The following is a 113,465-nucleotide window of genomic DNA, read 5'->3' as shown; positions in this document are numbered from 1 at the left end:
ACGACGCGGCGTTGATGACGGAGCCGCCGGCCGGTTCGGTGTTCCGCAGGTGCGGGATGCCGTGCTTGCAGGCGAGGAAGATGCTGGTCAGGTTCGCGTCGTGGACCAGGCGCCAGGTGTCGAGGCTGGTGTCGAGCGCCGAGTGATCGCCACGGTCCATCAGTCCCATGTTGTTGTAGATGACATCGAGGCGGCGGTAGCGGCGGACGACCTCCTCGTACATCCGCTGGACCTCGGACTCATCGGTGAGATCGGCCCGCACCACGTGCTCCCCGACCGAGTGCTCGACCTTGTCGACGCCGATGACCACGGCGCCTTCTCTCGCGAACCGCCCGGCGACCGCCTGGCCGATCGCACTGGCGGCACCGTTGATCACGCAGACCTTACCGGCGAGCGTAGCCACAGACCTTCACACCCTCTCGCAGAACCCGGATCGTCACCCATCGCCGGGCAGATCGGCAGGAAGACCACGTGCTTGCCGGTCTGCGAGGCGCTTGCCCGATCCTGCCACGCGATCACCGTCGTCAGGGTGGACGACGGTGTCGCGCGGGCTGGGCGCCAACACTCCCCAAACCCTTCGATTTACAGGCCATTCGCCAGCTCGAAGGGAAAATGAAAGGCGTTGGTCGCGTTTGGGTGTACAATTTGAAGCACGAGGGCGGCCTCCGGGACCGGCATCAGGGTGATGCCGACGGACCGCTCGTGACCAGGGGGAGTTCACCATGACCTACCAACTCGACATCGCACGCGCCACGCTCGACGAGCGCCTGCGGGAGGCCGAGAAGCACCGCATCGTCCACGCGATCCGGCTCAAGGACCGCGCCGAGCGCACCATCCGACGCGCACACCAGGCCCTCACCGACCTGACCGCATGACCACCGCAAGCGCGACGGGCCGTCACCGGAACAACGGTGACGGCCCCTTCCGCTTCCCCCGCCTCCCCCGCTGACGATCCGCCACGAACCGGCCGGGGCGCCGGTGACAGCGCGGGTCGCGCCGGGATCGGCACCGACGGGACCCGGGGCAGGGACAGCTGCCGGGGCCGTCCGCGGACGCATCGTGCGCCCGCGTTCGCACATTGACCCCGAAAACCGCGATCATGGGGTCCTCGTCGTCAGCCACGTCATCCGAGCAGAGCAGCGCACGGTGGCGACGGCCCGGCGACGAGGCAGACTCACCCAGATCCCACCCACCGCTTCTCACCGAAAAGGCACCACCGTGGCAACCGACTACGACGCCCCACGCAACACCGGCGACGACTCCAACGACGACAGCATCGAAGAACTCAAGGGCCGCCGCGACGACAAGACCGGCTCCGCCGTCGACCTCGACGTCGAAGCCGTCGAAGGCATCGAACTCCCCGGCGCCGACCTCTCCGGCGAAGAACTCACCGTCCGGGTCATCCCCCTCCAGCAGGACGAGTTCACCTGCATGACCTGCTTCCTCGTCCACCACCGCACCCAACTCGCCGGACAGGACAAGAACAACCAACCCATCTGCCGCGACTGCTCCCCCAACGACTGACCACCGACCCACCCAGGTCCGGCACCGGGGCCCGGCCCGGGCGCAGGCGATGACACGAACAACGGCGTCCGCCTGCCCGGGCCCCGCACCGAGCGCGCCGGCACCGGAGTTCACGGTCCACCGGACCGACGATCCGTCAGATCGCGGCCCGCGCAGGCTTCTTGGGAGCGCCACTGGGTGGGGTCGGCTGGGCCATCCGGCGGACAGGGCGGACCAACGCGCCCCTCCTACCCGGCCGGCACCCACGAGGGCTGGAGAATCGGCACGCTCGCCCGGCAGGGCGAATCGCGTCGGGTGCTGTCGGCGCGCCGACTCACGGTCAAAGGGATCCTCGGATGGCGGGCGAACAGAGCGACGGCGACCCATGGCGCAGCGCCGGTCGCCGGCTGCGCCGGCGGGCCGCGCAGCCGGCGGGTACCGCGCCTCCGGGGCCGTTTCGCCCCGGGTTCTGGCGCAGTCCGATCCGCAGTCCGTGGCTGACCGCGGTGTTCGGCCTGGTGCTGCTGCTGGGAATCACCGTGCTGTTCGTCACCGGGCTGCTGTCGTACGCCGCGTACAACCCGGGGCTCGGTGCGGTGAACGACCAGACGCCGGACAAGGGGATCCTCGGCTTCTACCTGTTCACCTGGCCCACCCACCCGTCCTGGCTGTACCGCCTCAACCAGGGCGTGCACGTCACCCTCGGCGTGGTGCTGGTGCCGGTGGTGCTCGCCAAGCTCTGGTCGGTCATCCCGAAACTCTTCGAGTGGCCGCCCGCCCGCAGCCCCGCCCACGCGGTCGAGCGGCTGTCGCTGCTCCTGCTGGTGGGCGGTGTGGTGTTCGAGTTCGCCACCGGCATCCTCAACATCCAGCTGCACTACATCTTCCCCGGCTCCTTCTACACCCTGCACTTCTACGGCGCGTGGGTGTTCATCGCCGGGTTCGTGGTCCACGTCGTCCTGCGCCTGGCGCGGATGTGGCGGGCGCTGCGCTCACGCCGCCTGGGCGAGGTGCTGCGTACCGACACCGCGCACACCCGGGCCGAGCCGTCCGACGAGGCGGGTCCGGTCGCGGCCTCGCCGAGGGCGGCGACGATGAGCCGGCGCGGGGCGCTGGCGCTGACGGGTGCGGGGTCACTCGCCCTGCTGGTGGTGACGGCTGGTCAGAGCATCGGCGGGGTGTGGCGGCGCACCGCGCTCCTCGCCCCGCACGGACAGAGCCTCGCGAGCGGTCCGAACGGCTTCCAGGTCAACAAGACCGCCGCCTCGGTCGGGATCACCGCCGACGACATCGGGCCGGCCTGGCGCCTGCGCCTGCACGGCCCGGCCGGCACCCTGACCTTCACCCGCGAGCAGCTGCTCGCCATGCCCCAGGACGCGGCGGCGCTGCCGATCGCGTGCGTGGAGGGCTGGTCCACCGACGACCAGCACTGGTCGGGCCTGCGCCTGGCCGCTCTCGCCGCCCTGGCCGGACTGCCGCATCCGGGCAGCGTCCTGGTCGAGTCGGTGGAGCGCGGCGGCTCGTTCAGCACCGTCCTGCTGGCAGGCAACCAGATCAGCAACCCGCTCTCCCTGCTGGCGCTGCACGTGAACGGCGCCGACCTCTCCCCGGACCACGGCTACCCGGCCCGGGTCATCGTCCCCGCCAACCCCGGTGTGAACAACACCAAGTGGGTCCGCGACCTCACCTTCCGGGCATGACCGTGTCGAACCGCCTGCGCGCCTGGTACGGCGCCCACCCGCTGCACCTGCTGCTGATGGCCTGCTGCTTCGCGCTGGCCGGCTACGCCGCCGTCCAACTCCTCACCGGCAGGCCCCTGCAGGTCGCCCTCTGGTTCATCGGCGGCGCGCTCCTCCACGACCTCGTGCTGGTGCCGCTCTACTCGGGGGCCGACCTCGCCGCCCAGGCCGCGCTGGCCCGGCATCAGCACGGGAGCGAGGCGGCGACCCCCACGGACCCGACCGCTGCGGCGCTGCCGACGACCGGCTTCGTCAACCACGTCCGCGTGCCGGTGTTCCTGTCGCTGCTGCTCCTGCTCGTCTGGTTCCCGCTCATCCTGCGCCGGTCGGAGCCCTACACCGGCGCCACCGGGTTCTCCCAGGACGTCTACCTCGGGCGGTGGCTGCTCATCACCGCCGGCGTCTTCGCCGCCTCCGCGCTCCTGCTCGGGGCGCGGCTGCTGCGCCGACACCGCCGCACCCACCCCCGCCACCCGCACCACCGCCGCCCGCACCACCGCCGGCGGCCTCGCCGATGAGTTCCTGGATCCTGTTCCTCGCCGTCTTCCTGGCCTGCGTGGTGGAAGCCGTCGAGGCGCTGACCATCGTGCTGGCCGCGGGCACCAGCCGGCACTGGGGCTCCGCCGTCCAGGGGACGGTGGCCCCGCGATGACCTGGTTCCGCTCCTTCGCCGCGTTCTGGTACGACTTCGTCGTCGGCGACGACTGGCGCGTCGCCCTCGGCGTGGTGGTGGCGCCGGCGGCCACCGCCGGCCTGGTCCGGGGCGGGATCAACGCCTGGTGGCTGCCTCCCGCCGCCGTCGCGGTGCTGCTGGCGCTGTCGCTGCGCCGTGGCCGCGAAGCGCAGGAGGTGACCGCGTCAGCTGATCAGACCAGCCCAGCGGAGAAGGCAGGATTCGAACCTGCGTGGGCGTGAACCCGACCGGAACCAGAGCCCCGGCCCCCGATCAACCACTCCGGGCACCTCTCCCAGCACCGCCTACCGAGGCGGTACTTCATCGGACCGGCCCCGAACTCCGCGGCCCTTCCGACACCCATGACTATCCACCACCACCCTGACCGACCCCTGACGCCACCCTGACACCTACCGGCGCCGCCCGATCGGAGCCCGGGCGCGCGGTGCTCGCGTCCGGGCTCGGCGACCGGAGGTGCGCGGGCGGTCAGCGGTCGTGGTGGTCCGGGTCGTGGCCCGGGTAGCCGACCGAGAGCAGCAGGACGACCGTGACGTCGCGCCGGTCGCCGATGCCGATGATCTCCTTGACCTTCTCCTCGTCCCAGCCGGTGAGCGGGGCCGAGCTCAGGCCGAGGCCGGTGGCGGCGAGCATCGCGAAGCCGGCGGCGACCATGGCGTCCTTGACGGCGTACTCGCGCAGCATGCTGAAGATGGTGACGGACTCGGTGGCCCAGGCGGAGCTGTCGGTGGCGGGCGCCCGCGCGTCGTCCTGTCCGTCCTGCAGGGCCTGCAGGTCGGCGGAGAAGACCAGGACCGCCGGGGGCCGGCTGGGCTGGCCCTCACAGGCCCAGGCGAGGTCCTCCAGTTCCGCGGTGGCGGTGACGGCCACGATGGAGCGGCTCTTGAAGTCCCAGCGGGTGGGGGCGAGGTTGGCCAGGTCCAGGAGCTCGTCCAACAGCTCGCGGGGGACGGGAGCGGAGCGCAGGTCGTGCCCGGTGCGGTAGGCGCGGATGGCCTGGGCGACCGTGAGGGTCTTGCTGCCGGTCATGGTGTTCACCTGTCCCTGGGTGGGGCCGGACGCCGGGGCCCGCAGGGGGCACCGGCGTCCGGGAAGGGGGTTGTGCGCGGGCCTCACTTGGCGAGGAAGCGCTCCACGACGGTGGCCAGCGCGACGGGCGTCTCGACCATCGCGTAGTGGCCGGCGTTGCCGATGACCTCCAGCTCGCCGGCCGGGTAGTGCTGCATCCAGGTGGCGTTCATCGCCTCGGCGGTGACTGCCGGGTCGTTCTCTCCGACGACGACCAGCGCCGGGACGTCGGCGCCGGTGATGCGGGCGGCGAAGTCGGTGGTACGGAAGGAGTCGAGGTAGCCGCGGAAGGGGACAGCGCCGACCGCCTCCATCGAGCGGGTGGCCCAGGCGTCCACGAAGGTGGGGGTCAGCTTGTGGCCGGTGGTCAGGTCGATGATGATCCGGCGGTTGTCGCGCTGGTGGGCGGCGTCGGCGAACAGCGGGAAGTCCTCGTCGGGGATGGGCATGCCGGTGGCCGGCACGGGGTTGAGACCCACCAGCTTGGCCACCCGGTGCGGGGCCTTGAGGTAGACCTGCTGGATGGGCATGCCGCCCAGCGAGTGGCCGATCAGCGAGAACCGCTCCCAGCCCAGGCTGTCGGCCAGGGTCAGGACGTCGGAGGCGATCTCGTCGGTGCTGTAGGTGCCGGCCACGTCGGCGGCCTTGCTGAAGCCGCGCGCGTCCATGAACGCGTAGCTGAACGAGGCCTGGTCCAGGTAGGGCCACCAGGTCTCGAAGGACTCGTGGCCGCCGAACAGCGAGTGCAGGACGACGACCTTGTGCGGGCCGTGGCCCACCACGTGGGCGAACGGGACGTACTGGCTGGACGCGGGCATGTCTTCCTCCAGGGGGGTGGTGCGGTTGAGGGCGTCGGTCCGGTCGAGGGGGGCGGGGTCGGCGGGCACGAGCATCCGGTCGACCTCGTCGTGCAGGGCGCGCAGGTCCTCGGCGTGGCCGTGCAGCACGATGTGCCCGTCGGGGCGCACCAGGTAGAACCCGGCGCGCCGGCAGTGCAGCTCCTTGTGGGCGCGGTGCAGCAGCTGCTCGTTGCGTTTGGCGCTCAGGCTGCCCAGCGCACCGGCGTTGACCACCCGCACCTGGCGCGACCACGGGCCCAGGAGCTGGGTGACGGCCCGGGTGAGGTCGCCGGCGCGGTCGGTGGCGGCGGGGGTGAGCAGGACGGTGTACGGGCTGGGGTCGGCCTCGGGGCCGGCCAGGCCCAGCGCCAGGGCCAGCGCGCGCGGCACCGAGGCGCCCTGCTTGGCCTCGCGGCGCAGCAGGGACTTGACGCCGCACCAGTGGCCGGGCAGTTCACGCCCGGCGGAGTCGGAGCGGCCGTACACCCAGCGGCGGCCGGCCGCGACGGGCACGTAGTAGCGGTCCAGGACGCGGGTGCGGTCCAGGGTGCGCATGGCCGCGTCGCGCAGGGCGATCTGGCCGGTGCGGTTCCACATCGCGGCGCGGGTCTGCAGGTCGGTGTCGCGCACGACGGCGTCGGCGACGGCCGCGCGCTCCAGGGTGTAGTCCTCCAGCAGCCGGGTACGGGCCTCGCCGCGGATGACCGAGGCCAGCTTCCAGGCGATGTTCTGGGCGTCCTGGATGCCGGTGTTCAGGCCCTGGCCGCCCATCGGGCTGTGGGCGTGGGCGGCGTCCCCGGCGATGAAGACCCGGCTGAGCTGGAAGGAGGCGGCGCGACGGCGGTGCACCCGGAAGGTGGTGACCCAGTCGGGCTCCACCAGGCGCAGGCCACCAGGGCCGCGCAGGTCGACCAGGCGCTGCATGTCGGCCAGCGTGCCCTCCTCCAGCTCGGGCGGGGCGTTGGTGAAGAACCGGTACAGGCCGTAGGGCTGGGGGACGATGGCCAGCACCCCGATGCGGGACTGGTGGTAGTAGATCTCGTCGCTCTCCAGCGGGTTGTCCGCGATGCGGGCGTCCGTGATCAGGAAGCGGTTGTCGTAGGTGGCGCCCTCGTAGGCGATGCCGAGCTGGGTGCGCACGGTGCTGGCGGCGCCGTCCGCGCCGATCACCCACGGCGCGGCGAAGCGCTCCAGCGTCCCGTCGGGGTGCTCCAGGGTGGCGGTGACGTGGCCGTCGGGGCGGATGGCGCCGGAGAAGTCCACGCCCTGCAGGCTCAGCAGCCGCACCCCGCGCTCGACGGTGCCGCCCAGGCCCTTGAGGCCGTCGGCGAGGATCTCCTCGGTGTGGCGCTGGGGCAGGCAGAACGGCGCCATGTCCTCGGTCATCCGCATCCGGGTGACCGGGCGGTTCTCCGAGAAGTAGGTCATCTGGCGCAGCTTGACGGCGACTTCGGAGACGGCGTCGGACAGTCCCAGGTCCTCCAGGATGTCGATGGTGCGGGGCCACACCAGCATGGCCTTGGAATGGACGCTGGGGGCGGGCGCGGCGTCGATCAGGCGCACCCGCACGCCGCGGCGCAGCAGTTCGCAGGCGGCGGTCAGGCCGGTGGGGCCGGCGCCGACGATCAGGACGTCGCATGCGTGGTCGGTGAACACAGGGATCTCCTTTCGGGTCCGGATCCGCAGGCGGGCACCGCGACGGGCGGTGGTGGTGCGGGGGTGGCGGTGCGGGCGGCGGGGGCCGTCACGGCTGGAAGGCCAGCGCGATGGTGTAGCTGTCCTCGTGCATCCGGTAGCGGTCGATCAGGCCGTCCGTGACCCGCAGTTCGAGGGCGAAGTCGGACGCGAAGGCCTTGCCCGTGGCGTCGACGACGTACTTGAAGTGGCCCAGCGCGATGGCCGCGTCGTCCTCGACGACCACACGGTGGACCTCGAAGGACTGCGGGGTCATGTGCTCCCCGGCGGCCTGGAAGAAGAAGCGGACCTCGTCCCTGGTGGTGCGCCGGCCCATCCACGGGATGAGGGTGGTGTCACCGGGGGTGAACCAGTCCAGCGGCTCGGCCAGCAGGGCGAGGGCGTCCTCCAGCTCGCCGGCGCCCACATGGCGGAAGAAGTCCTCGACGACGGTACGCGTTGCTGAGCTCATGATGTGCGACTCCCTTGTGGACAGCGCGATGTGAAAGGCAGGACGGGCGGGACGAGCAGACGTGCGGGACGGGCAGACGGCCGGGCGGGGAAGGGCGGCTGCTGCGTGATGCGGCCGGGCGGGTTCACCGGAAGCGGGCACCGCTGCGGGGCGGTTGACTCAACGTAGCAGCCGATCAAGGCAGTTCGGGGCCTCGCAGCGTGCCCCTGCCAGGGATAGGAACGCGCGGGATATGAAGCGGCCGGGTATGAAGCGGCGGCGTATGAAGAGGCGGGTACTGGCTGGCGGCGTCGGGGCGGGCAGATGCTGTTGCCCGAACCGGATGTGACTCGGGATCAACCGTCAGAAGTGAAAGGTCTTTACCATGTCAACTGTCGACAGGCAGGCCCCCGCGCCGCCCGTGGTCGAGGCGGCCCCGGCACCCTCAGTGATGACGCGCCGTCAGACGTTCGTCCTGATCCTGCTCCTGGGTGCCCAGTTCACACTCGCGGTGGACTTCTCGATTATGAATGTGGCCGTCCCCGTGATCGGACGCCAACTGGGCTTCGCCCAGGAGAACCTGCAGTGGATCGCCACCGCGTTCGCACTCACCGCCGCGGGCTTCAGCCTGCTGTTCGGGCGGATCGCGGACATGGTCGGCGCTCGCAAGGTCTTCCTGGCCGGCCTGGCACTGCTCACCGTCGCCTCGCTCTTCGGCGGTCTCGTCGACTCCGCCGCCCTGCTGCTGGTGGCGCGCGTCGCCCAGGGCCTGGCCACCGCGATGGTCACCCCCGCAGGCCTGGCGCTGCTCACCACCTCCTTCCCCGAAGGACCGCTGCGCGACCGGGCATTGGGCCTCAACGGCGCGATGCTCTCGGCCGGCTTCACCTTCGGCGCGGTGGTCGGCGGCCTGCTGACCGACACGCTCAGCTGGCGCTGGGGCTTCCTCATCAACGTGCCGATCGGCATCCTGCTGCTGGTCGTCGCCCCCATGCTGCTGCGCGAGAACCGCGCCCCGGCGACCACCACCAAGCTCGACGTCCCCGGCGCGGTCACCGTCAGCGCCGGCCTGATCGCCCTCGTCTACGGCATCTCCTGCGCCGGCTCCAAGGGTTGGGGCAACAGCACCACCCTGATCTCGCTGGCCGCCGGCGTCCTGCTGCTGGTCGTCTTCGGCCTGGTGGAACTGCGCTCCCCCCAGCCCCTGGCCCCGCTTCGGATCCTGCGCCTGCGCACCGTCAGCTGGGGCAACCTGGGCGGCGTCGTCACCTTCATCGGCTTCACCTCGATGATCTTCCTGTTGACTCTCTACCTCCAGGAGGTCCTGGGCTACTCCCCCATGACCACCGGCCTGATCTTCGGGGTCCTGGGCGTCGGCGCCTTCCTGGGCGGCGTCACCGCGCCGCGCTGGATCGGCCTGCTGCACGGCAGCCGCGGCACCCTGGTGGCCGGCCTGACCGTTCAGGCCATCGCGGTGGGGACGCTCTACTTCGCCGGCGACAGCCGCTCCTGGCTGCTGCCCGTCCTGGTCGCCGCGTTCATCAGCAGCTACGGCCACGTCGTGGCGATCGTCGGGTTCATGGTCACCGCGACCTCCGGACTGCCGAACGAGGAGCAGGGCCTGGCCACCGGTATCACCACCCTCACCCAGCAGGTCAGCATCACCATCGGCATCCCGATCATGAGCGCCGTCGCCACCGCCCGGATCCACTCCCTGAGCGCCGGCGACACCGTGAAGGCCGCGACCCTGGGCGGCATCAACCTGGCGATCCTCGTCGACGGACTGCTCGTCCTGGCGGTCGCCGTCCTGGTCGCCTGCTTCCTGCGCAGCCCCGCCGCCGCACCGGCCGCCGCAGCCGCGCCCGCGCCCGCCGGCTCGAAGTAACCAGGCACCCCGCACCACCCGCACGGACCCCGGCAACGGACCGAGCCCACCCGACCGGCACGGACCGGTCCGGGCCCGCCACGGCACCGCCAGGCATGGCCCGGACCGGTTCGCGCCGAACCAACCCGGCACGGCCGGGGTCCCGGACCCCGGCCCCCGCGCGCAACCCCACCGGCCGCCCCGGGCGGCCGACGGGCACCCCACGACCGAAGGGCCAAGGACATGGTTGTCGAGACCGAGGTGCTGATCGTCGGAGCCGGCCCCACCGGGCTGATGCTCGGATGCGAACTGCGGCGCCGCCACATCGACTGCATCGTGGTGGACCGCGCCGAGCGGATCGACCGCAGAACCCGCGCCGTCATGGTGCACGCCGCCAGCCTCGAACAGCTCGAAGGCCTCGGACTGCGCACCGAGACCGAGCGGCGCGCGGTACGCCAGCACCGCATCGCCTTCCACACCCGCCACGGCACCCGCTACCACCTCGACTTCGACCAACTGGACACCCGCCACCCCTACTTCCTCAACATCCCGCAGCCCGAGGTCGAGGCCGTGCTGGCCGCCGAGTACCAGGAGCTGGGCGGCACCCTCGTCCGGGCGCTGGCCTACCGCAGCCACCAGCAGACCCCCGGCAGCGTGCGAAGCGTGCTGGACTCCGCCACCGGACCGCTGCGCATCGACTCCCGCTTCCTGGTCGGCGCCGACGGCGCCAGCAGCACCGTGCGCGAGAGCCTCGCCGTCGCCTTCCCCGGCACCACGTACCCGATGAGCTACCTGCTGGCCGAAGGCACTCCCGAGGTCAGCCCCGACCCCGACGAGTCCGCCATGTACATCGGCGAGGGCGGCGCCGTCTCCCTGCTCCCGCTGCCCGACGGCACCATCCGCGTGGCCGGCCCCGCCGCCGCCCGGCTCCTGGACAAGGACGCCGCCCTCACCCACCAGGCCTTCCAGGACACCGTCGACCAGCTCGGCTTCGGCCCGCGCCTGCGCCTGGCCCGCCCGGAGCGGGTCGCCCAGTACCAGGTGCACGAGCGCATCGCGCAGACCTTCCGGGTCGGCCGCGTGCTGCTCGCCGGCGACGCCGCCCACCTCAACTCCCCCGCCGGCGGGCAGGCCATGAACACCGGTTTCGGCGACGCCGCCGCCCTCAGCTGGCGCCTGGCCCAGGCCCTGCGGCCCACCACCGGTTTCGGCGCCGACGGCAGCGGCGGCGACGAGGACCTGCTCGACGGCTATGCCCGCGAACGCCCCGCCGCCGCCCGCGCGGTCGCCCGCTCCACCGGTGTCCTGAACGTCCTGCAGTCCATGCGCGAGGCCGTCACCGACGCCCAGCAGGACGCCGTCCGCGCCGCCCTGACCGGACTGGCCGAGACCTGGAGCCAGCTCTACCTGACCTACCCCCAGGCCACCGCCATCGCCGACGGCTCCGAGAGCGCCGACGGCGAGGTGCTCCCCTTCGACGGCACCCACCGCCTGCGGGCCGGCGCCCGCGTCCCCGGCCCCGGCCCGGTCCCCGGACGCCACACCCTGCTGATGCGACCGGGCCACGTCCCCGACGCCTGCGACCGCGCCACCGCGCTGCCCGTCGCCACCCACGCCGACGAGCTCACCGCCCGCCAGGCCCGCTGGCTGCCCGCCGACGCCGTCGCCGTCCTGGTGCGCCCCGACCGCCATATCGCCCACGTCCTGCGCACCCCCGCCACCGCGGCCGATGCCGCCCGCTCCGCCACATCCCAGGAGGCCCCGGCATGGGCACGCTGAGCATCATCGGCACCGGCAGCTACCTGCCCCAGCGCCGCATCCACCTGACCGACGCCGCCGACCGCCACCCCGCCGACAGCGAACGGATCCTCGCCACCGGCTACCACAGCGTCTGCGTCGAGGAGACCCTCTACCCGGCCGACATGGCCCTCATCGCCGCGCGCCGCGCCCTGAGCGCCGCCGACCGCGACCCCGCCGACATCACCCTCCTCGTCGTCACCGCCATCCACCGCCACGGCCACAAGCGCCTCTGGTCGCCCGCCTCCTGGCTGCAGTCCCAACTCGGCAGCCCCCGCGCCCTGCCCCTGACCGTCAACCAGGGCTGCAACGGTCAGATGCTCGCGCTCGAACTCGCCCAGGGCTACCTGTCCGGCACCCCCGGCGGCACCGCCCTCATCGTCGCCACCGACCAGTTCTCCTCCTCGTCCTTCAACCGCTTCACCGCCGACTACGGCATCGCCTACGGTGACGCCGCCGCAGCCGCCATCCTCACCAGCACCGCCGGCAGCGCGACCGACGACGGCTCAGGCGCCCAGGGCGCGGGGCGCGGCTGGCGGATCCTGGCCACCCACACCGTCGCGGCCCCCGACCTCGAAGGCCTGCACCGCGCCGACGCCCCCGCCCCCGAGACCCCCGAGACCCTGCACACCGAGCACGACGTCCGAGCGGCGAAGAAACGATTCCTCACGGAAAACGGCGCCGAACGCCTCCAGCACACCACCCGCGCCGCCGTCCGCGAGATCAGGCAGCAGCTGCTGCCCGGCTCAGACCACCCGCGCCTGCGCCGCATCGTCTACCCCAACCTCGGCCTCCAGCTTCTGCGGGACAACTACTTCCCCGAGTTCCCCGGCGGAGCCGACACCTCCCTGTGGGACTTCGGCCGCACCGTCGGCCACCTCGGCAGCGGCGACCAGATCGCCGGCCTCGACCACCTCACCACCCAGCAGGACTTCACCCCCGGCGACCGCCTGCTCCTGCTCGGCGCCGGAGCCGGATTCACCTGGACCGGAACTCTTCTCGAACGCAACTGAACGGACCCCGCACCCCACGCACACCCGACACCCCGGGAGACCCAGAATGACCGCACCGACCCAACTCACCCCCGCCACCACGCCGCCGGCCCCGCCGGCCGCGCTGCCGCCCCGGGACCGGACCCCGGGCCTCACCTACACCCGCACGATCGACCGTTCCCTCGTCCACCGCGACTCCCTCGGCGAGGTGTTCCTCACCGACCTGCTCCCGCTGGACGACCTCAGCTACCTCGCCGCGGCCCAACTCCCGCGCTCCCACGCCTACTACGGCGACCACCAGCTGAGCCCCACCCACCACGACCCCCTCCTGCTCCTGGAGGCCGCCCGTCAGGCCGCTCTCGCCGGCGCCCACCAGTTCTACGGCGTCCCCGCCGACCACAAGTTCATCCTCACCCACCTGCGCATCCACCTCACCGCCCCGCAGCACCTCGCCATCGGCCCGTCCCCCACCGCCCTCACCATGACCGTCACCGCCGCCGACCGCCGCCAGCGCGAAGGCCGCACCACCGGCATCGACTCGCACATCCAACTCGCCTTCGACGACACCCCGATCGGCCACGCCGCCGTCGGACTGCGCTTCAAGAGCCCCAGCGACTACCACCGCCTGCGCCTGGACAACCGCGACGGCCGCCCCCTCACCAGCACCGCCACCCACCGCCCCGCCACCCACGGCACCCCCTCACCCCCCACCTCGCCGGACGCACCGACCCCGACAACGTCATCCTGCTCGACACCACCACCCGAAACGGCAGCACCCACGCCGCCATGCGCGTCCCGACCACCCACCCCAGCATGTTCGACCACCCCCAGGACCACCTGCCCGGCATGGTCATCACCGAGGCCGCACGCCAACTCGCCCTCTACACCGCCCTCCACACCCACGCCCTCTCCCCCACCCGCACCCTCCCCACCGACCTCGACGTCACCTTCACCCGCTTCGGCGAGCTCGAACAGGACACCCAGCTCACCGCCACCCACCCCGCCGCCCACAACCCCGCCGACACCGGCATCCACTACACCCAGGCCGGTCCCCTCGAACCCACCGCCCCCGAGCACCGCACCGACCCCCACCCGCTGCCCATCCACGTCGAAGCCCGCCAGAACGACCAGCCCATCGCGACCCTCGTCGTCACCCTCACCCCGCTGCGGACCCACCCGTGAGCAACCACCCCACCACCGGCCGGGGCCGGGCAACCGCCGCCGCCGCGCACCCCAGCGGGTCGGGCGCGTTCTTCGACGTCGACGAGACCCTCATCGACACCAAGAGCATGTTCAGCTTCCTGGAGTTCTACCTCCGCCGGTGCGGCGAACCCCCCAGCACCTACCAACGCCTGATCCAGGACCTGCGCGCACTCGCCGACCGCGACATCCCCCGCACCCAGATCAACCGCCAGTACTACCGCCTCTACGCCGGCCACGACGCCCGCGCCGTCGCGCAGGCCGGCCGGGACTGGTTCAGCAGTCACCTCGAACAGGGGCTGTTCATCCCCGAGACCGTCCACGCCCTGCACACCCACCAGACCCGAGGCGACTTCACCGTCCTCCTCTCGGGCTCCTTCTTCGCCTGCCTCGACCCCATCGCCACCCACCTCGACGCGCACTGGGCCATCGGCACCCGCCCCGTCATCCGCGACGGCACCCTCACCGGCGACATCGTCACCCCCATGATCGGCCCCGCCAAAGCCCGCACCGCCCACGCCACCGCCGCCGTCCGCGCCCTCGACCTGACCGCCAGCACCGCCTACGGCGACCACATCACCGACCTCGACCTCCTGAACAGCGTCGGCCACCCCGTCGTCGTCGGCCACGACCCCCAACTCCACGCCCATGCCACCACCCACGGCTGGCGCCACCTCACCCCCGCCGCCTGAACGCGAAGAAGAGGACATGAACACCCTCAACTCAAGTCCCCATCCGCACCCCATCGGCATCATCGCCACCGGCTCGTACCTACCCGAGCAGATCATCCACAACGACCACATCGCCGCCCTGGCCGGCGTCACCGACGAGTGGATCAAACGCAAGACCGGCATCCACCAACGCCACAGAGCCGCCCCCCACGAGGCCACCTCCGACCTCGCCGCCCAGGCAGCCCGCAGCGCACTCCAGCAGGCCGGGCTGCACCCCACCGACCTCGCCTACATCGTCGTCGCCACCTCCACCCCCGACCACCCGCAGCCCGCCACCGCCAGCATCGTCCAGCACCTCCTGCACGCCACCAACGCGGCCGCCTTCGACATCAACACCGTCTGCAGCGGCTTCGTCTACGCCCTCACCGTCATGGAACGGCTCCTCCACAACCAGCCCCAGCACCGGTACGGCCTCGTCATCGGCGCCGACATCTACTCCCGCATCCTCGACTACGCCGACCCGAAAACCGCCATCCTCTTCGGCGACGGCGCCGGCGCGGCCATCCTCGGTCCCGTCCCCCACCACCAGGGCCTCCTCAAGACCACCCTCACCACCCACGGCAACCAGCACGACCTCATCAGCGTCCCCGCCGGCGGAAGCCGCCACCCCGCCACCGCCGACACCGTCGAGAGCGGCCGCCACTACTTCCACATGGACGGGCGCGCCGTCGCCGACTTCGTCCAGACCCACCTCCCGCAGGCCATCCACAGCCTGCTCAGCACCACCGGCACCAGCCCGCACCAGATCACCCACCTCATCCCCCACCAGGCCAACGCCACCCTCCTCGGCAAGGTCTGGCCCCAACTCAACCTCCCGCACACCACCCTCCACCTCACCCTCAAGCACCACGCCAACACCGGCGCAGCCTCCATCCCCATCACGCTCGACACCATCAACCGCGCCAACCAGCTCCACGACAACGACACCCTGATCCTGGCGGCCTTCGGCGGCGGCATGAACACCGGCACCACCCTCCTCCGCTGGACCCCGACCCACGCGGCCACCCATGCCGTCGACCACACCCCTGTCGGTGTCGGTGCCGAGGCCGAACCGCTGCGGGTCTGACCGAGCGGACCTCCCGGACGTCACCGGGGAAGAACCCACCCCGGTGTCCAGGTCCCGGCCGCGCCGTGGCCGGCCGCGGCGGTGGCGAGGTGGGCGCGCAGGGTGGCCAGCGCCGGGTGGGGGTTGTCGCGGTGCCAGAGGAGCGAATGCGGGTAGACGGGCGTCGGGTCGGTCACCGGGATGCGGCGCAGGCCGTGGTCGGCGGGCCAGACGAGCCTGGTCTGCTCACCCATGAAGGTGGCCAGGGCCGGGGTGTCGGCGATGGTGTCGAGGAGCGCGTCCGAGCCGAAGTTGGGGCCGGTCGCCTCGATCGTGAGGCCGAACTCGGCGACGAGGTCGGCGTAGTAGGCGGCCCACTCGGTCCCCGGGACGATGCCGGGCATCCAGATCCGGTGCCCGGCGAGCTGGGAGACGGTCACCGACCGGGCACCCGCCAGCGCGTGGGCGGGGCCGGTGAGGAGCTGGAGCGACTCGTCGAGCACCCGGACGGACTCGATGTCCTCGGGAAGCGGCCGTCCGGGCACCGCGACGGCGCGGAAGGACGCGTCGATCGCCCCGGACCGAAGGGCGGCGACGGCGGTCTCGATGTCGAAGAGCATCACCACGTCGAGCTCGATCTCGGGGTGCGCGCGGTGGAAGCCGCGCATCAGGCCCGACTGCGCGCTGCGCGAGGCGAGGACGTCGACGCGCAGCGGACGGCGGCCGGTGTGCACGGACGCCACCGCGCGCTCGGCGACCCGCAGGAGCTCGCGCGCGTGCGGCAGGAACGCCTGTCCGTCGATGGTGAGCTCGGCGCCGCGTGCGGTGCGGGTGAACAACCGCACGCCGAGGCTGCGCTCCAGCGCGGCGATCCGTTTGGAGACGGCCTGCTGGGTGACGGCCAGCTCGGCGGCGGCCTCCTGGAACTGGCCCGCGTCGGCGGCGACGACGAACGTCCGGATGGTGTCGAGGTCCATGCCGCCAGCCTAGGTGCACAACCACCGGTTGTGCCGGGCGGCTCTGCGGTTGTTTGATCCGCGGGTCGGGGGCTTGCTTTGATACGTCCGATCGCGGATCGGTTGTGCGGGCGAGGGGCGAGGGGTGTCGGGCATGAGGAGCGGCCACCGGCTGGGACGTCTGCTCGGACCTCGGCTGGGGCGGCGGTTCGGGTGGCTCTGGGGAGCGTACGGGACCAGCGCGCTCGGCAGCTGGCTCGCCTTCGGCGCGTTCCCGCTGATCGCCATCCGGGTCCTGCACGCCGGACCGGCCGAGGTCGCCGCGCTCTCCTCGGTGGGCGCCGCGGTGGGTGCGGCCGTGGCGGTGCCGCTCGGCCCGTGGGTGGAGTTCCGCCGCAAGCGGCCGGTGCTGATCGCGATGGACCTGGCGCGGTTCGCGGCGCTGCTGACGATCCCCACCGCGTTCGCGTTCGGCGTGCTCACCTTCCTTCAACTGCTGCTGGTCTCGGTCGTCGTCGCGGCGGGCGACATCACCTTCCGCGCCGCCTCCGGCGCGTACCTGAAGACGCTGTTGCCGGCCGAGGACCTGCTCGTCGCCAACGCCCGGTTCGAGTCCACGGCCTGGACCACCACGATCATCGGACCGCCGCTGGGCGGCGCGGCGATCGGGCTCCTCGGTCCGGTGGCGACGGTGCTGGCCGACGCGGTCAGCTACCTGCTCTCCGCCCTGGGCATCCGCGCGACGGGCGGGCACGAGCCGGCGCCCGAGCGCCGGGAGGCCGCACGCCTGCGGGCCGGCGACCTGCTCGACGGCTGGCGGTACATCCTCGCCGACGCCACGCTGCGTCCGCTGCTCGTCAACACCGCACTGTTCAACGGCCTGGTGATGGCCGCCGAACCGCTGCTGGCCCTCCTGATGCTCGGCAGGCTCGGCTTCGCACCGTGGCAGTACGGCCTCGCCTTCGCCGCACCCTCGATCGCCGGGCTGATCGGTTCGCGGCTGGCCCGACCGCTCGTCACCCGGTTCGGGCAGCGCCAGGTCCTGGTCACGGTCGGGGTGCTCCGCACGCTCTGGCCCGTCGGCCTGGCCTTCGTGCGGCCGGGCACCGCAGGCCTGCTGCTGGTGATCGGCGTCGAGCTCGGCCTCATCTTCTGCTGCGCGGTCTTCAACCCCGTCTACGCCACCTACCGCCTGGAGCGCACCCCCACCGACCGGGTCGCCCGCACCCTCTCCGCCTGGACCGTGACGACCAAGGCCTCGACCGCACTCCTGACCGCCACCTGGGGCGCCCTGGCCGCCCTGCTCGGCCCCCGCACCGCCATCGCCCTTGCCGGCCTGCTCCTGCTGGCGACCCCGCTGTTCCTCCCCCGGCGCGCGGCAACGCGCCACTCCGAGCCGACGCCGGAGCCGAGTCGCGCCTGAAACCCCGCCGGCCTCCTGGGCACGATCTCAGGCGGCTACGAGACCGGGGGCCGCAGGCCGAGCCACTGCTCGGCGTCCCAGGCGTGGAACCGCTCCACCTCGGTGAACCCCAGCTTCGCCGCGAGGCGCAGCGAGCCGACGTTGGCGGTCTGGGTGGCAAGCACCACCGGCTCGCCGGGAAGGACACCGTCGAACCAGTCCAGTGCCGCCGCGCACGCCTCGGCGGCATACCCGGATCCCCACGCCCGCGGCAGGAACAGGTAGCCGAGGTCGGCCTTCCCCACAGCCGCCGGGCGGTGGCGCTGCGATGCTCTCCGGAGCAGGATCTGACCGATCATCACCCCGTCGAGCTCGACGACGAAACTCCCGGGCCACCGCTCGGGCACCCCGGGCAGCTCGCGCTCCAGTTCGTCACGCTGCCGGGGTCCGCCGAGGTAGGTGTGCACCTCCGGCGAGGCCAGCAGCTCGATGAAGGCCGCACGGTCCCGGGCCTCGGACGCGCGGAGCACGAGCCGCTCGGTCCGGATCGGGGCGGGTGGCCAGGAGACGGGGTGCAGTGTGATCCCATCCGACATGGAACGGCTCCTGATCCTCTCGGCCGCACGGTTCGGTCTGGTGCGGCCATGACCGGCGACGACGTCCGACGTCGCCACAGATCGGGACGCACACCGACGAGCTGCCAGTTCCGTGCGCGCCTGCAAAGATCCATCCGCTCAGGACCTCGACAGTCGCCAGGTGCGGGGGCAGTGCGGTTTCGTAGGGTGTCGGCTGTGAACGATCATCAGAGCGCCGGGAATCACCGGCCGACCCGGCTCGCCGCGGCGGGCCTCACCGTGCTGACCATCGGCGCCGGGCTGGGCGTCAGAGCGGTCGTGAGCAACGACGTCACCAAGTACGCCGGGGACGCGCTCTACACCGTCATGGTCTACACGCTGATCGTCCTCGTCCTGCCCCGGATCAAGCCGCCGACCGCGGCGGCGGGCGCGCTGGGCTTCAGCGCGGCCGTCGAGTTCTTCAAGCTGGGTGGCGCGCCGGCCGAGCTGGCCCGGCACAGCACAGCCGCCCGTCTCGTCCTCGGCAGCACGTTCAATCCGCCCAACCTGTTCTGGTACGCGGTGGGCGCGGCCTTCGGGTGGCTGGCCCACCGGGCGATCGCGAGGAGCGCGTGACAAGCCCGGCCGATCCCGGCAGGGTAGCTACCGAGCAGTGCCGTGACGCGTTCCCGGGGCCGGGTGGGACGTGACAACGGTTCCGGTGCGGCCCGGCACCGCACACATCGGCAGCCCTTCAGCACGTAGACGGTAGAGGGAAATGTGCGGTCGCTTCGTCTCCACCAGCAAGCCCGAGGACCTGGTCAACCTGTTCGGCGTGGCCCGCTGGGACCCCGACCAGACCCTCGACGCGAGCTGGAACGTCGCTCCCACCGACCCGGTGTGGGCCGTCCTGGAACGGCTGGACCGCGAGAGCGGAGAGCTCGTCCGCCAGCTGCGGCCACTGCGCTGGGGGCTGGTGCCGTCCTGGGCGAAGGACCCCTCCGGCGGCGCGAGGATGATCAACGCCCGGGCGGAGACCGTCCATGAGAAGCCCGCCTTCCGCAAGGCCTTCACCGCCCGCCGCTGCCTCCTGCCCGCGGACGGCTACTACGAGTGGGTCGCGATCCCGGCGACCGAGAAGGCGAAGGCCTCCAAACAGCCCTACTTCATCGCCCCGGCCGACGGCACCCTGATGGCCATGGCGGGGCTGTACGAGTGGTGGCGCGACGCCGCCCGCCCCGAGGACGACCCGCTCGCCTGGCTGGCCACCTGCACGATCATCACCACCCAGGCGCAGGACGACGCCGGGCGCGTCCACGACCGCATGCCGCTGGCGATCACCGCCGCCGACGTCGACGCCTGGCTCGACCCGGACCACACCGACCCCGTCGGGCTCCGCCGGCTGCTGCACACCCCCGCGGGCGGCCACCTCACCGTCCGAGCGGTCCCCACCACCGTCAACTCGGTCCGCAACAACGGCCCCCAGCTGCTCGACGACCTGCCGGACGGCGGCCCGCAGGGGTTGCGCGATTGATGCCGGGCCGGTGAAACCGATCGGTGCGAGGATCGCGTGAGAGCAGGTGGACGTGACGGCGGGGCGCCGTCTGCGCGACAGCGGCCGGCGACCAGCGGCCGACGACCTGGGAGTGCGACCATGCACGACGGCAGCAGTGACCCGCTGGTAGGGCGGACCGGTCCGGCGCCGGACCGGCGGCAGCTGCTGCGGCTCGGCGTGGGAGCGGTCGCGGCGGCGGCGCTGGCGGGGTGCGGCACGGCCGCCCGCCCGGCCGCCCCGGTCACGCCCACCGGGACCGGCGCCGCGAACCCCGGCAGCTCGAACCCCAGCACCTCGAACCCCGGCACCTCGAACCCCGGAACTCCGCCCTCGCCGTCCGCGCACTCCTCCGGTCCGGCCGGTCCGGCCGACTGGGCGGCGCTGGCCAAGGACCTCCAGGGCCCGGTGGTCCTGCCCGGTGACAGTCGCTACCCGGCCGCGGGCCAGCTGTACCAGCCGCAGTTCGACACCCGGCGGCCGGGCGGCATCGTGTACGCGGCCAACGCCCAGGACGTCGTCACCGCGCTGGCGTTCGTCCGCCGGTACGCCGTCCCGGTCGCGCTGCGCAGCGGCGGGCACAGCTATCCGGGCTGGTCCTCGGGCCCGGGAATGGTGCTGGACGTCAGCAGCATGAACGCGGTCACCGCCTCCGGCGGCGCGGCCACCGTGGGCGCGGGGAGCCGCCTGATCGACGTCTACACCGGGCTGGCGGCGAAGGGGGTGACGGTCCCGGCCGGCTCCTGCCCCAGCGTTGGGGTGGCGGGGCTGACGCTCGGCGGCGGGATAGGTGTCACCAGCCGGGCGTACGGGCTGACCTGCGACAGCCTGACCGGCGCCGAGGTGGTGAGCGCGGACGGCCGGATCCTGCGGGCGGAAGCGAAGTCGGAGCCGGACCTGTTCTGGGCGCTGCGCGGCGGGGGCGGCGGCAACTTCGGCGTCGTCACCTCCCTGGACTTCCGTACCAGCCCGGCGGTGGACTGCGCGTACGGCTTTCTCTCCTGGCCGTGGTCGTCCGTGGCGGCGGTGGTGGCGGCCTGGCAGGCGTGGGCGCCCAGTGCTCCCGACCAGCTCTGGGCCGACCTGCACCTGCTGGCCTGGCCGGACGGCCGGCTCCAGGTCACCTCGACGGTCAGCTACCTGGGATCGCAGCAGGAGCTGCAGAACCAGATCGACCGGCTGACGGTCCGCCCCGCGACCGTCTCGCTGCACTCGGCGTCGTACCTGGCCACCATGCAGGTGATGGGCGGCGTCTCGGGCTGGTCGCAGGCCGCCGCACATCTGCCGGGCACCCTGCCGGGGCACAGTCCGCAGGGGCGGCTGACCCGGGAGTCGTACGCGGCCCGGTCCGACTTCTACAACCGGGCGATCGACAGCGGCGGCATCACGGCCCTGGCGGCGGCGGTCCAGCGCTATGCGCACACCGTGCCTCAGGGCGGGAGCGCGGCGGTGACCTTCGACGCGCTGGGCGGCGCGGTCAACCGGGTGGCGCCCGGCGACACCGCCTTCGTGCACCGCGACGGGCTGTTCATCGCCCAGTACATCGCCAACTATCCCGACCCGGGAGCTGGTTCGGGCCCGGCGGTGGAGCAGTCCGGTCGCTGGTTGCAGGACGTCTGGTCGACCATGCGGCCGTACGCGAGCGGGGAGGCCTACCAGAACTACCTGGACCCGCAGCTGGCCGGCTGGCAGCAGGCCTACTACGGCGCGAACCTGGCGCGACTGCGGCAGGTGAAGCAGGCCTACGACCCGCAGGGGCTGTTCAGCTTCCCCCAGGCGGTGCCCGGCGCCTGAGCGCCGAGGCGCTGGGCACGGCTGCGGGCGCGGGTGCGATCGGGGTCACCCCCACGTCGACGCCAGCCGGACGGTCACGGCCGCAGCGAGCAACAGCACGAGGTTGAGGGCCACCTGACGGTCTCCCCGGCGCAGGTGAACCCCGGTCGCGGCGACCTGCAGGAGCGTGAACCCGCCGGCGGCGGCCTGCGCCAGCCAGGGCGCGACGCCGGTCAGCGGCGGGAGGATCAGCCCGACCGCGCCGAGCACCTCGATCACCCCGATCGCCCGGACGGCCGGCATCGGTGTGCTGTCCACCCAGGCCATCATCGGCAGGAGCTGTTCACGGCTCCGGAGCACCTTCAGCCCGCCTCCGTAGAGGTAGAAGAGCGCGAGCAGCCCGGCGACGATCCAGTAGGCGACCTTCATCCCTCCGTCCCCCGGCCTGCGTCAGCGGTGACGGGCTCGGTGGCGTAGCGGCTCATCGCCCGGACGTGCGCCTGTGGGGTCAGCGCCCGGCCGCCGGCGATCATGTCCTGGAGGTCCCGGAAGTACTGCACGTACAGGTCCGGGGTGAACGTGGTCAGCATGACGGCCGGCTGGTCGGTCAGGTTGGCGAAGGTGTGCGGGGCTCCGGGCGGGACCATCACCAGGGTGCCCGCCGTCGCGTCGACGTCCTGCTCGCCGACCGTGAACCGCACCGTGCCGGAGATGACGTAGAAGCCCTCGTCGTGCTGGGTGTGGCGGTGCTGCGGCGGTCCGGGCGTGTGCGGCGCGAGGACGGACTCGGCGAGCCCGAGGCGGTGGCCGGTGTGGCTGCCGTCCTCGAGGATGCGCAGCCGCGTGGTCCCGAGGACGATCGTCTCGCCGTCGCCCGGGCCGACCACCGATACGGCGGTCTCGGCTATCGACTCACTGCTCGTCGGCTCAGTGCTCGTCGGCCTGCTGGTTGTCGGTTCGTCAGTCATGGTTCGATTCCACTGCCGGGGCGCCGCGCTGTCCAAGACCCGTCCGGCGACCTCGATACCGTACGGATATCGTGGCAGCATGGAGCTACGCACACTGCGCTACTTCGTGGCGGTCGCCGAGGAACTCCACTTCGGCCGGGCCGCCTCCCGGCTGTACATGAGTCAACCGCCGCTGAGCCGGGCGATCAAGCAGCTGGAGACCGAGGTCGGCGCCGGATTGTTCGACCGGTCCTCCGCCGGTGTGGCGCTCACCCCGGTCGGGGCGGTGCTGCTGGATGAGGCGCGCGCGCTGCTCGACCACGCCGACCGGGTGCACGTCCGCGTGGCCGCGGCGGCGGGCACCGCGAACATCACCGTCGGCATCCTGGGAGACAGCGCCGATCCCGGCGCGACCCGGCTGGCCGCCGCCTACCGCCGACGGCACCCGGGCGTCGAGATCCGCATCCGCGAGACCGACCTGACCGATCCCACCTGCGGGCTGCACGCCGGACTGGTCGACGTCGCCCTGACCCGCGCGCCGTTCGACGAGACCGGCCTGACGGTCCACCAGCTGCGCGCCGACCCGGTCGGCGCACTGCTGCGCGCCGACGATCCGCTCACCCGCCGCGACCGGCTGGAGCTGGCCGACCTGGCCGACCGGCACTGGTTCCAGTTCCCGCAGGGCACCGACCCGCTCTGGCAGGCGTACTGGAACGGCGGCGAGCCCCGCCAGGGCCCGGTGGTGCGCACCGTCCAGGAGTGCGTACAGGCCGTGCTCTGGAACGGCACGGTCGGGATGACCCTGCTCGGACACCGGCCGGCGGGGGAACTCGCCGTGATCCCGCTGACCGACATGCCCCCGAGCCGGGTGCTGGCGGCCTGGAACCGGGGCGACGCGAACCCGCTGATCCGGTCCTTCGTCGAGATCGCGACGACCGCCTACCGCGCCGGGCGGTAGCGCCGGAGGTTCGCGGCGACCTGGTCCAGGTAGGGCTGAACGGCCGCGAGCCTGGCCTCGTCCCGGGTCTGCACCACCCAGGTGGCGGTGCGGTAGGCGGCGGCGAGGTTGAGGGCCGGGTCACCCGGTACGCCCTGGAGATCCGGGGCGATGGCGCAGAGCATCCGGCCGAGCGCGAGGATCGAGTCCTGCGGGGTGAACGGCGGTACGGGCACCGCGTCCTGCCGGTCGGGCGGCAGGTAGTAGCGGAGCACCCGGGGCGTCCAGCGGGCGATGCCGTACTCGTCCTTGGCCGGGTCGCTCAGGTTCGCGTCGAAGCCGCTCTCGGCCTTGAGCATCGCCGCGACGAGCGCCGGGGTGATCTCCGGCTCGGGGCAGCCGGTGCCGGCCTCGACGATCAGGCTCAGGTACCGCGCGGGGATGTCGGCGCCGGGGTTGAGCCACCGCGAAGTGCCCTGCGGCGGGGCCGGGGTGGTGAGGGCTGCCAGGGCGCCGGACGCGGTGGAGTCACCCGGGACGCAGGCGCTGAAGGCGAGGGCGAACAGCACCGCGATCAGCGGACCGAGGACGCGGCGCGGCAGCCGCAGCCGCAGCCGCAGCCGCAGTGGCAGTGGCGACGATACGGCTGACGGTACGGCTGACGGCGCGGCACATACTCTCCCCGGTACGGCCGCCCCCACCTGGCGGACGTCCGAGAGCGGCGGCCCGGTGATCAGCCGGTGGGTGCACAGCCGGCGGCGCTCCCACTCCACCGGGTCACCGCCGCACGCGGTCACGAACGCGGCCAGTACCGCCTCGGTCGGCAGCCGGCGACCGGCGGCGGCCTCGGCGAGGGTGGAGGCGGAGTAGTTGATCCGGGCGGCGAGTTGGCGATAGGGCGGGCTGCCGGCCTGGCGGCGCAGCTCACGCAGGTCCAGGGCGAAGAGCGTGAGGGGGCCTTCGTCGGCGTCGAGCGGCTGTTCCTGCCGTCCCACCCTGCTGGTCCTCTCTGTGCGTCCGGGCTTTGTCCGGCCGTTGTCCGAACAGGCCGTCGGTGCGTGACAGCGCACCCCGGGCCGGGTTTGCTGGGGCATGGCACCCCCGTTTTCGTACCGGCCATAACAACATCCAACCGCTTCGCGGGTGCCGCAACCGCGCATTCCACCGGATCCACCGTGTGCGGTAGTTCACACACCGTCAGCGAACTGCCACGCGCCGCACCCCACCCTCTGGAGGATCACCCGATGTCCCACCACTCCCAGCCGCCGGGGCCCGGCGAGGTCACCCGTCGCTCGGTCCTGCGGGCCGGAGCCGGCCTGACCCTGGGCGCGGGCCTGCTCGGCGCGGCCGCCGGTCCGGCCTCCGCCGCCTTAGCCGGCCCCGGCCCCGCCGGCCGCCACCCGGCCCTGCGACCGATGGCGCAGAGCGGCGCCGCGCTGTGCGACACCCCCGGCGATTCGGCCAGCGCACAGGGTCTGGGCTCCGGCGACCTCGGCATCCCGTACTTCCGCGCGCACGACGGCTCCTGGGGCTACGTCTTCGGCGACTCCTGGGCCAACGCCGCCCAGCGCGACCCCTACCTCGGCTCGCCGGTGATGCTCGCCCAGGCGAACTTCGACAACAGCGGCGGCTCACCGATCTCGTTCAGCTGGGCGATGCCGACCGGCGGCCAGGCCAACCAGCTGTTCGGCTACACGCACCAGGCGGACAACGGCTACGGCTGGGAGTTCAGCCGGATCCCCAACGACTGCATCGAGTTCGGCGGCCGCACCTACATCCAGTACACCTCGGTGGCCGTCTGGGATCCGCCGGCCGGCTACGACGGCTCGCTGATGTCCGGCGTCGCCTACTCCGACGACTACGGCGTGACCTGGCAGGACTACCCCTACCACTGGGCCGGTGACACCCAGCACAACAACCAGTCCATGTACGGCATGTGGTCCTTCGCCGGCATCGACCCGGACGGCTGGCTCTACATCTTCTCCAAGCGCTGGAACGGCACCCACCGCAACACCGCCGACGGCGGCGCGATCCAGCTCTTCCGGATCCAGCCGGACGACTTCCGGGCCGGGAACTTCGGCGCCCAGCAGAACTGGGCCTACCTCGACGGCTCCTGGCAGTGGACCCAGGCCGCCGCGCCCTCGGTCATCCTCTCCGGCAACAACATCGGGGAGTTCTCCGTCAAGCGGATCGGCGGCACCTACTGCATGAGCTACTTCGACGTCGACGACTACTCGATCTGCACGCGTACCGCGCCCCGCCCCGACGCCGTCTGGACGGCGCCCAAGCCGCAGGTCGTCGGCAACAACACGCTGCCGCCGAGCCACTGGGGCCGGCCGCAGCTGCCCTTCCTCTACGGCGGCTACATCCACCCGGGCAGCGCGAGCGCGAGCTCGCTGACGCTGGTCGTCTCGCAGTGGAACGGGCAGCAGGGGACCTCGCCCTACCGGGTGCTCCAGTACGACGGGATCAACCCGTAGAGCAGGTCGACGGGCGGGGAGGCGCGTTCGCCTCCCCGCCCGGTCACCGCCGTTCGGCGGCGGATGCGCGCTGTCAGTACTGCGTGGACACCGTGACTCCGCTGAAGTCGGTGGTGGCGTGCAGGGTGATGTAGCGGTATCCGGCGGTGGTGTTGGTGACGGTGATGCTCTCGGTGTTGTCCGCGTTGGTCGACTCGGCCGTGTACGCGGTCGGGGTGGCCCAGGTGGTGGGGTTGTAGTAGAGGTCCGCGTTACCGGTGCCGCCACTGGTGGAGACGGTCAGCGTCGAGGTGCCGGCCGGCAGGTAGACGAACAGGTAGTCGTTGTTGCCCGCGGTGGCCGCCTGGTTGGCGCGCGAGCAGTTCTGGCCCATCGTGCGGGTGTCGGTGGCCGTGCACGCGGGCAGGGTTCCGCCGCCGGTCCCGCCGCCGGTGCCGAAGACGTAGCGCGTGGTCACGGTGACCCCGCTGAACGCGGTGGTGGCGTGCAGGTCGATGTAGCGGTATCCGGGGGCGGCGTTGGTGCTGGTGACGGTGAGGCTCTCGGTGTTGCCCGCGTTGGTCGACTTGGCCGTGTACGCGGTCGGCGTGGCCCAGGTGTCGGGGTTGTAGTACAGGTCCGCGTTACCGGTGCCACCACTGGTGGAGATGGTCAGCGTCGAGGTGCCGGCCGGCAGGTAGACGAACAGGCCCTCGTCGTTGCCGACACTGGCCGACTGGTTGGTGCGGTAGCAGTTCTGGCCCATCGAGCGGACGTCGGGGTCCGTGCAGGGGGTCGAGGGGCCGTTCGAGCCGGCGTTGGCCAGCGCGTAGAGCCAGCTGCTGAAGTCGGCGTCGTAACCGGTGCCGATGCTGTTGTAGACGGCGTAGCCGCCGGTGTAGTCACCGGTGCGGAAGTGGGTGAGCATGTTGGTGATGTCCGCGGGGTGCTTCTCGAACATGTACCGCACGGCGAGGTAGCCCCACGGGTAGGTACGGGTGACGTCCGAGTTGTCGTACGTGCTCTGGAACAGCTGGCTCAACTTGTAGGTCTGCTGGCTCGCCTGGGTGATCGCGTCGGTGTCCGCGACCCCGCGGTAGCTGTAGGAGACGTACTCGGCCTGACCCTCGATCCACCAGATGTCCGGGACGCTGATCTCGGTGGGGAAGTCGCCCTTCATGTCGAATTCGCCCTGCATCAGGTGCGCGAACTCGTGGTTGAGGTTCCAGACCCGTGCCGCGAAGCCGTTGTCGTTGGGCCACTGGTACTGGATGGAGACGGGCTGGTTGGCCGGGTCGGTGAGGTTGCCGGACAACGTCTCGCCGCCGTTGTTGGTGCTGTTGCCGAAGATCCAGCTGGAGTAGACCTGGTAGTCCTTGGAACTCGCGAAGATGGCGAGCCGGACCTTCGTGTCGTACTGGCCGGGTATCGGGCTGGTGACCTTGTCCAGGTTCTGGAAGTACGGGACCTCGGCCTGCAGGCTCGAGCAGACCGCCGTCAGGTCCGCGGCGGTCAGCGCCTGCGTCAGCAGGGTGATCGTCGAGCCGCAGGACGTCGTGGTCGGCAGCGACGCGGCGGTGAGCTGGGCCGCGAAGTTGCAGGTGCCGTAGTACGAGCACTGGGCCTGGTCGTTGGCGGAGGTCATCCCGGCGACGCCGACCCACAGTGGTGCCGATGTCCCGGTGATCGCCGAGACGCCCAGCAGCCCCTTGGCCAGCGGGCGGACCTTGGCCTGGAGAGCGGCCGTGTCGAGGAAGCGGGCGACCTCGGTGCCGGCGTTGGAGTCCAGGTAGGACGCGTCCCCGCTCAGCTCCGACTGGTTCTTCAGCGCGAACGTGTTCAGCGTGTCGATGAGGCTCGGGTCCGCGGTGACCGCGGTGATGAACGCGGGGTTCTGGTGGCCGCGGAAGACCGGGGTGAAGACGTCGTTGACGGCCGCGACCATGCTGGGGATCGCGTCGTAGGAGCTGGTGTAGGCGTTGAGCACCTGCTTGTAGGTGCTCAGGTAGCGGGCCTGCTCGTTCGCACTGTCCGTCAGCACGATGACGTCGCCGGCGATGTCACCGTTGTCCGCGCTGACGTCCATGAAGTGCGGGGACGCGATGAAGGCGTCCAGGGCGCCCTCGATGGCCGCCTTCAGGGTCGGGCCGTACGTCCCGACGTCGGTGGGGTGGTAGTACTGGACGTAGTAGCCGGCGCGCAGGAACAGCACGAGCTGCCACACCGAGGTGGAGTTGTTGCCGGCGTAGGAGGCCGAGGCGCTCTGGAGGGCGCCGGCCACGGTGACCATCTGCGCCTCGTTGAAGACGCTGTGCGCGTCGGTGCCGGTGAGCTTGAACAGCGTGTTCACGCAGTCCATGGTCGAGGCCTGGATGTAGCTGACCAGCGCGGATCCGGAACGGCTGCCGAAGTCGGCGGCCGTACAGGACTGTGCCGCCGCCAGGGACATGGCCTTCGCGTGCGCGGTGGCCTTCGACGGCGCGGTCGGGCTGACCGGGCTGACCGGCGGCTGCTTGGCGGGGTCGACCGGCCGGCTCCGCACGTCCGCCTGGGTGGACGGCCCGGTGTTGAGGCCGAGCGGCCCCAGCCCCTGGGGAGCGCTCGCGCCGTGGGCGGGAGCGGCGGGAGCGGCGGCCGGGGACTTCGGGCCGGCTGCGGCGATCGCCGGCGAAGCCAGCAGACCGGCCGTCGCTATGCCGGCCGCCAGCGTGGCGGCCAGGAATCTGGGCAGGGCAAATCGATGGCGCATCAATGCTCCTGAGTGAACGTGGGGGTACGCCTCAGGTGGGGGGTGAGACGTGACATGTAACATCTCACTGCCTCTGGCCACTGGCAACGCACTGCGTGATAGCACCTCGCCCGGGCGGTGATAACACCCGCGCCCGCTACCGCAGGTGCGACGCCTGCACGGCGAGGTCACGGTAGGCCGCCGTCGCGCACCGGTGGACGGTCTCGACGACCTCCTCGGAGACGCCGCCCAGCTGCCAGGCCAGCAGGTAGCGGCACCAGACCGGCCTGCCGGTCAGGGGTTTGACCAGTACGCCGGCGGACGGGCGGAAGGTCGCCTGCACGACCGCGACGCCCAGCCCGGCGGCGATCATGTCCTGGAGTTGGCGCATGTCGCCGAGGAACTGGTGCACCGTGACCGGGTGGAATCCGGCGACCTGGCAGGCGACGTAGAAGACCCCGGGCCAGCCGGCGCCGTCGTCCGGTGTCACGAACCAGGCGTCCTCGGCCAGTTCGGACAGCGAGACCTCACTCCGGTCGGCCAACCGGTGGTCGGCGGGCAGCGCCACGAATGACGGCTCGGTGACGATCCCGCGATGCGCGACGGCCTGCGAGTGCTGCAACTCCAGGCCGGGATAGTCCGTGCCGATCGCGGCGTCCAGCTCACCGCTCTCCAGGAGCTCCACGATCTGCGCCGAGGAGTAGACGGAACTGACGGTCAGCGCCAGCTGCGGCAGCGCCCGGCGGATCCGGACGACCAGGCCGGACAGGATCGGCGTGTTGGTCGCGCCCAGCCGCAGGACCTGGCCGGCCCCGCCGGCGCCCGCGTCCGATGGCCGGCCGATGGCGTCCACCTGCGCGAGCACGTCACGCGCCTGCGCGAGGACCTTCACGCCGAACGGCGTCGGGAGCACCCCCGCCCGGCTGCGCAGGAACAGCTCCCCGCCGAAATAGCTCTCGATCCGCTGGAGTTGGGTACTGACCGCCGGCTGCGAGTAGCCCAGGAGCGCCGCCGCGCGGCGCAGCGCACCGGTGTCCGCGATCGCACACACCAGGCGCAGATGACGAAGCTCAAGCTGTTCCATCGTTGCTCCGGTGACATGTCGATTGCGGTCACCCCCGTAGCAGGGGCAGCAGCAGCGCGGCGGACCAGCTGAAGTTCGGGGAGTTGCGGGCGGCTCCGGTCAGCGGGTGGTAGTTCTCCGACAGGGGGGCGTCCTGGGTGAGCCCGCCCGCGACGGCGATCAGGCGGGCGGTGAGGTCGCGGGCGTCGGCGGTGAAGCCGTAGTGACGCAGCCCCTCCAGCGCGAAGTACGCCTGGTCCAGCCAGACCAGACCGCGCCAGTAGCCCTCGGGATCGAAGTACGGCGAGCTCCTGGAGACGGTCGGGAAGGGCAGCCGGGTGCCGAACTCGGCGGGGTCGAGCAGGCGGGTGCGCACACTGGCGGCCTGGGCGGGTGTCGCGGTGCCGGACCAGAGCGGGACGACGCCCTCGATTCCGCGTCCCCGAGCGGTCAGGCGGGCACCGGTGGCCAGGTCGGTGTCGTGGAACCAACCGGTGGCCGAATCGTACATGCTCGCGCGGACGGCCCGGTCCACGCCGTCCGCCTGCGCACGCAGCCGCGCCGCGGCCGACCGGTCGCCCAGGGTCTCCGCGATCGCGGCGAGATGGCGCTTGTCGGCGGCGAGGTAGGCGTTGAGGTCGACGGAGTGCTGGGTGAGCGAGTAGCCGAGCAGGGTGCCGTCCGCGCTTCGGTTGGGGACGACGGCCGCGCCGAGCGCGGCGTCGAAGCGGGGGGCGTTGTCCATCCCGCTCTCCCAGGCGGCGGCCTGACGGCAGTCCTCGGCGGCGGCGTTGGCGGGGTCCACGGTGGCGCCGTACTCGGCCAGGCCGTCGTGGCCGTGGTCCCGGTCGCGGTACCACCAGTCCTGGTAGGCGGTCAGCTGCGGATAGAGCTCCCGCAGGAAGGCCCGGTCCCCGCCGTGCCGGTAGACCTCCCAGACCGCCCAGGCGGCCAGCGGTGGCTTGGAGTTGCGCTCGTTCCAGTTGCCACCGCCGGTGCTCGGGTCGTTGTAGAAGACGCAGTCGGGGATCATCCCGGCGTCCTGCGGGCGGGTCGGCGAGTCGGGCCGGATCTGGTGGTCGAACATCGCGCGGATCTGCGCGGCGGCGAGCTCGGGCGCGAAGCGGGCCGTGCCGACGGCCTGCTTCCAGGTGTCCCAGGCCCAGACTCCGTTGAACCACTTGTTGGAGAGCGAGGGGGTGATCGCGTCGTGACGGATCCGGCCGGCCGGGCTGCGCCAGTTGGTGATCAGCGTCTGCACGCATTTGACGGCGAGCCGGCGACGCTCGGCCGGGACGCCCTCGGTCGCGCGGTCGAGGTAGCCCTGCCAGCGGGCGGCGTTGGCCGCCCCGACCGCATCGGGGTCGGTCAGGGCGCGGTCGACCGTGGCGGCCTCGCGGGTGCGCTCGGCGGCGGTGAAGGTGTAGGTCTCGACCCAGTCGAGGCTTCGGCTCCCGCCCGGCACGAGGGTGAGCGGCGCGCTGAGCGCGGTGCGGTAGGAGTCGCCGTCCACGGTGGTGCGGACCGCGTTCGCGTGGGTGATCTCGAAGCGTTCCGTGCCATCGGTCAGGAAGTCCCAGACCTCCCTGACCCGCGCGAACTCCACGGCGACGCCGGTCGCGGTCGCGCCGAGCGCGAGTGCGGCGTGCTGCGGCTGCTCGGCGGGGCGCAGCAGCGTGCCGTTCCAGCAGACGGTGAGGGTGCGCGGGGTAGCGGCGCTGTTGGTGAGCCGGGCGCGGACGAGGGCGCTGCGGTTGCCGGCGAAGCAGAGGTCCAGACGCAGCGTCAGCCCGGCACCGAGGTCGTAGGACTGGCGCAGCCGGCCGGGCAGGGCGGTCAGCCGTGGTGGCGCTCCGGCGGACAGGGCGAGTGGCTGGCCGTGCTCGCCGACCTCGATCCGGCTGAACCCGCCGCTCAGCCACCACGGGTACTCCTGGGCGAGGTAGAGCGGCCCGCTGAATCCGCCGTGCGCGGCGGTGTCCTGGACGGTGGGCAGGGCGTAGGCGTGCCAGGCGCCCAGGTCGGCCAGGACGGTGACGGGGTTGTTGTCGTTGCCGTCCCCGGGGTAGGCGACGGCGGGGACGCCGTGGAGGTCCAGGACGTCCGGGTACTCCTCCTGGGCACGGTCGGCGGGCTGCGCCGGCGCGGCCGTCGCGGTGGCAGCGGTGGCAGCGGTGGCGGCGGTGGCCGGCAGCGCGGCGGTCGCGGCGAGTGCGGTGGCGGTGGAGGCGGCGGCCAGGAAGTGACGTCGGTCCAGCGGGCTCATGCGCGGTCCTCGGTGGGGTGGAGGCGGACAACAGCGGCGTCGAGCGGTCCCAGCGTGAGCCGGCCGGCGACGGCCGTCCCGGTCAACAGGTCGGTCCCGGTGGCGTCCAGGGTCAGCCGGACGGTGTCCGGGCCGTGGTTGAGCAGGCAGAGGTACGTGGTGCCGTCCTCGGCGTGCCGGCGGGTGGCCTCGACACCGGGCGGCAGCGGGAGCGGGAACGCCGGTGCGATCGCGGTCGGTGCCAGCGCCAGGTCGAGCACCGCGGCGATGTCCGCGCCGAGGTGGCAGCCGACGTACCAGGCCGCCCCGGCGCCGTGGACGTTACGGGTGACGGCGGGACGGCCCGCCAGGTCGCCGCTGGCGTAGTGGGCGAGTGCCTGGGCGCCTTCGGTCTCCAGCCACTCGCTCCACAGAGTGGCCCGGATCTCGCCCGAGGCCAACCGCACCGTGGTCGAGGCGCCGTCGGGGATCGGCCAGTGCTCGTCGACCACCACGCCCAGCAGCGGGCGCAGCGGGCCCGGGTGCCCCCCGGCGTGGACGTGGTCGTCGCGGTCGCTGATCCCGCTGAAGGGACCGCAGACCAGCGTCCCGCCGCCATGGACGTAGCGGGTGAGCCAGTGGGCGCTCTCCTCGGTGAGCAGGTAGAGGTTGGGGGCCAGCACCGCCCGGTAGCCGTCGAGCGGCGCACCGGGGCGGACGAAGTCGATCGTCACCCCCCGCTCGTACAGCGCCGCGTACCACGGGCGGAGCAGGTCCGGCCAGCGCATCCGGGCGCTGGGGTGCTCGTCCAGCTCCAGCGCCCACCAGCTGTCCCAGTCCAGGACGACGGCGGCCTGCCCGCGCAGCCGGCTGCCGGCCAGCTCCACGAGGCGGCGCAGCTCGGCGCCGAACCGCACGGTCTCCCGCCACCCGCGCGAGGCGGTGCCGCGGTGCGGCAGCATGGCGCTGTGGAACTTCTCCGCCCCGGCCACCGAGGCGCGCCACTGGAAGAAGAGGATGCCGTCCGCTCCCCTGGCCAGCGCCTGGAGCGACCAGAGGCGCTGCAGCCCGGGCCGTTTGGGCAGGTTGACGGGACGCCAGCTGACGGCGGAGGGCGCCTGCTCCATCAGCAGCCATGGCCGGCCGTCCTTGAGCGAGCGCATCAGGTCGTAGGTCATCGCGGCCGTGACGTGGGCCCGGGGGTCGGCCGGGTCGGGGTAGGCGTCGTCGGAGACGAAGTCCTCGTGCCGGGCCCACTCCCAGTAGTCCAGCGCCTTGAACATCGACATGAAGTTGGTGGTGACCGGCACCTGTGGGCAGATCTCCTCCAGCACGGCCCGCTCGGCGCGGTGGCAGGCCAGCAGGGCGTCGGAGCAGAAGCGCCGCCAGTCCAGGAGCTGCGTCGGGTTGCCCGGTCCCGGCGCGGTGCGCGGGGGTTCGATCTCCTCGAAGCATCCGTAGCGCTGCGACCAGAAGGCGGTGCCCCAGGCCTGGTTGAGCGTCTCGACGTCTTCGTAACGCTCGGTCAGCCAGCGGCGGAAGTCAGTGGCGGACTCGGCGCAGAAGCACTCGGTGACGTGGTCGCCGTACTCGTTGTGGATGTGCCAGAGCGCCAGCGCCGGGTGGTCGCGGTAGCGCTCGGCGAGCGCCCGGGTCAGGCGCGTGGCGGCGGCGCGGTAGACGGCCGAGGACGGGCAGTAGTGCTGCCGGGAGCCGAACTCGAGCCGCACGCCGTCGGCGGTGACCGGACGCAGCTCGGGGTGGGCGCGCACCAGCCAGGCCGGGGGCGAGGCGGTGGCGGTGGCCAGGTCGACGGCGACGCCGTGCGCGTGCAGCAGGTCCAGCAGCCGGTCCAGCCAGCCGAAGTCCCAGCTGTCCGGCGCGGGCTGCAGCCGGGCCCAGGCGAAGACGCCGACGGTGGCCAGGGTGACCCCGGCCTCCCGCATCAGCCGGGCGTCCTCGGCCCAGACCTGTTCGGGCCACTGGTCGGCGTTGTAGTCGCCGCCGTAGAGCAGCCCGGGCACCCGGGTGAGGCCGGCGGACGCCCCGGATCTCGCTCCGGTCATCCCCGCCCCCCGACGTCTGAAGACCTCATGCCGTCTACAGAACGCAGGACATGCCAAGCCCGTCAAGAGTCGTGACCGCTTTCGTACCCCCGACCGCGCACGGCATCGCCCCGGCGTCACGCACCGCGTCGCTCACGGCCACCGGTGATCATCGGCAGGGCAGATCTAGGGCAAACTAGGATCGTTCGCATCGCGCTACGCGCGAAGAGTTCCATCAATGTCCCATTTGACCGAATCAACTCCCGCCCCACACGCTCGGAGCCACCCTCATGGACCAGCTGTCCACCGCCGACACCGACGGCGCGATAGAGACACGCGGAATCGAACCCGTCCCGGACCACGAGCGCCACGGCAGAGTCCGCGAGCTCTTCCCGACCTGGGTCGCGGCGAACATCAGCGTCCTGCTGCTCACCATGGGTGCGGCCCTGGTGGTGTTCAACCAGCTGAACTTCTGGCAGGTCCTGATCGTCGCGGCGTGCGCCGCGCTTGCCTCCTTCGGCATGGTCGGCCTGGTGTCGGTCTCCGGTAAGTGGGGCGGGGCGCCGGGTGCCACGCTCTCCCGGGCCACCTTCGGTGTGCGCGGCAACCTCTTCCCCGGCGCGGTCCTCTGGGTCGCCCGGTTCGGCTGGGAGACGATCAACGCCGTCACCGGCGCCTACGCGGTGCTGACCGTGCTGGACCTGCTCTTCGGCGTCAAGAGCAACACCGCGCTGATCGTCGTCACGCTCTTCGTCTTCGTCGCCTGCACGTTCCTGGTCTCCGGCATGGGCCGCAAGGCGCTGAACGTCTGCAACACCTGGTCGACGTACCTCTTCGGCATCTTCAGCGTCCTGGTGCTGGGCTACCTGATCGCGACCATCCACTGGAGCGAGGTCTTCTCCAAGCCCGCGGGCACCACCGCGATGATGATCGCCGGCATCGGGACCATCGCGGCCGGCGGCATCAGCTGGGTCCCCACCGGCCCGGACTTCGCCCGCTACCTGCCGCACGCGGCTTCGGGGAGGAAGATCGTCGGCGTGACGGTCTCCGGCGCCGGTCTGGTGATGGTGCCGATGGTGCTGATGGGCGCCGTGATGGCGGTGGCCTCGCCCGGTCTGGCGCAGGCCGCGGACCCGGTCTCCTTCCTCGGTGACCTGCTGCCGACCTGGCTGGCCGTGCCGTACCTGCTGACCGCGATCGTGGGCATGCTGCTGATCAACAGCCTCTCGATGTACTCGGCCGGCTTCACCGCGCAGACCATGGGGGTCAAGCTCCCGCGCGCCATGGCCGTCAGCATCAACGCCGTGATCTCGCTGGTCGGCGGCCTGATGCTGATGCTGGTCGCCAAGAGCTTCCTGGGCTCCTTCATCACCTTCCTGATCCTGCTCGCCGTCTCCTTCTCGGCCTGGATCGGCGTCTACGCCGTGGACATGTTCCGGCGCCGGTCGCGTGCGGTGCGCTACGACGCCCGCGCGCTGATGGACACCACCCCGAGCAGCCGGTACTGGTACACCGGCGGCTTCTGCTGGCAGGCGATGGCGTCCTGGGTGCTGGCCCTGCTGACCGGGCTCGCCTTCACCAAGTGCGACTGGTTCGCCGGCCCGTTCTCCGGCACTCCCATCGGCCGGTACGGACTCGCCTGGGCCGCGACCATCGTGATCTCCGCCGTGATCATGGCCGTGCTCCCCACCCCCCGGGAGAACACCCCGGCCACCGCCACGCCCGGGTCCGAGCAGGCCGACCTGGCCGAACAGGCCGAACCGGTCACCGTCTGAGGCGAAGGCACGGGGACGCAACTACGCTCGTCCCCGTGCCCGTCCCGTCCACGCGTCATGTTGCCGTCCTCGTACTGGAGGGCGCGAAGCCACTCGACGTCGGCATCCCCGCGCAGGTGTTCAGCACCCGCGCTAGCATGCCGTACGAGGTCCGCGTGTGCGGCGCCTCCCCCGGGCTGGTGACCGGCGGCGACGGTCTGTCGTACGCCGTCGCGCACGGCCTGGAGGCGCTCGGGTGGGCGGACATCGTCTTCATCCCCGGCTACCGGTTCCCGGACCGGGACGACCCGCCGCAGGCCGTCATCGACGCGCTGATCGCCGCCCACGGCCGGGGTGCGCGGCTCGCGGCCATCTCGACCGGCGCCTTCGCCCTCGCCGCGACGGGCCTGCTGGACGGCCGGCGCGCCACCACGCACTGGCACTACACGCGGGCGCTGGCGGCCCGGCATCCGCTCGTGCGGGTCGACGAGAACGTCCTGTTCGTCGACGAGGGCAGCGTGCTGACCTCGGCCGGCGCGGCCTCCGGCATCGACCTGTGCCTGCACATCCTGCGCGGCGATCTCGGCGTGGCCGCCTCGAACCACGCGGCCCGGCGCCTGGTCGCCGCCCCCTATCGCAGCGGCGGCCAGGCGCAGTACGTTCCGCGCAGCGTGCCCGAGTCGCTCGGCGCGCGGTTCGCCGCCACCCGCGAATGGGCACTGCACCGGCTGGACGAGCCGCTCACCCTGGGGATGCTCGCCCGGCACGCGGCGGTGTCACCGCGCACCTTCTCCCGGCGCTTCGTCGAGGACACGGGCTACACACCGCTGCAGTGGGTCATGCGTGCGCGCGTCGACGTCGCCCGGGAGCTGCTGGAACGCTCCCCGCGGAGCATCGAGCAGATCGCCGCCGACGTCGGTCTCGGCACCGGGACCAACCTGCGGCTGCACTTCCAACGCGTGCTGGGCACCACCCCGAGCGAGTACCGGCGCACCTTCGCGCAGGGTGAGTAGCCCGCCACCGGCCGATGGCTCGATCCTTTCGGACCCTGGCGATCTTGCCGCTGTCACCGGCGCGGGCCGTCCGCGAGGCTGGTGGTGACCCCGAAAGGACAGGACAGCACTCATGACTCGCATCGCCATCAACGGATTCGGCCGCATCGGACGCAACGTGCTGCGCGCCCTGCTCGAACGCGGCAGCGAACTCGACGTCGTCGCCGTCAACGACCTCACCGAGCCCGCCACCCTCGCGCGCCTGCTCGCCTACGACACGACGGCGGGCCGGCTCGGCCGCCCGGTGACCACCGACGGGAACGCCCTCGTCGTCGACGGCCGCCGCATCGTGGTGCTGGCCGAGCGCGAACCGGCGATGCTGCCCTGGGCCGACCTCGGTGTCGACATCGTGCTGGAGGCGACCGGCCGCTTCACCTCCGCCACCGCCGCCCGCGCCCACCTCGACGCGGGCGCCAAGAAGGTCCTCGTCAGCGCGCCGGCGGACGGCGCCGACGTCACGCTCGCCTACGGCGTCAACACCGACGCGTACGACCCCGCCGCGCACACGATCGTCTCCAACGCCTCGTGCACCACCAACGCGCTCGCGCCGCTGGCCGCCGTCCTCGACGAACTCGCCGGCATCGAGCACGGCTTCATGACGACCGTGCACGCCTACACGCAGGAGCAGAACCTCCAGGACGGCCCGCACCGCGACGCCCGGCGCGCCCGCGCGGCCGCCGTCAACATCGTGCCCACCACGACGGGCGCCGCCAAGGCGATCGGCCTCGTGCTGCCGAACCTGGCGGGCAAGCTGTCGGGCGACTCGATCCGGGTGCCGGTCCCGGTGGGCTCGATCGTCGAACTCAACACGACCGTCGCCCGCGACGTCACGCGCGAGGACGTCCTGGCGGCCTACCGCACCGCCGCACAGGGCCCGCTCGCCGGCGTGCTCGAGTACTCGGAGGACCCGCTGGTCTCCTCCGACATCACCGGCAACCCGGCCTCGGCGATCTTCGACTCGGCCCTCACCCGCGTCGACGGCCGCCACATCAAGGTAGTCGCCTGGTACGACAACGAGTGGGGCTTCTCGAACCGGGTGATCGACACCCTCGAACTCCTCGCCACCGCCTGACCCGGTGCTCCCCGCGCTCCCCGCGCCGATTCAAGCCGGAGCTGGTCTGCTGGTCCTTGGGGGCCGTCCAACTCGCAGCACGGGGAGCGCCAGATGAGCATCTACCGAGTCGCACAGGTCGCCGCCGCCGGCGGTCCGTTCGAGATCGTCGAGCGGGAGGCGGCCCAGCCGGGCCCGGGCCACGTCCGGATCGCCGTGGACGCGTGCGGTGTCTGCCACAGCGACGCCATCTTCGTGAACGCCGGGCTCCCGGGCGTACGGTTCCCGCTGGTCCCCGGGCACGAGATCGCCGGGCGCATCGAGGCGCTCGGCGAGGGAACGCACGTCGGGTGGCAGGTGGGCGACCGCGTGGCGGTCGGCTGGTTCGGCGGCAGCTGCCGGCACTGCACGTCCTGCAGGCGAGGTGACTTCATCGTCTGCGAGAACATCAAGATCCCCGGGTGGGCCTACGACGGGGGCTACGCCGAGACGGTGATCGCACCGGCGGACGCGCTGGCCCGGATCCCCGACGCCCTGGCGGCCACCGATGCGGCGCCCATGGCCTGCGCGGGGGTGACCACGTACAACGGGCTGCGGCGCAGCTCCGCCCGGCCGGGCGACCTGGTCGCCGTACTCGGCATCGGCGGCCTCGGCCACCTGGGGGTGCAGTACGCGGCCGCGATGGGCTTCGAGACCGTGGCCATCGCCCGTGGGCCCGCCAAGGCCGACTTCGCCGAGCAGCTCGGCGCGCACCACTACATCGACAGCACCGCGGACACCACCGTCGCGGACGCGCTGCTGGCCCTCGGCGGCGCCAAGGTCGTCCTGGCCACCGCCGCCAACTCCGACGCCATCACGGCCACCGTGGGCGGCCTCGCCCCCCGCGGCGAGCTGGTGGTCATCGGCGCCGACGCCGAGCCGCTGGGCATCAGCCCGAACGAGCTGCTCATGAGCGGCAGGATCATCCGCGGCCACCCGTCCGGCACCGCGCAGGACGTGCAGGACACCATGGCGTTCAGCGCCCTGCACGGGATCCGCCCGATGACCGAGGTCGTGCCGCTGAGCGAAGCCGCCGAGGCCTACCAGAAGATGATCTCCGGCGCCGCCCGCTTCCGGATGGTGCTGGCCGTCTCCTGACGCAGCGTCAGGAGACGGCCAGGTCGGCGGGGCTGAGGCACGCCGACGCGTCGAGCCGACGGGACAAGTTCGAGTCCCGGGTGCAAAGCAGGCGTCTCAGCTCTCGGCGGGGCGGCGGCCCGGTCTGCGCGCCGGGAATCGGATCGCCGTCAACGGGGTTGGTGGGGCCATGCGAGCGATTCAGGTATACGAAGTGGGCGGTCCCGAGGTGCTGCAGGAGGCCGAGGTGGACCAGCCGCGGCCGGGTCCGGGCGAGGCGATCGTGGAGGTCGCCGCATCCGGGGTCAACTTCCTCGACGTCTACCACCGCGAAGGCCGGTACAGCCTCCCGCTGCCCTTCACCCCGGGCGCTGAGGGCGCCGGCACGGTCGTCGAAGTGGGACCCGGCGTCGCTGACGTCGCAGTCGGGGACCGGGTCGGTTGGGTGGAGATTCCCGGCACGTATGCCGAGCGGGCCGTCGTGGACTCCTCCCGGCTGGTGCCGCTGCCCGACGATATCGGCTTCGAGACAGCCGCCGCCGTGCTCCTCCAAGGCATGACCGCGCACTATCTCGTCAAGGACGCCTACCCGGTTCAGGGGGGCGACACGGTGCTCGTGCATGCGGCTGCCGGTGGCATGGGGCTGCTTTTGACCCAGCTCATCACCCATCTCGGCGGCAGGGTGATCGGCACGACGTCGACCACGGCGAAGGCCGAGCTGGCGAAGCGTGCCGGGGCCGCTGAGGTGATCCTTTCCTCCGCAGTCGACGATCTCGCAGCCGAGGTGAGGCGGCTGAACGGCGGTCAGGGGCTGCCGGTTGTCTTCGACGGCGTCGGCGCGCACACCTTCGAGGCGAGCCTCGCCAGCCTGCGAACCCGCGGTCATCTCGTGCTCTTCGGCGCGGCAAGTGGTGCCGTGCCGCCGTTTGATCCGATTCGGCTCGCCCAGGGCGGTTCGCTGACCCTGATCCGGCCCAGCCTCGGGGACTTCATCGCCGATCGGTCCGAACTGCTGCGACGGGCCGCCGACGTGTTCGAGTGGGTGCGCTCCAAGGCGCTTGAGGTCACCGTGACGGGCCGCTACGCATTGTCCGAGGCCGCCCAGGCCCACAGCGATCTGGAGGCTCGGCGTACCACCGGCAAGCTGCTCGTCATACCCGATGCGGCCGCTGCCGGACGCCGCGAGGAGACGCAGAGCTGATCGCGGGTGACGCCCCTTCAAGATCCCTCAGTCCGGCGTCAGCGAGCGAACTTCTCGACGGCGGCCGGCGTGACGGGGGTGAAGAAGTTGACGAGGTTGCCGTCGGGGTCGCGGAACAGGAGCGAGCGGTTACCCCACGGCATCGTGGTGGGCTCGTTGACGAAGTCCTGGACGAAGCCGGTCAGGTTCTGGTGCACGGCGTCCACGTCGTCGACGAGGAACTCCAGGATGACGCTGCGGTTGTCAGCCGGCTGGGCGGAGCCGGGCGCGAACAGCGGGACGGTACGGGTGCCGGCGATCGCGAGGGTGGCCGCAGGTGTCCTGAGCTCGGCGAAGTCCTCGGTGGACCAGCTCGCCGGCACTCCGGTGGTGCGCTCGTAGAAGTCGACGAGGCGTGCGACGTCGCCCGTGATGATGCGCATCGAGACGAAGTTCATGGGGTTCTCCAGGTGGTGGGTTGATCTGGTTGGTGCTCCTGACCACACGCTAGGACGAATACCGGGCGGAACCCGCCCGGTATTCGAGGGAGACTTCCGGGTATGCCCAGACCCACAGCCCGCGTGCTCGCCCTGCTGGAACTCCTGCAGTCGGGCGGCCTTCGTACCGTGGCCGAACTCGCCGATCGGCTCGACGTCGACGAGCGCACGGTGCGGCGGTACGTGAACCACCTCATCGACCTCGACGTGCCCGTCGAGTCGGTGCGCGGCCGCTACGGCGGCTACCGCCTCGCACCCGGCTTCCGGATGCCTCCGCTGATGCTCAGCGACGACGAGGCGCTCGCCGTCCTGCTCGGCCTGGTCGCGAGCCGGCGCTCCGGCCTGACGACGGCCACCGGCACGGCGGGCGAGACGGCGGCGGCCAAGGTCCGGCGGGTGCTGCCCGAGCGGCTGGTCCGCAGACTCGACGCCGTGCTCGACTCGCTCGCCTTCACCGGCGCGCCCGACACGTCGGCCGCCCCGGAGACCGCCGTCCTGCTCCCGATCGCCGACGCGGTGCGCCATCACCGGCCGATCTCGATCCGGTACACCGCCGCCGACGGTCGGCACAGCGAGCGCACCCTGCACCCGCACGGGCTCGTCGCTCATGCGGGCAAGTGGTACGTGACGGGTGCGGATCCCACGATCGGCGAGGACCGGACGTTCCGGCTGGATCGCATCGCCGTCGCGAAGACCCTGCCCGGTTCGTTCGAGCCGCCCGCCGGACTCGATCCGGCACAGCGCCTCCTCCAGGGCTTCGCGACGGCTCCCTACCGGCACGAGGTGACGCTGCGGGTCCAGGGCACCGCCGAGCAGATCCGCGCCCGGCTTCCCGCCGGCGTCGCGCTCGTGGCAGAACTGCCGTCCGCGAGCGGCGCGGATCCGCAGGCCGAGCGCTGGTCCCGCGTCGACATGCGGGTGGACCGGCTCGACTGGCTGCCCGCCGTCCTCGCGTCGCTGGACCGCCCGTTCGTCATCGAGCGACCGGACGAGCTGCGCGACCTCGTCGTGGCGCTCGCCGATCGGCTGGCGGATTCGGCCCGGCGGCGGGCGCCGGAGGGGCGCCCGCCGGGCCCCGGGACCGGGTCGGGGAATCCGTAGCCGCCTGGTCGGCTCTCGTCGACCCGGCCGGCCGCCGATCAGCAGTCGTCGTGCAGCAGCCCGGCGCGCAGCGTGGCCAGGGCGCGGGCCAGCAGGCGTGAGACCTGCATCTGGGAGACGCCCAGGCGCTCGCCGATCTCGGCCTGGGTCAGCTCCTCCACGAAGCGCAGCGAGATGATCGTCCGGTCGCGCTCCGGCAGGGAGGCGATCAGGGGCTTGAGGGCGTGCAGGTCCTCGACCCGGGCGATCCGGGTGTCGTCGAAGCCCAGCCGGCGGGCCAGCGTGCTGTCGGGCGAGTCGTTCTCGAGCTGCATGTCCAGCGAACCGGCGGTGTAGCCGTTGCCGGCGGTCAGGCCCTCGGTGACCTCGTCGTCACTCACCCCGGTGAGCAAGGCGAGTTCGGCGACGGTGGGCGCGCGGTCCAGTCGCTGCTCCAGCTCGTCCGTTGCCTTGGCCAGCGTCAGGCGCAGTTCCTGCAGGCGGCGGGGCACGTGGACGGCCCAGGTGGTGTCCCGGAAGTGTCGCTTGATCTCGCCGATGATGGTGGGCAGCGCGAAGGTGGTGAACTCCAGTCCGCGTTCGGGTTCGAAACGGTCGATGGCCTTGATGAGGCCGATGGTGCCGACCTGGACGATGTCGTCCATCGGCTCCGAACTGGACATGAACCGGCGCGCCGCGTACTTCACGAGCGAGATGTTCAGCTCGATCAGGACGCCTCGGACATAGGAGAAGCCGGCCGTGCCCTCTTCGAGCAGGCTCAGCCTGGCCAGCAGCACCCGGGACAGTTCGCGCGCGTCGGCGGGGGCGACGACGCCGGGGTCGTCGATCTGCGGCAGGTCCGCCGACGCGGGGTGTGCGGCGGCAGCCGGCGAGGTGTTCGACGACGTGGTGGTGCCGTGCACGGGATGGGGATTGGCCGGCAGAGCGCGAGGCGCTGTCATGACGTTCCTTCCGTCGGGTGTCGTCGTAGTGCGCCTCTAGCCCTATCACTAGTGGTGATGTACCCCAAACCTCAAACTGTCCATAATGTCCGTTTATGTCTTTTTTATGGCTGCGCTGATGCGACAGACGCCACCTCGTAGCGCGGGGGCTCGGACATCATCAGGTTCAGGCAGAGCGAGACAACCGCCGACTCCACATCGCGATGGATCGGCTGGGTGCGACTGATCCCGGTCAGGCGGAAGAGGTTGAACACCGGCGGGGTCGGGGCAGCGAGGGCCAGGCTCCCGTCCGCGAGCCCGGTCTCGCGCATCGCCCGGATGATGACGTTCAACCCGGACGAGTCCATGAACGGCACCCCTTCCAGATCGACGACCAGGTGCCGGCGGCCGTGGGCCAGCTGGTCCGCGAGGTGCTGCCACAGCAAGGGGGCTGTGGCGACGTCGAGTTCGCCCGCGACCGACAGCACCGCCAGCTCCCCTCGGAGCACACAGGTGACACTCAGTTCGACGGAGTCCTCGGGCAGCGGAACGGACACGGACATCGGCGCAGACCTCCTGGACGGTTCGGCATGGGTCGCTCCCCCGTCTGCCCGCGTCTCGCAGGCCCATGCCGCCCATTCCGATGCCGCCCGTCAGAGGAAGTGCCGGACGGGAGCGGTCGCCGCCTCCTGCACCCGCTGGAGGAAGCCGCGTCGCTCCCAGCGCAACGGATCGATGCGTTCGCTGCGCAGCAGGTCCTCGTCGAAGTGCGTGTCCAGGCGGGCCGTGAAGTGCTCGTCCAGCACCGCGAGCATCACCTCCTCGTCATGGTCCAGCGAGCGACGGTTGAAGTTGGTCGAGCCGACCAGGGCGGCCACCCCGTCCACCGTGATCACCTTGGCGTGCATCATCGTCGGCTGGAAGTGCCAGACCCGCACTCCACGGCGGGCGAGTTCCTGGTAGAAGCGCTCGCCGGCCAGCTGGCACACCCGCTTGTCGGTGTGCGGGCCGGGCAAGAGGATCTCCACCTCCACGCCGCGTTCGGCCGCCTGGCACAGCAGCTCGACGAAGTACCGGTCGGGGGCGAAGTACGCGGTGGCCAGCCGCAGGCGCCGGCGCGCCGAGGTGATGACCACCCTCATCAGGGTCTGCATGTCCTGCCAGCCCACGCTGGCCGAGCCCCGGACCACCTGCACCACGGCGCCGCCGCTCTGCTGGTGCCGGGGGAACTGGTCGTGCTCGTCGTAGAGTCCCTCCTCCCGGCACTCCGCCCAGTTCTGCGCGAACGCCGCCGCCAGGCCGTCGACAGCCGGCCCGGTCACCTGGACATGGGTGTCGCGCCACTCCCCGGGATGCCGGGCGTCGCCGCACCACTCCTCGGCGATGCCCACGCCGCCGGTGAAGGCCGTCACGGCATCGACCACCAGCACCTTGCGGTGGCAGCGGTGGTTCTGCTTCAGCGGCGACAGGCGGACCGGCCTGCGGAACCACGCCACGTCCACGCCGGCCCGAACCATCGTCTCCAGCACGTCGTTCTCGATCAGCCGCCCGCCGAAGCCGTCCAGCAGCAGTCGTACGCGGACGCCCTCCGCCGCCTTCGCCGCCAGCGCCGCCGCGAAGTCGCGGGCGATCTGGCCCCGCCAGTACACGAACGTCGTCATGTCGACCGTGTAGCGGGCCGCCCGGACGGCGGACAGCATGGCCGGGAAGATCTCATCACCGTTGCGCAGCGGCAGGAGCGTGTTCCCCTCCGTCGCGGCGATGCCGATCAACCGCTCCAAGCGCCGGCGCAGTTCCTGCTTACGCTGCGCCACCGCGGCGGGGGAATCAGCTTCCTGTCGCGTCGAAAAGCTGCCGACCGATCCCGGCGCCACCGTCATGATTCAACCCTTTCGGCCATGAGGACAACCGGCGCCCACCGGACGCCGGCCTGGCGTCTGCCCCTGATCGACGGCGGCAAGCACGGGTGCGGGTGTGCGTGCGGGTGCCGCATGAGACGCCTGAGTCCGGGTAGACGGCCCGGAGATCCACTGCCCGGCGCCGCCGCCGGGTCCGTACGGCTGGTGGTGAGCGAGCTCGTCACCAACGCGGCGAAGCTGGAATGACAACTCCCGGGCCGTTTCCCAGGGGCGGCCTCGTCCGCACCCCCGACGTCACCCAGGAGGGCTCCATGAGCACACCGCACGGGCACGGCAACACCGGCGACACCCACCCGGGCGACAGCCCGGCCACCGCACGGCAGACGTCATCCGGTGTCCCGCCGGGCGGCGCGCACCGCGCGGCGGACGGGCAGAGCGACCGACTCCACCAGGAGCTGAAGCGTGCCGTCCGACGCCTGCAGCACACCTTCGGGCACCCCGCTGACGACTGACGGATGAGCCGGCGCGCGGCGCGCGCGGCGCCGCAGCCGCGGCGAGGTCGCGCCACCGCCGACCCGCGGCAGGCCCCGGTAAACTGCGCCCATGCCGTCTGCCCATTTCTCCGCCCTCATGAGTGAGGAACAGATCGCCGCCCTCGCGGACGCCGCGGTCGCGGACCTGGCCTCACGGCTCGCCGTGCGCGCGTTCCAGCCGCTCCCCCCGGACCCCCCGACCGGCACCGCCGCCGGGGAGGTGCCGCCGGCCCGGCCGTGGGAGGTCTACGCGCAGGGGGACGCGCTCGCCCGGCTGCACACCCTGCTGCACCTGCAACGCGCGGTGGAACGGCTGACGGACCAGGCGGCACGGACGGCCGCCGAGGCCGGCGCGGGCTACCCGCAGCTGGGGGACGCCTTGGAGATGAGCCGTCAGGGCGCGCGCAAGCGGTGGCCCGGGCTGGTCGGCGCGCCGCCACGCCTGCCGGCCTGACACACCGGCAGGCGAAGAGCTCAGTCCAGGCGGACGGCCAGCAGCGCGATGTCGTCCCGCTTGTCCCGGCCGTGCCGGGCGAGCAGCCGGTCGCAGAGCGGATCGAGGTCCCGCGGGGCGTCGGCCACCTCCCGCGCGAGCTCCGCCAGGCTCTCGTCGAGGCGGGTCCCGGGCACCTCGATCAGACCGTCCGTCAGGAGCAGCAACGTGCTGCCCGCGGCGACCTCGTGGCCGCACGCCGGTGCGTGGGTCTCGCCCAGGCCCAGCAGCGTGCCGTGCTCGGTGAGGTAGCGGGTGGAGCCGTCGGGGTGACGCAGCAGCGGCGGGATGTGGCCGGCGTTGGCGACCTGGACGCGGCGGCCGCCCGGCTCGACGAGGACCAGGCAGACGGTGACCGTGGTCCCCGGGCAGAGCCGCAGCAGATAGGCGTCCAGGCGTTCCAGCAGGACGTGCGGCGGGTGGTCCTCGATGGCGTACGCGCGCAGGGCGTGCCGGAGTTCGCCCATCACGACGGCCGCGCCGAGCGAGTGGCCGGCCACGTCGCCGATGGCCAGCAGCAGACCCGCCCCGGTCTCGACGGCCTCGTAGAAGTCGCCGCCGATCTCGGTGTGCTTGGCCGCCGGGACGTAGCGGACCGTCATGTCCACCTGCGCGAGCGACGGCAACCGGTCCGGCAGGAAGGTGCGCTGCAGGGTCAGGGCCAGGCCGTGCTCCTCGCTGAAGCTGCGCTGGGCCTCCAGGGCGAGCGCGCAGGTCTGGGCGAGCTGGGTGAACAGGTCACGGTCGCCGCCCCCGAGCGCCCGGGCCGGCACGGCGAGTGCGACCGGCGGCCGGCCGCGCTTGGTGCGGGCGAGGATCAGGGCGAACTCGCTCTGCGCCGCGAACCCTTCGCAGCGGGCCAGCTCCGGCCAGTGGGTGAGCGGCAGGACGTCGATCGCACTGCCGATGGCGCCGCCGAGGGAGGCGCCGGCCAGCAGGTCGAGCGGCGCGGGCGAGCCGTCCAGCACATCGCCGGGGGTGCCGGGAGCGCTGACCGCCAGGTGGGCCCGGCCACCGGCCGTTTCCAGGGCGACCGCCACGGCCGGCGCGTCCATCAGGGCCGCCGCGCCGTTCGCCGCCGCGGTGGCGAACTCCGCGCCGTCCGCGGCGGCGTAGAGGGCCAGCGTGGCGCGGTTCAGTGCCGCGATGCGCGCTGCCAGCCGCTCGGCCCGCAGCCGGGCGCGGGCGTAGCGCAGGGCGGCGGTGACGGTGGCCAGGAACTCGGCGGGGGCGATGGGTTCGGTCAGATAGGCGTCGGCTCCCCGGTACAGGCCCTGGGCGCGGTCGCTGACGTCGATGGCGCTGGCCGACACGTGGATGACGGGCAGGTGCGCGGCGAGTGGGTCCGCCTTGATCCGTTCGCACACCTCGAAGCCGCTCATGTCGGGCAGGTTGACGTCCACTACGGCCAGCTCGGGTTGCTCGGGTGCGCTCGCCCCGGCGAGCAGGGCCAGACCCTGTGCGCCGTCCGCCGCCTCGACCACGGTGTGGCCGGCCCGGCGCAGCCAACTGGCCATGATGTAGCGGCTGGTGTCGTCGTCGTCGATGACCAGGACCAGCGCCGCCGCGCTGTCGGCCGTGGTGTCGCGGCTCATCGTGCCTCGCCTGCGGGCAGCGGGGTCGCGGGGGGCAGCGCCAGCGCGGCGGCGATCCGCTCGACGCTGAGGTTGCTCTTGTCCAGCACGGCTCGGGCGTGGGCCAGTCGCGCGTGGTCGAGGTCCGCGGCCCGCGCGGAGGTGACGACGACGACCGGGATGTCGTGCAGGTGCGGATCCGCGGCCAACCGGTCCAGGACCCGGTAGCCGTCGTAGTCGGCGATGTACAGGTCGAGCAGGACGGCCTGCGGCTGTTCCCGGCGGACGGCTCCGAGCGCTTCGCTCCCCCGGCTGACCTGGACCACCCGGTCCGCCAGCCCGGCCAGCAGCGGGCGGACGGCGGCGCGGAAGGCGGGGTCGTCGTCGACGGCCACCAGGGCGGTCAGGCGTGGCACGGCGCCGCCCTGCCCGGCGCTGTTGCCCTGCCCGGCGGCCGGGTCGGGGAGGACGGCGGCCGGGGGACGGGTCGGCAGGCGCAGGGTGAAGACGGTGCCGCCGGTGGGCCGGCCGGCCACCGTCAAGGTACCGCCGAGCAGTTCGGCGAGCCGGCGCGCGTAGGGCAGGCCGAGGCCGGTGCCGGCGCGGCCGCGTTGGTGAGGGCCGCGGACCTGGTAGAACTCCTCGAAGATCCGCTCCCGCTCCCCCTCGGGGATGCCGACGCCGGTGTCACTCACGGTCAGCAGGAGCCACGGCGCGCCGTCGGCCTGCCCCGGCTGCTCGGCCTGCGCTGTCTGCTCCGGCTGCTCTGTCTGCTCCATCTGCTCTGTCGCGACGTCGAGGCGGACCTCGCCGCGCTCGGTGAACTTCAGGGCGTTGGAGAGCAGGTTGCGCAGGATCCGGGTGAGCATGACCTCGTCGCTCACCGTCTCGGGCGCGTCCGGCAGGTCGGGGATCAGCAGGGTCACCTCGGCCGAGCTGGCCAGACCCCGCATGGTGCCGCGCAGTTGGCCCAGCAGGACCCGCAGGTCCAGCGCCCCCCAGTGCGGCTCCAGGCGACCGGACTCGGCCTTGGCCACGTCCAGGAGCTCGTCGACGAGGGCGAGCAGCGTGGTGCCGGAGGCCGAGATCAGCGACAGCTGGTGGCGCTGCTCCGCGACGGGAGCCTCCCCACCCGCGTCGAGCAGCAGCCGGGCCAGGCCGATCACCGAGTTGACGGGGCTGCGCAGTTCATGGCTGACGTTGGCCCAGAACCGGGTCTTGGCCTCGCTGGCCTCGTGCAGCTGGCGGGTCTTCTCGTCGATCTCCGCGTAGAGCGCGACCACACCGCGGTTGGTGTCCTCCAGTTCCTGGGACAGCTCCGAGTAGAGCGCGACGACTCCCTGGTTGGTCTCGGCGAGTTCCTCGTTGAGCCGCTGCAACTCCTCGCGCCGGGCCCGGGAGTCCTCCAGCGCCGCTATCAGGTCGCGGTTCTGCGCGCGCAGCTCCTCCATCGGGTTGGACAGGGCCTGGGCCTTCTGCAGGCGCACCGCCCGGGCGGCCAGTTCGGCCGCGGTGGCGGTGGTCGGCGGCAACGGCTGCTCGATCACCACGCGGCCGGGCCGGTGGGCGATGCCGGGCAGCAGCCGGGCCACCGTTTCGAGGGACTCCTGGCTCGGGCCCGGACCCTCCCGCCAGGCGAGGGTGACGACCAGGCGCATCGGGGCCGGACCCGCGATGGCGAAGCGGGCGGTCAGGCCGGCCGCGCCCAGCAGGTCGCGGCCCAGCTCGCTCAGCACGGTGGCGAACCTGACCTGGTCCTGGTTCTCCAGGCCGAGCGCCTGCGCGACGCTGCGGCCGCTGCGCCGGAGCGCGAAGATGTCGGCCTCCCGGGTGACGGCGGCGGTCAGCAGGGCCGCCCCCGCGTCGGGCGGCGTGCTCACCACGCCCCCTTGGCGACGACCACCCCGGCGTCATCGCGCCGCACCCCCGCCTCGCGCAGCAGCACCGCGGCCGCCACGGCGGGCAGGTGGCGCAGCAGTCCGGGAAGGGCGGAGACCTGCCAGCGCTCGGTGAGGCCGTCGGAGTGCAGGACCAGCGCGGCGCCGGGCGCCAGCTCCTGTTCCTGGGCCCGCAGGGTGGGCATGTGGTGTCCCACGATGCCGGGCGCCGAGAGCAGGGCGTGCCGACGTTCGGGGCCGACGACGAATCCGCTGATGTTGCCCACCCCGCAGTACCGGACGCGTCGGGCCACGGGGTCGACCCTGGCGACCGCAGCCGCGCCGCCCCGGGTACCGCGCAGGGCGTGGTGAAGGTCGGTCAGGACCTCGTCGGGCCGGTGGCCGCGCGAGGCGTGGAAGGCGCTGACCGCCGCCTGGGAGGCGAGTGCGGCCAGCGGCCCGTGCCCGAGGCCGTCGCAGAACATCACCAGCAGGGCCGCGTCCGGCTCGCCGCCCGCACCCGCGACCCGGCGGGCCGCCCAGGCGTCCCCGCAGGTCTCCTCGCCGCTGATCGGGCGGGTGATCCCGGCGACCGGCGGTTCGCCCGCCGCGGCGGACGGGGCGGCGCCCGCGGCCCAGAAGCGGGCCGCCAGCACGGTGCCGCGTCCGGGCAGCGAGTGCACGTCGAAGGTGTCGGCGAGACGGGCGATGGCGCCCAGGCCGATGCCCAGGGTGCCGGCGGAGGAGGTGCCGTCGGTCATCGCGTACGGGATGTCGGGCATGCCGGGGCCGCCGTCCAGGGTGAGGAACTCCACGGCGGCGCGGTCCTCGGTGCGCACCACCCGCAGGAGCAGCGAGCCGTCGACGGCGTGCCGGCGCAGGTTGGTGGCGGCCTCGGTGACCGCGAGGGCGACCTCCGCGGCGCGCTGCTCGCCCAGGCCGATCCGGCGGGCCAGTGCGGCGGCGGTGCTCCGGGCGGCGGCCGGCAGGGACTCCGCGTCACGGAACCAGGCGATGTCCTGCGATTCGAGCAACACCGCGCTCACCGCACCCATTTGGTGATGCTGACGGTGGTTCCGGCGCCCGGCTTGCTGGCGAGGGTGAAGTCGTCGGTCAGGCGCCGGGCCCCGCTCAGGCCCAGGCCCATGCCGTTGCCGGAGGTCCAGCCGTCGGTCAGGGCGAGGTCCAGGTCGGGGATGCCGGGCCCGGAGTCCTCGAAGCGGGCGGTGACTCCGCGCCGGCCGCCTCGCTCGACCAGGCCGCTGCGCATCACTCCGCCGCCGCCGTGCACCAGGGTGTTGCGGGCGAGCTCACTGGCCGCCGTGATCAGCTTCGTCTGGTCGACCAGGGAGAGCTTGGCCTGCTGGGCCAGGGCCCGCACCAGCTGGCGGGCCCGGACCACGTCGTCGTTGGTGGTGATCGGGAGGGTGCTGAACTCCTCCTCGGCCGTAACCGACTGACCGTTCACGCCCGGTCCGCGCGGACCGGGTCGGCGCCGGCGAGGAGGGCCAGGCCCTTCTCCAGGCTGAGCGCGGTGCGCACCCCGCCCAGCGAGAGGCCGAGTTCGACCAGGGTGATGGCCACCGCCGGACGCATGCCGACCAGCACCGTCTCGGCGTCCAGCATCCGGGAGATGGCGGCGGTGGTGGCGAGCATCCGGCCCACGAAGGAGTCGACGATCTCCAGCGCGGTGATGTCGATGACCACTCCGTGCGCCCCGGTCTCCACGATCCTGGCCGCCAGGTCCTCCTGGAGATTCATCACCGACTGGTCCTCCAGGTCGGTCTGGATCGAGACCAGCAGGACGTCACCGATCTTCAGGACCGGGATCCGCTCGGTCACCGGGCACTCCGCGCTGCCACGGCGGGGTTCTCCGTGCCCAGGCGCCGCAGCGCGTGCTTGAGGGCGTCGGCCAGCGTCGCCTTGGTGACGATGTCGCCGAACTGGATGCCCAGCGCCACGATGGTCTGCGCGATCTGCGGACGGATGCCCGAGATGGTGCACTCGGCGCCCATCAGCCGGGCCGCCACCACGGTCTTCAGCAGATGCTGGGCGACCTCGGTGTCGACCGCCGGCACCCCGGTGATGTCGATGATCGCCTGGTCCGAGCCGGTGTCGACCAGCGTCTGGAGCAGCTTCTCCATGACCACCTGGGTGCGGGCCGAGTCCAGCGTGCCGACCAGCGGCACCGCGACCACGCCGTCCCAGAGCTTCACCACCGGCGTGGAGAGTTCGAGCAGTTGCTCGGCCTGCGAGCCGATGATCTCCTCGCGGGTCTTGGCGTAGGTCTCGACGGTGAACAGGCCCAGCGCGTCGACCAGTCGGTTCAGCCGCAGGTAGGCGGTGATGTCCTCCTGCGCGGTCTCGCTGCTGGGGGCCAGCAGGTCCTTGAGGGCGAAGACCGCGGTGGCCGTCTCGGTCGGGGTGAAGCCCTGCCGGGCCCGGTTGCGCGACAGCTCGGTCAGCAGCGCGCGCACCTCGGAGAACGCCTCCGCGCGCCAGTCCTCGCCCGAGCGCAGCGCCGCCACCAGCGCCGCGTACAGCTCCCGCAGCTCGTGGCCGAGTTCGCCGGCGCTCAGGCGGCCCCGCAGGGTGTGCGACACCCCCTCGATCCACTGGCCGACCAGCTTCTCCTCCTGTCCGGAGAGCAGGTCGACAAGACGCTCGGATCCTCGACGTTCAGCCGTCACGGCAGTCCTCCCAAAGGCCTCGGGCGTTCCCGGGGTCCACTTCACTTTATGACACCCCCGCTGCCCCGATTTCCCCGGGTAACAGCACGTCAGAGGCGCTTCCGGGCAGGCCGGAGGCGCCCCGCCCCACGTCGGTCCGCGGCGGGGGCGAGGCTCGGGACCGGGGCCGTCGTCAGGTCTGCGGCGACACGGCGGCGGTCTCCAGGTAGAACGCGTCGATGCTCTGCACGGCGCGGGTGAAGTCGTCCAGGTTCACCGGCTTGGTGACATAGGCGTTGGCGTGGCCGCGGTAGGCGCCCGAGACGTCGTCGGGGGCGCCGGATGTGGTGAGGACCACCACCGGGATCGCCCGCAGGTCCGGGTCGGCCTTCAGGACGGCGAGCAGCTCACGGCCGTTCATCCGGGGCATGTTGAGGTCCAGGATGATCAGGTCGGGCAGCGGGCGGGTGTCGCGCAGATGCTCCAGCGCGACGACCCCGTCCTCGGCCCGGGTGATGATCCGCGCGACACCCCGCTCGAAGAGGGCCTCCTCGATGAGCATCGCGTCGGCATGGTCGTCCTCGACCAGCAGGACGCCGTAGGAGTGGTCGGTGGCGGGCGAGGGCATCAGGAACTCCGGTCCGTGGCAGGGCGGTGCGGCGGCGCGGTGACCAGTCCCGGCCAGCGGCGCCGTGCGCCTTGGCGGCTGATCTCGCAGGCCACCCCGAGCTGCGGGTAGCCGGCACCGGACCGGACGGCATTGGCCGCCTCGCGGTCGGCCAGCCGGTCCACCGCGCGGCGCAGGTGGGTCAGGGCGTGCAGCCGGGTGAGAGCGTCGCCCTGCTCCCGCGCCTCCCAGCGGTCGGCGCCGGCCGCGTCGACCGGCCCGGCCCCGGCGGGGGCCGGCAGCGGGCGGAAGGCCCGCATCGCCAGGCGTCCGGCCAGTTCCGCGACGGACGCCTCCGCGAGGTCGGCGATCTGGTTCTCGCTCATCAGCGCGGAGAAGGGAGTGGACGGCATGTGCACACCCTAGACCGCGAGACACCTGGACGACAACCGTGGTTGTCACCATGCCTGTAAGGTACCCCTGCCCGGTCCGCGTACCGCCCGTACGTACCCGGCGACAGTCGGCATCCGCACCCCGCGGTGCGGCAGGAGGGGATTGCAGCATGCCAGGACAGACCCCGCCGAACCCCGGCCGGGACGCCCGGACCGTGGGGGCGGCGAGCAGCGACGCCGGGACCAGGTGGTCCGTGAGCTGGACCACCCGGCGCTGGCTGCGCGCGGGCGTGACCGCGTCCCTGGCGGTGCTGGTCCTGCTCGGGTTCCTCGGCAGCTGGGTGTTCGTCCGGTCGACCGATGTCACCAACCACCTGGTCGACGGCAGTTCGCCGGCCCTGGTGGCGGCCGTCCGCCTGGAGAGCGGCCTGATCAACCAGGAGACCGGCATCCGCGGCTACGGCCTCACCGGACAGGCCGACTTCCTGGAGCCGTACACCGCGGGACTGGCCGAGCAGCGGGACTCCGTCGACACCCTCGGACCACTTCTCGCCGGCGACGACCAGGGCCGTGCCGACCTGGCTCTGGTCCTGCGACGCGCCGAAGCCTGGCAGGCCCAGGTGGCCCGCCCGCTGGCCGCCGTACCCGCCGGAGCCCCCAACCTCGCCGCCAGCGCGCTGACCGCGCAGGGCAAGAGCCTCTTCGACGCGCTGCGCACCGCCACGTCGGCCCAGCAGCAGCATCTGCAGGACGAGCGGGCCGCCGGGACCGCCGATCTGCAACGGGTCCGCGGCCTGCGCAACCTGGTCTTCACCGCGATCGCCCTGGTGGTCCTGGCACTCGCCGTGCTGGTCTTCGAGGGCCTGCGGCGCGGCATCACCACCCCTCTCGAACTGCTGTCCTCCGACGCCGAGTTGGTGGCCGGGGGTGCCTTCGACCACCCGATCACCGCCACCGGGCCGGCCGACCTGCGCCAACTGGCCGAAACCGTCGAGGCGATGCGCCGGCGGCTGGCCGACGAGCTGGCCTTCAGCGACCGGGCCCGGGTCACCCTGGACGAGCAGGCCGCGGACCTGCGCCGCTCCAACACCGAGCTGGAGCAGTTCGCCTACGTCGCCTCGCACGACCTCCAGGAACCGCTGCGCAAGGTCGCCAGCTTCTGCCAACTGCTGCAACGCCGTTACGCCGGCCAGCTGGACGAGCGCGCCGACCAGTACATCGCGTTCGCGGTCGACGGCGCCAACCGCATGCAGACCCTGATCAACGACCTGCTGACCTTCTCCCGAGTCGGCCGGCTGCACGCCGGCTACGAACCCGTCGCGTTGGAGAAGGTCTTCGCCGACACCGTGGACACCCTGAGCCTCGCGATCGGGGAGAGCGGCGCCGAGCTCACCCACGACCCGCTCCCCGAGGTCAGCGGCGACGCCACCCAACTGGGCGTGCTGCTGCAGAACCTGCTCAGCAACGCGCTCAAGTTCCGCAGCCCGGAGCGACCCCCGCGGATCCACCTGGAGGCGCGCCGGGAGGGCGAACGCTGGCAGCTGGCACTGTGCGACAACGGCATCGGCATCGACCCCGGCTTCGCCGACAAGATCTTCGTGATCTTCCAACGTCTGCACACCCGGGACGCCTACCCCGGCAACGGGATCGGCCTGGCCATGTGCAAGAAGATCGTCGACTTCCACGGTGGCACCATCGACGTCGACCTCACGCACTCCCCCGGCACCCGGATCGCCTTCACACTGCCCGTCGCCCCGACCGAGCGGGACGCCGAGCCGGACACCGAGCCGAGCGCCGCAGCCACCACCGACACCGGTGACACCAACGACACCAACGACACCGTCCACGACGGCGCGGGCGACGAGGCGGCACAGCCGTGACCGCCTCCCTGCGGCTCCCCGAGGACGTCCCCGCGGTGGACGAGCCGTACCGCATCTTCCTGGTGGAGGACGACTCCGGCGACGCCGTCCTGGTCGAGGAACTGCTCTACGACACGGGGCTCAAGCACACCCTGCGCTGGAAGCAGACCCTCGCCGAGGCCGTCGGCGAACTCACCCGGCAGCCCGCCGACTGCGTGGTGGTGGACCTGCACCTGCCCGACGCCTCCGGCATGGCCGTGCTGAGCGCCGTCCAGCAGGCCTGCCCGCAGGCGGCGGTGATCGTCCTGACCGGACTGGGCGACGCCCAGTCCGGCATCCGGGCGGTCTCCGCCGGCGCCCAGGACTACCTCATCAAGGGCCAGGTGGACGGCGCACTGATGCAGCGCGCGCTGCGCTACGCGGTGCACCGCAAACAGGCCGAGCAGGCCAGCGCCGAACTGCGCGAGAACCGGATCCGGGCCCAGGAGAACACCCGGCTGGAACGCGGCCTGCTGCCCACCCCGCTACTGCACGGCGACACGGTCGCGGTGACCACCCGCTACCTGCCCGGCCGCGAACGCGCCCAGCTGGGAGGGGACTTCCTGGACGTGGTGGAGACCACCGACGGCACCGTGCACGCCGTGATCGGCGACGTCAGCGGCCACGGGCCCGACGAAGCGGCGCTCGGCGTCTGCCTGCGGATCACCTGGCGCGCGCTCGTCCTGGCCGGCCACCGCGGAGTGGAGCTGCTCGACCTGCTGGAACAGGTCCTGGTCGCCGAACGCACCCGCTACGACATGTTCGCCACCTGCACCCTGGTGGAACTCGACCTGCCGGCCGCCCGCGCGACCGTCCACCTCGCCGGCCACCACGAACCGCTGCTCATCGCCGACAGCACCGGGCCCGCCGAGGCCGCCCACGGCATCGCCCTCGGCATAGCACCCGGCCTGCACCACTGGCAGCCGAGCACCATCGCGCTACCGCCCAGCGGCGCGCTGATGCTCTACACCGACGGACTGATCGAGGGCCACCGCGGGCCGGGCCCCGAGCGGCTGGACACCGAGGGACTGGTCGACCTGATCGCCCGGGCCCCCCGGCTGAACACTCCGGCCTTCCTGGACCAGCTCATCAGCGCCGCCCAGCAGCTCAACGCCGGACGGCACGCCGACGACCTGGCCATCCTCCACCTCGGCTGGGGCGGCACAACCGACCCCGTCGGCTCCGATGCCGCGGCACCCGGCCGGGGCGGAAACCTCCGCTGAGTACCGCCCGGCAACAGGGATCCGTTGCGCGCGGTGCGGCGGATCACCTGTCCCGACGGTTCAGAGCCCGTCGTTGTAGCGGCGCTCCTCGACGACCTCCTCGATGCGCCCGGCGCCGTACACCCGGCGGCGGCGGAAGATGCTGGCATAGGTCACCAGGCCCAACAGGCCTGCCACCATCAGGATGACGCCGACGACATCCATGTTCACACCGTGGACGTGCCAGTTCACTCCGAAGGTCACGATCGCTCCGAGCGCGAAGGCGATGATGCAGCCGCCGATTCCCATATCTCCCACACCTTTCCGATGAATTCGAGTCCGCCCACCCGCCGGCGGCGCACGCTCGCTCCGGCCCCGCCTGTGTGGCGCGACGATTCATGAGACGAGCCGACGACCACCCGTCAGCTTTCGGACCACTCCCGCCTACCCGGCCGCCCGCTCCGCATGCGGCACGAACTCCGCTGCCTTCGAAGGGACTTGAGTAGTCCGAACCCGTGCCTCAGCCGTCGCTCTGCAGGAACGTGAGCATGTCCTCCGCGTGCTCCTCCTCGCGGGCCAGGATCTCCTTCAGGACCCGCGTGGTGGTGGGGTCACCCGCGCCCAGCCAGTCGATCATCTCGGTGTAGGAGGCGATGGCGACACGCTCGGCCACCAGGTTCTCCTGGATCATCTGCCGCAGACCGGTGGCCGCCACATACTCGGAGTGGGCACGGCCGGCCACCCGGGCCGGGTCCAGGTCCGGTGTGCCGCCCAACTGGGCGATCCTGGCCGCGAGCAGGTCGGCGTGCTGCTGCTCCTCCTGGGAGTGCTGGAGGAACTCCTGGGCGACCGGCTCGGAGTTCAGGCCCTTGGCGGCGAAGTGGTGCTGCCGGTAGCGCAGGGTGCAGACGATCTCGGTGGCCAGCGCGGTGTTCAGCAACTCGATCACGCGGGGCAGATCAGCTCCGTACGCGGCGGTGACCGGGCCGTTCATGATCTCCTGCCGGGCCTTGGCCCGCAGGGTCTGGACATCGGTCAGAAAGTCTGCCATGAGAGGCCTCCAAACTCAGGCGCGCCCGTGGAGCGGCGCGCGGTGACGGGAGGCGTCTGCCCGGCTTCGCGCCGCTCATCCACGTCCACGGTGGTGTAGCTCTGCGCGGCCACGTCCTCCGGACGCGGGCAGGGGCGTGACGGCCGGAGTCATCCACAGGCACGCTCGGCTCCCACCGGGTGCCTGACGGGGTGACGGGGAAGCCGGCTCAGAGCTCGGGCAGCGCGGCACGCAGCTCGCGCAGCGCCTGGCGCGCGAGGTCGGTGAAGGTCTGGTCGGTGGCGGGGTCGTCGGCCGGGTCGACCCAGCGGTCAAAGGCTCGGTAGAAGGCGAGGACGCCGAGTTCGGCGGCAAGGTCCGCGGTCGGGTCCGGGACGCCGCGTTGCTGCAGCGCGTCGGTCAGCGCGACGGCGAGGCCCGCGCGCTTGAACGCGGCGCGCTCCCGCAGTTCGTCGTTGCCCGCGATGACCACCCTGAGCCGGGCCGCGAACGCGCGGCGTTCCGGGGGGAAGGCCGCGGTGAGCGCATCGAGGGCGACGCCGACCGCGTCGAGGGGCGTGGCCGTGTCGGGCGCGGCGGCGACGGCGTCGGCGAGAAGCCGACTGTGCGTGTCCTGCCCGGCGAACAACGCCTCCCGCTTGTCGGGGAAGTGCCGGAAGAAGGTGGTTTTGGTCGTTCCGGCCCGCTCGGCGATCTCGTTGACCGTGGTCATGTCGTAACCCTGCTCGGCGAACAGCTCGACGGCGGCACGCACCAGCCGCTCACGTGTGTTCGGTTCCCATCGGCCCATGGCGTACAGCATAGGTGATGTGACTTGGTAACGTGACCTTGGTACAGTGACGTTACCAAGTCACATCACTTCCAGGAGAGCTCTCATGCGCGTCTTCCTCACCGGGGCCAGCGGCCACATCGCCTCGGCCGTCATCCCCGAACTGATCCAGGCCGGACACCAGGTCGTCGGCCTGGCCCGAACCGATACCTCGGCCGCCACCGTCGAGGCGCTGGGCGCCGAGGTGCACCGCGGCGACCTCGACGACCTGGACGGGCTGCGCGAAGCAGCCGCCGACGCGGACGCCGTCATCCACCTCGCGTTCAACCACGAAGCCATCGCCGCCGGGAAGTTCGCCGACGCGGTGGCCACCGACCTGGCCGTCGTGCAGGCGCTCGGCGACGCACTGGCCGGCACGGGCAAGACCCTCATCGGCATCGGCCTGACCCGCACGGGCGACGCACGGCGCGACGCGGTGATCGACGCCAACCCCCGCTCCGCCGTGGCGCGCACGCTCGCTGGGTTCGCCGAGCGCGGCGTGCGCACCATCCTCGTCGCCGTCCCGCCGGTCACCCACAGCACGCGGGACCGGACCGGATTCATCCCGACCCTCATCACCATCGCACGGGCCTCGGGCGTGTCCGGCTACGTCGGCGAAGGCACCAACCGCTGGCCCGCCGGCCACGTCCTGGACGTCGCCCGGCTCTTCCGGCTGGCGCTGGACAAGGCCCCGGCCGGATCGCAGTTGTACGCCGCGACCGAGGAGGGCGTCAGCGTGCGCGAGATCGCCGAGACCATCGCCCGCCACCTCGGCATCCCGGCCGTGAGCATCCCGGCCGACCAGGCCGCGGACCACTTCAAGCGCTTCCCGTTCATCGCCCTCGACATCACGATGTCCAACACGGACACCCGACAGCTGCTGGACTGGGAGCCGGCCCACCCCGGCCTCATCGCCGACCTGGACCAGGGCCACTACTTCTCGGCCGAGTGATCCCGCGCGGGTCGTCCGGAACGACGTGGACGACCCGGGCTGCACGGCCACCCTCCCCCACTGGGCACATCCCGTCGTCGCGTTCACGCACACCCTGACGCCAGTACCTGGCACGGCGACGAACCCGAACACGCTTCTGACAGCCCTGCACGATGTCGGCGAGCCACCTCCAGTCAAGCGAGGTAGTCCGGGGTGAGGTCGAGCCTCTACTTCTGTGGGGGCACCAGTCGTAGCCTGATGCCATGTCAACCAAGTCTGAGCCCCTCCCTGAAGAGGGCGTCGAATCTGGTGCCACCGAAGACTCCGCACCTGGGCGCGTCGTCGGCCGAGTGATCGTCACTGAGTATGTGGAGGGGCTCGAGACGGACGAGTCCAAACGCCGAGCCACCCTTCCCGATCCTGTCGCTCTGGGCTCTGGAATCCGTGCCGATGGCCCTGCCATCGCCACTACTGGCTCAACCCCCGTCACCGCTGGTCCTATCGGCGCCATTCCGGAGATCGTGGCTGGCTTGGGGGCGGCGGCGACGGCGGCGAGCGTGGTCTGGAAAGCGAAGATCGAAGCTCAGGCTGAGGTCCGTAAGGCCGAGATCGAGGCCGAGACGCGCCGACTGGAGATCACCGAGGAGACCAAGCGCCGGGGAATCGAAATTGTGGCAGGCCAGATAGAGCCTCGTCCGACGCCTGATCCGGCCCAGAGCGACTGAGCGAACTGCTCGGCCGCTCTGGGTGCCGAAGGTCTCAAGATCACTTACCAGAGGGCGGGCGGCGGGGGTTGTGGCTCCCGCAGGCGGGTCGCGGTGACTGCGCGTGTGGTGGTGGATCGGGTTTCATCGCGTGTCGTCGAGTAGGTCGGCCCGTGGAGGTGATTTCCGGTCAAGCCCAAAGACGAACGACGCCGTCGGCGAGCTGCACGAACTGCCGGGCGCCCGGGTGGTGATGTGTGGGGGAGAAGCCGGGAACGACACCCAGGAGCTTCCCCACGACCGGATCCCATGTCGACAAACCGGAGTCATCGCCACTGAACAGGTAGGTGCCATCGCTGAAGAAGCGCCCGGTCGGGCCCTCGAACGCAATGAGTTCTACGGCCGTCGGCATTCGCCACAGTCCGCCCTGACCGGTTCGACTCGTATCGAAGATCCGTGCCCCAGGCTGCATGACATCGTCGTCATCGCCGAGCCCCTCGACGGCGACCCGGACCGAGTCGATCCAGGTCATGGCGTGATCCCAGTAGTACTCCCGGCCGCACACATCTACTCGGCTCGGACCGTCCTCGGACTCCCATTCGTTGCCCTCGATCCATTGGTCAAGGCCCCATACCGAGGGGATTCCGACTGGATGCCACATCCAGCCGTCGTCCAGGATCCGCTTCCCATCAGGGCTCACATACAGTGCGCCGTGGAAGTAGTCGAGGTAATGCTCCGGCACGGCATCCCCGTCAGCAGGCCCGGGGAGCAACCGATCAGTCAGCAGCACCCCCGTTTGCGCGTCCGAGACATCCAGCCGGTTCCAGGCAGAGCGGTGGACAACGACGCAACGGCCACGGCTTTGCGCGAACTCCAGCGAGAACGGCACAGTCTCTTCGTGACCGCCCTGGTTGTCCAAGGTCAACGTAACCTCGCCGGTCCGCAGGTCGATCACCTCACCGAAGCGGCCGTAGTCGTTGACCACAGCAGCGAACATGCCGTCGTGGGAAGCATGCAGGCGCCTGCGAAGCCGGTGGCCGTTCCATGGTCGGCGGTCGGACTCCGCCGCAAGGGTGGTGGTCCCGACAACCTCATGATCACCGGCTGCCACGTCCCACCGGCTGATCGTGCCGTCCTCGCCCAGTGCCAGCCACACAGGCCGTTCGCGATCGCGCACGGGCGCCAGATCGACGATCGCACCCAAACGCAGTGGCATCGACACCTCACGGACGGCGTCATCACTACCGATCACCGCTGACCCCCACCCCTTTCCGCGAAACTGAGCCGACAGCATATCCGGGGCGTGACTTACGGATTGTCGTGATCAGACCAACGGCTCTGACGGAGATCCCGCAGGGCGCACATCACGCAAAGCAAGCCCTCGCCTCGCGACCGTGCAACCACTACTCGCAGTGAGGCAGTCGAGGGAGCAACAACCTTGCGGTCGTGCCAGGCAAGTTCGGATCAGCAGGCGTGCTCATGAACACAATGCACCTCCAAGCCGTCTGCGCGGCGCCGCGAGAGCGGTCACTACCGGTCCGGCGGCCCGGGGAGGGCGGCCAGCAGGTCGGTGACCTCTTCGGCGTTTGCGGACAGGCCCGCCTCCTCGTATGCCGTGCGGGCCTGGTGCCAGTGGTCGCGGGCGCTGTCGGGGTGGCCCGTGGCGGCGTCCAGGCGGCCGAGGCGGTCCAGGGTGCGGGCCCGGCCGAGGGTGTGGCCCAGCTGGTGGTAGGTGTCCAGCGCGCTGTCGTAGCGGGCGCGGGCCGCCGCGTGGTCGCCCTGCCACATCGCGGTGGTGCCGAGGTTGTGCAGGGTGTTTCCGACGGCCTGGCGGTCGCCGAGTTCGCGGAACAGCGTCAGGGCGGCCGTGTAGTGCGCGGTCGCCCGCTCGTGGCGGCCGTCACGGCGGGCGGCCGTGCCCAGACTGTGCAGGGTCATGGCTTCGCCGGCGCGGTCGCCGAGCCGGCGGTAGAGGTGGAGTGCCTGTGCCAGGGTCTGCTGGGCGCGGTCGAAGTCCTGCATGTGCTTGAGCAGGTCACCCCGGTCGTAGAGGGCCAGGACCTCCTGGGCGCTGCCGGGGGCGACCGACCGGACGAGGGCCAGGGCCGTGTCGCACACCTCCAGGGCGGCGGCCCAGTCCTGTTGGCGGCGCAGGAACCAGCTCACGTCGTGGGCCAGGGACAGGGCCACCGCCGACCGGCCGTGCAGCAGGGCGAGTTGAAGGGCCGACCGCAGGCTCGGCCGCTCGACGTCCAGCCAGCTCTCCGCGTCGTCGTCCCGCCTGGCCTCCCGGGCCGCCGCGACGATCCGTTCGGTGCAGTTCCGGGCGGCGTCGCGGTAGTGGGTCAGCAGCCGGTCGACGGCGGCGCCGACGCTCCGGCCCTGGTCCAGGGCCTCGTCCTCCTCCCGGCGGCGGCGCTCCGCGAACAGGCGCAGCAGGTCGTGGAAGCGGACCGCCCCGCGCGGCTTGCCCGGTTCGAGCATGTGGGCGGCGCGCAGTGCCCGGAGCAGTTTCCCGGCTGCGGGCACGGGCAGTCCGGCGAGTGCGGCGGCGGCTTCCGGGCTGACCTGCTGGCCGAGGTTGACCGACAGCAGCCGGAACATCCTGGCCTCCTCGGGGGTGAGGCCGGCGTACGAGAGCTCGAAGGCGGCGGTCACCGAGCGGCCCCCGGCGTAGGACAGTTCGTCCAGGCGCCCGGCCCGGTCGCGCAGCGCTGCCGCGAGTTCGCCGACCGACTGGTCCGGGTCGCCGGCCAGGATCGACGCCACGACGGCCAGGGCCAGCGGGAGATGCCCGCACAGGGCGGCGAGCTCGTGCACGGCGTCGGGCTCGTCCAGCGCCCGGGTGTCGTCGGGGCGGCGGACGCCCAGCGTGCGGACGATCAGCGCCGCCGCCTCCTCCGGCTCCAGGACGCCGATGTCCACGATCCGGGAACCCGGCAGGTCCCCCAGGGTGTGACGGCTCGTCACGAGGACACGGTGGACCGGCGAACCGGGCAGCAACGGCACCACCTGCTCCGTCGACGAGGCGTTGTCGAGCACCACCAGGACCGCGTGGCGGCGGGCGGCGAGCTCCGCGAGCCTGGAGCGGTACAGCGCCAGCCTGCCCTCCGGGCTCGGCGGGAAGAGCTCGTCGGGGACGCCGAGGGCGCTCAGGAAGGTGGCGAGCGCGGCATCGGGCCGCACCCGGCGCTTCTCGTCGTAGCCCTGGAGGTCGGCGAACAGCACCCCGCCGGAGAACCAGCCCGCCGACAGGGCGTCATGGGCGGCGCGCAGCGTCAGGGCCGTCTTTCCGACCCCGGCCGCGCCCGCCAGCGCGGACACGACGACCGGAGAACCGTCCGCACCGGGACGCAGCGCGGCGACGACGCCGCGCAGCGCCGCCTCCCGCCCGGTGAACTCCGCCACCGCCGGTGGCAGGCCGGCCAGCGCGGTGGGGGCCGGGTGCGCAAGGTGCAGCTGCCCCACCTGCCCGGCCTGGACGACCGTGCCGACGACGGTCCCGCTCACTTCGTTCAACACCTCGTACACGCCCTCTTTCTACCCCAACAACCGCAGCCGGGAGTAGGGTTCCGGCAGCGGGCCGTCAGCATCGGTGCGCGCCACGAGAATTGCACTCCGGGCCGCCCAGCGGCTGGCCCCCGGGGCAGGCGCATCCCCAAGGCCCGCCGGACCGGCTGGCACCCGGCACCCGCATCCTGCGCCCCACCCTCGTGGACGTCCACCGCTACACCGTCCCGGACGCTGCACGGTGAACGGGGAGCGGCCACCAGGACCGGGGACGATCGTCAGCGTTCCCACGACGCCAGCCGGGCACCGCGCACCAGCGGATCGCGGCGGCCCAGCGACGGTAGGCGCCCACCCGGAGGCCGACACTCCGAATTCGGCCAGGATGCCGGGCCCGGTTCGGTGACGCCCCGCATCCATGACCCCGGCCCGCACCCGGGGCAGCAGCGCTCGGCGCACCGCGGAGCGGCGCCCCACAGGCCGACGTTCGCTCTCCCGTCGCCCGATGGACCGGTCGGCGACCACGGTCGGCCTGGCGCTCGTGCGGGAGCGCGGCGGCGCGGCGCACGGTCGGTGACGACTGTTGCACTTGGCAGCAAACGTGAATGATGGTGTGGCTTGAATTCATTCTGGTTTGTGCGACGTGAGTCTGCCAGTGTTGCGGCCGCGCCACCGAGCAGCGTCCGTGACAGCGGGGGTCGGTGGCAGACGGAGGCTCAACGCCTCGGGGACTCGGCCCGGTTCGCCACAGGTGCCGGTGCGAGGACCTTCCCTTCCACCTGTCCTCAGCGGAGTACTCTCATGGATCTCAGGAAAATCGTGGTCGCCACCGCCCTCGGCGCGGCCGTCCTCACCGCCGTCCCCGCGCTGGTCACCCCGCACCGCGCGTACGCCGACTCCTGCTACGAGGACGGCATGACCACCTGCGACGACCCGGGCGACCCGGGCGACAGCGACCCCAGCGGCGGCGGTGGCGGCGGGGACGCGATCGACGTCAGCAGCTCGCCCGGCGACGGCCCCATCCAGCAGGTCGTCATCTCGGGGACCCGCGTGCCGGTCATGCCCCCCGACCCCGCCAGCCCGGGCATCCCGATGAGCTACGGCGGTGGCGGCAGCGGCAGCGCCCCCGGCGCCCAGGTCTGGAGCAAGGGCCAGAGCTGGCCCGTCAAGCAGAACTGCTACAAGAACAACTCCGCCTCGGTCGCGAAGCTGTCCGACAGCTCCACCTACACGGTGACCTACCAGGTCAGCACCAACATCTCGGCCGCGGCCGAGTCGGTCCTCACCGCCTCCCTCGGCACCCAGCTGAACACCTCGATCGCCCGCACCACCGGCATCGAGGTCACCCTCAACCCCGGCCAGAGCTGGCAGTTGAGCGTCCAGTACCAGACCGTCGTCTACGCGGTGACGACGCAGAACTGGCTCGGCCAGTCCAGCACCGAGTACGTCAACGTCACCGAGCCGACCGGCCTGGTCACCGCGGCCTCCTGCTGATGTCCGACGGCTCGACCACGGCGGTGGTACGACGGGTCATGCCCGTCGTACCACCGCTCGACGCCCGGGCGATCCCCGACGCCGCCCACCGCGAGGCGCTGGCCGCGTTGGCCGACCTGACCGGGGCCGCCGCCCGGCTCGGCGATCCCGACCTGTTCCACCGTCCCCGCCTGCGCCGCCTGCTGCACCGGCGCCACCTCGCCGGGACCGACCCCGAGCAGCTGGCCGAGCAGCTGGCCACCGCCGCCGAGAGCCGGGTCGCGGCGGGCCTGCTGGCCGTCCACTCGGTCCGCGCGGAGCTGGCCGAACAGCCCGGCCGGCGCCCCTGCTTCACCCCGGACGCGCTCGCCGACCTGCACGCGGCTCTGGTGGCGGGCGACCCCAACATCCCCTCCCCCGGCGGCTTCCGGCGCTCCAAGGCCCGGGTGACCTGGCCCGACGGACGCGTCGTCATCGTCCCGGTCGCCCCGGGGGCCGAGCTGCGCACGCACGTCGAGCGCTGGAACGCCTGGGGCACCGCCACGGTCAGTGCCCCGCTGGACGCCGCGGCACTTGCCATGGCGCAGCTGCTGACGATCCATCCGTTCCCCGATGCGAACGGGCGGATGGCCCGGCTGCTCGGCCAGTGCGACCTGGTGGCGGCCGGCCTGCTGCCCGGACTGCTGCTCGACCTGGACGGCTGGGTGCCCGCCCACCGGATCGAGCACGACGAGGCCCTGGTCGCCGCGTCCGACGGCGAACTCTCCCGCTGGGGCGAAGTGTTCGCCCGCGCCGTCACCGAGACCGCCCGGCACCGCACCGCGACAGTGCGGCACTACGGCGCGCTGCTCGACGAGGCGATCGGGCGGGCCGCCGGCGATCCGGCGGCCGCGGCCGTGCTCGCGCAGCTCGCCGCCACCCCGGCGGTGTCGGCCGGATGGCTGCGCGAGCGGATCCCGTACGATCCTCACCCGCCGCTGGCGCGCCTGGAGCGCAGCGGAGTTCTCGCCGCCCATCCACGCCTGCCCGGCGCGCTGGTCCACCCACAGCTGCTCGCGGTCCTGGACACCCCGTTCGGCGAGAGTCCGGACAGCCGGTCCTGACGCGGTGAGCCCGCCCGTGACTGCGACGCGTGTCACACGGCGCGGTTGCGACCGAACCACCCGCCCGACCCGTCTCTGGCAGCGGAACGGCCATGCGCCCGTCGGAGGATTTCGGCACCCCGCACGCAGGAACCCCGGCGGCCACGGCCCGTGACAGACCATCCGCAGCACAGGGGGCGGCTCAGCCGACCGAGCCTCCCTGGGGAACAAGGAGCCGCCGTGGCGACCCATCGCCGTCCGAAGCAGCCGAGTCACGCCCGGGTCGTCGTGCTCAGCGCCGCCGCCGCGGCGACGGTCGCCCTCTCCGCGCAGGGCGCGTGGGCGGATCCGCCGCCGTCCAGCACGGACGTCAAGGCGCAGCTCGACGGACTGAACGCGCAGGCGGAGCGGGCAACCGAGCAGTTCGACGGCGCCAAGGAGAAGTCGGACGACCTGCGCCTGCGGGCCTCCCAGCTCCAGGACGAGGTCGCCCGCACCCAGGCACAGGTGGGCGTGCTGCAGGAGGGGTTGGCCTCGGTGGCCGGCCAGCAGTACATGCGGGACGGGCTCGACCCGTCCGTGCAGTTGATGCTCAGCGCCAACCCGGCCGGCTATCTCGACCAGGCCACCACCCAGCACCAGGCGAACGTCAGCGAAGCCGAGACGCTGAAATCCCTCCAGCAGGCCGAGCGTGCCCTGAATCAGCAGAAGCAGGAGGCCGCGACCACGCTCGCCCAGCTGGCGACCACCACCACCGCGCTGAACACTGCCAAGGCCCAGGTGCAGGCCAAGCTCCAGCAGTCGCAGTCGCTGCTCAACTCACTCACCGCCGCCCAGCAGGCAGCGTTGCGGGCGGCCCAGCAGGGGGCCGACGGCGGTGAGGCCTCCCGCGGCAGCTCCCGGGCCGACCTCGCCGCCCTGCCGCAGGCCTCCGGCCTGGCGGGAAGCGCGGTCCAGGCGGCGCTCAGCCGGCTCGGTGACCCCTACCTCTGGGGCGCCGGCGGCCCGACCGCCTTCGACTGTTCGGGCCTGATGCAGTGGGCCTACGGGCAGGCCGGCATCCACCTGCCGCGCACCTCCCAGGAGCAGGCCACGGTGGGCAGCGCGGTGCCGGGCCTCGCCCAGGCCCAGCCGGGCGACCTGGTGATCTACAACGCCGAGGACGGCCCCGAGGGCCACGTCGGCATGTACATCGGCAACGGCCAGGTGGTGCACGCGCCGCACGCCGGCGCCGTGGTGCGGATCATGCAGGCCACCGCGATGCCCATCGCCACCATCCGCCGGATCTGACCTTCGCCGACCCCGGAGGGCTCAGGGCGTGGCGAGGCCGCTGCGCCGGGAGAGGGCGTCGGAGGTGCGGACCGTGATGTAGAGCGAGGCCGCGAGGGTGAGGACCAGCAGGACGCCCACGGCGAGGATGCCGCCACTGGAGACGGCCGGCGGGCTACCGGCCTGCGAGCGGGCGGAGCCGCTGAGGAAGGGCACGACGGCCAGCACACCGACCCCGAGCGCGACCTCCAGCCAGACCACCCTGGGGAAGTGACGCAGCGTCAGGTCGAGGAGGGAGGCCGCGGAATCGGCGCGGCGGGCCCGGGCGATCCGGGGCATCAGCCAGAACTGGTTGACGCCGCCGGCCACGACCATGGAGAGCACCAGCGCGACCTTGACGAGCAGGAAGGTCCCGTAGGTCGTCGTCCACAGCTGGCTGATCCCGCCGACGTGCTTCCAGCCCATCCACAGACCGGAGGTGAGCACCGCACCGACGCAGACCAGGGCGACCAGGCTGAACCGGCGCCAGAGGTCGGCCCACAGCACGCCGGCGTTCTCGCTCAGCCGGCCGCGGGCGGCGGCGAGGGTGGCGAGCAGGGCCAGACCGCCGACCCAGACGGTGCCGCTGACGATGTGCACCTGGTCGAGCAGCGGGTCGAGCACGTGGTCCGCGTCCTTGGGCGCGGTGACCGGTATCCCGGCGACGAGCGTGCCGGCCAGCGCCAGCGGCAGTGCGGTCAGGGCGAGAACGTCCAGGTGCCGCCTGACCCGTGGGACGAACAGCGCGACGAGGACGGCGGACGCCAGGAGCAGCACGGCGTTCTGGACCAGGTAGACCGTCCCCTGGGCCACCCAGGTCCCCTTCGCCGCGGGTGCCCGCAGGAAGTCCCAGAGCCGGCCCGGCGCGAGCGAGTCGCCGAGCGGCTTGCTCCTGCCGGCCCGGCGGGCGGCGAGCTCGAAGTAGCCGGCCACGAGCAGGACCACCCCGGCCCAGGCCAGGTAGAGCGACATCCTGCGGCGCAGCGCGGCGGCGTCGGCCGGCTCGTTCTGCGGGGCCCGCAGCGCCGGGCGGACCGCTGCCGCGTAGGTCACGGTGGATCCGACGGCTCCGCACAAGCCGAGGAAATAGCCGGACTTGGTGAGAATCCGGGAGAGGGCAGGGGTGGTGTAGCCGGCCGCGGCGGCCAGGTGGACGAAACTCATGAAGGTGAGGCTAACCTAAGTAACGAGGTGTCTGTCTACACCCCGACTGGGGTATGGTCACTGGCTTTCGGACCCGGGAGCTCGCTGATGATGGTTGAGAAGAAGCTGCGTGAGCTGGCCACGATGGTCGGCACGCACGTTCCGGCGCACGCGGTGCAGGACTACCTCACGTTCGTGGAGGCGAACGAGGCCGAGCTGGGGTTGGGGATCCTCTGCGACTTCCTCTCCGACGAGGAGGAGAGCCTCACCTCGGAGGAGGTGGAGCTGATCCGTGAACTCACCGACGCTCTCGGACTGCCGGCCCGGTACATCGAGGTTGTCGAGGAACTGCGCACCGCGCCGTAGCCGGCCCGGGAAACGGCGGGGCCGCACCGGACGCCGGTCCGGTGCGGCCCGCCGCTCACCGGTTCAGGACAGGATCTCGACGTATCCCTCGGTTCCGTGGACGCGGATCCGCTGCCCGTCCCGGATCAGCCGGGTGGCCCCCTCCACGCCCACGATGGCCGGCAGGCCGTACTCCCGGGCGATCACCGCGCCATGGGTCATCAGGCCGCCCACCTCCGTCACCAGGCCCGCGATGGCGACGAACAGCGGCGACCAGCTGGGATCCGTGAAGGTCGTCACCAGGATGTCGCCCGCCTGGAGATCGGCCTGCGCCATGTCGAGGATGACGCGGGCCCGACCCTCGACGGTCCCGGCGGAGACCGGTACGCCGACCAGGGCGCCGGCCGGCACGTCGTCGCGCCGGTACGCCCCGTTGACGGCGTCCCCCTCCGAGGTGAGCACCCGCGGCGGTGTGAGCGCGTGGTAGGAGCGGAACGCGTCCTTGCGCTGCTGGATGAGCCGGTCATCCACCCGCTGCGAGCGTACGACGTCGTGGAGTTCCTGGAAGGTGAGGTAGAAGGCGTCCTCCCGCTCGGCGAGCACACCGGCCTGCACGAGGCGCTCGGCCTCCCCCAACAGGGCCTGCTTGTAGACGAAGTAGCGGCTGACGATGCCGTACTTCGGGTACTCCCGGTACCCGATGAAGGTGCGGACCCGGTCGATCATCCGCTTGGCCTCGTCGGCCTTGCGGTCCCCGTCCGGCAGCGCCCGCAGGCGCGTCAGCACGTCCTGTTCCTTCCGCCGCGCCTTCTGCCGCCCCTGCTCGAAGCGCCGCGCGGCGGCGCCCGGCTCGAAGATCCTGACGTTGTCGAGGATCACCGGCACGAGCGTGCTGGGGCGCTCGCGCCAGCGCGGCCTGGTGATGTCGATCTCGCCGACGCAGCGCATGCCGTACCGGTCGAGATAGGCCTCCACGGCGTCGCGCGCTTCGGTCCCGCCCGCGAGCTTCGTCAGCTCGTCCAGGAAGCCGTCACCCCGGATTCCCTCGTCCCGGGCGCCCTCCAGGAAGGCCACCGCCTCCGGCAGCGGGCGGATCACGTCCGCGACGTCGAGCAGCGCCAGTCCCATCTCCGAGGTGATGTTGTCGGGGGCGGACAGCGTGAGCGTGTCAGCCGCGTTCTTCTCGCCCAGCCACTCCCCCAGCTTGTCGTTGAGCCACCAGGTGGCCTCCATCCCCGCCATGATCACCTGAATGTTCAGCGGATCACCGAGGACGCGTTTGTGCTCCTCGAAGGCCTCCAACAGGAAGGCGAACAGCGCCGGTCCGCTCTTCGTCCGGATGTCGCGCTCCAGGGCGGCGACGGACGCCCGGCTGCGCTCGATCAGCCCGGTGACGATGGCCGGATCGGTCTCGACCGGGGCGGCCGCAGCGCCGGCCGGCGGCCCGCCGGGACCCGCGTCCGGGAGCGAGGGGACGAAGTCGCCGCGCTCGAGGACGGTCTCCAGAGCGTCCCTGGTCAGCGGATCGCCGCGCCCTATGACGTCCAGGAGGCCGGCCCGGCTCGCGGGCGAGGCCAGCCGCCGGGTGACGTCGACGAACAGCCGCCCGCCGGCCTCGTGCATCGCCACCATGGCCGTCAGCTGCCACATGGAGTACCCCAGCGGCTTCATCGGGTCGGTCATCATCTGCCCGTGGCCGACGGAGACGTAGACGTGGTTCTCCTGGTCGCCGGACTCGGGGACGGGGAACAGTGTTGTGATCGGCCGGCTCTGAACGATCTGGAAGCCGTCGTCGGCCAGGCACCATTCGATGTCCTGCGGGCGGCCGAAGTGCGCCTCGATCCGCCGCCCGAGCCGCACGAGCCGCACGACCTGGTCATCCGTCAGCGCCGGCTGCCGCCGGCGCCGCGAGTCGATCGCCACCTCCCGCGTACCGCCGTCCGGCAGCGCGTGAACGGCACGCTGTTTGGCGGCGATCGCCTTCTCGACCACCTCGCCGTGCCGCACCTTGAAGACGTCCGGGTTCACCAGGCCGGAGACCACGGCCTCGCCGAGCCCGAAGGCGGCGTCGACGGTGGCGACCGTCCGGTTGCCCGTGACGGGGTCGGCCGTGAACAGGACACCGGCCGCCTGTGGGACGACCATCCGCTGCACGACCACGGCCATCTGGACCGTACGGTGGTCGATGCCGTGGCGCTGACGGTAGGTCACGGCCCGCTCGGTGAACAGCGAGGCCCAGCAACGGCTGACGTGCTGGAGGACCGCCGCCGACCCCACGACGTTCAGGTACGTGTCCTGCTGGCCGGCGAAGGAGGCCGTCGGCAGGTCCTCCGCCGTCGCGCTGGACCGGACGGCATAGGCGGCCTGCTCGCCGAACCGGGCGAGGGCGCCGGTGATCGCCGCCGCGAGATCACCCGGGATGGCGGTCTCCTCGATGGTCCGGCGAATCCGTGCGCCGAGCGTGCGGATCGCCTCCCGGTCGTCCCCCTCGGCGGCGAAGCGGGTCAAGCGCGACAACTCGTCGAGCCGCTCGTCGATCGACGGTGCCTGCGCCATGATCCGCCGGAAAGCGTCCGTCGTCACGCAGAAGCCACCCGGCACGCGGACGCCGTCGATCCGTGACAGCCCTCCCAGTTGCGCGCCCTTGCCGCCCACGGCCGCGACCCGCGTGTCGTCGACCTCCTGGAGATCCCACACATACTGCTCGGTCATGGCGTTTCCTCCTGGACAGCCGCACTCCATTGCATCGCGGTGGCCGATCGAATCACCGGCGCCGCGCCGCCCCGCCGAGCGGCCGCAGCTGAAGCCGCACTGCCGGTCGGTCGGTCCAAGTCGACGATTGTGCGCGGTGCCCCGGGTCTTGTGGCAAGCCCCCCGGTGCGCTATATCTTGGAAGTGGCAGGGAGAGGACTCTCCTTGCCTTTGCCATGTGCCGTCATAGTTCCGGTGCGTCGGGTGTGAGGCGGGCGGAGAAGCTGAAGCGGTCGCCCCGGTAGAGCGAGCGCACGCACTCGACCGGGTGCCCGTCGGCGTCCCGGGTGACCCGGTTGAGCAGGAGCATGGGCAGCGCGGGGCTGGTGCCGATCAGGTCCACCTCGCGCGGCGAGGCGAGGACGGTCTCGATCCGCTCGTCGGCCTCGGCGAACACGACGCCGCTCGCCCGCAGGTAGGCGTAGAGGGACGTGGTGGGATCGAACCGGTCGAGCAGGTCGGGGAAGCGCCGCTCGGCCAGGTAGGTGCTCTCGATCCCGACGCGCTCGTCGTCGGCGAGCAGCAACCGTTCGAGGTGCAGCACCGCGGCGCCAGGCGGGACGCGCAGGCGCTCGGCGAGGTTCTCGTGGGCCGCGATCCGTTCGAAGACGATGAGCTCGCGGCCCGGCCTGCGGCCCTGCCGGCGGACACCCTCGGTGTAGCTGGCCAGCGTGAGCGGCTGGACGAACTTGGGGCCCGCGACGACGGTGGAGCGGCCGCGACGCTGAACGCGCCCCTCCAGCCGCAGTTCCCTGATGGCCTGGCGGATGGTCATCCGCGAGACGCCGAAACGCTCGGACAGGACGCGCTCGGTCGGGACGGTGGCGCCTTGGCTGAGGCTGTCCAGGACCAGGGAGATCTTGTTCTTCACCTGGAAGTACTTGGGCGGCTCGCCGTGCTCCGGCACGCCCTCACGGGTGGGGCGCAGCGAGGCGGCGGGTGGAGCGCTGGTCTGGGCCTGGCCTGTGGTCACCCCGTCCAGGGTAGCCCCCGCCCGGTGCGTGCCCGGCGGCGCGCGGGGCGCGGTGCGCGCTGTTCGCCCGATGGTCGCCTGCCGGGCAGCTTCCGGACCAGCCGTGTCCGCCGGCAGCCGACAGCCTGTCGCCGATTGGGCTAGCCCAGTCGAGACAGCACACGGATGCTCTGCGGTTTCGGATCCCGTTCCCTCTGGAGGAACTCGATGCACGGCAAGCTCAGAACGCTCACCCCATGGACCGTACGGGCGGTGACCGCCGCACTGCTGGGCGCGGCGCTGTACGTCCCGGCCGTCGGCCCGGCGGTCGCCGCGACGACCAGCGGTAATCTCCTCCTCAACTCCGGCGCGGAGACCGGGCAGTGCTCTCCCGGTGGCTGGGAGGAGACGACGCTGCCGGGCTGGCAGATCACCTCCGGCGACCCGGTCATCGACTGCTACAACGCGGCGAACGTCGCGAACACCGGCACGCCGGGTGCGCAGGGCGCGTCGTACTTCCAGGGCGGCTCGCGCGGCTCCTCGGAGATGACCCAGCTCACCGACGTGTCCTCGGCCGCCGCGGCGATCGACGCCGGCACGGTGCACTCGACCCTCTCCGCCCAGCTGGGCGGCGTCGGCAGTTACAACGACGCGGCCGCGGTGACGATCACCTACCTGGACGCGTCCGGGGCCTCGCTCGGCACCTCGGCCATCGGCCCGGTGCTGGCCGCCGACCGTTCCAACACCACCGAGTTCCTGCCGCGCAGCGCCACCGCCGCGGTGCCGGCGGGCACCCGCTCGATCCGGACCGCGGTCGACTTCACCATGACCGGCACGCAGAACGACGGCCTGGCCGACGGCCTGTCACTGGCCCTGGACACCCCGGCCACCGCCGCGACGCCGACCGTCCCGGCCTCGACGGTGCCGGCCTACGACCACGTCTTCGTCGTCATGATGGAGAACAACAACTACTCGGCCTCCTCCAACACCGCCGACGGCGGTGCCGGGATCATCGGCAACTCCAGCGCGCCGTACATCAACAACACCCTGCTGCCGATGGGCTCGCTGCTGACGAACTACCACGCCAACACCCACAGTTCCGACCCCAACTACGAGGCCATCGCGTTCGGCAACTCGTACGGGCGCAGCAACCACAGCACTCCCGGCGCCGACTGCATCACCACCCCGGCGTGCGCGGCGACGAACAACGGCCTCAACGACAACCTGGACGCGGCGGGCAAGAGCTGGAAGCAGTACGTCCAGAGCCAGACCAGCAACTGCCAGACGTCGAACAGCGGTAACTACGAGAGCGACGACGTCCCCTTCTACTACGACCCCAAGATGCAGAGCGACAACGCGTACTGCCAAGCCCACTGGCAGCCGCTGCCCCAGCTGCTCAACACCGACCTCGCCGGCACGTCCACGACCCCGGCCTTCGTCTGGGCCGACGCCGACTCGTGCAACGACATGGAGGGCTGCGGCATCGCCCCCGGCGACACCTGGCTCAGCCAGACGCTGCCCACGCTGTTCAACTCCCCCGCCTGGACCCAGCAGAAGTCGCTGCTGGTGCTGACCTGGGACGAGGACGGCAACAACGGGCCCGGCGGCTTCGGCCCCGGCCAGTCCAACCAGGTCGCCACCATCGTCATCGGCTCCCAGGGCACCGTGCAGGCCGGCTACCAGGACGCCAACCGCTACGACCACTACAGCACCGCCCGCGTCATCGAGGGTGCGCTCGGCCTGCCCGCCATGACCAACAACGACCGGTGGGCCACCCCCTACAACGAGGTCTTCACCAACGCCCGGACCGGCGGGAACACCGTGACGGTCGGCAACCCCGGCACGCAGAACGCGACGGTGGGCAGCCCGACCTCCCTCCAACTCCAGGGCACCGACTCGGGCTCCGGCCAGACCCTCGGCTACACGGCCACCGGCCTGCCCGCCGGCCTCACCATCAGCGGCAGCGGCCTGATCTCCGGCACCCCCACCACCGCCGGGACCAGCACGGTCACCGTCACCGCGACCGACACCACCGGTGCCACGGGCAGGGCCGCCTTCAGCTACACCGTCGCCCCCTCGGGATCCTCCTTCACCGTCCCGATCGTCAACCCTGCTGCCGAGAGCGGGAGTTGCCAGAGCACCGAGGGCACCGGCACCCCGGCCCAGTCCTGGACGTTGACGAACGCACCGCAGCAGGTGTGCTACGGCGCCTCCGGCGGCTTCCCGACCGCCACCCAGGGCCCGCAGGCCCCCGCCACCCCCGGCAAGGCCTTCTTCGACGGCGGGGACAGCGCCACCGCCTCGATGACCCAGACCGACAGCGTCGCCGCCCAGGCCGCCCAGATCGCCACCGGCACCCTGCCCTACACCCTCTCGGCCTGGATCGGCGGCTACGCGAGCCAGGGCGACAACGCCGGCCTCACCGCCACCTTCCTCAGCTCCTCCGGCAGTTCCCTCGGCACCGCGAGCCTCGCCCCGGTCACCGCGTCCCAGCGCGGCAACGCCACGGCTCTGCTGTACGAGTCGGCCACCGGCACCGTGCCCGTCGGCACGGTCTCGGTCCGGTTCACCGTCGCCTTCCAGCGCCAGGCCGGAACGGGTGACGACGGCTACATCGACGACATCGCCATGACCTTCGCCAACTAGTGCCGCGTCAGGCAACTTTTGCCCGTCAAGGAGCGGGTCCCCCAGCCTTCGGCCGGGAGGTGCCCCCCTGGTGCGTGCTCTCGGCGTGTCGGCCGGAAGTCCTCGTACTGGACGTACTTGGGCTTTCGGCCGGTGCGGCGAGAGTGCGTGCCGGGCGTCGCGACGGGGCGAAGGTTGCCTGACGCGGCACTAGACCTGCACGGCGGGTCTTTCCGGGCCCGCAGCCGATCGGCAGCCCCGGGTCACCCGGCCCGGGGCTGTCCGGGCCTGCGGGGCCGGGCCTTGGATCTGCGGACCTGGGCGGACAGGGTATGGATCCCGACGTGGTGGCCGCCATGCTCGTGCACCGCTCGGCCGACCCGCCGCTGCTCGGACTCGGCGTCGACGCCGCCGCACTCCCCGTCGCACTGGAGACGGCCACGCGCGCCATCGACTGACGGCAACGGCAGCGGCAGCGGGTCTACTCGTGTCCGGTGAGCATGGCGATCAGGCCGTGGGGGGCGTTTTCGCCGAGCATGAGCTCGTGGAGCTGGGCGGCCGCGGCGGCTTCCTCGGCGCTGCGCGGGAAGAGGGCCTGCTCGTAGGCGGTGAGTGCGGCCTCCACGTCGTCGGGGTGCGCGGCGATGGCCTTGCCGAGTTCGGCGCCGTCGTACATGGCCAGGTTGGCGCCTTCGCCGGACGGGATCATGAGGTGGGCGGCGTCGCCGACCAGGGTCACCCCCGGCACCCGGTCCCACCGGTGCCCGATCGGCAGGGCGTTGAGGGGACGCAGGACCGGCGGGGTCTCGCCATCGGTGATCAACGCGGTGAGCTCCGGCGCCCAGTTCTCGAACTCCTGCGCGACCCGCGCCGCGGCCGCGGCGGAGTCGGTGAAGTCGATGGCGGCCAGCCACTCCTGCGACCTGGCCAGGGCCACGTAGGTGTGGAGGGTCCCGCCGCTCTCCCGGTGGGCCTGGATGCCCTTCCCCGGCACGAGGGCGAACAGCGCTCCCTCGCCGACCGCCTTCGCGCTGGCGGGGTGGCGGGTCTCGCAGTCGAAGAGGTAGGTCTCGACGAACGACGTGCCGACGTACTCGGGTACCGCATCGGAGAGCAGTGGCCGGACTCGCGACCACGCGCCGTCCGCGCCGACCAGCAGGTCGGTGACGACGGTGCTGCCGTCCGCGAAGGTGACCTCGTGGCGACCGTCGCCGAGGGCGCGGATGCCGGCGGCCTTGCAGCCCCACCGGACGGTGCCGGCCGGGAGCGAGTCGATCAGGAGCCGGCGCAGCGCGCCGCGCTGCACCTCGGGGCGTCCGCCCGTGCCGTCGTCGGGCTCGTCCAGCAGCACGGTCCCGTCCGGGGCGAGGGCCCGCGTCGCTTGGCGGCCCTCCAGGATGAGGCCGCGGAACTCCTCGATCAGGCCCGCCGCCCGCAGAGCCGGCTGGCCGTTGTGGTCGTGGATGTCGAGCATCCCGCCCTGCGCTCGCGCGGTCGGGGAGGCCTCCGCCTCGTAGACCGTGGCCGGGACTCCGTGCACGTGCAGGACGCGGGCGAGCATGAGACCGCCGAGTCCGGCGCCGATGATCGTGACGGGAGTGCGCATCGTGGCTCCTGAGGGGGTTCGAGGGCGCGGCTGAGTACGGCCGCTGTCTCCGGTGGGCCGTTCCAGGACTGGAACGGCGCTCCATAATGGAACGCCACTCCATAGTGGAACGGCGCTCCAGGTGTGTCAAGATGGCGGCATGGCAACACGGACGGGCCGCTCGCAGCGGCGCACAGAGGCGCTCTCCCGGGAGCGCATCGTCGAGGCAGCCGTCGAGCTGCTCGACACGGCCGGCGAGGGCGGGCTGACGTTCCGGGCGCTGACCGAGCGCCTCGCCACCGGGCACGGGGCGATCTACTGGCATGTGGCGAACAAGGGCGAACTGCTCGCCGCCGCCACCGACGCCGTCATCGCCGCCGCGCTGGCCGTCGAGCCCGCCGGGTCTGCCGGGTCCACTGGGTCCGCCGACTCCACACCGCAGGAGAGGGTCCGCGCCGTCGCGTCGGGCCTGTTCGACACGATCGACGAGCACCCCTGGGTCGCGGCGCAACTCACCGCCAGCTCACTCCAGGTGACGACACCGCGGATCTTCGAGAGCGTCGGGCGGCAGGTCCGCGCGCTGGGCGTGCCCGAGGGCAGCTGGTTCACGGCGGCCTCGGTGCTGGTGGAGTACATCCTCGGCGCCGCTGCCCAGAACGCCGCGAACGCCCGCGCTCTGGGGCCCGACGCGAACCGCGCCGAGTTCCTCGACGCCGTGTCGAACGCCTGGGAGGAACTCGACCCCGACGACTACCCGTTCACCCGGGCCGTTGCGGAGCAGCTGCGCGCGCACGACGACCGCGAGCAGTTCCTTGCCGGGATCGATCTCGTCCTCGCCGGCATCACCGCTCTGCACCCGCCGCGAGGCTAGCCGAACTCAGGACGCCCTGGTCGGGGCCGGGACGGGGGCGGTCGTCGGGTCCCCCAGGGCGAACGCGCGGGCGGCGGCGAGTTCCTGACGCCCGAGCTCCTCGACGGCCGCGACGTACGTGTGGGCGTCGTCGCCGACCGGCAGGCGCAGCGGCGCGGAGGGGGCGGCGACCACGCGCAGGACCAGGTCGGCGAAGTCCTCGGGGCGGCCCAGCGACTCGTTCTCCCGCATGCCGCGCAGGGCGTCGCGCATCGGCGTCGTGCTCGGGGCGTAGGCGGGTACCCGGGCGGCCGCCTCGGCGAGCGCGTCGCCGTAGCCGGTGGCGAAGCCGCCGGGCTCCAGCACCGTCACCCGGATGCCGAGCGGCCCGGCCTCCGCCGCGAGCGCCTGGCTCATCCCCTCCAGGGCGTACTTGCCGGTCACATAGGCGGACAGTCCCGGCCAGGCCATCCGGCCGGCCAGCGAGGAGACGTTCAGGATGTGGCCGGAGCCCTGGGCGCGCATCAGCGGGAGCACCAGCCTCGCCAGCCGCCAGGGAGCCACCACCAGCGTCTCCAGCTGGGCGCGCAGCTCCGCGTCCGACACCTCCTCGACGGCGCCGAAGAGCCCGGTGCCCGCGTTGTTGACCAGTACGTCCACCCCGCCGAAACGGTCGGCCGCCAGGCGTACGGCCGCCTCGGCGGCGACGGCGTCCCCCAGGTCGAGGGTCGCGGTGACCAGCTGCTCGGGGTGCTCGGCGGCGAGGGCGTCGAGCGGGGAGGGTCTGCGGGTGGTGGCGAGCAACTGGTCCCCGGCTGCCAGGACGGCTCGCGCCAGCGCGAGTCCGAGCCCCGAGGAGCATCCGGTCACCAGCCAGCGTCGTGTCATCGTCCGTCCCCCTGGGTGTCGCGCGGTGTGCGGCTGCCCGGGACACGGTAGGGACGGCGTTCGCTCACGGATACCTCGCGCGCACGGCGCGCGGAAGCGCCCACCGGCGCGCGAAGAGCGCGTGGTCGGCCAGGGCGTGGCACCGCCTGGGACGGACCCACGCGCCTGCCCGGACCGTCAGGACGCGAAGTCCTGGGTCATCCAGACCGTGCCGGAGGCGTCCCGCAGGACGGCGATGCCGACGCGGGTGAAGTCCGGGCTCAGGATGTTCCGGCGGTGGCCGTCGTCCGGCGCCTTCTCGTCCAGCATGGACTGGGTCAGGCCCACCGCCATGGCGGAGATCGCCTGGTCCGTCGAGGCGACCGGCCCGCCGTCGCCTATGTTCTCGCCGGCCGACGTCCAGCTCACCCCCTGCGCCTGCTCGCGCTTGCCGAACGCGTCCTCCCCCGGGCACTGGTGGGAGAGGCCGCAGCCCGAGGACATCACCTGGTTGTGGCCCGCCGCGCTGCGGATCAGGCCGGCGTCCAGGGTGTAGGCGGGCAGGCCCTGGGCAGCCCTGGCCTGGTTGATCAGGGCCAGCACGTGGTCGACCTCGACGCTGTCACCGGGTACGCCCGGCGCGGCGGGCGCAGACGAAGCGGGGGCCGGGGCGGAGGGGGCGGACGAGGGCGCGACGGGCGGGGTGGGACGGGCCGGCGGGGACGGGACCACGGTCGGCGCGGTCGGCGCGGACGGCGATGCCGACACCGGCGACGCGGGCGGCGACGCGGGCGGGGCGGAGGGCGACGGGACGGCGGACGGCGGGGCGGGCGAGGCCGGTGCAGCCGCCGTCCCGGACGGCCGCGGATGCTCGGGGCGGGCCGGCTCGGGTGGGCCGTCCCGGGTGGCCGACCGGCGCGGCGGCCACGGGCGCCGGCCCGCCGCCCACCCCCACGCAGGCGAACGCCGTACCGCCGCCCAGGACCGCGAGGGTGGCGGCGCCCGTCATCACCAGCCGCAGTCGCGAGGTCCGCCGCAGGCGGCGCCGGCGGGAGACGGAGGCCTTGGCGGGGACGCGGCGGTGAGAACTCATGATGCGCAACACCTCGGGGTTCGAAGGGGGATGTCGGGGCAGCGGCTACGAACCTAGGCGGTCCCGACCTCTTCAAACGGCCTCGGGCGGCAACTTCAAGAGCTCTTAAGAGTCGGCACAGGTCCCGCTTCACCGTCAGCCCGCGCGCGGCCGAGGGGGCACGGCCCGCCGCCACACGCGGCGGGCCGCACCCCCGGTTCGACCGTGCGCGGCGGCTCAGTCGAAGATCTCGAACTCCGAGAGCTGCCCGGCCGGCCAGCCGGTGTTGGCCGTGAAGTTCAGCCGCAGGTACCGGTCGGCGGTCCCGTTCGGGAGCGTGATGCCGACGGTGTTTCCGGTGGCCGGGTTGAAGGTGTAGGCGGCGGAGCCGACCAGCGTCGTCCAGGTGCTGCCGTCGGTGGAGCCCAGCACGCTCAGGGTCTGCGTGCGGGTGGCCCAGGCGGTGGACGGCGGCAGGTCCAGCGTGATCGAGCCGAGCGTCTGACGGGTGCCCAGGTCGGCCTGCAGCCACTGCGGGAAGGCGTTGTCGGAACTCTCCCAGTAGCTGGCGGTGTTGGCGTCGTTGGCGTTGGCGGGTGCGTAGGTCTGGGTGTAGCCGCTGGCGGTCATCGTGGCGCCGAGCGCCAGGTTGGTGGTCGGGGACGGGGTGCCGGTGCCACTGAGGGCGATGGTGAGCGGGCTGGTCCCGGCGCCGCCGGCGAGCGTCACGCTGCCCGAACGGGAGCCGGTGGCGGTCGGGGTGAAGGTCACGCCGACCGTGCAGGAGGCGCCCGGTGCGATGGACGTCCCGCAGGTGGTGCTCTGCGCGAAGTCACCGGAGGCCGTGACGGCGGAGACGGTCGCCGCCGCGGTGCCGGTGTTGGCGACCGTGACCGTCTGCGCGGCGCTGGTGCTGCCGACCGGCTGACCGGCGAAGGTCAGCGAGCCCGGGCTGGCTGTCAGCGTCGCGGGGCCGGTCCCGCCGCCGCTGGGGAAGACCTCGAAGTCCGACAGCTGGCCGGCGCTCCAGCCGGTGTTGGCGGTGATGTCGGCCCGGACGTACCGGGCCGTGGTGGCGTTGAAGGTGATGGCGACCGTGTTGGCGTTGGCACTGGGGTCGAAGCTGTACGCGGCCGAGCCGACGATCGTCGAGAAGGTCGAGCCGTCCGTCGAGCCCAGCAGCGACAGGGTCTGGGTGCGGGCTCCCCAGGCGGTGGCCGGCGGGAGCTTGAGGACGACCCGGCCGATCCGGTAGCTCTGGCCGAGGTCGACCTGGGCCCACTGCGGGAACGCGCCGTTCTGGCTCTCCCAGTAGGTCGACGGGTCCGGGTCGGTGAGGTTCGCGGCGACGTAGGGACTGTTCGCCGAACTCGCCGAGGCCGGCTGGCCGGCCGCGACGTTGGTGCTGGAGTCGATGCCGGTGCCGCTGAGCGCGACGGTGGTCGGGCTGTTGTTGGCGTTGCCGGTGAGGGTCAGGCTGCCGGTGCGCGATCCGCCCGCCGTGGGCGTGAAGACGACGCTCACCGTGCAGGAGGCACCGACCGCGACCGTCGAGCAGGTGTCGGTCTGGCTGAAGTCACCACTGGCCGCGACGCCGGAGACGCTCGCCGCGGTGGTGCCCGCGTTGGTCACCGTCACGGTCTGGGCGGCGGCCTGGGAGCCGACCACCGTGCGGGCGAAGGACAGGGCGGCCGGGGCGGCGTTCAGCACCGGGCCCGGCGCGGTGCCGGTGCCGGTGAGGCTGACGGTGTTGACGACGCCGCCCGCGGTGATGGCCAGGGTCCCGGTGCGGGCGCCGGTGGCGGTCGGGGTGAAGGTCACGCCGACCGTGCAGGAGCCGTTCGCCGGGATCGACGAGCCGCAGGTGCTGGTCCGGGCGAAGTCACCGCTGACGGTGACGGAGGAGACGGGCGCCGCCGAGCCGGTCGGGTTGGCAACCGTCACGCTCTGCGCGGCGCTGGTCGAGCCGGTCGCGGCCGAGCCGAAGTCGAGCGCGCTCGGACTGGCCGTCACGCCCGTGGCGGGGTAGGGCGGGAAGACCGGCGCCGGCCAGGGACCGCAGGCGGGCGTGCCGCCGATCCCGGAGTTGCCGCCGCCGTCGGTGACCGTGAAGTTGCCGCCCTCGCAGGTGTAGACGGGGGTGGGCGCGCCCACGCCGGTGGCGGTGACGTTCGTGAAGGTCGCCGCGCCGCCGGTCTGCTCCTGCAGGGCGAAGGTTCCGGTGCCCGCGATGGTCACATTGCTGAGCGAGACCCCGCTGACGGTGCCCTCGACCCACTGCACGGCCTCGTACGGGCTCTGCTCGATCAGCGCGTTGCTCACGTTGACCGGGCCGGTGATCGCGCCCTGGCTGCCGTCGAACCAGAGCGCGCCGACGCCGAACTGCCAGTTCGGGTCGAGGCTGCCGTCCCGGATCAGGGTGTTGCCCGAGATGGTGGTGGTGCCGACCGGGGTGGAGGTGAAGCGCTGCCCCACCTGGATGCCGCCGCCCTGGGTGATCCCGCTGTCCTGGACCAGGTTGCCGGTGACGGTGTTGTCGTGGCCGCCGTAGATCGCGATCCCGTTGGCGAGCATCTGCAGCTGCACGGTGTTGCCGGAGATCGTGTCGTTGGCGTCGGCGCCGACGGCGGAGTCCGCCCAGGTGGCGATGCCGTCGTCGCCGGTGTTGCGGATGTCGCTGCCCGTGACGGTGGAGTTGGTGACGCCGCCGTGGAAGTTGACACCGTCCGCGGTGGTGTCTCGGATGCGCATGCCGCTGAAGGTCAGGTGGTCCATCGGCCCGTCCATCCAGGCGCCGACCTTCTCGTGCTCGATCCAGAGGTTCGAGACGGTGGAGTTGCTCAGCGCGCCGCCGATGCCGTTGACCTGGGCGCTGTCGTCACGCTCCTGGACGTTGCCGGAGATCGCGAAGTCCCGCAGGTGCACATTGGCGCTCGGCGAGGGCGCGGAGTTGCCGTAGAAACCGGGTGCCGTACCGGTGACCGTGGAGTACCACATGCCGGCGCCGGCGATCGTCACGTTGTTGACGCCGATGTGGCCGGGGACGTCGAAGGTGCCCGGCGGGATCCACACCGTGCCGCCGGGGCCGGCCGCGCTGATCGCGGCGTTGAACGCGCTGGTGGCGTCGGTGGCGCCGGTCGCGTCGGCGCCCTCGCTGGTCACCGAGACCGAGCCGGACGGCTGGCTCTGCGGCGCGCCGACCTGCTCGAAATCCGCGAAGTCGAGGGTGTAGGCGGAGGCGGTGTCCCCCGCGTCGACCTGCAACCTGAAGGTGGTGCCGGCCGGGTAGGAGGTCGGGAGCAGGCGGTGCACCTCATCGAAGAAGTGGTGCGGGTTGCTGCCCGGCGCGTTGGTGAAGGGATAGCCGCCGTAGAACCAGCTGTAGGCGTTGGTCAGGGTGAGGTCGCTCTGCTTGGTGCCGTTGACGTAGAGCGACAGCGGCGCGCTGTACACCGAGCCGCTCGCGGTGTCCGGGATGCTGTAGCGGAAGTCGATCGAGTTGGTGGCCACCGGGGTGGTGAAGGTGACGTACTGTCCGGTGCCCTGCAGCGTCACGGCCTTGCGCCCCGACGCCTCGTCGGCCAGCTGGCCCTGGGTGTAACTCGGGCCGATCACGGTGCCGTTGGTGGCGGAGTTCTCCGCCTGCACCTCGACGTACGGCAGGGCGGCGCCGCTGCCGCCGGTGGCGGCGGCAGCGGGCGTGGCAGCAGCGGCGGGCGTGGCAGCAGCGGCGGCGGCCGGGGACGGCTGGCCGGCCAGCGCGAGGACGCCGGCGGCCAGCAGCGTGCTGACGACCGGTAGGGCGAGGGCTCGTCTCAGGTTGCGCACGGGTTGGAACACTTCTGCTCCTTCGACTCACAAGGTGGGTCCGCGGGCTCGGGTGGGCAGGGCGGACGGGGGTCGACGCGAGGGGAACCGTAACCGCTCCGACATGTGCGTGCAATATCTCAACCCATCTCCGTCTAATCCTTACTTTCTCTTGCAAGATCTGAAGCATCATCGCGAGCCAACCTCCCCCGGCCGCCGTCAGAGCGCAGCGAACCGCTTGCGGCAAGGCGTGCCGTTTTCTTGCAAACGGGAGCAAGCCGGTTGCGGTGAATGCCCTACGCTGTGGCCCATGACACGACGACTTGCCGAAGTGGCCAGGAAGGTCGGGGTGAGCGAGGCGACGGTCAGCCGGGTGCTCAACGGCAAACCCGGCGTCTCCGAGCAGACCCGCGGCGCTGTGCTGACCGCGCTGGACGTGCTCGGCTACGAGCGTCCGACCCAACTGCGCGGCGAACGCTCGCGCCTGGTCGGCCTGGTGCTGCCGGAGCTGCAGAACCCGATCTTCCCCGCCTTCGCCGAGGTGGTCAGCGGCGCCCTGGCGCAGCGCGGCTTCACCCCGGTGCTCTGCACGCAGACCGCGGGCGGCGTCTCCGAGGCGGACTACGTCGAGCTGCTGCTCCAGCAGCAGGTCTCCGGCGTGGTCTTCTTCGGCGGCCTGTACGCGCAGGCGGACTCCCCGCACGAGCACTACGAGCTGCTGGACCAGCGCGGCGTCCCGACCGTGCTGCTGAACGCCGCGGTGGACGAACTCGCGTTCCCCAAGGTCAGTTGCGACGACGCGGTGGCGGTGGAGCAGGCCGTCGGGCACCTGGTCTCACTGGGCCACCGGCGGATCGGCCTGCTGCTGGGACCACCCGACCACATGCCCTCCCGACGCAAGCAGACGGCGGCCCGGACCGCGCTGGAACGGGCCGGCCTGGGGCTGGGCGAGGACGACGTCGAGCACGCGCTGTTCTCACTGGAGGGCGGACAGGCCGCCGCGGCGCGCCTGCTGTCGCGCGGCGTCACCGGGATCGTCTGCGCCTCCGACCCGCTGGCGCTGGGCGCCGTACGGGCGGCCCGCCGCCGTGGCATGGAGGTGCCGCGCGACGTCTCGATCGTCGGCTACGACGACTCCTCGTTCATGACCTGCACGGACCCGCCGCTGACCACGATCCGCCAGCCCATCGAGGCGATGGGACGCGCGGCGGTGGGGTTGCTGGTCGACGAGCTGGCCGGCGCCGGGGTCACGCACGACGAGTTGCTCTTCGAGCCGGAGCTCGTCGTCCGGGGCTCGACCGGGCCCGCGCCCAGGCCGTAGGCCGTACGCCCGACAGGAGGGCCGGACCCCAGCCGGGGTCCGGCCCTCCTGTCATGTCTCAGTCGCCGCGGTGCGCAACGGAGTCCAGTTCTTGCAATCTTTCGTCGATATCTTGTGGGGGCATCGTCGGCGGTGCTTAAGTGTGGTCGCCACCACCTCCCACGCCTCGAAGGGGGCTTCCCGCCCATGCGCAGATCCGCAGCGCTGCTGATCGCCGCCACGCTCTCACTCACCGCGGCCGCGTGCTCCAGCTCCTCGTCCTCGAACTCGACCGCCGCCGCCGACAGTTCGGGCGGCGGCGGCAAGGTGACCGTCTCGATCGACTGCGCGCCGCCGAGCAGCCGCCCGACACAGCGTCAGCAGTGGGCGGACGACATCGCCGGCTTCGAGAAGCTCCACCCCAACGTCACGGTGAAGAGCATCGACACCTTCCCCTGCGAGACCCCCGAGCTGTTCACCGCCGCACTCAAGGGCGGCACCGAGGCCAACGTCTTCTACACCTACTTCACCGACAAGCAGCAGGTCCTGGACGCGGGCCGGGCCGCCGACATCACGCCATACGTCACCGCGGGCAACCTGCCGGTCAAGGACGACATCCTGCCCTCGGTCTGGAACTCGGTGCGCAGCGGCGGCAAGACGTACGCCCTGCCGCGCACCAACTACACCATGGGCATGATCATCAATCGCCGGCTCTTCCAGCAGGCCGGGCTCAACCCCGACCAACCGCCGCAGAGTTGGGCCGACGTCGAGACGGACGCAAAGAAGATCGCCGCACTGGGCAACGGCATCGCCGGCTACGGCGACTACAGCGCCGGCAACAACGGCGGCTGGCACTTCACCGCCGAGATGGACGCCCAGGGCGCCGCGATGGTGAGCCCGGACGGCACGAAGGCCGCCTTCGACAACGCCCAGGGGCTGGCGGTGCTGCAGAACCTGCACCGGCTGCGGTTCGACGACGGCGTCATGGGCACCACCCAGCTCTACAAGTGGGGCGACCTGCAGAAGCAGATGGCGGCCGGCAAGCTGGGGATGTACATCGCCGCGCCCGACGACATCACCTACCTGGTGCAGAGCCTGGGCGCGCACTACGAGGACTTCGGGATGGGCCCGATCCCCGGCCCGAACGGTCCCGGCGCGGGCAGCCTCGCCGGCGGCGACGACTACATGTTCAACCGCAAGGACACCCCCGCGCAGATCACCGCCGGCGTCCAGCTGGTCAGCTACCTGTGGCTGACCGAGGGCCAGGGCCAGAGCTTCGACTACGCGCGCTCCAAGGCCTCGGGCCAGGCGGTCGGCCTGCCGGAGCCGCAGCTGTTCCAGGGCGCGACGGCGGCCGAGGACACCCGGCTCAAGACGGCGGACGCCACCATGCCGGTGCAGGCCTTCGCCCCCTTCGTCAGCGCCAACGTGCCGGGCGTCACCGAGCCCGCCAACGCGCAGGCCATCTACAAGATCCTCGACACGGCGATGGCCTCCGTGCTGACCGACGCGAAGGCCGACCCGCAGAAGCTGCTCGACACGGCTTCGTCCCAGGTCGACGAGATCCTCGCGAACGCCCAGTGACAAGCGCCGCGATCCGCCCGGTGAGCCGTGCCCTGCGGCGCAACCTGACCGCGCACGGCTTCCTGATCGGGGCGGTGCTCTGCTTCGCCTGCTTCTCCTGGTATCCCATGGTCCGCGAGGTGATCATGAGCTTCCAGCGGCAGAAGGCAGGCCGCACCAGCTGGGCCGGCCTGCACAACCTCCGGCAGGTGGTGAACGACCCCAGCTTCTGGCCGGCCTGGCGCAACACCGCCGAGTTCACCGCGCTGGCGCTGCTGCTCGGCTTCGCCCTGCCGTTCGCCGTCGCGGTGGTGATGAACGAACTGCGGCACGCCCGGGGGTACTTGCGGGTTCTGGTCTACCTGCCGGTGATGCTACCGCCGGTCTCCGCGCTGCTGCTCTTCAAGTACCTGTACAACCCGGAGTACGGGCTGTTCGACCACGTCCTCGCCCTGCTGCACCTGCCCACCTCCGGCTGGCTGCAGTCCCCGGACATGGCCATGTTCGCGGTGGTGATCGCCTCCACCTGGATGAACATGGGCAGTGCCACACTGATCTACCTGGCCGCGCTGCAGGGCATCCCGGGCGAGCTCTACGAGGCGGCCGAGCTGGACGGCGCCGGACTGCTGCGCCGGGTCTGGCATGTGACGATCCCGCAGACCGGATCGATCCTCTCGCTGATGCTGATGCTGCAGATCGTCGCCACCATGCAGGTCTTCGTCGAACCCTTCGTCCTCACCAACGGCGGCCAGGGCGTGGACGGTTCGACCACCACCGTGGTCTACCTGATCTACCAGTACGCCTTCAACTTCTCCAACTACGGCGCCGCCTGCGCACTCGGGCTGCTCCTGCTGCTGGTGCTGGCCGGGTTCTCGGCGGTGTATGTGCGGATCGACCGGAGGCTGGAACGATGAGCAGAACCGGAAACGACAGCCGCACGCTCGTCAACGCCGCCCAACTGAACCGCACCCGCTACCGGGTGGTGCTGGTGGTGGTCGTGCTGCTCTTCACCGCGGCCTTCGTCGGCCCGGTCTACCTCCTGGTGACGGACGGACTGAAGGGCACCACCGAGGCGATCCGGACACCGCCCACCTTCTACCCGCACCAGGTGGCGGCCGGCAACTACCGCGACGCCTGGGACCGGCTCGACATCGCCCGACTGCTGCTCAACACGCTCTGGTACGCCTTCGGTGCGCTCGCCTTCCAGCTCGTGCTGGACGTCGCGGCCGCCTACTCGCTCTCCAAACTGCGGCCGGTGCTCGGCAACGCGGTCCTCGCCCTGATGCTGGCGACCCTGATGATCCCGGCCATGGTGCTGGTCGTACCGCAGTACCTCACCGTGCTGGACCTCCCGCTGCTGCACCTGAACCTGCTCGACACGCCCTGGGCGATCTGGCTTCCCTCGGTGGCCAACGCCTTCAACATCTACCTGCTCAAGCGCTTCTTCGACTCGGTGCCGAAGGAGCTGCTCGACTCGGCCGCCATCGACGGCGCCGGTCCGCTGCGCACCCTGACCGCCATCGTGCTGCCGATGTCCCGGCCGATCATCGGCGTGGTGTCCATCTTCGCGCTCGTCAACGTGTGGAAGGACTTCCTCTGGCCGCTGCTGGCCGAGCCCGACCCGGCGAAGCAGACGCTCAACGCGGGCATCTACTCGCTGTCGCTGGGCGTGCCGGAGAACGTGCTCATCGCGGCGGCGGCCATCTCGGCGCTCCCCACCGTGCTGTTCTTCCTGGTCTTCCAGCGCTCCATCATGTCCGGGCTGACCGCCGGCAGCCTCAAGGGCTGAGCCCCGCCCGCCCGGACGCGCGACACCTGTCACCGCACCCGCTGACCGCACCCCGTGATCCGAAGGAGACTCCTACCGTGCACCGACTGGACGAGTGGTGGCGTGGCGCCGCGATCTACCAGGTCTACGTGCGCAGCTTCGCCGACGCGAACGGCGACGGCGTGGGCGACCTCGCGGGGGTCCGCTCCCGCCTGCGCTACCTCGCCGAACTCGGCGTCGACGCGCTCTGGTTCAGCCCGTGGTACGCATCGCCGATGGCCGACGGCGGCTACGACGTCGCCGACTACCGCGCCATCCACCCGCACTTCGGCGATCTGGCGCAGGCCGAGCAGCTGATCGCCGAGGCCCTGGACCTCGGCATCCGCACCATCGTCGACATCGTCCCCAACCACGCCTCCGACCAGCACCCGTGGTTCCGGCGGGCATTGGAGGCCGGTCCGGGCTCGCCGGAGCGGGAGCGCTTCTGGTTCCGTCCCGGACGCGGCCCCGACGGCCACCTGCCGCCCAACAACTGGCAGTCGCAGTTCGGCGGCGCGGCCTGGACCCGGGTCCCGGACGGCGAATGGTACCTGCACCGGTTCGCCGCGGCGCAGCCCGACCTCAACTGGCAGCACCCCGAGGTGCGTCGGGAGCACGAGGAGGTGCTGCGGTTCTGGTTCGACCGCGGCGCGGCCGGCGTACGGGTCGACTCCGCCGCCGAGGTGGTCAAGGACCCGGCACTGCCCGACCTCCCGTCCGGCCGGGCTCCCGATCCGCACCCCTACTTCGACCGGGACGAGATCCACGACGTCTACCGCGACTGGCGCAAGGTCGCCGAGTCCTACACCCCGCCGCGCGCGCTCATCGGCGAGGTCTGGCTCCCCGATCCCGAGCGGTTCGCCCGCTACCTGCGCCCCGACGAGCTGCACACCGCCTTCAACTTCGGCTTCCTGACCTGCCCCTGGGATGCCGGCCGACTGCGCGAGACAATCAGCAGCACCCTGGCCGCGCACCAGCCGGTCGGCGCCCCGGCCACCTGGGTCCTGGCCAACCACGACGTCACCCGGACCGTCACCCGCTACGGGCGGGCGGAGACCGGATTCGACTTCGCGGCCAAGGCGCACGGCATCCCCACCGACCTGGCGCTGGGCCGCCGCCGCGCCCGGGCCGCGGCGCTGCTCAGCCTGGCCCTGCCCGGCTCGGTCTACCTGTACCAGGGAGAGGAGTTGGGCCTGCCGGAGGTGGAGGACCTGCCCGTCGACGTGATCGACGATCCGATGTTCCACCGCACCGCGGGCGCGGACCCGGGCCGGGACGGCTGCCGGGTACCGCTCCCCTGGGGCGGCGGGACAGCGCCCTTCGGCTTCACCAGCACGGCCGCCGGCGCTCCGGACACCGCCGTCGACGCGTGGCTGCCGCAGCCCTCGCAGTGGTCGGAACTGACCGTCGAGCGCCAGTCGGCGGACCCGGCCTCACTGCTGAACCTCTACCGCGCCGCACTGCGGCTGCGCCACGCGGAACCCGGCCTGGGGGACGGCACCATGACCTGGTTGCCGAGCGCTCCCCAGGTACTCTGCTTCAGCCGCTCCGCCACCTTCGCCTGCGTCGCCAACCTGGGCGGTGTCCCGGTGGACCTGCCCGTACATCGCGAAGTCCTGCTCAGCAGTGCTGTGCTGATGGATCATCAACTCCCACCCGACACGGCGGCCTGGCTGCGCCTGCCCTGATCCGGCCGCCCCCTCCCCGGGACTGTCAGCAGATGGTGGCAGACTCGGCCGTATGACGATCAGTGATCCCAAGAACGACCTGCGCCGCTATCTCACGGCCGCCCGCGAGGCCGTCGTCTGGAAGCTGGAGGGACTGTCCGAATACGACGCCCGCCGCCCCCTGACGCCGACCGGCACCAACCTGCTCGGCCTCGTCAAGCACCTGGCCGGCGTCGAGTTCGGGTACTTCGGCCCGACCTTCGGCCGCCCACACGGTGAGTCCCTCTCCGTGGAGGACGAGGCCGCCGAGGCCAACTCGGACATGTGGGCCACCGCCGACGAGTCGCGCGAGGACGTCATCGGCCTCTACCGCCGGGCCTGGGCGCACGCGGACGCGACGATCGAGGCGCTGCCGCTCGATGCCACGGGCCATGTCGAGTGGTGGGGTGAGACCGGCGACGTGACGCTTCACCAGGTCATGCTGCACGTGACGGCCGAGACGAACCGGCACGCCGGCCACGCCGACATCGTCCGTGAGCTGCTCGACGGCAAGGCCGGCATGCGGGAGAGCGACAGCAACCTGGACGGCGGGGACGAGGCCTGGTACCAGGAGTACTGGAATAAGCTGGAGGCGTCCGCCAAGGAGGCCCAGGGGCGCGCCGAACAGGAGTAAACCAGGTGCGGATCACCCGCCCGTTCGGCAGGCTGGGTGGTATGAACTCCCAGCTCAACGACGTCCCTGCCGATCGAGACCCGGAGGCGGACCGCACCGGTTGGACCACCACGCCGATCACCGAGAGCCTGCTGCGCGGCGCACTCGACCTGGAGCGCACCGAACACGGCGTGCTGCCACACCGGTTGCCCGCCCGGGCCCGGCGCCAGATGCCGGACGGCGGGCCGGCCATGGCCGAGTCCCAGCCCTCCGGCGTCCGGCTGGTCTTCCGCACCCGGGCGACGGCGCTCGAACTGGACGTCCTGCCCAGCAAACTGGCCTACCTGGGCGCCCCACCGCGTCCCGACGGCGTGTACGACCTGCTCGTCGACGGCCGTCTGGCCGACCGGGCGAGTGTGAGCGACGGCAACGTCCACACCATCGACATGACCACCGGCGCGGTGGTCAGCCGGCCGGGCCCGGTCGGCACCCTCCGCTTCACCGGCCTGTCCGCTGACGCGAAGGACGTCGAGATCTGGCTGCCGCACAACGAGAGCACCGAACTGGTCGCCCTGCGCACCGACGCCCCCGTCGAGGCCGCGCCGGACCGCGGCCGCCCGGTGTGGCTGCACCACGGCAGTTCGATCAGCCATGGTTCCGATGCCGAGAGTCCCAGCACCACCTGGCCCGCGCTGGCCGCGGCGCTGGGCGGCGTGGAGCTGATCAACCTGGGCTTCGGCGGCAACGCGCTGCTGGACCCGTTCACCGCGCGGGCCATCCGGGACGCCCCGGCCGACGTGATCAGCGTCAAGATCGGCATCAACCTGGTCAACACCGACCTGATGCGGCTGCGCGCCTTCGGCCCGGCGGTGCACGGATTCCTGGACACGATCCGCGAGGGACACCCGGACACGCCGCTGCTGGTCGTCTCCTCGATCCTCTGCCCCATCCACGAGGACACCCCCGGACCCGCCGCCCCCGACTTCAGCGAACTCGGCGCCGGGAAGCTGCGGTTCGTCGCGACGGGCGACCCCACGGACCGCACCCGCCTGACGCTCACTACCATTCGCGAGCAACTCGCCCGCATCACCGCGGCCCGCGCGGTCGAGGACCCGCACCTGCACTACCTCGACGGCCGCGAACTCTACGGCGAGGACGACTTCGCCGAACTGCCGCTGCCCGACCAGCTCCACCCCGACGCGGCCACCCACCGCCGGATCGCCGACCGCTTCGCCGCGTTGGCCTTCGGCGCCGGCCGGCCACTGGCCGCGCCGGGCGCCTGAGCGACGCGGGGTTCGCGGGGTTCGCGGTACGGGACCGCGAACCCCGCGCTCAGCCGCCTCAGAAGGCCGCCGTGCGGTCCTCGCTGCGCGCGTCCGTCACCGGCCGGACGGCCCGCAGACCCGCGCGCGCCTCACGACGCCAGGGACGCGCGTAGGTCACCGCCGCGGCGGCGGCCTCGGAACCGTCGTCGAGGTCCACGACCACCACCGACGGCGAACCGTCCGCGGCGCACCGCCCGAGCCAGTCGCCGTTGGGGGCGACGACGCCGGACGGCGCGGTGGCGCTGTGCTGCGTCGGCACCGAGAAACTGACCCAGTAGCTGTTGGCGGCGGCGTGACCCTGCGCCTGGGCCGCCGCGTTGCCCGGGGAGACACCGGTCGTGGAGAACAGCACGCAGTCGGCGTCCAGCCTCTCGTACTCGGCGAACAGCTCCGGGTAGTGGATCTCCATGCCGAGCAGGCAGCCGAAGCGCACCCCGTCGACGTCGAAGGTCACCGGCGAGACACCCGGCGAGTACAGGTACGAGACCTTGGCACGGGACAGCAGGCGCTCGTCGTAGCGCGTGACGACCTCGCCGCGGTCGGAGATGACGTAGAGGCTGTTGTGCGGGCGGTTCGGCCCGGTCAGGCGGTGCGCCGAGGCGATCACCGTCCACAGCCGCAACTCCCCCGCCAGCTGCGCGACCGCCGCCAACTCGGCGCGCAGCTCCGGCCACCGGCAACGCTCCCAGTCCGCCGGGCCGACCGCGTCCGGGCCGTCGACGGACATCACCAGCTTGTGGGGAGCGCAGAGCGCGCCCTCCGGGAAGTGCACGATCCGCGCGCCCAGAGCGGCGGCCTCGCGCATCAGCGCACGGACCTGACGGCCGCTCTCGCGCAGCGCGTCGACGTCGCCCGGGTCCTCGCGGACGGGGGTCTGCGCGACGGCGAGCCGCACGCTTGCGGGGTTCCTTGCTTCCGACATGACGTCTCCTGAGGGAGTCGGACGGAAGTGCCGCAGAGCAGACGTGTAGGACTCGCCGGTCTTGGCGGCGCGTGCGCGCACCTGGCGCTTGAAATTCCTGCGGGCTGTCATCGCGGCCTTCCACGCCCTGAGCGACGGCTCCCCGGCAACCCCGCCCGAGGCGATCGGGCTGCGACAACGACCTGAGACGCAAGTCCCTTTGCCTCCGATGGGAGACCGTGCCGGGGACGGTCGCGGGAGGTTCGGCGTAGGCCACGCGGTTGCCATCATGCCGTCACCGCGCGGGCCCGGTCAACCACCGACCGCCCGCGGTTCCGCCCTGCCCGAACGCGGTGCTCAGCCGTGGGTGCAGCCGTCCGTGGCACAGCTGTGCCACGGACCCCAGGGGCCGCCCGGCGTGAGTTGGGAGATCTCGGCGTAGTAGCCCGAGGAGGCGTTCCACAGGTGTGCGACGGCTGTCAGCGTGCCGTTCGGCGCCTCGGTGACGCTGGTCGGGACGCCGACGGGCTCGGGCTCCGGGCCGGCTCCCAGGTCGGTGAAGCCGGTCCAGGACCCGTGCCCGTCCTGCTCGTTGACGAAGAGCTCGGTGCCGGAACCGCTCTGGTAGACCTCGAAGAAGGCGAGCGAACCGTCGCGTTCGGCGAAGACCACCGGGTAGCCGAAGAACCTCGGCACATCCGCCCCGGCCGGGCCGAAGGCCTGCGGCGTCGACCAGGGGCCGCCGGGGGTGAGCTGGTGGATCCGTACCAGCACGGCGCTCTGGTACTCCACGGTGAACACCTCCAGCCGACCGTCTGCGTCGACGCCTGCCGACAGCACGGGCAGCTGGAAGTTGATCCTGGCGGAGGCGACCTGCTGCCAGTCCCCGTAGGGACCGCCCGGCCGGAGCTGGGTGCGGTACCAGAGGTACTCGCTGCCGTCGGTCGGTGCCGCGAAGATGCCGAACTGGGCCACCCGGCCGTCCGGCCCGGTCACCGAGGTGGACCCGACCTCGGTCCCCGGCGACGTCGCGACCGGCCGCTGCCGCGCCTGTGCCGGCGCCTGTGCCTGTGCCTGGGCCTGTGCCTGGGCGGACGGCGCGAGCCACCCGCCCGCGGCGATCGCGACAGCACAGACCAAGCTCAGCGCCGCAGCGCTCCGTTTGCCCTTCCCACGCATACCCGGCAGTCCCTTCCGTTCGAGTGACGCTCCGACAGGCCGCGAACCGGGCCGGGGCCATCCTGCCCGCCGCGCCGGACTCCGGCTGGGCAAACCCCGCTTCGCGCGGTAACTGGCTCAAACACGTACCCGAAACCACCACTGAGACAGGCCAGTTGGCACGGTACGGCGCTCAGCTGCGGGCGTGCGTCTCGCGTTCGGCGTGCCGGGCCGCCAGCACGTCGTGCAGCTGCCGCAGGCCCGCCGCCGAGGACGAGCCCGCCTTCGCCTGGTAGATCACCAGGCACTGGTCGGGTGCCTCGGGCAGCCGCAGCGTCTCGAAGTCCAGGCTGAGCCGGCCCACCAGCGGGTGGTAGACGATCCGCACCCCGTGCGTCTTGTCGCGCACCGCGTGCGCCGACCAGAGCGCGGAGAACTCCGCACTCCTGAGCGACAACTCCTCGATCAGCCCCGCCAGTCGGGGGTCCGCCGGATGACGGCCGGCCATCATCCGCAGGTAGGCCACGATGTCGCGGGCCTCGCCCGCCCAATCCGGGTAGAGCTTGTGGGCATAAGGGTCGAGGAAGATGAACCGGGCCAGGTTGACCCGCCCGGCCTGTTCCCGCTCGGCCGCGCCGAGATGGTCGGTGAACAGCAGCTGGGCCATCCGGTTCCAGGCCAGCAGGTCCGTCTTCCGGCCGATGATCACCGACGGGCCGCTGTTGAAGGCGTCCACCAGGCCGGCCAGCCCCGGCCGCAACTGCTCCTCCTGGACCGGCTTGTCGCACGGCTTCGCCGGACGCGCCAGCGCGTGCAGGTGCGCCCGCTCGTCACCGTCCAGGCGCAACGCCCGGGCCAACGCGTCCAGCACCTCCGGCGACGCGTGCCGGCTCTGCCCCTGCTCCAGCCGGGTGTAGTAATTCACGCTCACCCCCGCGAGCTGCGCCACTTCCTCCCGGCGCAGCCCCAGCACCCTCCGGTGCCGGCTGTCGTCGCCTATTCCGATGTCCGAGGGTCTCAGACGATTCCGGTACGACTGGAGGAACATACCGAGCTCCGTACCCCGGGACTCGTTCGACGTGTTCCGCAAGGTGGTCGTCCTTCTGGGAGAGGGGATCAGACGCAGCATGTCCGCGACAAAATGGGATGCCAAAGGCAAGAACCGGTGTCGCCGTCGGTAATTCCAGCGAACCGGAACGAGAAATTCCACCACTATGACGCAGGTATGCCGCCGGTGGCGACCGGAGAGGAAACTCGTCACACGTTCAACCATGCCCAGAGCGCGCAGCCCTGTGAAACCCATGCCGAAGTCCCCACCCGCGCCGCATATAAATGATCAGCGCGGATCAGTATGCAGCAAGCGGCGACAGACAGGCAAGGTTCACTTATTCGGCAAGATCAATCGCCGACCAATGCCGGACGCCCCCACACGATCCACCGAATACCAATCGCACCGAACCGCATTCCCCCACGAAACCCCATCGGCCATTCCGCCCGGCGGCACCGCGCCCCAGGTCAGCGGAGTGCGGGCCGTTCCGCCGCCCGCCCGTCCACCCCTGGCGCGGCGCCCCGGCACGTCGGGCCGGGCGTGCCTGCCCTGGGACCCGACACTTTCGGCCAGTCGGGCCGGTCCGCGCGCCTGTTCCCCGGACGAACCGCTGACGCCTGCCCCGGCGTGGCCGGTGAGCAGTTCCGGCCCGGCCTCGCCCGGCAATTGTTGAACTCAAAAGCATTGATGACCCGACCGATTGACGCCGCCCCGCCATTGTCACCCACCGTGGCGAAGGGCACGTCAGCGGCTCGGCCATTGGCCCGCCCAGGTAATACACCAGGCAATCCGTATCACCTCGCAGTAGATTTACCGAGCCGTCGCCTGCCGGAAACACGGCACCCGTTCCTGGTCACCGGGCAGTCGTCACCGGGACGGGAACGCGGGACGGAACGGCGGGACGGGAACGGCGGGACAACGCCTCCGTTCATCCGACCAAGTGCGCCGCCTGACCGACCCGCGCCTGCAACTGCTGCGTGTAGGCGGCGAGCTGCGTGCGGTGCGAGGCGATGTACTGCTGGTCGTAGGCGGTCTCGACGGCGACGGCGACACCCATCAGGTTCGTCGAGCGCTTGCAGTCGAGATCCGCGGTCACCGTGGCCACCTCCTTGGCCGTAGGCGGCTGGTTCCCCGCTCCCTTCGGCGCCCACTGCGGATCGGCCAGCGCGGCCGCCGGGTTCGCGTAGTCGAAGCCCCGGCTCTTCATGCACGCGCTCCACGCGGTGTCCACCGCGCGCATCCGCGGGTCCGCCGTGGGGACCACGGGTCCGTGGTCCGGCAGGGCCTGCGCATCCGGTCTCGGCGGGTAACCGCCGACGGCGTCGACACCCTGCTGCTGGCATCCGCCGGCCGGGACGGGCCTGCCTGCGTAGCTGGTGGCCGGGTTTCCCGACGCGTCCCTCCCGCCGAGCACGGCGATCGCCGCCGGGGAGAGCTCGGCCTGACCCTGGCCGGGTGTTGCGGCTGCGGGCATGCCGGCGGAGACCTCGTAGCCGTTGGCCCGCGCCGCGTCCGGATCGAAGAAGCCGTAGAGCGGCGAGCGCATCTTGTCCTGCTGGTTGAGATCGTCGAGCCCGATCGGCGCGGCCGGATCGAAGGGGAGTCCGTACTGCTTCATACAGCGCGCGGTGACCGCGTCGACGGCGGTGATCAGGGCCTTCACGGAAGCGACACTGGGCAGGTAGGCGTCGATGGGGCGGTTGATCGCGGACACGGTGAGGACCACCGGGATCGGGCCGATCGCCGGGGCGCCGCCCGTGTCCGGCCCTGCCGGACGGCCGCTCCCGCAGCCGGCCACCCCGACGACGACTGCCGCCGCGACGACCGCGCGCCAGGCGTTCTGCTTCATGACGTTCCCTCACTGGGTTCCCGGAGACGCGTGGTGCGATGCAGGTGCGGTGCGGTGCCGGCCGGCGGCGGACGCGGACGGGTCGGACGCCCGCCGCCGGCCGGGAGACGATCAGCCGTCGATCTGGACCCCGGTCACGTGGACCCAGTTCCAGCCCCAGCTCTGGTGGGCCGCCTGGTAGACGGGCGTGCCGCTGACCCAGTAGGTGAAGTTGTTGTAGTCCGTGGCGACGTCGGTGACGTTGTAGATGTTCGCGTAGCCGTAGCCGGGCGTGCCGGCGTAGCAGTTGTTACCGCCTGATGCGAAGATCTCCGTCCCGTTGGTGGGGCAGGACACCCAGGTGATGGCGCTGGCCGGCGCCGCCATGGCGACACCGCCCGCGAGCATGCCACCGGCAAGGGCCGCCACAGCGAACTTCCTGCGCATGGTCATGATCCGTTCCCTTCGCACTGCTGCGGCGTGCGCAGGCCCTGCTGCCTGCGGATCACCGCCCGTTCAAGGGTCGAGGGCATGACCCGACGGGAGCGTCGTCCCCCGTTGTGCTCACGACACGCACCGTCGGATCAGCCCTCGGCTCCGCCACACAACCGGCGGCAGCCACACCGTTCGTCGGTACTTGCGACGTCTGGCGGCGGGACCAGGGTGCTCGATCACGCAGTCCGAAGTCCCGTTTCCCACACAACCCCACACACCTGCCTTCTAGTGCCGCGTCAGGCAACCTTCGCCCCGTCGCGACGCCCGGCACGCACTCTCGCCGCACCGGCCGAAAGCCCAAGTACGTCCAGTACGAGGACTTCCGGCCGGCACGCCGATAGCACGCACCGGACGCCGCTCCTTGACGGGCAAAGGTTGCCTGACGCGGCACTAGACTCCGGTGGGCAGAGGCAAGGACAGCGGCATGGACAGCGGCAAGAGCACGGCTTCACGCGAGCGGGGGCTTCGTGGGTGAGCAACAAGGTGGCATGCCCGATCCGGGCAGAGCCGGGGATCTGGCCGAGTTCATCGGCCTGCTCGGGGAGTTGCGGGCCTGGGCGGGGATGCCGTCCTACCGCTCGCTGGCCAAGCGCGTCGGGCCGCTCATGCGGCCGGCGCGTGCGGTGTCACCGTTCACGGTCGTGGACGCCTTCAAAGTCGGGCGCCGCCGCCTGGATCTGGACCTGGTGGTGGCGATCGTCCGGGCGCTGGGGGTCGACGGACCGGGCACGTCCCGCTGGCGCGAGGCCTGCATCCGGGTGCACGGGCAGGCCAGGAGTGGCGGACCGGCCGGGGTGTTCGCCCAACTGCCCACCGACCTGGCCACCTTCACCGGTCGTCAGCGCGAGGTGGACAGCCTGCTGGACCTGGCCGCCGATGGACCCGGCTCGGCCTCCACGGTGGTGATCTCCGCGATCGAGGGCATGGGCGGGGTCGGCAAGACGGCCCTGGCCGTGCATGTCGCGCACCGGCTGGTCGCCTCCGGGCGGTTCACCGAGACCCAGTTGTACGTCAACCTGCGGGGTTTCGACCCGGAGCACGCGCCTGCGGACCCGGCCGAGGTCCTGGGTGCCTTCCTGCGCCAACTGGGCGTCCCGGCCAAGGAGGTGCCCCAGGGCCTCGACGAGCGCGCGGTGATGTTCCGCGACTGCATGTCCGGCCGGGACGCCCTGGTCGTCCTGGACGACGCGGCCGACGAGCGGCAGGTCAGGGATCTGATCCCGTCGAGCCCCGGCAGCCTGGTCCTGATCACCAGCCGCCGCAGCCTGGCCGCGCTCGACGGCGCGGCCCTGCTGCCGCTCGAGGTGTTCCGGCGCGACGAGGCGACGGCCCTTCTGGCCCGGATCGTCGGCGCCGGCCGGGTCGCGGCCGAGCCGGCGGCCGCCGCCGAGATCGTCGAACTGTGCGGGTACCTGCCGCTGGCCGTGGCCCTGGCCGCCGGCCGCCTGCGCTCGCGCCCCAGCTGGCCCCTGGCCCACATGGCAGACCGGCTGCGCGGGCACGTCGCGGAGGCGACGGCCCTGGGCAGCAGGACGCTTCGGCACGTCTTCGATCTCTCCTACCGGGGGCTGCCCGAGCCGGCCCAACGTGTCCTGCGCCTGCTGGGCCGGCATCCCGGCGTGGACTACACCGTCGGGGCGGTCGCGGCCATGGCGGACCTCCCGGCCCACGACGCGGACCGGCTGCTGGAACTGCTCCAGGACGAGTACCTGCTGCAGCAGAAGACCCCCGGCCGCTACGAACTGCACGACTTGTTGCGGAACTTCGCCGCGCAGGCGGCCGGCCAGGAGGACAGCGGCGACGCGGACGCCGCCGTGGAACGCCTCGGCTGGTGGTTCCTGCACTCGGCCTACCACGCGGCAAAGGCCATCGACACCCCGGATCTCCCTCCTCCCACCACGCTCTCCGAGCACGAACCGATGACCTTCGCGTCCTACGACGAGGCACTGGAGTGGTTCGACCGGGAGTGGGGCAACCTGACCGCGGTCCAGGTCGCCGCCCGGGAGCTGGGACTGCACGGGATGGTCTGGCAGCTGGCCGTCGCGGCGAAGTTCGCCGCCGCGCTGCGCTTGCACATGCCGGACTCCGCCGCCGCGCACGAGCGCGCCGTGGACGCCGCCAGGGCGCTGGGCGACCGGGCGGTGGAGGCCCGCGTCACCGGCGGTCTCGGCCTGACCTACCGCATGCTGGGGCGCCTCGGCGACGCCGAGCGATGCTACCGAGAGGCCCTCACGATCCTGCGGGAGCTCGGGGACCGGGTGCGGATGGGGCCGGTGCTGCTCAACACCGGTGAGGTGCACTACGACCGCGGGGACCACGAGCAGGCCACAGCGGCCTACCTGGAGGCCCTGGAGGTCTTCGAGCAGTCGGGGGCGATCGGGGGCCGCGCGACCGCCTACCTGTGCCTGGGCAAGGTCCGCCAGAATCTGGGCGACCTCGACCGGGCCGAGCACTACTACCTGCTGTCGATGGAGGACAACCGGACGGTCAGCGCCGCCGCCCGGGCCGACAGTTCGAAGGTCGACAACCGGCGCGGCCGGATCGGCCTCCTCGGGCGCCTGGCCACGGTCTACCTGGCGCGGGGGGAGGCCGAGCGGGCGGTCCAGGGCTACCAGGAGACCGTCGAGCTCGCGCGCCTCGTCGGCGACCGGTACCTCCTCGCCGACGCGGTCGACGGGTTGGGGGAAGCCCTGCTGGCGGCCGGGCGGGAGGAGCAGGCGCGGGACGCCTGGAACGAGGCGCTGACGATGTTCGACGACATCGGACACGCGCGAGCGGCGGCCGTGCGGGAACGGCTCCGGCACGGGTCCTGAAGCGCCGGTGCGGCCCGCACCCCCGTGAGAGTGCGGGCCGCATCGACGCAGACGCGTGGGGGGTGGGCGTCAGTGCCGGACGGTGATGACGATCTTGCCGACCTGGACGTTGGACTCCATGTAGCGGTGGGCCTCGACGATGTCGTCCAGGTCGAAGGTCCGGTCGATGACCGGCTTGAACGACCCGGTGCTCAGGCCGCCGTTGACGAAGGCGACGGCGCGGGCCAGCCTGACGGGGTCCGAGGTCACCTCGAAGAGCGTGTAGGTGCTGGTGCTCAGCGCCGGGAAGCTCATCGCGATCGGCAGCGGGGTGGGGCGCAGGTCGAGGGCGCCGTAGATGATGAGGCGTCCGCCGGCGGAGATGCCCTGGGCGATCTCGTCCACGCCCGGCCCGGCCACCGGGTCGAAGGCGGTGCGCACGCCGACGCCGCCGGTGATCTCCTTGACGCGGGTGGGCAGGTCCTCGTCCTCGGTGACGATGACATGGGCGGCACCGGCGTCCAGCAGGCGCTGCTTCTTGTCGGCCGTGCGGGTGGTGGCGATGGGGATCGCGCCGATGTGGTTGGCGATCTGGATGGCGGAGAGGCCGACGCTGCTGGAGGCCGCGGTGATCAGGACGTAGTCGCCGGGGCGGGTGTGGCCGTCCTCGACGAAGGCGCCGTAGGCGGTGATGTAGGCCATCCACACCGCGGCCGCGACCTCGGGAGCGATGTCCGCCGGGCGCGGGAAGGTCGCGGCCGCCGGGACCAGGACGTGGTCACCGTAGGTGCCGTAGTCGGTCTGTAAGAACGCCGGGACGACGCCGACCGGGTCCCCCACCGCGAACCCGGTGACGTCGGGGCCGACCGCCTCGACGACGCCGGCGGCCTCGTACCCCAGGCCGGAGGGGAAGGAGGGCTGGTAGAAGTAGACACCTGTCCGGAACATGACCTCTGCTCGGTTCAGGCCGATCGCGTCGACCCGGATGCGCAGCTCGCCCGGGCCGGGTTCGCCGACCTCGACCTCGCGCAGCTCCAGGACCTCGGGCCCGCCGAGCTTGTCGAACTTCACTGCCTTGGCCATCGTGCTCCCTCTTCCTTGGCAACGGTCGTCTCGTGGACGCTCCGACCTCTCGTCCACGGCGGTGCGGGTGCGGCTCCACCAAACCCCATATTTCGACGAACGTCAAACTACGACATCGATCGAACTAAGGTCGTGCAGGTCGCACGCCAACCCCACCCGACCGTAGGGTGTCGCACACCCCTGGTGACGTGAACTTCGATGCACGTCGTAGTACGTGACTGTCCGTCAGATCCAGCGGCCGAGCCCCGTGACGACGAGGTGCTGGGGGCCGCGATTGCGGAACGAGGCGCTCCACTGCGGCGGCCGGGCGAGCCGCAGGGCGGGGAAGCGGCGCAGGACGGTGCCGACCGCGAGGTCGGCCTCCATCCGGGCCAGGGCGGCGCCGAGGCAGTGGTGGATGCCGTGCCCGAAGGCGAGGTGCGGACCGGCCGGACGCTGCGGGCGGTAGTCGGCGGGGTGCGGGAACTGCGCCTCGTCACGGTTCGCGGACACCAGGGAGAGCCAGATCCGGTCGCCCGCGGCGACGGCCGTACCGGCGATGTCGAGGTCCACCAGGGCGAACCGGCGCGAGGCGAGCATCGAGGGGGTGTTCCAGCGCACGGTCTCGTCGAGGACCTGATCCATCGTCACCCGGCCCTCGCGCAGGGCGCGGTGGGCGTCGGCGTGGGTGAGCAGGGCCAGCAGGGTGCTGCCGATCAGGTTGGCGGCGTTGTCGTAACCGGCGAACAGCAGCAGGAAGGCCAGCGCGATCAGTTCGGGCTCGGTCAGCCGGTCGCCCTCGTCGCGGGCCTCGATGATCCGGGAGAGCAGGTCCTCGGCGGGAGCGGCGCGCTTGCGCTCGATCAGCTCGACCAGGAACCCGTGCATCAGGCGCATCGCCTGACGGGAGCTCAGGGCGGCGTCCGGGGCCGGGGAGCGCAGCGTGTCGGTCCACGCGCGGAAGTCACGGCGCTCAGCCTCGGCGATGCCGAGGACGTCGCAGATCACGGCCAGGGCCAGCGGGGTCGCCAGCGCCTCCATCAGGTCGACGCCGGGCTGCTCGGGCGCGGGAGGCTGCCGGGCGATCGCGTCCAGCAGGGTGTCGGTGCGCCGTTGCACCGGTGCGCGCAGGGCCTCGACGGCGCGCGGGGTGAACGCCTTGGCCACCAGGCGGCGGATCCTGGTGTGGTCCGGCGGGTCGAGGTTGAGCAGGTGGGCGTCGAGCTCCGGGGGCATCGACGCGCCGTGCTCGCCGCTGCCGCCCGCCGTCCGCTTGTCCAGGGACAGGCGCGGATCGGCCAGGGCCGCGCGCACGTCCTGGTAGCGGGTCACCAGCCAGACCGGCGCGCCGTCGGGCGTGCTGGTGCGGTGGACCGGCCCGGCCCGGCGCAGCGCCGCGTAACCGCCGTGCGGGTCGGCCAGCAGGGCGGGGTCGAAGAGCGTGCCGGGTGCGTCGGCACGGCCGGCCGCCGCGGTCACGCGCTCACCGCATCGGCCGGGCTGTGGGCGGCGTCGGCGAGCGCGGCGCGGACCACCGGCGAGCCGCGGTAGGCGTCGGCGACCCGGACCAGCCAGGCGAGCTCCTCCCCCAGGTCGCCGTCCGCCGCGTCGTGCAGGCTGCTGTGCTGGTCCGCGGGCAGCGCGCGGCCCTCGGCGCGGGCCCGCAGGGCGACCGCGAGTTGGGCGGCCTCGACGACCGCCTCCGCGGCGTCGCCGGTCAGCCGCCGGGCCCGGGCGAGTTCGCGCACGGATCGCTGGGTCGCGGCGGTGTAGTAGGGGCGCAGGGCGAGTTGGGCGTCGCGGATCTCGAAGATCTGGCGGTTGAGCAGGAGTTCGAGGTCCCGCGCGGTGTGCTGCACCTCGGGGTCGTGGTGCGAGCGCAGGGCCAGCCCACCGTTGCGGACCTCGACGACCTGGCGCCCGGCCAGCCGGCGCAGGTCGCGCGGGGACCAGCGGGCGGCCCGCGCGACCGGGGGGAAGAGCACGAGGTCGGGAAACTGCTCGGCCAGCGCGCTCCACAGCGGGTAGAGCCGCCGGTAGGAGCGGAAGGCGATCACGAACTCGCCGGCCCTGGTCACTCCTTGGCCCCAGGCGGGCATGGTGAACCCGACCGCGAACAACGCCGCCGCCACGCTCGCGGACATCGGCGCGAGCACCGTGCCGGCGTAGTGCAGCGGCGAGTGCCCGACCTCGTCCCAGAGCGTGTTGGCGACCTTGGGGAGCGAGTATCCGAGCCCGAAGACGGCGCCGGCCGTCACCAGGCGCAGTCCCCGGCGCAGCCAGGGCCGGTCGACGACGCCCGCGTAGCGGTGGCACAGCACGACCAGCATGCCCATGCTGACCGAGAACAGCAGCTGGTAGGAGAGCAGGAAGACCGAGATGTACGGGGCGAGTTCGAAGTGCACGTCGAAGTCGATCGGGTGCTCGGGACCACTGACGTCGCCCAGCAGGAACGAGAGGGTCATCACCACGAGCGTGGCCACCGAGTAGGCCACCAGCAGCCGGTGGCGCGGGCGGACGGTGTCCTGCGCACAGGACCAGCTGACCAGCAGCGCGACGAAGGAGGTGAGACAGACCGCCACGCAGATGTAGACCAGCAGGGTGGCGGCGTTCGGGCGGCCGAGCAGGTGGTCGATGCCGGTGTAGACGTGGGGCGAGGCCAGCACGAACGGCATCGCGAAGGTCGCGATCGCCAGGCACAGCAGCTGGAGTTCGCGGTTGCGCGGGTCGCCGAACAGGTCTCTGACCTTGTAGGCGAAGGCACTCCAGGTGATCACCGCGAGGATGCCGTAGACGACGGTGAACAGCAGCATGCGTCAGCTCCTCCTCTCGTTGCGCTCCAGGGCGGCCCCCAGGTGCTGGACGAGATTGGCCGTCCCGGGGGTACTGCTCTCGCGCGTGGCCCGGCCGACCGCCCGGCCGGCCTGCAGGGGCAGCAGGGAGGCGACGAGCTCGGCGGCCCGCTCCTCCGTACTGGTGTAGACGGTCCGGCCCAGCACGGTGCGCACCAGGGCCGGGTCGAGCGAGGGCATCAGGAGCCGGGCCACCTCGTCCTGGTCCGCCTCGGTGCACTCGTGGCCGAGTTCGAGGTGGCCGACCTCGTGCAGCACGATGTGCTCGCGGTGAGCCCGGGTGGTGTCCTTCTGGTACAGGATGTAGTCGGTGTCGTCCGTCGCCACCCAGAGACCGCACGGGCTGCCCGCCCGGACGGCCAGGGCCATGGGCACCAGCGAGATGGCCCGGCCGCGTCTGCGCTCGATGCTGTCGATCAGGGAGTTGACGGTGAACGGACGGGGGATGTCGAGGCGTCTGACCACCTCGGCGCAGTGCTGTCGCAGTTCCCGGTCGTCCAACGCCGTTCCCTCCGCTCCGGCAGCAGGACGCTGCCAACGAACAAACGCCACAAGAGCCCCCGTGCTCGGTGATGGCCTGGCCGCCGCCCCGCCCGACCGGACGGCTGACGCCCCGACAGGACGGTCCGGCGGCTACATCCGCTGCCGCTTGCCGACGTTGCTGAGGAGTTCGAGCATCGGACCCAGCGCGCGGATCCCCTCGTCGTCCAGCTCGGCGACCCTGCGCATCGCCACCTTGCGGGCCCCGACCTCCTTGAACGCGCTCAGCAGCGCGAGGTCCTCCGCCACCAGGGCGGCGGCCTCCTCGTCGACGAACAGGTAGTCGGCCGGCACGCCGACGGCGGCGGCGAAGTCGGACAGCCGCCGGCGAAGTCCCTCGTCCCACAGCTCGGCGCGCAGCGAGGCGAGACACCCGAGCGTGATCCGGCCGCCCCTGGCCCGGATCGCCTCGACCAGCTCCTCGTCGGTCCGCGGCGCCCGGCCTCTGGGCTGCACCGCGCTCAGCAGGGTCAGCAGGCGGCCGATCACCACGTCGGCCGGGGGCGTTCTGCCCCCGGAGTCGGCGTCGGAGTCGGCGCCGGCGGGCTCGGGGGCCGGGGTCGCGAGCAGGCCGTCCGGTCCGCGTTCGAAGAAGTACGTGACGGGGACGCCGTAGACGTTGGCCAGGGCCTGCAGGCTGTTCACGCCCACATTGGTCACCGCGCCTTTTCGGATGTTCAGCACAGCCTGGTGACTGATCGTCGGACCTCCGTGCACGGCCGCGTACGCGTGACTGGCCCGGGCGATCCCGTGGTAGTCGCCGGGTCCCCTGCCGTCCGGGTAGCCGGTCCTGATCAGGTAGTCCAGCTGAGCTGCGATGGTCCCACCGCCGGCGGCGGGTGTGCTCTCCCCCATGGACCTGACTCCCTCCCCTGGGCCGCGAGAACCTCGCGCGACCGGATCTACTCCACTAGACACGCCGGGCCGTCCACCGGCCGGGATCTAGCGGGGTTGACAGCGCGTGGTTCGGATCTGCACGATCATATCCACACCTCCAGGTCCACCGGATGGTGTGAACGCCCGGGCCGCGGCCCGGCCTTGGCGGCGGACGCGTGTTCGTCCACCCACCTGTCCGCCCGCCCGAACCGCTCGTCGATCACCCGGGTCTGCGCTGTCACGGGGGTGCAGCGCAGGCCCGGCACGTCGACGCCGGGACGAGGTCCCGTCCGATCGCTCCGATCGGACGGGACCTTCGGCGTTCTCGGGTCACCGCTACGCGGGCCCGGTGGACAACGCGCCGATGGGACGACGATGTGGAACCGTGGAGGACGGGTGCGCAAGCACCGCGGCGAGAGGAGTGGCCATGTCATCGAAGCGACGCCGCAAGAAGAAGGGACGCCGCAAGCACGCGGCCAACCACGGTCGGCGGCCCCAGTGCTGAAGCGCTGACCCGCCGCAGTCGTAGGGCAGTTGTACCGCAGTTGTACCGAACCGGGCCGGACACCCGTCGGGGTGCCCGGCCCGGTGCTGCCCGGCGTCGTCACGCCTGGGCGAACACCTCGGCCGGGAAGGCGCCGTTGGCCAGCGCGGTCGCGCTCAGCGCACGGGCGATCCCGGTCAGTCGTACGCTCTCCGCCTCGCCCAGGTGTTCGTAGGGAGCACGGGCGAGGCGGTCCGTGGTGTCCTCGACCTCGCGGCGCAGCCCGGTGCCCGCCTCGGTGAGGGCGCCGTCGCCGTCCAGCAGTCCCCGCTCCCGCAGGCGCTGCCCAGCGGCGTCCCACTCGGACTCGGACCAGCCGCGACTGGTCCGGGCGAAGTCGGCGGTGAAGCCCCGGCCCGAGGCGGTGTGGGTGATCAGGGCGTCCAGGCCGTCGAGTTCGGCAGCGGCGAGCGCGGCCAGGTGACCGTCGCCGCGGTGCTCGCGCAGGAGCGTGCTCGCGTGCCAGAGGGCCAGGTGCGGCTCCTCGGGTGTCGGCAGGTCCGCGTGGGCGGCGTACAGCGGCCGGCCGGCGGCGGAGCACCCCTGTGCGGCGGTCAGCGCCAGCCGGGCCGCCTCGGCGACGGCGGGGTCGGCGGCCACGCCGTCGCCGAGCACCCGGCGCAGTGCGCGGTCGGCGGCCCGCAGCCGGGCGTCCAGGACATCGCCAGGTGCGGCCAGGTCCCAGGCCCGGGGGATGTGGCGGGCGACCAGGCTGGGGTTGAAGTTGTAGAACGTGGCGGCCACGGTGCCCGCGCCGACCGCTCCCATCGCCGCCGCCCGGCCCGCGAGGTAGCTCATGCCGCCCGCCCGGAGCCCGAGCGCCGTGAACTCGGCCTCGGCCTCGGGCGCGAAGTAGATCAGGGAATGCAGCGGACTGAGAGCGTTGTAGCAGCGCCTGCCGACCGTGGACATCATGCCGCCCAGCGTAGAGGGTTGACCCGTCGTGACGTACCGGCCGGGGTGGCGGGCGCCATCGGGCTGGGACCGGCAGGCTCGGACGGGCCAGTGCCGGTGGCGCGGGAAAGCTCCGGGTGCCCACAGTGGTGGTCATGGGGGGCCGTCGTACTGCCCTGGAGGCTGCTGCCATGCCCGTCGTCACCGGTCCTTACACGCCCGGCACACCCTGTTGGCTCGACCTCATGGTCCCCGACCAGCAGGCCGCCCTCGACTTCTACCGCGACCTCTTCGGCTGGCAGGGCGAGGTCGGTCCGCCCGAGACCGGCGGATACGCGGTCTGCCAGCTGAACGGCAAGGCCGTCGCCGGCATCATGACCGCGATGGCACCCGACGGCGGCCCGACCCCGCCGACCGCCTGGACCACCTACCTGGCCACCGCCAGCACGGACGCCACCGAACAGGCGGTCACCCGCGCGGGCGGCACGGTGCTCATGCCGGGGATGGACGTGATGACCCTGGGCCGGATGGCCATCGTGGCCGAACCCAGCGGTGCCGTGTTCGGGCTGTGGGAGGCCAAGGACTTCCACGGCGCGGAGGTGGTCAACGAGCCCGGTTCGGTGGTGTGGAACGAGCTCCTCAGCGGCGACCCCGCCGCCGCCGCGACCTTCTGCTCCGCCGCCCTCGGCGTGGAGGCCGCCCCCATGGAGGGCGCGGAGGGCTACTTCTCGCTCAGCGCGGGCGGGCGCGTGGTCGGCGGCATGCAGGGGCTCGGCCAGCTCCCGCCCGGCACGCCCCCGCACTGGCTCGCGTACTTCTCGGTCGACGACACCGACAGCACGGTCGACGCGCTGGTCCGCGCCGGCGGCAACGTCCTCAAGCCGCCGTTCGACATGATCGCGGGCCGGATGGCCGTCGTCCAGGACCCGCAGGGCGCCACGTTCGCCCTCATCAACGCGACCGGTCCCGAGATGCCGTAGGCCGTGTCCAGCGGCTCCCGGCCGGGCTACGGCATCGGGCCGGCGGTATCGGCGCTCCAGCCGACACCGCCGGCCCTTCGCGTTGCGGTCTCCGTCCCCGGCGCCCGGCCTGCGCGCCGGCCCGGCGCATCGCACGATGGACGCATGGGCGGAATACGACTGGTGGCAAGGTTCACCTGGAAACCCGAGACCACCGGCGGTGCGGACAACTACCGCCGGGTCTGTGAGCGTCTTGACCTGGATCCCGGCCACGGCTCCTACGGCGTGCTGCATGTGGTGGCAGCCGACCACAGTCGGGAAACCTGGATCACCCCGGACGAGGACTACGCCCGGGCGGTCGAGCAGGCGCAGCAGCTGATCGCGAGCGGCATCCCGGGGACGGCGGCCGGACCCCTGAACGGCCTGGTGCAGGCCCGGGACACGTTCATCCGCCTGCCCGGCTGGCCCGAGACCTGGGACCCGGCCACCCCGCCCCGGCCCCTGGAGTGAGGCAGCCCCCGCCGGAATAGTTGGGAGAGCCCGATGAGTACTCAGCAGTATGAGTTGATCTTCACTCGATCGGCCGCAGAATCCGGCGGTCCCGCCGAGGACCCGCCCGAGGGCCGCGAGGACGTCGTCGTGGTCGACCTCACCGGCACGCTGGGACCCGGCGGCCATCCCGTCTACGTCGACAGCAGCGGCATCGTCCGGGCCGAGATCAGCGACCGAGGAGAGGTCAGGATGCTGGCCACCGGTGGGCACCAGGACCTTGCGCAAGGGGTCGTCGCCCGTCCACGCTAAAGCCCGGCAGGACCTGACGAGAGGCATGCCCATGAGCAGTCCCCAAGGCTCCCCCCGCATCGCGCTCACCGCTCTCGCCCCCGGGCAGTGGGTGCTCGACCCGGCCGAGTCCACCGTCCTGTTCCGGCACAGCGCCATGTGGGGACTGGTCGCCGTCCGGGGGGAGTTCGGCGTGATCAGCGGGCACGGCGAGTTGTCGGCCGACGGCTCGGCGCACGGCAGGCTGGTCATCGACGCCGCGTCCCTGGACACCGGGAACGCCAAGCGCGACACCCACCTGCGCTCCGCCGACTTCTTCGACGTACAGGCCCACCCACAGCTGGTCTTCGACGCACGAAGCGTCACCGCGACCACCGCGGACTCCGCCACCGTGGACGGCACCCTCACCGTGCGCGGTACGACCAAGGCGATGAGCTTCACCGCCCACGCGGCGGAGGCCGGCGCCGACGTGGTGACGCTGACAGCGGAGCTGAAAGTCGACCGGGCCGACTTCGGGCTCATCTGGAACAAGGTCGGCATGATCAAGGGCCCGGCCACGATCACCGTCGACGCCCGCTTCACCCGCCAGGGAGCAGGAATCGGATTGTCGTAGCGGCCTGCCAGGGTGAGCCCATGGACGACGATTCCTTCTGGGCCCTGATCGAGGGCTGCCGTCAGCAGAGCGACCGGCCTCGGGCTCGACTTCCCGTGCGACCCCGATCCGAACGACGAGCGATGGGACACCCGGGACGCGGCCGAGACCGCCCGATGAATCCCCCGCCTCAGCGCGCTGTTCCCGCTCGCTGATTCCGGGCGTGGCGCGGTCGATTAACGCTGACTCGGCAAAAATTCCGGACGTTCGAGTTTTGCCCGATGGTGCTCACTCTTTGGAATGGGTCATTACACGAACTTCTTGACCCAAAGTGCGGGCCTGGCTACTTTTCGTGACATTGATCGGTACTTGCACGAAAGGCCAATCACATGTCCCGACTTCGCATGCCCGCCACCGTACGGGCTTCGCTCGCCGTGGCCACCGCATTCGCCGCAACCCTGTCCGCCCTCGGCCCCGTCTCGGCGGCGCGCGCTGCCGAGGAACAGCCACTCAGCTACGTCGCGATGGGCGACTCGTACAGTGCCAACGTCTTCGTCCGGCCGTGGGACGACAACGACGGCTGTGGGCGATCGTTCCGCAACTACCCCCACCAGGTCGCCACGCAGTTGGGGCTGGATCTCACCGATGTCACCTGCGGCGCGGCCGAAGTGCGGGACGGGATCCTGCAGCCGCAGCCGTCCAACAAGCTCCTCGGGCCGCCCTCGACGCCGCCCGAGGGCGGCTGGCCGGCCAAGCCCGCCCAACTCGACGCCCTCTCCCCCGGCACCGACGTCGTGAGTGTCGGGATCGGCGGAAACTCCCTCGGCTTCGGCACGATCGTCACCCAGTGCCTGGAGCGCGGCGCCGCCACGATCGGCTTCGGGAGCCCCTGCACCAAGCACTACACCCAGGGCGAGGGCCAGGCCTGGCTGGCCGCACAATTCAACCGACTCGACGCCGAGTTCGGCCAGATGATGGACGAGATCGGGGTCCGGGCGCCGAACGCCAAGGTCGCGCTCGTCGGCTACCCGGCCATCGTCGCCCAGAACAGCGGCTGCTCGTGGGGCAACTTCCACCAGCTCGGCACCGTCGCCAAGGGCGACATGCCCTGGCTGGACGGTCTGGAGCGCCGGCTAAACGATCTGATCAAGCGTCAGGCCGACCTGCACGGCGCGACGTACGTCGACACCTACACCTCCAGCGTCGACCACGGGGTCTGCGCGAGCGGTGACCAGAAGTGGATGTACGGGGTGAAGGACAACCTCACGGGGGACGGTGACCAGACCGACCCGCCGGCCGGGCTCTGCAAGGAGATCCCGGGCACCGGCGAGTCCTGCACCTTCGTGCACCCGAACGCCTCCGGAGCGGACAACCAGGCCCAGCAGGTGGCCGCTGCCCTCGAACCGCTGCGCGCGATCGCCACGGGCGCGGGCCGCTGATCCACCGGTCGAGACGGCTGTGCGGATCGCGTGGTCCGCACAGCCGCGGTGGAATACCTAAACTGTCCCGAGGGAATTCTCTTACCGAATGGACAGAAAGCACTGCACCGAATAGCGCCGCCGCGAAAACGGGTCGACACGGCGGCCCTTCCGGGCGTTAGCTTGGCAGCATGTCCGAACTGCGCACCGACCGCCTCGTCCTCCGCCGCTGGCGGGAGTCCGACCTCGAACCCTGGGCGGCGATGAACGCCGATCCCGCGGTCCGCGAGCACCTGGGGGACCTGCTGACGCGGGAGCAGAGCGACGCCTCGGTGGAGCGCTTCCAGGCCGAGTTCGACGAGCGGGGGTACGGCTGGTGGGCGGTCGAGGCGATCGCCTCCGGTGAGTTCGTCGGATTCGCCGGCCTGGACCTGGTGGACGAGGAGATGCCGTTCGGCGGGGTCGAGGTCGGCTGGCGGCTGGCTCGCTCGGCCTGGGGCCACGGCTACGCCACCGAGGCCGGGCGGGCGAGTCTGGCCTTCGGCTTCGAGACCCTCGGACTGCCCGAGATCGTCGCGGTGACGACCGCCGGCAACCTGCGCTCCCAGGCGGTGATGTGCCGGCTCGGCATGACCTGCGACCCCGCCGACGACTTCGAGGACCCGGGCGCGCCCGAGGGGCCGCTGCGGCGCAACGTGCTCTACCGGATGTCGCGCGGTTCGAGGGCCTGAGGCGCGGCGGACACGGGCGCGGGCGCGGCGGGACCGTTCGGGCCGGGTGGGTTGGTAGCGTCGCCGTACACCTGTCGATGGAGGCTCACGTGGCAACCTACGTCCTCGTCCCCGGCGCTGACGGCCGCGCGTGGTACTGGCACCGGACGGTCCCCGAGTTGCGGGCGCGCGGGCACGAGGTGGTCACGTTCGACCTCCCGCAGGACGACTCCGCCGGGCTCTCCGAGTACGCCGACACCGTTGTCCAGGCGATCGGCGAGCGGCGCGGCGGGCTGGTGGTGGTGGCGCAGTCGCTCGCGGGGTTCAGCGCGCCGCTGGTCTGCGAGCGTGTGCCGGTGGAACAGCTGATCCTGGTCAACGCCATGGTCCCCACCTATGGCGAGAGCGCCGGGCAGTGGTGGGGCAACACGGGTCAGGGCGCGGCGCGTTCGGCGAAGGCCGTGCTCGACGGGCGGGGGCCGGACCCGGCGTTCGACGTGCGGGTCGACTTCTTCCACGACGTCCCGGCCGAGGTGACCGAGGAGGCGCTCGCGGCCGAGGTCGGCGGCCCCTCGGCGGCGGTCTTCGCCCAGCCGTGGCCCTTGCGGGAGTGGCCCGACGTCCCCACCCGGTTCCTGCAGGGCCGTGACGACCGGTTCCTCCCCCTGGAGTTCCAGCGCCGGATCGTCGGGGAACGGCTGGGCATCGCCCTGGAGGAGCTGCCCGGCGGGCACCTGGTCGCGCTCAGCCGGCCGGTGGAGCTCGCCGAGCTGATCTGCGGCGGTCAGGCACGGTAGTCGGGCGGCCGCCGGTAGGGTGCGGGGGTGGAGAGCGAACCGTTCGTGGATGAGACCGACGACCAGGAGGTCTGCTGGTTCTGCCCATCGGCGCGCCTGCCGGGCGGCGGGTTCGACGTCTTCGAGCGGCCCACGCCGGAGTGCGCGTTCGACCCGGCCGACGGGTACCGCTACACCGTCGTCGGCCGGGTGCCGGTCTGCGTGCACCCGGGCAAGGTCGGGCTGCCGCCGGGCCGGTACGCCAGCGACGGCCTCCCCGTGCCGGCCCGCGCCCAGCGGCCGGAGGCACCGCCGGCCCCGCCCGCGCCGCTACCCGCGCCCGCTGCCACGTCGCCGGCCGCCCTGGCAGAGCGCGGGGTCCCGCGCGCGCTCCGGCGCGAGCGCCGCCGGGCTGCCGCGCCGTACGCGGGCACGCTGCCGACCGGCCTGCCGGACGACGTGGCCGGGCTGGCGGACTGGGTGACCACACTGGCCCGCGCGGCGGACCCGCAGGAGCTGGCCGAGGTCCTGGCCGGTGCCGAGGCCGCGGCGCTGACCAGGTTCCCCGAGGCCGAGGTGCTGGACGTGCTGCGCCGGGCGCTGTCGGGCGGCTGAGGACCGTCCCGACCTGACAAGCTTCAGTCGCCGTCCAGGGCGGTGGCACGCAGGGCGGTGAGCAGCGGGAGCACGTTGTCCTCGACCGGGCCCGCGGTGAAGTTGAGGATGGCGTCGAGGACGGCGCGGGCGATGTCGCCGGAGGCCTCGTCGGGTGCGGTGGCGGCCCAGGTGGTCAGGGTGCGGCCGAGGGAGGTGCACATCCGGGCGGTGACGTCCGCTTGCAGGCGCTGCTCCAGTTCCTCGGGCGACACTTGGCCGTCGTCGCCGAACGCGAGGGTGAGCAGGGCGCGCAGGGTGAGGTTGCCGTAGTCGGCCAGCAGGACGGGCAACGTGGGCTCGTCCCTGCCCCGTTGGGCCAGTGCGGCGAGTGCCGTGTCGTCCTGCCTCCAGGCCGCTTCGAGTGCCGCCAGGGCGCGCAGGACCTCGTCCGGTGTCATCGCCCCACCGTATCGCGGGCGCGGGATGCGCTGCACCCGGTGTCCGGGGGCACCGTCATTCCACGGGGTTCTTCAGTCGCCGCACCTCGGTGATGCCGGGGATGCTCTTCCCGATGCTGCCGGAGTGGTCCTCGACGGCGCTCCTCGCCTTGACGCCCGGCTTGATCCCCTGGCCGTTGTAGTTGTCGATCATCTTCTTCACCATCGCGTCGTACGGCTGCCGTTCGACGCCGAAGCCCTGGTACTCCCCGTTGCCCATGTAGACGGCGTGCTCGCCCGCCCAGACGGCAGACGGACCCTTGTGGGTCTCGTCGTAGTCGGGATAGTTCTCGAAGTACACCCAGTCGCCCGGCAGCAGCTCGTCCAGGGACGCGATGTCCCGGCCCGGGATGAGCGTGACCAGGCCGGTGATCGGCGGATCGTCGAACTCTCCCTCCGCGTTGCCGGTCTGGACCCCCGCCGGGGCGGTGGCGACCTTGCCGGCGAACGTGCGGTTGAACGCGTTCTTCTCCAGGGCCTCGGCCAGCGCGCGGTAGTGGAGCGCCACGATGGTCGTCGAGCAGTCCGCGTAGTAACTCTCCGAGGGTGCACGGCTGAAGAGGTCGACCACCGCCTCGTAGCTCTTGTCGGGGATCTTGGGGGCGAAGGCCACCGTGTCGTTCCGCTCGTCGTCGGAGTCCAGGCCGGGCACGTTCTTCCAGGTGGGCGGCATCGTCCAGCGGTCTGCGGCGAAGTCGTACCGGTAGGGGCTCTCCTCGCTGTTCACGTATCCCATGTACTTGACGAGGGTCAGCCGCATGACCAGTTCGGCGATGAACGCCGCCGTGGTGAAGGCGACGTCCTTGCCCGACGCCAGGAAGCGGCCGATGATCTCGCGGGCCACCCGGCAGTCGGTCGACACCCAGGTCAAGGCGGCGGTGGTGGCAGCCGTCAACTCGCAGGCGGCGCAGGCCTCGCAGGCCGCCGCGTCGACGCCGCCG

General features: G+C 72.0%; 103 protein-coding genes, 1 tRNA gene and 2 pseudogenes (2 of these 106 cut by a window edge). 54 read left to right on the top strand and 52 right to left on the bottom strand.

Translation table 11 applies throughout. The features are described from left to right. Window positions 1-403, bottom strand: the 5' portion of a protein-coding gene (locus BS80_RS28845; protein WP_035803571.1) for an SDR family oxidoreductase. Its footprint begins 347 nt before the window's first position; 403 of the gene's 750 nt are visible here — the first part of the coding sequence; it begins with the start codon at window positions 401-403; the stop codon falls past the left edge of the window. Between the two features lie 319 nt (window positions 404-722). On the opposite strand from BS80_RS28845, the gene BS80_RS41200 reads away from it, so the two are divergent. From BS80_RS41200 to BS80_RS28825, 6 genes are all read left to right on the top strand, one after another. Further along, complete coding sequence (locus BS80_RS41200; RefSeq protein WP_157536656.1) at window positions 723-875, top strand: hypothetical protein; 153 nt, start codon at window positions 723-725, stop codon at window positions 873-875. Window positions 876-1,218: 343 nt separating this feature from the next. Next, entirely contained in the window at window positions 1,219-1,524 is a 306-nt protein-coding gene (locus BS80_RS28840) for a DUF4193 domain-containing protein (RefSeq protein ID WP_035791728.1), read from the top strand. Window positions 1,525-1,859: 335 nt separating this feature from the next. Further along, window positions 1,860-3,203: a molybdopterin-dependent oxidoreductase gene (locus BS80_RS28835; protein WP_083975484.1), complete on the top strand. Its 1,344-nt coding sequence runs from the start codon at window positions 1,860-1,862 to the stop codon at window positions 3,201-3,203. Beyond that, on the top strand, window positions 3,200-3,760 hold the full coding sequence (locus tag BS80_RS28830; protein WP_051967321.1) for a hypothetical protein: 561 nt from the start codon (window positions 3,200-3,202) through the stop codon (window positions 3,758-3,760). Before BS80_RS28835 ends, BS80_RS28830 begins: the two co-directional genes overlap by 4 nt. Continuing rightward, on the top strand, window positions 3,757-3,894 hold the full coding sequence (locus BS80_RS41195; RefSeq protein WP_157536655.1) for a hypothetical protein: 138 nt from the start codon (window positions 3,757-3,759) through the stop codon (window positions 3,892-3,894). Before BS80_RS28830 ends, BS80_RS41195 begins: the two co-directional genes overlap by 4 nt. Next, window positions 3,891-4,157: a hypothetical protein gene (locus tag BS80_RS28825; protein ID WP_063772097.1), complete on the top strand. Its 267-nt coding sequence runs from the start codon at window positions 3,891-3,893 to the stop codon at window positions 4,155-4,157. The genes BS80_RS41195 and BS80_RS28825 overlap by 4 nt, the downstream gene beginning before the upstream one ends. Here BS80_RS28825 and BS80_RS41190 read toward each other — a convergent pair. From BS80_RS41190 to BS80_RS28810, 4 genes are all read right to left on the bottom strand, one after another. Next, window positions 4,123-4,211: transfer RNA gene (locus tag BS80_RS41190), tRNA-Gln, on the bottom strand. The genes BS80_RS28825 and BS80_RS41190 overlap by 35 nt on opposite strands. Window positions 4,212-4,401: 190 nt before the next feature. Further along, window positions 4,402-4,962 (bottom strand): nitroreductase family protein, encoded by a 561-nt coding sequence (locus BS80_RS28820; protein ID WP_051967320.1) that lies wholly within the window; start codon window positions 4,960-4,962, stop codon window positions 4,402-4,404. A gap of 83 nt (window positions 4,963-5,045) precedes the next feature. Continuing rightward, window positions 5,046-7,496, bottom strand: coding sequence for an alpha/beta fold hydrolase (locus BS80_RS43145; protein WP_051967319.1), 2,451 nt, complete (start codon window positions 7,494-7,496; stop codon window positions 5,046-5,048). Between the two features lie 88 nt (window positions 7,497-7,584). Continuing rightward, window positions 7,585-7,986: a nuclear transport factor 2 family protein gene (locus BS80_RS28810; protein WP_035803569.1), complete on the bottom strand. Its 402-nt coding sequence runs from the start codon at window positions 7,984-7,986 to the stop codon at window positions 7,585-7,587. Between the two features lie 364 nt (window positions 7,987-8,350). On the opposite strand from BS80_RS28810, the gene BS80_RS28805 reads away from it, so the two are divergent. The 7 genes and pseudogenes from BS80_RS28805 (at window position 8,351) to BS80_RS28780 (ending at window position 15,615) form a co-directional block, all read left to right on the top strand. Then, the gene (locus BS80_RS28805; protein ID WP_051967318.1) at window positions 8,351-9,850 is read left to right on the top strand and encodes an MFS transporter; all 1,500 of its coding nucleotides are present in this window, start codon (window positions 8,351-8,353) and stop codon (window positions 9,848-9,850) included. A gap of 222 nt (window positions 9,851-10,072) precedes the next feature. After that, entirely contained in the window at window positions 10,073-11,608 is a 1,536-nt protein-coding gene (locus BS80_RS43660) for an FAD-dependent monooxygenase (RefSeq protein ID WP_035803567.1), read from the top strand. Then, window positions 11,596-12,639, top strand: coding sequence for a ketoacyl-ACP synthase III family protein (locus BS80_RS28795; protein ID WP_035803565.1), 1,044 nt, complete (start codon window positions 11,596-11,598; stop codon window positions 12,637-12,639). Before BS80_RS43660 ends, BS80_RS28795 begins: the two co-directional genes overlap by 13 nt. A 46-nt stretch (window positions 12,640-12,685) precedes the next feature. Further along, a pseudogene (locus BS80_RS44155) lies at window positions 12,686-13,192 on the top strand (AfsA-related hotdog domain-containing protein); the annotation flags it as partial. Between the two features lie 155 nt (window positions 13,193-13,347). Further along, window positions 13,348-13,800 (top strand): annotated as a pseudogene (locus BS80_RS38170) (AfsA-related hotdog domain-containing protein); the annotation flags it as partial. Beyond that, window positions 13,797-14,510 carry an HAD family hydrolase gene (locus BS80_RS28785; protein WP_051967315.1) on the top strand — a complete coding sequence of 238 codons (714 nt, stop codon included), beginning with the start codon at window positions 13,797-13,799 and terminating at the stop codon, window positions 14,508-14,510. The pseudogene BS80_RS38170 and the gene BS80_RS28785, both read left to right, overlap by 4 nt. A gap of 16 nt (window positions 14,511-14,526) precedes the next feature. Next, entirely contained in the window at window positions 14,527-15,615 is a 1,089-nt protein-coding gene (locus BS80_RS28780; protein WP_063772096.1) for a 3-oxoacyl-ACP synthase III family protein, read from the top strand. Window positions 15,616-15,635: 20 nt separating this feature from the next. Here the strand turns inward: BS80_RS28780 and BS80_RS28775 are convergent, their stop codons facing one another. Beyond that, a complete protein-coding gene (locus BS80_RS28775; RefSeq protein WP_035803563.1) occupies window positions 15,636-16,571 on the bottom strand; it encodes a LysR family transcriptional regulator in 936 nt (311 codons plus the stop codon). Between the two features lie 133 nt (window positions 16,572-16,704). On the opposite strand from BS80_RS28775, the gene BS80_RS28770 reads away from it, so the two are divergent. After that, the gene (locus BS80_RS28770; protein WP_035803561.1) at window positions 16,705-17,973 is read left to right on the top strand and encodes an MFS transporter; all 1,269 of its coding nucleotides are present in this window, start codon (window positions 16,705-16,707) and stop codon (window positions 17,971-17,973) included. Window positions 17,974-18,008: 35 nt separating this feature from the next. Here BS80_RS28770 and BS80_RS28765 read toward each other — a convergent pair whose 3' ends face one another. Further along, window positions 18,009-18,548, bottom strand: a complete 540-nt coding sequence (locus BS80_RS28765; RefSeq protein ID WP_035803560.1) for a GNAT family N-acetyltransferase — start codon at window positions 18,546-18,548, stop codon at window positions 18,009-18,011. 195 nt (window positions 18,549-18,743) lie between these two features. Between BS80_RS28765 and BS80_RS28760 the strand changes: the two genes are divergently transcribed. The 3 genes from BS80_RS28760 to BS80_RS28750 all read left to right on the top strand — a co-directional run bounded on the left by BS80_RS28760 (window position 18,744) and on the right by BS80_RS28750 (window position 21,852). Then, entirely contained in the window at window positions 18,744-19,142 is a 399-nt protein-coding gene (locus tag BS80_RS28760; RefSeq protein WP_232246681.1) for a ribosomal maturation YjgA family protein, read from the top strand. Window positions 19,143-19,284: 142 nt separating this feature from the next. Next, on the top strand, window positions 19,285-20,040 hold the full coding sequence (locus BS80_RS28755) for an SOS response-associated peptidase (protein ID WP_035803558.1): 756 nt from the start codon (window positions 19,285-19,287) through the stop codon (window positions 20,038-20,040). Window positions 20,041-20,160: 120 nt separating this feature from the next. Then, window positions 20,161-21,852 (top strand): FAD-binding oxidoreductase, encoded by a 1,692-nt coding sequence (locus BS80_RS28750; RefSeq protein WP_051967313.1) that lies wholly within the window; start codon window positions 20,161-20,163, stop codon window positions 21,850-21,852. Between the two features lie 45 nt (window positions 21,853-21,897). Here the strand turns inward: BS80_RS28750 and BS80_RS28745 are convergent, their stop codons facing one another. Further along, window positions 21,898-22,260 carry a DoxX family protein gene (locus BS80_RS28745; RefSeq protein ID WP_035803556.1) on the bottom strand — a complete coding sequence of 121 codons (363 nt, stop codon included), beginning with the start codon at window positions 22,258-22,260 and terminating at the stop codon, window positions 21,898-21,900. Beyond that, window positions 22,257-22,799, bottom strand: a complete 543-nt coding sequence (locus BS80_RS28740; RefSeq protein ID WP_035803554.1) for a cupin domain-containing protein — start codon at window positions 22,797-22,799, stop codon at window positions 22,257-22,259. The genes BS80_RS28745 and BS80_RS28740 overlap by 4 nt, the downstream gene beginning before the upstream one ends. A gap of 79 nt (window positions 22,800-22,878) precedes the next feature. Between BS80_RS28740 and BS80_RS28735 the strand changes: the two genes are divergently transcribed. Then, window positions 22,879-23,736 (top strand): LysR family transcriptional regulator, encoded by an 858-nt coding sequence (locus tag BS80_RS28735; protein ID WP_035803552.1) that lies wholly within the window; start codon window positions 22,879-22,881, stop codon window positions 23,734-23,736. Here the strand turns inward: BS80_RS28735 and BS80_RS43135 are convergent. Next, window positions 23,718-24,710, bottom strand: coding sequence for a helix-turn-helix domain-containing protein (locus BS80_RS43135; protein ID WP_051967312.1), 993 nt, complete (start codon window positions 24,708-24,710; stop codon window positions 23,718-23,720). The two genes, BS80_RS28735 and BS80_RS43135, sit on opposite strands and share 19 nt — an antisense overlap. A 249-nt stretch (window positions 24,711-24,959) precedes the next feature. Here BS80_RS43135 and BS80_RS28725 point away from each other — a divergent pair, with 249 nt between their 5' ends. Further along, window positions 24,960-26,195 (top strand): DUF4185 domain-containing protein, encoded by a 1,236-nt coding sequence (locus BS80_RS28725; protein ID WP_035803550.1) that lies wholly within the window; start codon window positions 24,960-24,962, stop codon window positions 26,193-26,195. 73 nt (window positions 26,196-26,268) lie between these two features. On the opposite strand, the gene BS80_RS28720 is transcribed toward BS80_RS28725, so the two are convergent. The 4 genes from BS80_RS28720 to BS80_RS28705 all read right to left on the bottom strand — a co-directional run bounded on the left by BS80_RS28720 (window position 26,269) and on the right by BS80_RS28705 (window position 34,276). After that, entirely contained in the window at window positions 26,269-28,923 is a 2,655-nt protein-coding gene (locus BS80_RS28720; protein ID WP_035803548.1) for a M9 family metallopeptidase, read from the bottom strand. Window positions 28,924-29,059: 136 nt separating this feature from the next. Then, window positions 29,060-29,986, bottom strand: coding sequence for a LysR family transcriptional regulator (locus BS80_RS28715; protein WP_035804182.1), 927 nt, complete (start codon window positions 29,984-29,986; stop codon window positions 29,060-29,062). Between the two features lie 28 nt (window positions 29,987-30,014). Then, window positions 30,015-32,231 carry an MGH1-like glycoside hydrolase domain-containing protein gene (locus BS80_RS43655; protein WP_051967311.1) on the bottom strand — a complete coding sequence of 739 codons (2,217 nt, stop codon included), beginning with the start codon at window positions 32,229-32,231 and terminating at the stop codon, window positions 30,015-30,017. Beyond that, complete coding sequence (locus tag BS80_RS28705; RefSeq protein WP_051967310.1) at window positions 32,228-34,276, bottom strand: beta-galactosidase; 2,049 nt, start codon at window positions 34,274-34,276, stop codon at window positions 32,228-32,230. The genes BS80_RS43655 and BS80_RS28705 overlap by 4 nt, the downstream gene beginning before the upstream one ends. A gap of 269 nt (window positions 34,277-34,545) precedes the next feature. Between BS80_RS28705 and BS80_RS28700 the strand changes: the two genes are divergently transcribed. From BS80_RS28700 to BS80_RS28680, 5 genes are all read left to right on the top strand, one after another. Beyond that, window positions 34,546-36,030 (top strand): purine-cytosine permease family protein, encoded by a 1,485-nt coding sequence (locus BS80_RS28700; protein ID WP_035803546.1) that lies wholly within the window; start codon window positions 34,546-34,548, stop codon window positions 36,028-36,030. A 35-nt stretch (window positions 36,031-36,065) separates the two neighbouring features. Continuing rightward, a complete protein-coding gene (locus tag BS80_RS28695; RefSeq protein WP_035803544.1) occupies window positions 36,066-37,022 on the top strand; it encodes a GlxA family transcriptional regulator in 957 nt (318 codons plus the stop codon). Window positions 37,023-37,134: 112 nt separating this feature from the next. Beyond that, window positions 37,135-38,133, top strand: coding sequence for a type I glyceraldehyde-3-phosphate dehydrogenase (gene gap, locus BS80_RS28690; RefSeq protein ID WP_035803541.1), 999 nt, complete (start codon window positions 37,135-37,137; stop codon window positions 38,131-38,133). A 93-nt stretch (window positions 38,134-38,226) separates the two neighbouring features. Continuing rightward, on the top strand, window positions 38,227-39,249 hold the full coding sequence (locus tag BS80_RS28685; RefSeq protein ID WP_035803539.1) for an alcohol dehydrogenase: 1,023 nt from the start codon (window positions 38,227-38,229) through the stop codon (window positions 39,247-39,249). Window positions 39,250-39,418: 169 nt separating this feature from the next. Then, window positions 39,419-40,429 (top strand): quinone oxidoreductase family protein, encoded by a 1,011-nt coding sequence (locus BS80_RS28680; protein WP_035803537.1) that lies wholly within the window; start codon window positions 39,419-39,421, stop codon window positions 40,427-40,429. 38 nt (window positions 40,430-40,467) lie between these two features. Here the strand turns inward: BS80_RS28680 and BS80_RS28675 are convergent, their stop codons facing one another. Next, window positions 40,468-40,866, bottom strand: a complete 399-nt coding sequence (locus tag BS80_RS28675) for a VOC family protein (protein WP_035803535.1) — start codon at window positions 40,864-40,866, stop codon at window positions 40,468-40,470. Window positions 40,867-40,968: 102 nt separating this feature from the next. On the opposite strand from BS80_RS28675, the gene BS80_RS28670 reads away from it, so the two are divergent. Beyond that, the gene (locus BS80_RS28670; RefSeq protein WP_035803533.1) at window positions 40,969-42,006 is read left to right on the top strand and encodes a helix-turn-helix transcriptional regulator; all 1,038 of its coding nucleotides are present in this window, start codon (window positions 40,969-40,971) and stop codon (window positions 42,004-42,006) included. Window positions 42,007-42,044: 38 nt separating this feature from the next. On the opposite strand, the gene BS80_RS28665 is transcribed toward BS80_RS28670, so the two are convergent. The 3 genes from BS80_RS28665 to BS80_RS28655 all read right to left on the bottom strand — a co-directional run bounded on the left by BS80_RS28665 (window position 42,045) and on the right by BS80_RS28655 (window position 44,806). Beyond that, window positions 42,045-42,947, bottom strand: coding sequence for an RNA polymerase sigma factor SigF (locus BS80_RS28665; protein WP_051967309.1), 903 nt, complete (start codon window positions 42,945-42,947; stop codon window positions 42,045-42,047). 104 nt (window positions 42,948-43,051) lie between these two features. Continuing rightward, the gene (locus BS80_RS28660; RefSeq protein ID WP_035803529.1) at window positions 43,052-43,489 is read right to left on the bottom strand and encodes an STAS domain-containing protein; all 438 of its coding nucleotides are present in this window, start codon (window positions 43,487-43,489) and stop codon (window positions 43,052-43,054) included. Window positions 43,490-43,579: 90 nt separating this feature from the next. Beyond that, complete coding sequence (locus BS80_RS28655) at window positions 43,580-44,806, bottom strand: phospholipase D-like domain-containing protein (RefSeq protein WP_035803526.1); 1,227 nt, start codon at window positions 44,804-44,806, stop codon at window positions 43,580-43,582. 290 nt (window positions 44,807-45,096) lie between these two features. On the opposite strand from BS80_RS28655, the gene BS80_RS28650 reads away from it, so the two are divergent. Continuing rightward, on the top strand, window positions 45,097-45,297 hold the full coding sequence (locus tag BS80_RS28650) for a hypothetical protein (RefSeq protein ID WP_035803519.1): 201 nt from the start codon (window positions 45,097-45,099) through the stop codon (window positions 45,295-45,297). Window positions 45,298-45,388: 91 nt separating this feature from the next. Next, on the top strand, window positions 45,389-45,772 hold the full coding sequence (locus tag BS80_RS41180) for a hypothetical protein (protein WP_157536654.1): 384 nt from the start codon (window positions 45,389-45,391) through the stop codon (window positions 45,770-45,772). A 20-nt stretch (window positions 45,773-45,792) separates the two neighbouring features. On the opposite strand, the gene BS80_RS28640 is transcribed toward BS80_RS41180, so the two are convergent. From BS80_RS28640 to BS80_RS42080, 8 genes are all read right to left on the bottom strand, one after another. Beyond that, entirely contained in the window at window positions 45,793-47,406 is a 1,614-nt protein-coding gene (locus BS80_RS28640) for a fused response regulator/phosphatase (RefSeq protein WP_035803516.1), read from the bottom strand. After that, window positions 47,403-49,265, bottom strand: a complete 1,863-nt coding sequence (locus BS80_RS28635) for an ATP-binding response regulator (RefSeq protein WP_035804175.1) — start codon at window positions 49,263-49,265, stop codon at window positions 47,403-47,405. The genes BS80_RS28640 and BS80_RS28635 overlap by 4 nt, the downstream gene beginning before the upstream one ends. After that, window positions 49,262-50,317, bottom strand: coding sequence for an ATP-binding SpoIIE family protein phosphatase (locus BS80_RS28630; protein ID WP_035803514.1), 1,056 nt, complete (start codon window positions 50,315-50,317; stop codon window positions 49,262-49,264). The genes BS80_RS28635 and BS80_RS28630 overlap by 4 nt, the downstream gene beginning before the upstream one ends. Continuing rightward, a complete protein-coding gene (locus BS80_RS28625) occupies window positions 50,305-50,730 on the bottom strand; it encodes an anti-sigma regulatory factor (RefSeq protein WP_035803513.1) in 426 nt (141 codons plus the stop codon). The genes BS80_RS28630 and BS80_RS28625 overlap by 13 nt, the downstream gene beginning before the upstream one ends. Next, entirely contained in the window at window positions 50,727-51,104 is a 378-nt protein-coding gene (locus BS80_RS28620) for an STAS domain-containing protein (protein WP_035803511.1), read from the bottom strand. Before BS80_RS28620 ends, BS80_RS28625 begins: the two co-directional genes overlap by 4 nt. Next, window positions 51,101-51,952: an STAS domain-containing protein gene (locus BS80_RS28615; RefSeq protein ID WP_035803510.1), complete on the bottom strand. Its 852-nt coding sequence runs from the start codon at window positions 51,950-51,952 to the stop codon at window positions 51,101-51,103. The genes BS80_RS28620 and BS80_RS28615 overlap by 4 nt, the downstream gene beginning before the upstream one ends. Window positions 51,953-52,124: 172 nt before the next feature. After that, a complete protein-coding gene (locus tag BS80_RS28610) occupies window positions 52,125-52,559 on the bottom strand; it encodes a response regulator (RefSeq protein WP_035803508.1) in 435 nt (144 codons plus the stop codon). Continuing rightward, a complete protein-coding gene (locus BS80_RS42080) occupies window positions 52,559-52,951 on the bottom strand; it encodes a hypothetical protein (RefSeq protein ID WP_051967308.1) in 393 nt (130 codons plus the stop codon). Before BS80_RS42080 ends, BS80_RS28610 begins: the two co-directional genes overlap by 1 nt. 149 nt (window positions 52,952-53,100) lie before the next feature. On the opposite strand from BS80_RS42080, the gene BS80_RS28600 reads away from it, so the two are divergent. Together BS80_RS28600 and BS80_RS28595 are read left to right on the top strand one after the other, a co-directional pair. Further along, window positions 53,101-54,810: a sensor histidine kinase gene (locus BS80_RS28600; protein WP_063772095.1), complete on the top strand. Its 1,710-nt coding sequence runs from the start codon at window positions 53,101-53,103 to the stop codon at window positions 54,808-54,810. Continuing rightward, window positions 54,807-56,051: a PP2C family protein-serine/threonine phosphatase gene (locus tag BS80_RS28595; protein ID WP_051967307.1), complete on the top strand. Its 1,245-nt coding sequence runs from the start codon at window positions 54,807-54,809 to the stop codon at window positions 56,049-56,051. Before BS80_RS28600 ends, BS80_RS28595 begins: the two co-directional genes overlap by 4 nt. A gap of 60 nt (window positions 56,052-56,111) precedes the next feature. Here the strand turns inward: BS80_RS28595 and BS80_RS28590 are convergent, their stop codons facing one another. The 3 genes from BS80_RS28590 to BS80_RS28580 all read right to left on the bottom strand — a co-directional run bounded on the left by BS80_RS28590 (window position 56,112) and on the right by BS80_RS28580 (window position 57,871). Then, on the bottom strand, window positions 56,112-56,339 hold the full coding sequence (locus BS80_RS28590; RefSeq protein WP_035803506.1) for a hypothetical protein: 228 nt from the start codon (window positions 56,337-56,339) through the stop codon (window positions 56,112-56,114). 211 nt (window positions 56,340-56,550) lie between these two features. Beyond that, window positions 56,551-57,081 carry a ferritin-like domain-containing protein gene (locus BS80_RS28585; RefSeq protein ID WP_035803504.1) on the bottom strand — a complete coding sequence of 177 codons (531 nt, stop codon included), beginning with the start codon at window positions 57,079-57,081 and terminating at the stop codon, window positions 56,551-56,553. 208 nt (window positions 57,082-57,289) lie between these two features. Then, window positions 57,290-57,871 (bottom strand): TetR/AcrR family transcriptional regulator, encoded by a 582-nt coding sequence (locus BS80_RS28580; RefSeq protein ID WP_035804169.1) that lies wholly within the window; start codon window positions 57,869-57,871, stop codon window positions 57,290-57,292. Between the two features lie 85 nt (window positions 57,872-57,956). On the opposite strand from BS80_RS28580, the gene BS80_RS28575 reads away from it, so the two are divergent. After that, window positions 57,957-58,841 (top strand): SDR family oxidoreductase, encoded by an 885-nt coding sequence (locus BS80_RS28575; RefSeq protein ID WP_035803503.1) that lies wholly within the window; start codon window positions 57,957-57,959, stop codon window positions 58,839-58,841. 242 nt (window positions 58,842-59,083) lie between these two features. Continuing rightward, on the top strand, window positions 59,084-59,545 hold the full coding sequence (locus BS80_RS28570) for a hypothetical protein (RefSeq protein ID WP_157536653.1): 462 nt from the start codon (window positions 59,084-59,086) through the stop codon (window positions 59,543-59,545). A gap of 169 nt (window positions 59,546-59,714) precedes the next feature. Here BS80_RS28570 and BS80_RS28565 read toward each other — a convergent pair whose 3' ends face one another. Together BS80_RS28565 and BS80_RS28560 are read right to left on the bottom strand one after the other, a co-directional pair. Beyond that, window positions 59,715-60,776: a hypothetical protein gene (locus BS80_RS28565; protein WP_232246679.1), complete on the bottom strand. Its 1,062-nt coding sequence runs from the start codon at window positions 60,774-60,776 to the stop codon at window positions 59,715-59,717. A 278-nt stretch (window positions 60,777-61,054) separates the two neighbouring features. Then, complete coding sequence (locus BS80_RS28560; RefSeq protein WP_157536652.1) at window positions 61,055-63,034, bottom strand: ATP-binding protein; 1,980 nt, start codon at window positions 63,032-63,034, stop codon at window positions 61,055-61,057. Window positions 63,035-63,832: 798 nt separating this feature from the next. On the opposite strand from BS80_RS28560, the gene BS80_RS28555 reads away from it, so the two are divergent. The 3 genes from BS80_RS28555 to BS80_RS28545 all read left to right on the top strand — a co-directional run bounded on the left by BS80_RS28555 (window position 63,833) and on the right by BS80_RS28545 (window position 66,876). Further along, window positions 63,833-64,525, top strand: a complete 693-nt coding sequence (locus BS80_RS28555; protein WP_157536651.1) for a DUF6426 family protein — start codon at window positions 63,833-63,835, stop codon at window positions 64,523-64,525. 38 nt (window positions 64,526-64,563) lie between these two features. Further along, window positions 64,564-65,607, top strand: a complete 1,044-nt coding sequence (locus BS80_RS28550) for a Fic family protein (protein ID WP_157536650.1) — start codon at window positions 64,564-64,566, stop codon at window positions 65,605-65,607. A 219-nt stretch (window positions 65,608-65,826) separates the two neighbouring features. Continuing rightward, on the top strand, window positions 65,827-66,876 hold the full coding sequence (locus BS80_RS28545; protein ID WP_035803495.1) for a C40 family peptidase: 1,050 nt from the start codon (window positions 65,827-65,829) through the stop codon (window positions 66,874-66,876). A gap of 21 nt (window positions 66,877-66,897) precedes the next feature. Here BS80_RS28545 and BS80_RS38150 read toward each other — a convergent pair whose 3' ends face one another. Continuing rightward, window positions 66,898-68,058 carry a copper resistance D family protein gene (locus BS80_RS38150; protein ID WP_051967305.1) on the bottom strand — a complete coding sequence of 387 codons (1,161 nt, stop codon included), beginning with the start codon at window positions 68,056-68,058 and terminating at the stop codon, window positions 66,898-66,900. A gap of 87 nt (window positions 68,059-68,145) precedes the next feature. On the opposite strand from BS80_RS38150, the gene BS80_RS28535 reads away from it, so the two are divergent. Beyond that, on the top strand, window positions 68,146-68,403 hold the full coding sequence (locus BS80_RS28535) for a MafI family immunity protein (protein WP_035803493.1): 258 nt from the start codon (window positions 68,146-68,148) through the stop codon (window positions 68,401-68,403). A gap of 63 nt (window positions 68,404-68,466) precedes the next feature. Here BS80_RS28535 and rph read toward each other — a convergent pair whose 3' ends face one another. Together rph and BS80_RS28525 are read right to left on the bottom strand one after the other, a co-directional pair. Next, window positions 68,467-71,094, bottom strand: coding sequence for a rifamycin-inactivating phosphotransferase (gene rph / locus BS80_RS28530; protein ID WP_035803491.1), 2,628 nt, complete (start codon window positions 71,092-71,094; stop codon window positions 68,467-68,469). Window positions 71,095-71,317: 223 nt separating this feature from the next. After that, on the bottom strand, window positions 71,318-72,106 hold the full coding sequence (locus tag BS80_RS28525) for a GntR family transcriptional regulator (protein ID WP_232246678.1): 789 nt from the start codon (window positions 72,104-72,106) through the stop codon (window positions 71,318-71,320). A gap of 252 nt (window positions 72,107-72,358) precedes the next feature. Between BS80_RS28525 and BS80_RS38145 the strand changes: the two genes are divergently transcribed. Further along, complete coding sequence (locus BS80_RS38145; RefSeq protein WP_198045642.1) at window positions 72,359-74,731, top strand: alkaline phosphatase family protein; 2,373 nt, start codon at window positions 72,359-72,361, stop codon at window positions 74,729-74,731. 311 nt (window positions 74,732-75,042) lie between these two features. After that, window positions 75,043-75,168 (top strand): hypothetical protein, encoded by a 126-nt coding sequence (locus BS80_RS43650; protein WP_269676126.1) that lies wholly within the window; start codon window positions 75,043-75,045, stop codon window positions 75,166-75,168. A gap of 23 nt (window positions 75,169-75,191) precedes the next feature. On the opposite strand, the gene BS80_RS28515 is transcribed toward BS80_RS43650, so the two are convergent. Beyond that, entirely contained in the window at window positions 75,192-76,316 is a 1,125-nt protein-coding gene (locus BS80_RS28515) for an FAD-dependent oxidoreductase (RefSeq protein WP_035803486.1), read from the bottom strand. A 139-nt stretch (window positions 76,317-76,455) separates the two neighbouring features. On the opposite strand from BS80_RS28515, the gene BS80_RS28510 reads away from it, so the two are divergent. Next, window positions 76,456-77,166: a TetR/AcrR family transcriptional regulator gene (locus BS80_RS28510; protein WP_035803484.1), complete on the top strand. Its 711-nt coding sequence runs from the start codon at window positions 76,456-76,458 to the stop codon at window positions 77,164-77,166. A gap of 6 nt (window positions 77,167-77,172) precedes the next feature. Here the strand turns inward: BS80_RS28510 and BS80_RS28505 are convergent, their stop codons facing one another. The 4 genes from BS80_RS28505 to BS80_RS28495 form a co-directional block, all read right to left on the bottom strand. Beyond that, the gene (locus tag BS80_RS28505) at window positions 77,173-78,033 is read right to left on the bottom strand and encodes an SDR family NAD(P)-dependent oxidoreductase (protein ID WP_035803482.1); all 861 of its coding nucleotides are present in this window, start codon (window positions 78,031-78,033) and stop codon (window positions 77,173-77,175) included. A gap of 177 nt (window positions 78,034-78,210) precedes the next feature. Continuing rightward, complete coding sequence (locus BS80_RS28500; RefSeq protein ID WP_051967303.1) at window positions 78,211-78,615, bottom strand: CAP domain-containing protein; 405 nt, start codon at window positions 78,613-78,615, stop codon at window positions 78,211-78,213. Window positions 78,616-78,634: 19 nt separating this feature from the next. After that, a complete protein-coding gene (locus tag BS80_RS43120) occupies window positions 78,635-79,105 on the bottom strand; it encodes a hypothetical protein (protein WP_051967302.1) in 471 nt (156 codons plus the stop codon). A 216-nt stretch (window positions 79,106-79,321) separates the two neighbouring features. After that, entirely contained in the window at window positions 79,322-82,924 is a 3,603-nt protein-coding gene (locus tag BS80_RS28495) for a choice-of-anchor D domain-containing protein (protein ID WP_035803480.1), read from the bottom strand. Window positions 82,925-83,201: 277 nt separating this feature from the next. Here BS80_RS28495 and BS80_RS28490 point away from each other — a divergent pair, with 277 nt between their 5' ends. The 7 genes from BS80_RS28490 (at window position 83,202) to BS80_RS28460 (ending at window position 91,163) form a co-directional block, all read left to right on the top strand. Beyond that, entirely contained in the window at window positions 83,202-84,212 is a 1,011-nt protein-coding gene (locus BS80_RS28490; protein WP_035803478.1) for a LacI family DNA-binding transcriptional regulator, read from the top strand. Between the two features lie 186 nt (window positions 84,213-84,398). Then, window positions 84,399-85,775, top strand: coding sequence for an extracellular solute-binding protein (locus tag BS80_RS28485; RefSeq protein ID WP_035803476.1), 1,377 nt, complete (start codon window positions 84,399-84,401; stop codon window positions 85,773-85,775). An 11-nt stretch (window positions 85,776-85,786) separates the two neighbouring features. Continuing rightward, entirely contained in the window at window positions 85,787-86,668 is an 882-nt protein-coding gene (locus BS80_RS28480) for a carbohydrate ABC transporter permease (protein WP_408607446.1), read from the top strand. Further along, complete coding sequence (locus BS80_RS28475; RefSeq protein ID WP_035803471.1) at window positions 86,665-87,543, top strand: carbohydrate ABC transporter permease; 879 nt, start codon at window positions 86,665-86,667, stop codon at window positions 87,541-87,543. The genes BS80_RS28480 and BS80_RS28475 overlap by 4 nt, the downstream gene beginning before the upstream one ends. A 77-nt stretch (window positions 87,544-87,620) precedes the next feature. Next, window positions 87,621-89,249, top strand: a complete 1,629-nt coding sequence (locus tag BS80_RS28470) for a glycoside hydrolase family 13 protein (RefSeq protein WP_035803469.1) — start codon at window positions 87,621-87,623, stop codon at window positions 89,247-89,249. A 52-nt stretch (window positions 89,250-89,301) separates the two neighbouring features. Beyond that, window positions 89,302-89,901: a DinB family protein gene (locus BS80_RS28465; RefSeq protein ID WP_035803464.1), complete on the top strand. Its 600-nt coding sequence runs from the start codon at window positions 89,302-89,304 to the stop codon at window positions 89,899-89,901. A gap of 41 nt (window positions 89,902-89,942) precedes the next feature. Beyond that, entirely contained in the window at window positions 89,943-91,163 is a 1,221-nt protein-coding gene (locus tag BS80_RS28460; RefSeq protein WP_051967412.1) for a GDSL-type esterase/lipase family protein, read from the top strand. Window positions 91,164-91,221: 58 nt separating this feature from the next. On the opposite strand, the gene BS80_RS28455 is transcribed toward BS80_RS28460, so the two are convergent. From BS80_RS28455 to BS80_RS28435, 5 genes are all read right to left on the bottom strand, one after another. Then, window positions 91,222-92,127: a carbon-nitrogen hydrolase family protein gene (locus BS80_RS28455; protein WP_232246677.1), complete on the bottom strand. Its 906-nt coding sequence runs from the start codon at window positions 92,125-92,127 to the stop codon at window positions 91,222-91,224. Between the two features lie 336 nt (window positions 92,128-92,463). Further along, window positions 92,464-93,285: a hypothetical protein gene (locus BS80_RS28450; protein WP_035803456.1), complete on the bottom strand. Its 822-nt coding sequence runs from the start codon at window positions 93,283-93,285 to the stop codon at window positions 92,464-92,466. Window positions 93,286-93,457: 172 nt separating this feature from the next. After that, window positions 93,458-94,312: a helix-turn-helix transcriptional regulator gene (locus BS80_RS28445; RefSeq protein ID WP_063772094.1), complete on the bottom strand. Its 855-nt coding sequence runs from the start codon at window positions 94,310-94,312 to the stop codon at window positions 93,458-93,460. Between the two features lie 928 nt (window positions 94,313-95,240). Beyond that, window positions 95,241-96,161 carry a P-loop NTPase family protein gene (locus BS80_RS28440; RefSeq protein ID WP_035803454.1) on the bottom strand — a complete coding sequence of 307 codons (921 nt, stop codon included), beginning with the start codon at window positions 96,159-96,161 and terminating at the stop codon, window positions 95,241-95,243. Between the two features lie 111 nt (window positions 96,162-96,272). Beyond that, a complete protein-coding gene (locus tag BS80_RS28435; RefSeq protein ID WP_157536648.1) occupies window positions 96,273-96,593 on the bottom strand; it encodes a hypothetical protein in 321 nt (106 codons plus the stop codon). Between the two features lie 530 nt (window positions 96,594-97,123). Between BS80_RS28435 and BS80_RS38135 the strand changes: the two genes are divergently transcribed. Further along, complete coding sequence (locus BS80_RS38135) at window positions 97,124-99,448, top strand: ATP-binding protein (protein WP_051967300.1); 2,325 nt, start codon at window positions 97,124-97,126, stop codon at window positions 99,446-99,448. Between the two features lie 69 nt (window positions 99,449-99,517). Here BS80_RS38135 and BS80_RS28425 read toward each other — a convergent pair whose 3' ends face one another. From BS80_RS28425 to BS80_RS28400, 6 genes are all read right to left on the bottom strand, one after another. Next, entirely contained in the window at window positions 99,518-100,510 is a 993-nt protein-coding gene (locus BS80_RS28425) for a zinc-dependent alcohol dehydrogenase family protein (protein WP_035803449.1), read from the bottom strand. A 225-nt stretch (window positions 100,511-100,735) separates the two neighbouring features. Next, the gene (locus tag BS80_RS28420; RefSeq protein ID WP_051967299.1) at window positions 100,736-101,968 is read right to left on the bottom strand and encodes a cytochrome P450 family protein; all 1,233 of its coding nucleotides are present in this window, start codon (window positions 101,966-101,968) and stop codon (window positions 100,736-100,738) included. Then, window positions 101,965-103,302 carry an MAB_1171c family putative transporter gene (locus BS80_RS28415; RefSeq protein ID WP_035803447.1) on the bottom strand — a complete coding sequence of 446 codons (1,338 nt, stop codon included), beginning with the start codon at window positions 103,300-103,302 and terminating at the stop codon, window positions 101,965-101,967. The genes BS80_RS28420 and BS80_RS28415 overlap by 4 nt, the downstream gene beginning before the upstream one ends. A gap of 3 nt (window positions 103,303-103,305) precedes the next feature. Then, complete coding sequence (locus BS80_RS38130) at window positions 103,306-103,842, bottom strand: hypothetical protein (RefSeq protein WP_051967298.1); 537 nt, start codon at window positions 103,840-103,842, stop codon at window positions 103,306-103,308. Window positions 103,843-103,974: 132 nt separating this feature from the next. After that, on the bottom strand, window positions 103,975-104,736 hold the full coding sequence (locus tag BS80_RS38125; protein ID WP_051967297.1) for a hypothetical protein: 762 nt from the start codon (window positions 104,734-104,736) through the stop codon (window positions 103,975-103,977). Window positions 104,737-105,361: 625 nt separating this feature from the next. Further along, window positions 105,362-106,216, bottom strand: a complete 855-nt coding sequence (locus BS80_RS28400) for an SCO6745 family protein (RefSeq protein ID WP_408607439.1) — start codon at window positions 106,214-106,216, stop codon at window positions 105,362-105,364. A 170-nt stretch (window positions 106,217-106,386) separates the two neighbouring features. Here BS80_RS28400 and BS80_RS28395 point away from each other — a divergent pair, with 170 nt between their 5' ends. From BS80_RS28395 to BS80_RS38120, 8 genes are all read left to right on the top strand, one after another. Further along, window positions 106,387-107,175 (top strand): VOC family protein, encoded by a 789-nt coding sequence (locus BS80_RS28395; RefSeq protein ID WP_035803445.1) that lies wholly within the window; start codon window positions 106,387-106,389, stop codon window positions 107,173-107,175. A gap of 144 nt (window positions 107,176-107,319) precedes the next feature. Beyond that, entirely contained in the window at window positions 107,320-107,664 is a 345-nt protein-coding gene (locus BS80_RS28390; RefSeq protein WP_157536646.1) for a hypothetical protein, read from the top strand. 33 nt (window positions 107,665-107,697) lie between these two features. Continuing rightward, window positions 107,698-107,955, top strand: coding sequence for a DUF6296 family protein (locus BS80_RS28385; protein ID WP_035803441.1), 258 nt, complete (start codon window positions 107,698-107,700; stop codon window positions 107,953-107,955). A 31-nt stretch (window positions 107,956-107,986) separates the two neighbouring features. Then, window positions 107,987-108,547 carry a YceI family protein gene (locus tag BS80_RS28380; protein WP_051967296.1) on the top strand — a complete coding sequence of 187 codons (561 nt, stop codon included), beginning with the start codon at window positions 107,987-107,989 and terminating at the stop codon, window positions 108,545-108,547. 368 nt (window positions 108,548-108,915) lie between these two features. After that, window positions 108,916-109,965 (top strand): SGNH/GDSL hydrolase family protein, encoded by a 1,050-nt coding sequence (locus BS80_RS28375; RefSeq protein ID WP_232246676.1) that lies wholly within the window; start codon window positions 108,916-108,918, stop codon window positions 109,963-109,965. Between the two features lie 170 nt (window positions 109,966-110,135). Further along, window positions 110,136-110,675 carry a GNAT family N-acetyltransferase gene (locus BS80_RS28370; protein WP_035803439.1) on the top strand — a complete coding sequence of 180 codons (540 nt, stop codon included), beginning with the start codon at window positions 110,136-110,138 and terminating at the stop codon, window positions 110,673-110,675. Between the two features lie 89 nt (window positions 110,676-110,764). Next, window positions 110,765-111,451 (top strand): alpha/beta fold hydrolase, encoded by a 687-nt coding sequence (locus tag BS80_RS28365; RefSeq protein WP_035803437.1) that lies wholly within the window; start codon window positions 110,765-110,767, stop codon window positions 111,449-111,451. 27 nt (window positions 111,452-111,478) lie between these two features. Beyond that, the gene (locus BS80_RS38120) at window positions 111,479-112,045 is read left to right on the top strand and encodes a hypothetical protein (protein WP_051967294.1); all 567 of its coding nucleotides are present in this window, start codon (window positions 111,479-111,481) and stop codon (window positions 112,043-112,045) included. Between the two features lie 23 nt (window positions 112,046-112,068). Here the strand turns inward: BS80_RS38120 and BS80_RS28355 are convergent, their stop codons facing one another. Together BS80_RS28355 and BS80_RS38115 are read right to left on the bottom strand one after the other, a co-directional pair. Beyond that, window positions 112,069-112,485: a hypothetical protein gene (locus BS80_RS28355; protein WP_035803435.1), complete on the bottom strand. Its 417-nt coding sequence runs from the start codon at window positions 112,483-112,485 to the stop codon at window positions 112,069-112,071. 55 nt (window positions 112,486-112,540) lie between these two features. Further along, window positions 112,541-113,465 carry the 3' portion of a hypothetical protein gene (locus tag BS80_RS38115; RefSeq protein WP_051967293.1) on the bottom strand. The gene runs 53 nt beyond the window's last position, so only the last 925 of its 978 coding nucleotides appear in the window; the start codon falls outside the window, past its right edge; its stop codon occupies window positions 112,541-112,543.

The sequence above is a fragment of the Kitasatospora mediocidica KCTC 9733 genome (genome assembly GCF_000744225.1).
GTDB lineage: Bacteria > Actinomycetota > Actinomycetes > Streptomycetales > Streptomycetaceae > Kitasatospora > Kitasatospora mediocidica.
Note: the sequence above shows the minus strand (reverse complement) of the source record. Positions and strands in the feature narration are given on the sequence as shown.

Excerpts from the sequence above, each read along its gene's own strand:
- BS80_RS28370 (WP_035803439.1), top strand. The coding sequence starts at position 110,136 with ATGTCCGAACTGCGCACCGACCGCCTCGTCCTCCGCCGCTGGCGGGAG.
- BS80_RS28780 (WP_063772096.1), top strand. The coding sequence starts at position 14,527 with ATGAACACCCTCAACTCAAGTCCCCATCCGCACCCCATCGGCATCATC.
- BS80_RS28575 (WP_035803503.1), top strand. The coding sequence starts at position 57,957 with ATGCGCGTCTTCCTCACCGGGGCCAGCGGCCACATCGCCTCGGCCGTC.
- BS80_RS28725 (WP_035803550.1), top strand. The coding sequence starts at position 24,960 with ATGTCCCACCACTCCCAGCCGCCGGGGCCCGGCGAGGTCACCCGTCGC.
- BS80_RS28820 (WP_051967320.1), bottom strand. The coding sequence starts at position 4,962 with ATGACCGGCAGCAAGACCCTCACGGTCGCCCAGGCCATCCGCGCCTAC.
- BS80_RS28390 (WP_157536646.1), top strand. The coding sequence starts at position 107,320 with ATGGGCGGAATACGACTGGTGGCAAGGTTCACCTGGAAACCCGAGACC.
- BS80_RS28570 (WP_157536653.1), top strand. The coding sequence starts at position 59,084 with ATGTCAACCAAGTCTGAGCCCCTCCCTGAAGAGGGCGTCGAATCTGGT.
- BS80_RS28590 (WP_035803506.1), bottom strand. The coding sequence starts at position 56,339 with ATGGGAATCGGCGGCTGCATCATCGCCTTCGCGCTCGGAGCGATCGTG.
- BS80_RS28355 (WP_035803435.1), bottom strand. The coding sequence starts at position 112,485 with ATGACACCGGACGAGGTCCTGCGCGCCCTGGCGGCACTCGAAGCGGCC.
- BS80_RS28705 (WP_051967310.1), bottom strand. The coding sequence starts at position 34,276 with ATGACCGGAGCGAGATCCGGGGCGTCCGCCGGCCTCACCCGGGTGCCC.
- BS80_RS28775 (WP_035803563.1), bottom strand. The coding sequence starts at position 16,571 with ATGGACCTCGACACCATCCGGACGTTCGTCGTCGCCGCCGACGCGGGC.
- BS80_RS28380 (WP_051967296.1), top strand. The coding sequence starts at position 107,987 with ATGAGCAGTCCCCAAGGCTCCCCCCGCATCGCGCTCACCGCTCTCGCC.
- BS80_RS28490 (WP_035803478.1), top strand. The coding sequence starts at position 83,202 with ATGACACGACGACTTGCCGAAGTGGCCAGGAAGGTCGGGGTGAGCGAG.
- BS80_RS28745 (WP_035803556.1), bottom strand. The coding sequence starts at position 22,260 with ATGAAGGTCGCCTACTGGATCGTCGCCGGGCTGCTCGCGCTCTTCTAC.
- BS80_RS28655 (WP_035803526.1), bottom strand. The coding sequence starts at position 44,806 with ATGACGGTGGCGCCGGGATCGGTCGGCAGCTTTTCGACGCGACAGGAA.
- BS80_RS43660 (WP_035803567.1), top strand. The coding sequence starts at position 10,073 with ATGGTTGTCGAGACCGAGGTGCTGATCGTCGGAGCCGGCCCCACCGGG.
- BS80_RS28835 (WP_083975484.1), top strand. The coding sequence starts at position 1,860 with ATGGCGGGCGAACAGAGCGACGGCGACCCATGGCGCAGCGCCGGTCGC.
- BS80_RS28735 (WP_035803552.1), top strand. The coding sequence starts at position 22,879 with ATGGAGCTACGCACACTGCGCTACTTCGTGGCGGTCGCCGAGGAACTC.
- BS80_RS28750 (WP_051967313.1), top strand. The coding sequence starts at position 20,161 with ATGCACGACGGCAGCAGTGACCCGCTGGTAGGGCGGACCGGTCCGGCG.
- BS80_RS41195 (WP_157536655.1), top strand. The coding sequence starts at position 3,757 with ATGAGTTCCTGGATCCTGTTCCTCGCCGTCTTCCTGGCCTGCGTGGTG.
- BS80_RS28445 (WP_063772094.1), bottom strand. The coding sequence starts at position 94,312 with ATGTTCCTCCAGTCGTACCGGAATCGTCTGAGACCCTCGGACATCGGA.
- BS80_RS28715 (WP_035804182.1), bottom strand. The coding sequence starts at position 29,986 with ATGGAACAGCTTGAGCTTCGTCATCTGCGCCTGGTGTGTGCGATCGCG.
- BS80_RS28460 (WP_051967412.1), top strand. The coding sequence starts at position 89,943 with ATGAACTCCCAGCTCAACGACGTCCCTGCCGATCGAGACCCGGAGGCG.
- BS80_RS28600 (WP_063772095.1), top strand. The coding sequence starts at position 53,101 with ATGCCAGGACAGACCCCGCCGAACCCCGGCCGGGACGCCCGGACCGTG.
- BS80_RS42080 (WP_051967308.1), bottom strand. The coding sequence starts at position 52,951 with ATGCCGTCCACTCCCTTCTCCGCGCTGATGAGCGAGAACCAGATCGCC.
- BS80_RS28765 (WP_035803560.1), bottom strand. The coding sequence starts at position 18,548 with ATGTCGGATGGGATCACACTGCACCCCGTCTCCTGGCCACCCGCCCCG.
- BS80_RS28650 (WP_035803519.1), top strand. The coding sequence starts at position 45,097 with ATGAGCACACCGCACGGGCACGGCAACACCGGCGACACCCACCCGGGC.
- BS80_RS28395 (WP_035803445.1), top strand. The coding sequence starts at position 106,387 with ATGCCCGTCGTCACCGGTCCTTACACGCCCGGCACACCCTGTTGGCTC.
- BS80_RS28435 (WP_157536648.1), bottom strand. The coding sequence starts at position 96,593 with ATGACCATGCGCAGGAAGTTCGCTGTGGCGGCCCTTGCCGGTGGCATG.
- BS80_RS28375 (WP_232246676.1), top strand. The coding sequence starts at position 108,916 with ATGTCCCGACTTCGCATGCCCGCCACCGTACGGGCTTCGCTCGCCGTG.
- BS80_RS28585 (WP_035803504.1), bottom strand. The coding sequence starts at position 57,081 with ATGGCAGACTTTCTGACCGATGTCCAGACCCTGCGGGCCAAGGCCCGG.
- BS80_RS28805 (WP_051967318.1), top strand. The coding sequence starts at position 8,351 with ATGTCAACTGTCGACAGGCAGGCCCCCGCGCCGCCCGTGGTCGAGGCG.
- BS80_RS28415 (WP_035803447.1), bottom strand. The coding sequence starts at position 103,302 with ATGCTGCTGTTCACCGTCGTCTACGGCATCCTCGCGGTGATCACCTGG.
- BS80_RS28440 (WP_035803454.1), bottom strand. The coding sequence starts at position 96,161 with ATGAAGCAGAACGCCTGGCGCGCGGTCGTCGCGGCGGCAGTCGTCGTC.
- BS80_RS28400 (WP_408607439.1), bottom strand. The coding sequence starts at position 106,216 with ATGATGTCCACGGTCGGCAGGCGCTGCTACAACGCTCTCAGTCCGCTG.
- BS80_RS28680 (WP_035803537.1), top strand. The coding sequence starts at position 39,419 with ATGCGAGCGATTCAGGTATACGAAGTGGGCGGTCCCGAGGTGCTGCAG.
- BS80_RS28475 (WP_035803471.1), top strand. The coding sequence starts at position 86,665 with ATGAGCAGAACCGGAAACGACAGCCGCACGCTCGTCAACGCCGCCCAA.
- rph (WP_035803491.1), bottom strand. The coding sequence starts at position 71,094 with ATGACCGAGCAGTATGTGTGGGATCTCCAGGAGGTCGACGACACGCGG.
- BS80_RS28555 (WP_157536651.1), top strand. The coding sequence starts at position 63,833 with ATGGATCTCAGGAAAATCGTGGTCGCCACCGCCCTCGGCGCGGCCGTC.
- BS80_RS28665 (WP_051967309.1), bottom strand. The coding sequence starts at position 42,947 with ATGACAGCGCCTCGCGCTCTGCCGGCCAATCCCCATCCCGTGCACGGC.
- BS80_RS28510 (WP_035803484.1), top strand. The coding sequence starts at position 76,456 with ATGGCAACACGGACGGGCCGCTCGCAGCGGCGCACAGAGGCGCTCTCC.
- BS80_RS28795 (WP_035803565.1), top strand. The coding sequence starts at position 11,596 with ATGGGCACGCTGAGCATCATCGGCACCGGCAGCTACCTGCCCCAGCGC.
- BS80_RS28685 (WP_035803539.1), top strand. The coding sequence starts at position 38,227 with ATGAGCATCTACCGAGTCGCACAGGTCGCCGCCGCCGGCGGTCCGTTC.
- BS80_RS38125 (WP_051967297.1), bottom strand. The coding sequence starts at position 104,736 with ATGGGGGAGAGCACACCCGCCGCCGGCGGTGGGACCATCGCAGCTCAG.
- BS80_RS28515 (WP_035803486.1), bottom strand. The coding sequence starts at position 76,316 with ATGCGCACTCCCGTCACGATCATCGGCGCCGGACTCGGCGGTCTCATG.
- BS80_RS28640 (WP_035803516.1), bottom strand. The coding sequence starts at position 47,406 with ATGAGCCGCGACACCACGGCCGACAGCGCGGCGGCGCTGGTCCTGGTC.
- BS80_RS28670 (WP_035803533.1), top strand. The coding sequence starts at position 40,969 with ATGCCCAGACCCACAGCCCGCGTGCTCGCCCTGCTGGAACTCCTGCAG.
- BS80_RS28755 (WP_035803558.1), top strand. The coding sequence starts at position 19,285 with ATGTGCGGTCGCTTCGTCTCCACCAGCAAGCCCGAGGACCTGGTCAAC.
- BS80_RS28825 (WP_063772097.1), top strand. The coding sequence starts at position 3,891 with ATGACCTGGTTCCGCTCCTTCGCCGCGTTCTGGTACGACTTCGTCGTC.
- BS80_RS28660 (WP_035803529.1), bottom strand. The coding sequence starts at position 43,489 with ATGTCCGTGTCCGTTCCGCTGCCCGAGGACTCCGTCGAACTGAGTGTC.
- BS80_RS28810 (WP_035803569.1), bottom strand. The coding sequence starts at position 7,986 with ATGAGCTCAGCAACGCGTACCGTCGTCGAGGACTTCTTCCGCCATGTG.
- BS80_RS43655 (WP_051967311.1), bottom strand. The coding sequence starts at position 32,231 with ATGAGCCCGCTGGACCGACGTCACTTCCTGGCCGCCGCCTCCACCGCC.
- BS80_RS41180 (WP_157536654.1), top strand. The coding sequence starts at position 45,389 with ATGCCGTCTGCCCATTTCTCCGCCCTCATGAGTGAGGAACAGATCGCC.
- BS80_RS28425 (WP_035803449.1), bottom strand. The coding sequence starts at position 100,510 with ATGGCCAAGGCAGTGAAGTTCGACAAGCTCGGCGGGCCCGAGGTCCTG.
- BS80_RS28450 (WP_035803456.1), bottom strand. The coding sequence starts at position 93,285 with ATGCGTGGGAAGGGCAAACGGAGCGCTGCGGCGCTGAGCTTGGTCTGT.
- BS80_RS43120 (WP_051967302.1), bottom strand. The coding sequence starts at position 79,105 with ATGAGTTCTCACCGCCGCGTCCCCGCCAAGGCCTCCGTCTCCCGCCGG.
- BS80_RS43650 (WP_269676126.1), top strand. The coding sequence starts at position 75,043 with ATGGATCCCGACGTGGTGGCCGCCATGCTCGTGCACCGCTCGGCCGAC.
- BS80_RS28720 (WP_035803548.1), bottom strand. The coding sequence starts at position 28,923 with ATGCGCCATCGATTTGCCCTGCCCAGATTCCTGGCCGCCACGCTGGCG.
- BS80_RS28740 (WP_035803554.1), bottom strand. The coding sequence starts at position 22,799 with ATGACTGACGAACCGACAACCAGCAGGCCGACGAGCACTGAGCCGACG.
- BS80_RS28385 (WP_035803441.1), top strand. The coding sequence starts at position 107,698 with ATGAGTACTCAGCAGTATGAGTTGATCTTCACTCGATCGGCCGCAGAA.
- BS80_RS28505 (WP_035803482.1), bottom strand. The coding sequence starts at position 78,033 with ATGACACGACGCTGGCTGGTGACCGGATGCTCCTCGGGGCTCGGACTC.
- BS80_RS28535 (WP_035803493.1), top strand. The coding sequence starts at position 68,146 with ATGATGGTTGAGAAGAAGCTGCGTGAGCTGGCCACGATGGTCGGCACG.
- BS80_RS28830 (WP_051967321.1), top strand. The coding sequence starts at position 3,200 with ATGACCGTGTCGAACCGCCTGCGCGCCTGGTACGGCGCCCACCCGCTG.
- gap (WP_035803541.1), top strand. The coding sequence starts at position 37,135 with ATGACTCGCATCGCCATCAACGGATTCGGCCGCATCGGACGCAACGTG.
- BS80_RS28455 (WP_232246677.1), bottom strand. The coding sequence starts at position 92,127 with ATGTCGGAAGCAAGGAACCCCGCAAGCGTGCGGCTCGCCGTCGCGCAG.
- BS80_RS28485 (WP_035803476.1), top strand. The coding sequence starts at position 84,399 with ATGCGCAGATCCGCAGCGCTGCTGATCGCCGCCACGCTCTCACTCACC.
- BS80_RS38150 (WP_051967305.1), bottom strand. The coding sequence starts at position 68,058 with ATGAGTTTCGTCCACCTGGCCGCCGCGGCCGGCTACACCACCCCTGCC.
- BS80_RS28580 (WP_035804169.1), bottom strand. The coding sequence starts at position 57,871 with ATGGGCCGATGGGAACCGAACACACGTGAGCGGCTGGTGCGTGCCGCC.
- BS80_RS38135 (WP_051967300.1), top strand. The coding sequence starts at position 97,124 with ATGCCCGATCCGGGCAGAGCCGGGGATCTGGCCGAGTTCATCGGCCTG.
- BS80_RS28630 (WP_035803514.1), bottom strand. The coding sequence starts at position 50,317 with ATGGGTGCGGTGAGCGCGGTGTTGCTCGAATCGCAGGACATCGCCTGG.
- BS80_RS28465 (WP_035803464.1), top strand. The coding sequence starts at position 89,302 with ATGACGATCAGTGATCCCAAGAACGACCTGCGCCGCTATCTCACGGCC.
- BS80_RS28675 (WP_035803535.1), bottom strand. The coding sequence starts at position 40,866 with ATGAACTTCGTCTCGATGCGCATCATCACGGGCGACGTCGCACGCCTC.
- BS80_RS28700 (WP_035803546.1), top strand. The coding sequence starts at position 34,546 with ATGGACCAGCTGTCCACCGCCGACACCGACGGCGCGATAGAGACACGC.
- BS80_RS28610 (WP_035803508.1), bottom strand. The coding sequence starts at position 52,559 with ATGCCCTCGCCCGCCACCGACCACTCCTACGGCGTCCTGCTGGTCGAG.
- BS80_RS28770 (WP_035803561.1), top strand. The coding sequence starts at position 16,705 with ATGAGGAGCGGCCACCGGCTGGGACGTCTGCTCGGACCTCGGCTGGGG.
- BS80_RS28550 (WP_157536650.1), top strand. The coding sequence starts at position 64,564 with ATGCCCGTCGTACCACCGCTCGACGCCCGGGCGATCCCCGACGCCGCC.
- BS80_RS41200 (WP_157536656.1), top strand. The coding sequence starts at position 723 with ATGACCTACCAACTCGACATCGCACGCGCCACGCTCGACGAGCGCCTG.